Source organism: Flavobacterium granuli, assembly GCF_900129705.1.
GTDB classification, from domain to species: Bacteria; Bacteroidota; Bacteroidia; order Flavobacteriales; family Flavobacteriaceae; genus Flavobacterium; species Flavobacterium granuli.
In genome coordinates, this window is record NZ_FQWO01000004.1 from 172,474 (window position 1) to 287,816 (window position 115,343).

A 115,343-nucleotide genomic window follows, 5' to 3' on the forward strand; every position below is an offset into this window, starting at 1 on the left:
GTTTTGAACGGGATTGTTGCCATTACAGGTACGATGCCCATTTTTGAGAAACTAGATCTGAGAGAGAAAAAATCAGTTCAGGATTTTTTTAAGAAATACAATGATATCTCAGGAGTTATTCATTTTGCGGCTTCAAAAGCAGTAGGCGAAAGTGTCGAAAATCCGTTGTTGTATTATGAGAATAACATCAATACTTTGGTGTATTTACTTCAGGAATTACAGCAAAAACCAGAGGCACATTTTATTTTTAGTTCGTCTTGTACGGTTTATGGTCAAGCCGAAAAGATGCCAATAACAGAAAATTCTTCAATTCAAACGGCGATGTCTCCTTATGGTAATACCAAACAAATTGGAGAAGAAATCATCACTGATGTAGCCAAAGTGACTAATGTGAATGCTGTTTTATTGCGTTATTTCAATCCGGTTGGGTCTCATCCTTCGGCTGAAATAGGAGAATTACCTATCGGGGTTCCTCAAAACTTGGTGCCGTTTATTACTCAAACCGGTTTTGGTTTGCGAGCGGCATTATCGGTTTATGGAGATGATTATCCCACACCTGATGGCACGGCGATTCGTGATTATATCCATGTAGTCGATTTGGCACAAGCACATGTTGTTGCATTGCAACGATTGTTGAGTGGGAAAAATGAGGCTAAAGTAGAGATTTTCAATCTGGGAACAGGCACAGGAAGTTCGGTCTTGGAAGTAATCCATGCCTTTGAAAAAGTAAGCGGTAAAAAGTTGCCTTATAATATTGTTCCTCGCAGAGAAGGAGATATTACTGAAGCTTATGCTAATACAGATAAGGCTAATACTGTTTTAGGTTGGAAAGCCAAATCTACTCTGGAGGAGTCTCTGGCCAGCGCCTGGAAATGGGAACAAAAAATCAGAAAATAAAAAAAAAGGCTGTCCTTATTGACAGCCTTTTTTTTTGCAATTATTTTTCACCTGATTTTTTTAATTTTTCAGCGGCTTCTTCCATTTTTTTAGCCCCTTTTTCAAGTGTTTCTCCGGCTTTGACTTTTGTAGAATCCATTGCAGCATCAGCTTTTACTTTTGCTGAATCTATAGTTTCTTTCATTTCATCGCCAACGGCTTCGGTAGCTTCTTTTACTTCGTCTTTTGTTTCTTTCTTGCACGAAGTCATTAAAGTTGCAATAAATGCTAATCCTAAAAGTGCTTTTCTCATTTTTTTGTTTTTAGATGAATTAATAATTGATTTAGAGCATAGTTGATAAAGATAAAAAAAAATCCTCACAAACTTTTGTTTATGAGGATTTTATCGTTGAGCCCCATTTGAAGGCTGTACGCTGCAAATTAGAAGTTGCTTTTTAAATTAAGCATTCGCTGTTGCGGCTTCTTTATCGATTTTTCCAATCAATCCGGCTAATACTTTTCCTGGACCTACTTCGGTAAATAAGGTAGCGCCGTCGGCAATCATTTGTTGTACTGATTGTGTCCATTTTACCGGAGCAGTCAATTGAATAATTAGATTTTTTTTGATTTCGGCAGGATCAGAAACGGCAGTTGCTGTTACGTTTTGATATACCGGACAAATAGGAGTAGAGAAAGTAGTTGCTTCAATTGCTGCAGCCAGTTCTTCTCTTGCAGGTTCCATCATTGGCGAGTGAAATGCACCACCTACAGGTAATAATAAAGCTCTTTTTGCGCCAGCGGCTTTCATCGCTTCACAAGCTTTTTCAACTGCTGATATTTCTCCCGAAATTACTAACTGTCCAGGACAGTTGTAATTTGCAGCTACTACGACTCCGTCAATCGAAGCGCAAACCTCTTCTACGATGTTATCGGCTAATCCTAGAACAGCTGCCATAGTTGATGGTTTTATTTCGCAGGCTTTTTGCATCGCCAAAGCTCTTTGGGAAACTAATTTTAATCCGTCTTCAAATGACAAAGCACCATTGGCAACTAAGGCAGAAAATTCACCTAAAGAATGTCCTGCCACCATTTCCGGTTTAAAGTTTTCTAATGTTTTAGCCAAAATTACCGAATGTAAAAATACTGCCGGTTGGGTTACTTTGGTTTCTTTTAATTCTTCTGCCGTACCTTCAAACATGATGTCTGTGATGCGGAAACCTAATATTTCATTTGCTTTTTCAAACAATTCTTTTGCTAATGCAGAGTTTTCATATAGGTCTTTACCCATTCCTGTGAATTGTGCGCCTTGACCTGGAAATACGTATGCTTTCATCTGTAGTTTTTTTATTTAAAGATTGAACGATTCAATAAATTAAACCGACTGCAAAAATACTATTTTTTTATAATTTATGGCAAGGAGTTTTAGGAGCATTCAGCAAGTACTTTTAATCAGCTTTTCTCCTGCTGTACGTTGCAATCTTCGCAGCCGAACCCCGGCTGTAAAGGATTTTTACTTCCATCAGGGCTAAAGAGAAGCTTTAGTTTCTGTAATGCACAAAAAAACAGCCTTATTTTTCAAATGAAGAATAAGGCTGTTGCAATCTTAGGAATTTGTTTTTGGAATTACAATTTTACTAATTGCAATTCAATATGTAAACGCACTTCTTCACTTACTAAAACTCCGCCAGTTTCCAGAGCAGAATTCCAGTTTAGTCCCCAATCTTTACGGTTGATTTTGCCTGAAATGTTCAAGCCTGCTTTAGTGTTTCCCCAAGGATCTTTCATCAATCCACTAAATTCAACAGGGAATTGAACAGATTTTGTTATGCCTCTCAAGCTTAAATCTCCTGTCAAAGTATAATTATGCTCATCTGTTTTAGAAAAAGAGGAGGATTTAAAAGTAAGTTTAGGATAATTATCAGCGTCAAAAAAGTCAGCACTTTTCAAGTGGGTATCTCTGTCGGCATTATGAGTATTAATAGAATTAATATCAGCCGAAAATTCCATTTTTGCATTTTCGAAGTTATCGTCTTCGGTTGTAATTGTTGCGTCATAATTTTCAAATTTGCCTGAAACGTTAGTGAACATCATGTGTTTTATTTTAAAACCAATTTCTGAATGTGTTGGGTCAATTGCCCATTTTGTAGTTGCCATAATAGTTGTCTTATTTTTTGTTGTTATAATAGCTTAATGCTCCTGATGGGCATTTTTGTACCGCATCAATAATTTTTTCGCTGGAAGATCCTTCAATCTTAATCCATGGTTTTTCTTTAGGTTGAAAAACTTCCGGATTATTTCGTACACAGTTAGCTGAGTGAATGCATTTGCCAGATTGCCATACTATGGTTACTTCGCCGTTAGTGTATTCTTTTTTGATATTATTCGGATCCATGATTTTAGTTTTTAGTTTACAATACGTCTCTAAATTCAGGTGTTTTATCAAAAACACTTTTGGCAAAAGGACATAAAGGAAGAATTGTAATTCCTTTTTCTCGGGCAAATTCAACTGCCTTTTCTACCATTTTTTTTCCATAACCTTTGCCGTTATTACCTGGATTTACTTCGGTGTGGTCAATGATTATTTTGTGTTCACCAGCGAAAACAAAGGTCATTTTAGCTTCTGTTTGATTATTCACCGTGATGTGGAAATAGCCCTTTTTGTCGTTGTATTCTAGTTCTGGAACTGCATTCATAATCTATTTTTTAATTAATAATGCATTGGAATTTCCATTAATAAAAATTCTGCATCTGAAGTTGCTTTAATTTCTAAAGAATTGGTGTCCCAAACCCCTAGACCATCTCGAGTTTCTAATTCCTGTCCGTTGATGGATAGATTTCCGGAAAGAACAAAAATATAAACGCCATTATCTGATTTTTTTAAATCATAAGTAGTTTCGATTCCTTTGTCGAATTTACCCAAATGAAACCAAGCATCTTGATGAATCCAAACTCCGGCATCTTCCTCATTTGGTGAAAGAATTTGTTGTAATTTGTTTTTTCGATCTTCAGGATCTAAAGAGATCTGTTGGTAACGAGGCGTTACATTTCTTTTGTTTGGGAAAACCCAAATTTGCAATAATTTTGTTCTTTGATCAGAATTTGGATTAAATTCACTGTGTTTTACCCCAGTTCCGGCACTCATAACTTGAATATCACCGGTTTTGATGGTTTCTGTATTTCCCATGCTGTCTTTATGGGCTAAATCGCCTTCAAGAGGAATGGTGATGATTTCCATGTTGTCATGGGGGTGTGTTCCAAAGCCCATTCCGCCTGCAATGGTGTCATCATTCAACACACGAAGTGCTCCAAATTGAACTCGGTCTGGATTGTACCAACTTGCAAAACTAAAACTGTGATAAGCGTTTAGCCAACCATGATCGGCATGTCCTCTTGTATCTGCTTTATGTAAAACGGTATTTTTCATAATGTATAAATTTAGTGATTATTATAATACAAATTTACAACCATTGAAAGGAGTAGGCTCTTAATGTAGATTAAGAAAAGTAGTATTGCGTTTTTAAGACTCTAAATTGCGACTGAATACGACTTATTGATTTCTCAGTAATCTGCTTTTCATCTTACTGAAAAATTCTGGTGTTACACCTATATAAGAAGCGATCTGTTTTTGAGGAATTTTTTGGGTTAAAGTGGGGTATTTTTCACAAAATTTTTCAAAGCGTTCTTCGGCCGATAAGCTTAAACTGTCCATTAGTCTTTGCTGATTTGCCACCAGAGAGTTTTCGGTCAGAATTCTAAAAAAACGTTCGAGTTTTGGTATTTCGGTATAAAGCTGTTCTTGGTTTTCTTTTGACAGTAATACGACTTCGGCATCTTCCAGTACTTCAATAAAAAGATTGCCGGGTTTTTGTGAAATTAAACTATACATGTCGCTAATCCACCAGCCATCGCAAGCAAAGCTCAGTACGTGCTCTACAATATTATCATTGATGTTGAAACTTCTAAGTGTTCCTGAATTTACAAAATAAGAATGTTTGCAAACTTGGCCGGAATTCAACAAAATGGTTTTGGCTTTAAAATGATGAACTTCAGTTTTGGACAAAAATAGTTGCTGCTCTTCCGGACTAAGCGAGATGTGTTTGTTAATATTGAGTAGGATGGGGGACACTATTTTTATTGTTTTTTCTTTTCCTTGGGAATTACTTTAAAATGGCTAACCACAAAGCGATTGTTTTTTATTTCGCCAATAACTTCTGCTTTTTTGACAACGGCACAAAAACCATCATCGGCATGGGCATCACCGTGGGCATCAATCGAAGTTCCGTCTACAAAATAATTTTTTCCGTCAATGCGCACTGCTAAATCACAGCCGTGCCCTTCCATTTTAAACTGGCATTGTCCGCAGGCTGCATCTAGAATCTGTGTTTTTGGCTTTTCTTTTTTATTTTGGGCAGTGGCTACTAATACTGAGAACAGGAATATAGAAGTTAGAAATTTTTTCATTTCATTTCAAATTTATTCCTGCCAATATAGTTATTTTTTGGATTGCAATTTCAAATTTTTACATCGAATAATTTTTGAACATATAAATCCATAATAATCGCGAGAGTCTAATGTTAAAGGAGGCCATTGCGATAATAACTACACCTATAATAGGAATGAGTCTTAAATCGAAAGCTTTGTCAAAAAAGAATTGGGCAATGACATAAGTGGCAATACTTTCGGCTACGGTCAGGCCATAACTAACATACATGGCTCCAAAGAAAAAACCAGGTTCTTTTTCGAATTTGTACTGGCAATGAGAACAATGGGAGTTCATTTTTGGAAATCCAAATTTAAAAAAGATGCTTTTTTCTTTAAAAATTTTGCCTTGATGACAATGAGGGCAGTCATTGTTGAGGATGTGAGCAATTGTGCTTGACATTTTTGTTGTTTTTTTCAAAGGTATTTATAAGCTATGTTTCAGATGTTTTCTATATTCGCTTATTATAGCACAATAAAGACATTTTCAAGCTTGTGAAAAAGTATCCTATTTACAATATTCAGCGGTTTAACTGTAATTCAGTTAATGGCGATTTGTATGTCAATACGTTCAAAAACCATTTGATAGATCATAGTTTTGTCGAGGAGCCTCATAGGCATAGTTTTTATGTTTTAACCTTTTTTACTAAGGGTTCCGGTTTTCATGAAATTGATTTTGATACTTATAAGGTTCAACCGGGAAGCGTTTTCGTGATGCAACCCGGACAGATGCATCATTGGAATTTGTCCGATGATGTGGAGGGATTTGTTATTTTCTATTCTCAGGAAGTGTATAATCTTTATTTTGGACAAAAAGGAATCGAAGATTATTCTTTCTATCATTCGATTAATAGTGTTCCCGAAATTATTTTTGATCATGCTGAATCAAAAGCTTTGTTGCCTTATTTTAATAGTTTGATTGTTGAAAACCAAGGAAACAAAGCATTAAAGCAAGATAAAATAATGAATTTGCTAGATATCATTCATATTGAAATTGCTCGAAAATATAGTGAAACCTATGTATATGAAAAGCATTCTTATAATGTGAAAATCAGTGAATTTGAGAAGCTTTTGGAGAAAAACTTCAGAGAACAAAAAGCAGCATCTTTCTATGCTTCACAACTCAATATTACCTTAAAGCATTTGAATCGAATATGTAATGAGATCCTGAAAAAAACAACTACAGATGTTATTACCGATAGAATTATTCTGGAGGCTAAGCGGATGTTGATGGACAAGAAAATGACCGTCAATGAAATTGCTACAGCATTGGGATATGATGATTATTCCTATTTTTCCAGATTTTTCAAAAAAAACACTACTGTCACTCCCACAGATTTTAGGGTTTCTAAATGAAATTTATGAGTGTACAGAGATTAAATCGGCTGCTTTTTTAGCTCGTTCCACAATTTCTTCGATTGGAGTTTTTAAGCTGTCATAGGTCAAAGCGACTCCCATTCTTCTATAAGGTCTTGAGGTAGGTTTGCCGAAAAGTCTGAAATCAGTTTTGGGTAAACTAGCAATTTTTTCAATTCCGCTAAAGCTTGGATTATTTGAGTTTTCTGCAGCTAAAATTACGGCACTCGCTCCTGCTTTTTCTAAGGTGATTTCGTAAATAGGTAAGCTTAAAATAGCGCGTAAATGCAGTTCAAATTCGTTGAAATTTTGTGTGCCTGCCAAAGTTACCATTCCGGTATCGTGAGGTCTTGGAGAGAGTTCCGAGAAATAAACACCGTCATCGGCCAGGAAAAATTCGACTCCAAAAAGTCCTGCACCTCCTAAAGCTTCGGTTACTTTTTCTGCCATGTCCTGTGCTTCGTATAAGTCTTTGTCTGAAATTCTAGCGGGTTGCCAGCTTTCTTGGTAGTCACCTCGTTCCTGACGATGACCTATCGGGGCACAAAAAAGTGTCGGATTATTATTTTGGGTAACGGTCAATAAAGTGATTTCGGAATTGAATTTCACAAATGCTTCTACGATTACTTCCACGACATCACCTCGGGAGCCTTCTACCGCATAGTTCCATGCTTTTTGAATGTCTGCTTCGGTTTTTATGGTAGACTGTCCTTTGCCTGAAGATGACATTAAAGGTTTTACTACACAAGGCATGCCCACCGCTTCGACTCCTTTTTGTAATTCTTCGGCAGTAGTAGCGTAGCGATAATTGGCGGTTTTTAAACCTAATTCTTTGGAAGCCAAATCGCGAATGGCTTTGCGATTCATAGTGAAGTTGGCTGCTTTCGCAGAGGGAACAACCGTTATGCCTTGTTTTTCGTAATTGTAAAAACGTTCGGTGCGAATGGCTTCTATTTCTGGAACGATAAAATCTGGATTGTGATTGGCTACAATGCGATCCAAAGCGTCACCATCAAGCATGTTGATGACTTCAAAACCATGAGCCACTTGCATGGCAGGCGCATTTTCATAGCTATCAACAGCAATAACGGTTTGACCGATGCGTTGCGCCGCAATTACAAATTCCTTTCCTAATTCGCCTGAACCTAGCAATAGTATTTTCATTTCTTGAAATCTAATTTGAGATGTAAAAATACTGAATTGCTTTTTTTATGACCGTCAATTTGCTGATTATTTTGTGTTCTATATTATGTTTTGATGAGCGAGGATTTTAGGGAGTATTTTCGTCTTGTTAATTTTACTCGCGTGAAGGATAGTAGCGGCATCCTTTTATGAAGCGTAGCGGAATAAAAGATAGAGCGAATAGCCTGACCCGCTTTTTTTGGCGGGGCACGCCCAAAAAAAATGCCCCAAGTTTCCTTGAGGCAAAGTTGTATAGAATACGTTTTTGGCTAGAATGCCAAAGCGTCTTTGATTCTTTTTAAAGCTTCTTTTAAGATTTCGTCGCTTGTCGCGTATGAAAAACGGATACAATCTGGATTTCCAAAAGCGTCACCTGTAACTGTTGCAACATTAGCTTCGGCCAAAAGGTACATTGATAAATCCATCGCATTTTTGATTTCGATTCCTTTTAATGTTTTTCCGAAGAAGGAAGAAACATCAGGGAATACATAAAAAGCACCTTCTGGAACGTTGATTTTTACTCCTGGAATTTCTTTCAATAAGCCAACTACTAAATCTCTACGGCTATGGAAAGCGTCTACCATATGTTTTAAAACACTAGGATCGGCGTCTACGGCAGTGATTGTAGCGCGTTGTGCAATACTGTTAGCGCCGCTGGTTACCTGTCCTTGGATTTTAGTACAGGCTTTTGCGATAAATTCTGGTGCACCAATATAACCAATACGATATCCTGTCATAGCAAAAGCTTTGGCAACTCCGTTTACAGTGATGGTTTTCTCCAGCATTCCCGGGATTGAAGCGATACTGCAAAAAGTCCCTGAAAAATTAATATGTTCGTATATTTCGTCAGCCACAACATAAATATTTGGATATTTTTCCAATACTTTAGCTAAGGCGGTTAATTCTTCTCTGCTGTATACGGAACCACTTGGGTTACAAGGAGAGCTAAACCACATCATTTTAGTTTTTGGTGTGATAGCAGCTTCCAGTTGTTCAGGTGTGATTTTGAAGTCCGTTTCAACAGAAGTTGGAACTTCTACAGGAACTCCACCGGATAATTTTACGATTTCAAAATAAGAAACCCAGTAAGGAGCCGGTAAGATTACTTCGTCACCGTCGTTTAACATTACTTGTGCAATATTGTATAAAGATTGTTTTGCTCCTGTTGAAACGACAATTTGTGAAGGTTTGTACTCTAAATTATTGTCTCTTTTGAATTTTCTGCAGATTGCTTCTTTCAATTCTAGATATCCTTCTACCGGAGAATAAGTGCTATAGTTCTCGTCAATTGCTTTCTTTGCTGCTTCTTTGATGAAATCGGGCGTGTTAAAGTCCGGTTCTCCCAAACTTAAGCTGATGATGTCTTTTCCTTGTGCTTTAAGTTCTCTGGCCAAAGCTGCCATTGCTAACGTCTGTGAAGTAGCCAGATTGTTGATTCTGTCTGAAAGTGGATTCATTGTAAAATAGGTTGTAGTTAAATATTTTGTTGAGAGCCGTACTGCAGTGCGGCTTTATTATTATGTGAGTTCGGGTTTTGCTCCTAATTCTTTTAAATGCTTGAAATGAGCAATAACGGCACTTCGCATTGTTTTGTATTCATAATACGGTAGGTTGCATTCCTGCGCTGTTTCACGAACAATTTTGGCAATTTTGCCGTAGTGAATGTGGCTGATGTTCGGGAAAATATGGTGCTCAATTTGATGGTTTAAACCGCCGGTGTACCAGTTTACAATTTTGTTTTTTGGAGCAAAATTAGTTGTAGTAAATAATTGGTGAATTGCCCAGGTATTGTCCATTTCGCCCAATTCATTAGGAGATGGGTTAGTGGTCTCTTCTACAACATGCGCCAGTTGGAATACAATGCTCAAGATTAATCCTGCTGTATAATGCATGATAAAGAAACCGATTAAAACTTTCCACCATGTAATCCCTATGACTATAGGCAATACGATCCAAATCGTAACATAAATTATTTTTGTTATTATTAATGTAGTCCAAAGTATTTTTGGGCTTTTAGCTTCTCCATAAGATAATTTTCTTTTAAGGTAGCTTCTCATCTGCTTAAAATCAGTGGTGATAGCCCAATTAAAAGTCAATAATCCGTATAAGAAAACAGAATAATATTGTTGAAAACGATGAAAGCTATGCCATTTTGCGCTTTTGGTAAAACGGATGATTCTTCCTGCATCCAGATCCTCATCATGACCGGGTATATTAGTATAGGTGTGGTGCAAAACATTATGCTGTACCTGCCAGTTGTATACATTTCCGGCTAATACATAGATGGTTCCCCCCATGAATTTATTTACCCAGCTTTTATTCGAATATGAACCGTGATTACCATCATGCATTACATTCATTCCTACTCCGGCCATACCAATACCCATAACAATTGTAAGTAAAAGGTGTGCCCAAAACGGCATATCCAGAGTTAAAATAAGAAAATAAGGAGCAAGAAAAACGGTAAATAGAATAATGGTCTTCAAATGAAGTTTCCAGTTTCCGGTTTTTTGGATGTTATTTTCTTTGAAGTAGTTGTTAACTCGAGTGTTAAGTGTTCTGAAAAATTTTAAGGGGTCTTGCTTAGCAAATGTTGGAGCAGTATTATTCATATGAAATTTAAATAGTTCCCAAAGATAATTATTATAAATTTTCAATTTGCAAAATTGAGTTAAATATTTTGAAGCTAAAATGAGTACTTTTGTTAAAAAAAACAGACTAATGGATGAGATTCTTAAGTATTTTCCTAATTTGACTGAGGTTCAAAAAGAACAATTTGCAAAATTAGACTTGCTATACCACGATTGGAACGAAAAAATAAATGTGATTTCCAGAAAAGATATAGATGCCTTGTATACTAAGCATGTTTTGCATTCTTTGGGAATTGCTAAAATAATGAAATTTGAACCAGGGACTTATGTTTTGGATGTGGGTACAGGCGGTGGATTTCCTGGGATTCCACTAGCGATACTTTTTCCGGAAACCCGTTTTTATCTGATAGATGTTATTGCTAAAAAAATAAAAGTAGTTCAAGCTGTTGTGGATGCTTTAGAGTTGAAAAATGTAAAAGCCGAGCAACTAAGAGCTGAGAATGTAAAAGGTGATTTTGATTTTATCGTTAGCCGTGCCGTGACCAATATGCCTGATTTTGTTTCTTGGATAAAAAATAAAATTAAAAAGCAACAAAAACATGAGTTGAAGAATGGGATTCTGTATCTAAAAGGTGGGGATTTAACGGAGGAGCTGGCAGATTTTCCAAAAGCGACTCAATACGATTTGGCCGATTTTTTTGAAGATGAATTTTTTGAAACCAAGAAAGTGGTGCATTTGCCGTTAAAATATCAAGTATAGCTGTAAAGTCAAAAGATAATCGAGAGTACAAATAATATATGTAAAAAGCCGAATCTAAATTTTAGATTCGGCTTTTTTTATGATTTTAAAGTTCTTTAAGACTTTCGACTTTCAAACTTTTTGACTCATTTATTCTCCCAAAAACGGGTATCTGTAATCTTCTGGGGTTACAAAAGTTTCTTTGATTGTTCTTGCAGAAACCCAACGCAATAAATTCAATGATGAACCTGCTTTGTCATTAGTTCCTGAACCTCTTGCTCCACCAAAGGGTTGCATTCCTACTACGGCGCCAGTTGGTTTGTCATTGATGTAGAAGTTACCTGCAGCGTTTTGTAATTTTACAGTAGCTTCTTCGATAGCGTAGCGATCTTGACTGAAAACAGCGCCGGTTAATGCGTACTCAGATGTGGTATCTACTAATTCTAAAGTTTCTGCCCATTTAGCATCTTCATAAACATAGATTGTCACTACAGGTCCGAATAGTTCAGTTTCCATCGTAGTGTATTTTGGGTTTGTTGTCAAAATAACAGTTGGTTCAATGAAGTAGCCTTTTGATTTATCATAATTTCCACCCATGATTACCTCAGCATCGCTGTCTTTTTTTGCTTGGTCGATGTATCTTGCCAATTTATCGAAAGAAGATTCAGAAATAACAGCAGTTATAAAGTTGCTCATGTCTTCAGGTGAACCCATTTTCATAGATTTTAAATCTGCTTCTAATTGACTTTTGATAGCAGGCCATAAAGTTTGAGGAACGTAAACGCGGGAAGCCGCGCTACATTTTTGACCCTGGTACTCAAAAGCACCACGAGAAATACCTGTTGCTACTTGTTTTGGATTAGCAGAAGGGTGAGCAATGATAAAATCTTTTCCTCCTGTTTCTCCTACAATTCTTGGATATGTTTTGTATTTGCTGATGTTAGTTCCAATTTTTGCCCAAATATCATTGAAAACACCTGTTGAACCTGTGAAGTGCACTCCTGCAAAATCTGGGCTCGCCAATAATGTTTCGGTTACCATTCCAGAGTCTCCCATTACCATGTTGATAACACCATTAGGTAATCCTGCTTCTTTAAAGATTTCCATCAATAAATTTGCTGAATATACTTGGGTTGCAGCTGGTTTCCAAACCACCACGTTGCCCATTAAAGCAACACAAGAAGGTAAGTTTCCGGCAATTGCAGTAAAGTTAAAAGGAGTAATTGCATATACAAAACCTTCCAATGGTCTGTATTCAACACGATTCCACATGTCTGAAGTTGACTTAGGTTGTTCATTATAGATTTGCGTCATGTACTCTACGTTGAAACGTAAAAAGTCGATAAGTTCGCATGAAGCATCAATTTCGGCTTGGTAAATAGTTTTAGATTGCGCAATCATAGTTGCAGCATTAATTTTAGCTCTATATGGTCCTGCGATCAATTCGGCTGCTTTTAAGAAAATGGCAGCACGTTGTTCCCACGCCATTTTTGACCAAGCAGTTCTCGCTTCAAGTGCAGTGGAAATGGCTTTTTCAATATGTGATTTTTCAGCTTGATGGTACGAACCTACAATATGTTGGTGGTCATGAGGTGCTGACATTGTTTTAGTGTCTCCGGTTCTAATTTCTTCGTTTCCAATGTAAAGAGGAACGTCAATTTTAGAATTCCACATTTCTTTGTAGGCTGCTTGAACCGCTGCTCTTTCTGGTGAATTAGGTGCGTAGCTCTTTACCGGCTCGTTTACTGCTTTTGGTACATGAAAAAATCCTTTTAGCATGATGTTGTAATTTGTTAATCTGTTTAAATACAGATAAGATTAGACATTTAAGCAATATATTACGCTAATGGTCGCTAATAATTTACTGCCCAACAAAAGTACAAAGGATAAATTAAAAACAGGATAAATAAACGATAAGAAAATAAAATTTGTTCGAAAACGAATGATTAATTCAGCGCAAATGGCGCACACAATCTGAAGGTGGGTACGAAAACTTTGAAGTTTCTAGTGCTTGTGAAATTAATCATGTTAAAATAACCTTTCATAGATCCGAAAGGAGATGACAATAAGCAGCCAGAGCTATAGGTGTGCCGCTCGCCTGGTTTTAAAACGGGTTTTTTTCCAATAACGCCTTCTCCATCAACAATTTCGATGTCATTTAAAGAGTCAAGTATTTCCCAATGGCGTGATATCAGTTGGACGGAATCCTTACTGTGGTTCTCGATTGTGATTTGGTAACTGAAGGCAAAGTGAATCTTATAGTTCTTGAAGTAGGTTCCTTCAAAACTAGTCAATACTGATATTTTTATACCTCTTGTAATTTGAGTAACCATAATTTGAACAGTAAATGAGTGTATTACAGAAACAAAAATACAAAATTTTTGCTTTGGTTTTGTTGTTTAGGCAGATGTTTTTTTAGTTGATGATATTTGTTGAATTTGCAGTGCCTTTTCCTATTACGCGATCGTATCGATCGGTGTTTTCTCGGTAATAAACTAAAATAGTGTAATCATTTTCCGTTTGGTAGAAATTGCCATCTATGGCATTTTCGTGGTCAATTTTTTTATTGGCGTCAGCCACGGTATATTCAAAATTTGTAAATCCCTGTTTGATCAAAATGGCTTTTTCATATAGGCCTTTTTTGGAATTATATTCCATTTTGTATTCTGGAGCCAGGCTGTAATTGTTGAACATGCCATTGATGTAAATGTCTTTATTCAAGCGGAAAGTTGGGGCAGAAAGACTAAAGTAAACCCAAGCATAATCAGCTTCAATTTCATCATTTGCTGCATTTAAGTTGCGTACAACAAAGTTACCGTTAATGTCTTCGGTAAAGGAATAGGGGAAATTCATTCTAGCGTTATTGGTATACAGATAGGAATTGTAGATATCAGTGCTCGAGTCCACACGAGACACATTATTGTTAGCGGCTCTTATGTCTTTGTTTTCAAAGTACAAAAATTCGTTTCCTGCCCAAAATTGGGTTTCAGTATCGTATTTATAAATTAAATCATTGCCAATGGTGTATTGAGGCTTGATGTTTTTAATAGCAGAGTTGAATTTTCCGTTTTGTAGCAAAGCCGTTTTGATATTTTTTAAAGGGTTTTGGAACGTGATTGTTTTTGATTTAATCGAAAACTCTAAATTTTGTTTGGATTCTAAATTGCTTACGGTTCGGGCTCTTTTTACTTGGATAGGAACGGTTGCTAAATCTTCATGGAGGATAAATTTTCTCGAAAAGACGAGTTCTCTATCACTGTTTAAAACTTTGAGCATGTAATTCCCGCTAATAAGCAATTGCTGGGTGTGCTGATTGGGAATTGCTAATTTGTAATGCGAATAAATTTGTAAGGTGTTGAAAGAATTTGTGTAGTCTTGAATTCTTTGATTATCAAAACCCTGTAGATATTCGTTTTTTGGGATATCAGAAGGGATCCAGTTATAATCACAATGGATGATTTCATAAAAATAATCGGCTTCATTGCCAAATAGGTCATCAAACTGCAATTGAAATCCGCTTCCCAATGGGAATATTGGAACTACATTTTGATTGTTTTGAATAAACGAAACTGTTTTTATATTGTATGGTGGGCTTACTTCATTCTCTACTTGGGCAGCAGCTGAAGTAACAAAGAGGATGAGGATTATTTTTTTTAAAAAGGAATTAAGCATAATAATGGTATTGCTGAAGTGTAAATATAACAAATAAAACAGTACCATTATTGTGCCAATTGCGGGCTATCGTTTCTGGAAAGCCTACTTAAAACAAACGGGGATGATTTCGCCTTTTGCTAAGCAATATTTTTCTACTAAATCAGCTGGGATTTTATTGGTGTAGTCTTCTTCAATTACCTTGAAACCAATGCTTCTCAATTTGTCAAAATAATCTCGGCCGTAAATGCGTACGTGGTCGTATTGTCCAAATATTTTAGCGCGTTCTTTTTGGTCTGTAATAGAGTCATCTGCAAAAGTGGTGGCTCTCGATAAATCTTGAGGGATTTGTAAAATTGCCATTCCTTCAGGCTTTAAAACTCGATATAATTCCTGCATCGCTTTAGTATCATCCGGAATGTGTTCCAGTACATGATTGCATAAAATGACATCATATTCATTGTCTTTAAAAGGCAAATTACAAATATCAGCTTTTACATCCGCCAAAGGCGAAAACAAATCGGTTGTGGTGTATTCCAGGTTTTTTTGCTTTCTGAATAATTTGTAGAATGCCTGTTCAGGAGCAAAATGCAATACTTTCTTTTTTTCTTTCGAGCTAAAAAAATCAGTTTCTTCATTCAGATACAGCCAAAGTAGGCGGTGTCTTTCCAGTGAAAGGGTACTTGGCGAAAGCACATTATTGCGCTGGGTTTCGTATCCATAAGGCAACATCGACTTGAAACTTTTCCCGTCGATGGGATCTGTGAATGTGTTTCCCTTTAATGAAAAAGCGATAATAGGACGCGCCACATAGCTTAACCGAATAAGTAATGGGCGAGGAATAGTGTTGAGTACGAGTTTAAAAAGTTTTTTCATAAGTTGTTACACAGAGATTCGCTAAGGATTCACAGAGATTCGCAAAATATTTAAAAATTATTCTTTGAATTAATGAATCGTTTTTATGTTGTTTTTTAATATTTTAGAATTAAAATTGATCAATAACCCTAATGGGTAATTTCCTAATTTTAAATAGGTAAGCATTTGTGCAAAATGAACAGAAGTAAATTCTTCAACAGTTTTTAACTCAATGACCAGCTTGATAAGTTGATTCTAAAAGACCGGGTCCCAATTGCCTATGAACTTCAATCGCTAATCCAATAACTTTATAGGAAAGTGCATTTAATTCAGTGCTTAATTCTAAATTATCATTTTCCATAGTATAACTGTTTTGAATTTTCGCAAGTTTCTATTTTTATACAAAGTAAATGAAATAAATTCTTTGTGAGACTCTGCAATTACTTTGCGGATCTTAGCGAAATATTACAATACCAAAGGTACTTTTCTAAATTCATCCTCTTCGTTACTCACAATTCCCAAAGCTTTGTAGATGTATCCAAAAGTGGATAATATTTCTGGTTTTCCATCAATAATGGCAACATCATGCTCAAAATGGGCACTTGGTTTTCCGTCGGCAGTGGTAATTGTCCAACCGTCTTTATGTTGTTTGATGTTTCGGGTTCCAAGATTAATCATTGGCTCAATAGCCACAACCATTCCTTCAACGAAAAGTTTTCCGCGACCGCGTTTTCCGTAGTTTGGCATTTCTGGATCTTCGTGCATTTTTTGGCCTAATCCATGACCTACTAGTTCGCGAACAACTCCATAACCATGTGATTCGGTATATTTTTGAATGGCATTACCCACATCTTCAACGCGATTTCCCAGTTTGAATTCTCGGATACCAACATAAAGCGATTCTTTGGTAACTTGTAATAATCTTTTTGTTTCAGGAGCTACTTCTCCAATTTCGAAACTATAGGCATGATCGCCATGGTAGCCATTTTTAAAGGCGCCACAATCCACTGAAATAACATCGCCACTCTGAAGCGGAGTGTTGTTTGGAATTCCATGCACCACTTGTGAATTTGGACTCATGCATAATGAATTCGGGAATCCATATAAACCAAGGAAACTTGGAACGGCTCCGTGATCACGAATGAATTCTTCGGCCAGTTTGTCAAGATATAAAGTGGTGACTCCTTCTTTGATTTCTGAAGCAATCATTCCTAATGTTTTTGATACTATTAACGCACTTTCGCGCATTAATTCTATTTCTTCACGTGATTTTACTATAATCATAATTCTTGTTTTTCAGAGGGCAAAAGTACAATTTTATAGGAACTTTTTAGGTGAAATGTTTCATAATAAAAAAGCTGTCCCAATTGGAACAGCTTTAATTGTTTATTTTTATCGTTATTTTACAACAGCGAATGACAAGTCATGACTTCTGGTTTTTGGATTCCCATTAAATCAAGAATGGTAGGGGCAATGTCACCTAGTACTCCATCGTGAATTGATTTTAAATCGTGGTCTACTAAAATGATAGGCACTGGATTTGTTGTGTGAGCGGTGTTAGGACTGCCGTCAGGATTGATCATTGTTTCGCAGTTTCCGTGATCAGCGATTACAATTGTACTGTAATTATTGGCCAAAGCTGTAGTGATAACTTTTTCAACGCATTTATCTACCGCTTCACATGCTTTTATTGCTGCACTCATGATTCCGGTATGACCTACCATGTCTCCATTGGCAAAATTAAGGCATACAAAATCTACTTCTCCTTTTTCAAGTTCCGGAACTAAAGCATCTGCGAGTTCGTAAGCGCTCATTTCCGGCTGTAAATCATAGGTAGCTACTTTTGGAGAGTTTTTTAGAATGCGACTTTCGCCAACAAAAGGCTCTTCTCTTCCTCCGGAGAAGAAGAAAGTCACATGAGGATATTTCTCTGTTTCGGCAATTCTGATTTGTTTTTTGTTGGCTTTTTCTAAAACTTCACCTAATGTTTCTGTGATGTTGTCTTTATTATAGACCACTTTTACATTTTTATAGGTTTCATCATAATTGGTAAGCGTAACATAATACAAGTTCAACTTGTGCATGTTTTGTTCGTGACAATCTGCCTGGCTCAATACTTCGGTTAATTCTCTACCTCTGTCAGTTCTGAAATTGAAGAAAATAACAACATCGTCGTCTTGAATTGTCGCTAGTGGCTTGCCTTTTTCATCTACCATTACAATAGGATGGATAAACTCGTCTGTAACATTATTGCTGTAGCTTTCGTCTATGCTGGCATCAAGATTTTTTGAAGATGTACCAGTTCCGTTTACCAATAAATCATAGGCAAGTTTTACTCTTTCCCATCGTTTATCACGATCCATTGCATAATAACGTCCGATTACCGAAGCAATTTTTACTGTAGTGTTAGCGATATAATTTTCTAAATCTTGGATGTATTTTTTTCCTGATTTAGGATCGACATCACGGCCATCAGTAAAGGCGTGCACATATACATTTTCTAAACCGTAATCTTGTGTTGCGTCAATCAAACCTCTTAGATGAGAAGTGTGGGAGTGAACTCCACCATCAGAAACCAATCCTAAGAAATGTACTTTTTTATTGTTGTCTTTGGCATACTGAAAAGCGTCTTTAAGTACTTGTTCTTTTGCCAAAGTCTTATTGGCGACTGCCAGATTTATTTTGGCTAAATCCTGATATACTATTCGGCCAGCGCCAAGATTCATGTGTCCCACTTCACTATTTCCCATCTGTCCTTCTGGAAGACCTACATTTAGTCCATCCGTTCTAAGTTGGGCACTAGGATAATTTTTGTAAAGACTATTTATAAAAGGGATATTAGCATTGTCAATAGCTGAAACTTTAGGGTCAGGTGATTTTCCCCAACCGTCTAAAATCATTAGAATTACTTTCTTGTTCATTTTAATTAATTTTATACAAAGATAGAGTATTTCTAAAATCTTCATTACGAACAAAATCACAATTATGTATTTGAAAGTTAAGGGCGTTGAAAAATAGCAAATACATTTTCTAAGGCCACTTTTTTTAAATTAATTACAGCTTCTTTGTGTAGCAGTGACTTCTTTATTACTTAAAAACAGCAGCATTGGGCATAAGAATATCTTGTCTGGGAATGGCACTTTTTTGAGCCGGCTTATTGTGTTAGTATAGTGTTTTTTAATGCTGAAAAATTAGAATTTGTTTTTTACCCTATTATAGTCAATAAAATAGCGTAAACTGATGGATAAGATGTTGGTCATGTTGCTGTCGAAAACATTTTTTAAATTGGTGTTTATGTTTTTCTCCACGTTACGACTGCTGTCTTGTGCGTAGTTTCGGTATAAAATAGATAATTCGCTACCAGGAGCAAACCACCAAGAATAAGAGAAATCAAAATTCCAGGAATTGAAATTTCTATTTTTATTCAAGGAATAATTGTCGTTTTGGGCCAAATAACCATTGTTCTGTAGAGTGAAGAATTTATCATTTTCTGAATAAGACCAGTAATAACGCGCCGTTAGGTTTAAGGTCATTTTGTTGTTCAGGGCATATTTTCCTGTAAAATCATGCTGGGCAATTTCACGGTTTCGTTGTGCAAAAATGATGTCTGAATTGTCAAAAGCTACCCATCCGCGATCATTTTTTTTATGGATATAATCTAAGGTGTATTCTAGTGAAAGTTTATCATTGAATCGGTATTTTGGTCTGATGGCAAAACCATAATTTACTCTGCCGTCCTCGTCAAACTTTGCTCCCGAGATAGTGGCATCAATGGTTAGAGCGTGATTTCTGTTGGATTCGATACCTAAATAGGAAGAGACTCTTTTTGGGATATAAACATAACTGCCATAATTGCGTGGCTCGTAAAAATCAAAATTGTCAAGAGGATTTGCAACTACGGCAAATTCGATGTAATGATTATTTAAGGTATTTGCTTTTAGTACCGTTTTATACCAGGCTTCTTGCGTTTTTCCTGTTGTATTTTGAGATTCAAAATTCAGTTCCTGCTCTATTTTAAATCTGTTGAAAAGCTTTGTGGGATTCAATATTCGATAGCTCACATTGGCCGAAGCTCCGTGGTAGTTGTTATAAAAAATAATTCCTAAATCATTAATGTCATAATTTTTTGAGAGGTACTTTGCTGTAAAAAGGTAACGGTATCTTCCGCTTGTTTTTGCAAAATTCAATCCCGTTTTGAAACCATTGTAGTCTTCAATATCATTGATGCTGCTGTATTTGAAATCCCCATATAGGTTATAAGAATTGGCTTTGGTGCTCAAATCAAATAGTAAGGCAGAAACATTGGCGTCTCTAAAGCTGCCATTTCGGGTGGTGTTTGTGTTGATAAAAGAAATAGAGGAATTTTGTCTAAAGCGTTGATCGAAGACTAAAATATTGTAATTAGTGAGTGGTTCTATTACTTCTTTTCGGGATTCATTGGTATCAGTGTTTAAAATGGTGGCGTATGTTTTCTCTGTTAGTGCGTTCAAAAAACCAATTCCCAGTCCGTTTTCAGTTCGACCGGATATTTTGACAGCATTGATTAAATCTACTTTACTCGGGTAGTTTGTTATTTCTTCATTCGATAAAATTCCAGGCTCGGTGATGGGGGCGCCGCCAATTCTTCTGGAATAAAATAAATTTCCTAAGTTGAATAAATTGGTTCCTTCGGTAAAAAAAGGTCTGTTTTCTTCTAGTTTTTGCTCAAAAGGCTCCAAATTCAAGATGGCATTATCAAATTTGGTCTGTCCAAAATCCGGAACTAAAATTGCGTCCAGTGTAAATGAATCGTTTATACCATATTTAATGTCAAGACCTGCTTTGAATGTTCGATCCGATGCAAAATCATCTTCCTGGTAGTAGGCAGAGGTATAAGGAATTAAAAAAAGGCGGGTAGCGGTTTTAATGTTTTCGATACCTTCAAGTGTTCCCGCTTGGGCAATTACGGCACCAATTTTAGTGTCAACATGATTCCAGGTATATTTTTGAACATCCCGTTTTATTTCTCGCATGAAATTCAATCCCCAAGTTTGGTTTTTGGTATTCGAAAAGCGCAAGGCGGCATAAGGTATTTTCATTTCAACGACCCAACCAAAATCGGTTATGGCGACTTTGCTGTCCCAAATGCCATCCCAGCTGAAATCTTCATTGTCCTTAGTGGCCACGCAATCCATTTGAACACCGGCGGCACTGACATAAAAACGAAAATCTTGCTGGCCGTCATTGAATCCGTTGATGAAAACTGAAAAATGATCCGATACGCCGAAAACATCTCGATTGGTTATTTCTCTCTGAATTTTTTCCGGCTCGTTGTCGTATAAAATGGCTGAAATATAAATGGCGTCGTTGTCGTATAAAACTTTTACATCCGTTTTTTTGTTTTCGCTTATCGGTTTTCCGTTGTCAGGTTCAAACATGATGAAATTGGTAGCGACCTCGGTATTTGTTTTCCATACTTCCTCAGCTATCTTTCCATCGATGGTTATGTTTTCTGTAATAGATTTCGCTTTTAAAGTCTTTTTTTGACTTTTTGCGGAAAAGTTAATAAAAACAAGGAAGTATAGTAGAAAAAAGTAAAATTTAGACATAAATTTATGAGTAAGGATAAGCAAAAATAACATAATTAACACATTATGCAAGTACTTAGTGATTTTTGTTGTAGTATTTTTACCATGAAATATATTTTTTTTGCTTTTCTGTTTTTGAAAACTGCAATTGTTTTATATCTTTGGCGCTCTTGTTTTAATAATTAACTTAATAGTAATCAATGATTTATAAGATTTTTCCTTTTGTGATGTTAGCATTTATTTCGTTGTCTCCAACTAAGTTTTTCTTTGATGAGACTAAAAAAGCCAGTCCGTTTGAATTGACTAAAGTTGGTTCCGGAAATGAAGAAGAAGCGGTTTATAACAATCTGAATTCCAATCAATATTCTTTACCGAACTTAAAAAGTTTCACCGAAGCTTTGAAAGGTTTTAATCGATTAAAAGAAAAAGGTGTTATTAGTAAGAATATATTAACGCTGATTGATTTTAGTTTATCGTCTAATGCCAAAAGGCTTTGGGTAATTGATTTGAATACGAATACCATTTTGTACAACTCTTTGGTCGCTCACGGAAGAAATACCGGAGATGAATTTGCGGCTAGTTTTTCTAATGCGGCACAATCTTTCAAAAGTAGTTTAGGATTTTATGCTACGGGAGAGATATACATTGGAAAACACGGCAAGTCACTGCGTTTGGATGGCTTAGAAAAAGGGATCAATAGTAATGCTAGAGATAGAGCCGTTGTAATTCATGGGGCCGACTATGTTTCGGACAGCTTTATCAAAAATAATAAAAGATTGGGCAGGAGCTTGGGTTGTCCGGCGGTTCCTTTGCAGTTAGTTGACGATATCATACAAACAATTAAAGATAAATCGTGTTTGTTTATTTACTATCCGTCTCCAAGTTATAAGGAAGCTTCAAAATTAGTTTCCTGATTTTATAGTCAAGTTTTACTAAGATTATCTAAGGGGTATTAATTGAAAAAAAAATCTGTTTCACCTTTTCGCTATTTATTTAGTGTTGAAGGAGAAACAGATTTTTTTGCTTGAAAATTACAATGCGATTTTTTCTAAATCAGTTTTTTGAACATAACAAGATGTTCGCCGATGTTTTCAATTTCAAATGGATTGCCTTTTTTGGTATAAGCTAGCTTTTCATAGAATCCTACAGCTTGAGTTCGAGCATTGAACCAAATCAATAGAACTTTTTTTGAAATGCAATCTTTTTCACAATGCAAGATTAGTGCTTCTCCAAATCCTTTCTTTTGATGATTCTCTAAGATGGCCATGCCACGAATCTGACTTTGTTCTTTTTCTATGAATAGGATGTTCGATTTTTTTATATAATGAAAGGACTCCAGCTAATTCGTGGTTCTCGAAAAAAAAAACCAAAATGTGTGGTTGTTGCTAAATCATCCCATCAAAGTGGCAAGTGGTTATAGTTTTTCCTTTTCTAAGGACGGGATGACGGACTGAATAAGTGTCCTGAGCACTGATTTTTTGAATAGAATACATTTTGGTAAAAATAAATTATTTTATAAAGGTTTAATTTTAAAAAGGTTAAGAATTGATGTGATTTTTTATTGCATTTTTATGGCAAAAAACTTGTTTCAAAGCGAACTTATTATTTATATTTGCACCACAGTAATGCGAAAGTAGCTCAGTTGGTAGAGCTCCAGCCTTCCAAGCTGGTTGTCGCGAGTTCGAGCCTCGTCTTTCGCTCTAAACCTCAAACGAAAGTTTGAGGTTTTTTGTTTTTAATGATTTGGATTATTTTAAATCTTTGAAAAAAAAATAAAAAAAACTTGCGTCAAATTGAATTTAGTTTGTATATTTGCACCCTGTTAATGCGAAAGTAGCTCAGTTGGTAGAGCTCCAGCCTTCCAAGCTGGTTGTCGCGAGTTCGAGCCTCGTCTTTCGCTCTTTAAAGCCGAAACTTAATTGTTTCGGCTTTTTTTATTTTAGGTAACTAATATCGGTTCCGCTCTCAATTTCTTCGGGAGCTTGATTTTGTCTAAAAAGGCGGGCTGATAAATTGCCTTTTAAAAGTATTTTGTCGCCTTTTACTTCCAGCCAGCTTCCTTCTCTGAGTCCTAAAACGGGAATAGTGTTGAAGACATGAAACTCTTTTATTCTTGTTTCGCGTGTTTCGCCCATATGTGTTGATTGGCTATCAGGATCAAGGTAGTGTGCGTTTATGTTAAAAGGAATTAATGCTAAGGTTTTGAAGCTTGGCGGGTAGATAATAGGCATATCATTTGTAGTTTGCATCGTCAGACCGCAAATGTTGCTTCCTGCGCTGGTGCCTAAGTAAGGAGTTCCGTTTTTTACCACGTTGGCAAGAATGTCCATAATTTCATTTTTGTACAACTGGCTTACTAATAAGAAGGTATTTCCTCCTCCGGTAAAAATCCCTTCTGCGCTCTGGATTGCAGTGGCTGGATTTTCAAATTCATGTATGCCTTTTACAGCTATATTTATTTTGGCGAAAGCCAAAACTACTTTTGCAGTGTACTCTTCATGCGAAATGCCGCTTGGTCTCGCATAAGGAATAAAAAGGATGGTCTTGCAGTTTTTAAAATGATTCTGTAATTCGGGCAAAATATAGTCGAGATAGTCTCCGCCATGTAGGGTAGATGTGCTGGCAATAATTATGTTTTTCATGTGTTTGCTTAATAAATTGGGCTAAAGGTATAAAATCGTATTTTTATGCTCTGCGGTTTTTTGATTTTAATTAACATATTTTTACCAAGTCCTTAATAATTAATTTGGAGCGAATTAGGATACTTTTACAGGCAACCCATATTAAAATTGGGACTGATTTAATGTTTAGATTTGTATTCCTGTTTTTTGTTTTCAATACAGTCAGTGTCTCGGGACAAGGAACTGCCAGTCAATTATTGCATGGAAAAGTAAGCTTTGAAATGACGGGTCTTGATGGGATTTATGTTGTGAATTTAAAGACAGAAAATACGGTTATCACCCAAGATAGAGGAGCGTTTTCTATTATGGCCAAAGTTGGCGATACTTTGGTTTTTTCTGGTTTTCAATATAAAAAGATTCAGGTTGTTTTGACAGACGAAGATTTTGGAGGTAGTCTTTTTGTGGTGCGAATGCAACCTATAATGAATCAGTTGAATGAGGTTGTGATTAAGCGTTACGACAATATCAATGCTGTTGCATTAGGGATTATTCCAGGGAATCAAAAATCATATACTGAGGCCGAACGAAAGTTATACACGGCGACCGATCTTAATGCTTCAGCAAGTGCGGGAGGTATGGCTGGAGGTTCCGTCTCGGCTGATCCCTTGCTTAATTTTCTTTCGGGCAGAACCAAAATGCTCAAAAAAGAACTTGAAGTAGAGAAAAAGGAACAATATATGAAGTTGTTGGAAAAAATGTTCGACAGGGATTATTTAGTAAATAGACTGAAAATACCTTTGGCTTATCTAAAAGGATTTGAATATTATACTGTTGAAAATGATAAATTTACCAAAATTCTGGTTTCAAATAATAAAGTAACAACGGAGTTTTTGTTAGGCGAATTAGCGCTAAAATATAAAGAAATCATTGCCTGTGAAAATGAATAATACCTTACTGATTTTACTGGTTTTAATGTGTCAAATTTCTTTTGGACAAATAAAAGAAATCGAAATTCATGGTAAAATCAATGCCGATTCCAGTTCTGTCGAAGCGGTCAATATAGTCAATTCAAGGACATCTAAATCGACAGTTTCAGATAAAAATGGGGCTTTTTCGCTTTTTGTAAAAGAAGGTGATCTTTTGGTCTTTTCTGCCGTAAATCTCGTAACTTTACGTAGGAGAATCAATGCACAAGATTTAGTGGCGGATGTAGTTAAGGTTCAAATGGCGCTGAAAAATATTCCCTTGAAGGAAGTGATTATCAATGAAAATTCTCATATAACGGCTGAAAATTTGGGAATTATTCCTTATGGTCAAAAGAAATATACAGCTGCCGAAAGGAAAATGTATACTGCTACATCAGGTGGAGGGATTGATGGTTTACTGAATACCATTTCGGGCAGGAAAAAGATGCTTAAAAAGGAGATCGTTGTTGAGGGAAAAGAGACGGCGCTACATAGATTGGAGTATCTTTTTGAAGATGAATATTATGTTGAAGAATTGAATATTCCTCAAGATTATATTAGGGGATTTCAATATTATTGTGTCGAGGATAACGGTTTTGTGGCGGCTTTAGCGGCTAAAAATAAAACCTTGACGAAGTTTTTAATTACCACTTTGGCTTTGAAATACAATAAAATCATAAAAGATGAAAACTAAAACAGCAATAATACTATTCACTTTGTTCAGTCAATTTTGTTTTTCTCAAATAGAGGGGAGAAAGACATTGAAGGGACAGGTGAGGAATGATTTGGTGCCCGTAGAAAATGTGATTGTCTTTAATGTCAATTCTCAAATGGGGACGGTTGTTAATCAGTATGGCTTTTTTACTATTCCGGCTAAAGCAAATGACACTCTGGTTTTTTCGAGTTTGGCATTTAAATCTAAGAGGGTTATTCTTTCTGAGAAGGAATTTATCAATCCACAGTTTGTGGTAAAATTGGATGTTTTCACAAATGAATTGGCAGAGGTATTAGTTTTGGCCAAAAAAGAACTGAATCCAATTAGTGGGAATACACAGAAATATGTAGATGTTAAGTATTTTGATGACGAAAAATCGTCTCCAAAAAACAGAACAATGCCACCGGATGGCACTATTGAAAACGGGATGGACTTTGTGCGGATTTACAAGGATGTTTTAAAGATACTTAGAAAAAACAATCCTAAAAAAGTCGATTTTTATCAGGAAACCAGCTTTTCTGAGCTTGCCCTGAAGCGAATCAATTATTCTTTTTTTGCTAATACATTAAAACTGAATGATGATGAGATTAAGCTTTTTCTTGTTTTTTGCGAAAATGATCCTAAATCAAGGTCTTTGATGAAACCAAGTGAGGAATTTCAGTTGATTGATTTTTTGGTATCAAAGAATAAGGAATACAAAAGTGTCACTGCTCTTGAAAAATAAACAAGTACTGAGTTTGATACTGTTTTTGAAGAAAATGCCACTAACTTATTGCGGATGAAAGCTAAAATTACGATTCTTTTTATGGGGTTCTTTTGTCAGTTTTGCTTCAGTCAAATAGAAGAAAGAAAACCATTGCATGCACAAGTTTTAAATGATTCCTTGCAGGTTAGTGGTGGATATGTTTTTAACAGCAGTTCAAAACTAAAGACATTCATTAGTTCCGAAGGTTTTTTTGATGTTCTTGCTAAGGCAAATGATACCCTGCTAATTTCGAGTTTGGCTTTCAAATCAAAGAAAATCATTCTTACAGATAAAAATTTCAAAGTTCCTTTGCTGATTATAAAGCTCGAAAGTTTTACCAATAATTTAAAAGAAGTGGTTGTTTCAAAAACAAGAGTGCCTTATCTACTGAGTAATCAGTTGATGATTGATAGGCCTTATTTTGATGATGCACAATCTTCACTCAAAAACACCACAATGCCTCTTATGGGGATTGAAAACGGTTTTGACTTTATAAAAGTGGGCAGAATGATTGGGGATATTTTCAGTAAAAAGAAGGCGGAGAAAAAGAGAGGCGATTACTATGAAGATTTTAGTGAAGCTGCTTCCAAAGCAGTTACAGCTGATTTTTTTACCCAGACATTAAAACTAAAAAAAGAGGAAATAGGACTTTTTTTGATTTTTTGCGAAAACGATTCCAGAGCGCAATCTTTTGTAAAATCTGAGAATAAGTTTCATCTGATTGATTTTTTAATCACGAAAAATCAAGAGTTTAAAAGAATTGCTACTTTTGTAAAATGAAAAACACCATCGTATATTTCTTTTTTGGGATTGTATTCTTGAGTCTAACTTCCTTTGGCTATCATAAATTTTATATGGCTGTGTATCAAGTCAATTATGTAGCTGAAAAAAAAATGGTGCAAATCACTTCCAGAATCTTTGTAGATGATTTGAATAACGCACTGGAGAAAAAGTACAATAAGAAACTGAATTTGGGAACCGACAAAGAATCCGCTGAAGAACTGGTCTTGTTGAAAAAATACATGTCAGAAAAATTTTCTCTTAAAGTAAACGGGGAATTGAAACCGATACAATTTTTGAGTAAAGAACTGGACGGAGATGTAATGGTTTGTTATTGGAATATTAGAGAGGTGTCAAAAATTAAATCAATCGAAGTGCATAATGCGGTATTGGTCGATTGGAATTCAGAACAGCAAAATATAACCCATTTTACCGTTAATAAGATTAAGAATAGTTTTCTTTTTACTAATTCTTCCACTCGTGAAGTGTTAAAATATTAAATTATACTTAAAAAATTGTTCGAAATTATTATTTTCACCCACTTAAATAATTTCGAAACCTACCCATGAAAAAAATCACATTATTTTTTCTTCTCCCGATGGCATTGTTTGCTCAGGAAAAAGCGACAACGGCAGCTCCAAAAGAAGCAGGGAAATACGATACAAATAAGTTCCGACAGATGTATGATTTATTGGCCACACCTAATATGTTTCGTACGGCTTCGGGCGCTCCAGGACCGGCTTATTATCAGCAACAGGCAGATTATAAAATGGACATAGAATTGGATGATAAGAATGCCAGACTAGATGGCTCAGAAACGATAACTTATTATAACAATTCCCCAGACAGCTTAGAGTATTTGTGGGTACAATTAGACCAAAATCAAGCCGCTAAAAATTCTCAATCTCCATTGGCAGAAAACGAAAAAATCGAACAGGTGCTGCCTGTAGAGAAATTCACCGATGAGTATTTGAAAGAAGGATTGAATAGAGGATTTAATATTGAATATGTGAAAGATTCCAAAGGGAAGTCATTACCATATACGATTAACCATACGATGATGCGTATCGATTTAGCAACCCCATTAAAGCCTGGAGAGAAATTTTCGTTTGCTATAAAATGGTGGTATAATATCAATAATTACCAAAAAGAAGGAGGTCGTTCCGGTTATGAATTATTCGAAAAAGACGGAAATAGATTGTATGTAATTGCACAATTTTTCCCTAGGATGGCTGTCTATAATGATGTTGAAGGATGGCAGAATATGCAATTTTGGGGAAGTGGGGAATTTGCTTTACCTTTTGGGAATTTTGATGTAAATATTACAGTTCCTGCTGATCATGTGATGAATGCAACAGGAGAATTGATGAATAGAAGTGAGGTTTTTACGCCGGCACAACTAAAAAGATATGAGCTGGCCCAAAAATCTTTTGATAAACCGGTAATAATTGTGACTCAGGCTGAAGCTGAAGCGAGTGAAAAAGGTTTTTCGGACAAGAAAAAAACATGGAAATTCAGTGCTAAAAATGTTAGAGATTTCGGTATTTCTACATCAAGAAAGTTTATTTATGATGCCATGGCGGTTCAGTTGAGTAACAAAGTGGTGATGGCAGAATCGCTTTACCCAAAAGAGGCTAATCCGCTTTGGGAAGAAACATCCACTAGAATGGTTGCACATACGTTGAAAAGTTATTCTTCACATACTTTTGATTATCCTTATCCAAAAGCAGTATCCGTTTCTGCTGAAGATCAAGGAATGGAGTACCCAATGATTTGCTGGAATTATGGGCGTCCTGATGAAAACGGAGTAACCAATGAGCGCATCAAAAACGGGATGATAGGAGTAGTGATTCACGAAGTGGGACACAACTTTTTTCCTATGATTGTTAATTCTGATGAGCGTCAATGGACTTGGATGGATGAGGGTTTAAATTCCTTTATGCAATATATGGCCGAACAGGAATTAGGGACAAATTTCCCTTCTAATCGCGGAGTTCCAAGTAAAATAGTACCTTATATGAGTGGTGATCAGAAGTTTTTAGAGCCAATAATGTCTAATTCTGAAAGTATTGTTCAGTTTGGCAATAATGCTTATGGAAAGCCTGCAGCGGGACTTACCATTCTTAGAGAAACCATTATGGGAAGAGAATTGTTTGACTACGCTTTCAAAGTTTATGCTAACAGATGGAAGTTTAAGCACCCTACTCCGGAAGATTTTTTCAGAACGATGGAAGATGCATCGGCAGTAGATTTAGATTGGTTTTTTAGAGGCTGGTTTTACTCGACGGATTTTGTAGATATAGGTATAAATGAAGTAAAACAGTATTATGTTACTGAAACTCCAACTAAGGAATTGAAGGATGCCAAAGTAAGAAGAGGACGTTTCGGGTTGGATAAAGGACCGTTTTTATATTTAGTTTCAGATAAAAACGAAGAATTGAAATCTTCTTCAAAGAAGCCATTGCAAATTGAAGAAGTAAAGCTACTATCGGATTATGTAAATGCTAAGCTTTCTGCAGAAGAAAAGTCTAAACTGAAAAACCCTAAATACTTCTACGAAGTAGAGTTTAGTAAACCGGGCGGCATGTTGATGCCAATTGTTGTAGAGTTTACATACGAAGACGGAACGGTTGAAAACTTTAAATATCCGGCTCAAATCTGGAGAAAAAATAATGATACCGCCAGAAAGGTATATGCTACAGAAAAAGCGATTAAGAAAATTCAAATTGATCCAAAATTAGAAACAGCAGATGTTGATGTGACCAATAACACTTGGCCAAAAACAGAATTAAAATCTAAATTTGATTAAATAATCACATAAAAAAGGACTCTATATAGAGTCCTTTTTTATGAAAAAATTAAATAACTAGGGAGCAAAATTTAATATCTTTGCAACAATAAAATATAAAAAATATGTTTGGCATAGGAGGAGGAGAGTTGGTTTTCATTATGTTTATTGTGCTTATGCTTTTTGGCGCTGATAAAGTACCTGAAATGGCGCGTACAATGGGTAAGGCAATGGCGCAATTAAAGAATGCAACCAACGATATAAAAAGTGAAATTCAAAAAGGAGCTGAGGCTAATGGTCTTGATGCAGCTTCTTTGACGGATATGACAGGAAATATAACTTCAGAAATTGAAAAAGCCAAAGAAGGTCTTTTGGGAGATTCCGTAATTCAAGCGAATAAAATTAAAGAGGATATCGAGGATATTACCGGACCAGTAAAACGAAATATGTAATGCTGGAAAAAATAATTGCACTTGATACTGAATTATTGATATTTTTAAATGGTCTGGGTTCTGAATCTTATGATTCTTTGTGGCTGATAATTACCAAGCAAATTAACTGGATTCCTTTATTTTTATTGTTTTTGTATCTTATCTTTAAGAAAATTGGTGCGAAACAAACTTTGTATTTGATTTTGTTTATAGCATTATTGCTGACATTTACGGATCAAGTGACCAACCTGTTCAAAAATGGTTTTCAAAGATTGCGACCATGCAGTAATCCGGAAATTAATACAATAATAAGAGTGGTGAAGTCCAGCAGTTCGTATAGTTTCTTCTCAGGTCATGCTGCTAATAGTATGGCTGTTGCTGTGTTTTTATACAGCTTATTGAAGAGGTATTATAAATTTGCTTTTTTATTGTTTTTATGGCCATTAATCTTTGCTTATAGTAGGATATACTTAGGATTGCATTATCCTTTAGATATTCTGTGCGGTTATCTTTTTGGTACGTTTTCAGGATTTATGTTCTTTAAAATATATCAAGCGGTTCAAAAGAAATATTTTCCTCAATAATTTTAAGGATAAATACATTAGAATTAAAATTTAAGACAAACAAAAAGAGCTTCCACAATGGAAGCTCTTTTTGTTTGATCTCGGTTTTTAATCTTTTTTTAGATAAAAAAAGATTAATTAGAATCTAGAGTATTCGGCTTACGGTTAAACCGTCTCGAATGGGCAATAAAACAGTTTCTACCCGTGGATCATTTATCAATAGATTGTTATATTCTAATAGTATTTTAGTGCTCAAATCATTTTTTTGTAAAGGTTCCAACACCTTGCCGCTCCAGAGTACGTTGTCTGAAAGAATAATACCGCCTTTGTTCATTTTGGGCACAATTAATTCAAAATAATTGATGTAATTTTCTTTGTCGGCATCAATGAAGACTAGGTCAAATTTCAGGTCGATTGTTGGAATGATGTCGATTGCTTCGCCTAGATGTTGTACGATTTGGCTTCCCCAAGGCGATTTGTCAAAATGTTTTCGTTGAAAATCAATTAATTCTTCTTTGATATCAATGGTGTGAAGTGTTCCGCCTTCTTGCATTCCTTCGCACAAACACAAAGCCGAATAACCGGTGTAGGTTCCGATCTCAAGAATATTCAACGGTCGGATCAATTTGGATAACATGCTCAAAACACGCCCTTGAAAATGCCCGCTCAACATGCGCGGCAACAAAATTTTTTGATAGGTTTCTTTGTTTAAAGCGGCTAACAATTCAGGTTCTTTTTGAGAATGTTGTTCAATATAATCTTCTAATTCTTGGGAGATGAAATGCATTTTTGCGTGTTTTTTTCAATTTGGGACAAAGTTACCAAATTATCAAAACAACAAATCAACAAAATGTCCTTAAATTTGCAGCATGCAAATTGAGAAAAAAGACATACGAGCCTTATCCAAAGAACAATTACGTGATTTTTTTATAGCCCAAGGTGACAAAGCTTTTCGAGGGAATCAAGTCTATGAATGGTTGTGGAGTAAAGGAGCCCATAGTTTTGACGACATGACCAATGTGGCCAAGGCGACAAGAGGGATGCTTGAAGCTAACTTTGTTATCAATCATATCAAAGTGGATACGATGCAGCGAAGTGAAGATGGAACTGTGAAAAATGCGGTGCGTTTACATGATGGCTTGGTGGTGGAATCGGTTTTGATTCCCACAAATACCAGAACAACAGCCTGTGTTTCCAGCCAGGTAGGTTGTAGTTTGGATTGTAATTTTTGCGCGACGGCACGATTAAAAAGAATGCGTAATCTGGAACCGGCTGAAATTTATGATCAGGTGGTTGCTATTGACAAAGAAAGCCGTTTGTATTACAATCATCCTTTGTCTAATATTGTTTTTATGGGAATGGGCGAGCCATTGATGAATTACAATAATGTGCTGAAAGCGATTGAAATGATAACTTCTACAGAAGGTTTAGGCATGTCGCCAAAACGTATTATGGTGTCGACTTCGGGAGTACCAAAAATGATTAAGAAGCTGGCAGATGACGACGTCAAATTTAAGCTCGCAGTATCTTTGCATTCCGCCATTGATGAAATTCGTGCACGAATTATGCCTTTCAGTCAAAATTTTCCTTTGGCCGATTTAAGGGAATCATTGGAGTATTGGTATAGAAAAACAAAAAGCAAAGTTTCCTATGAATATGTGGTTTGGAAGGATATCAATGACAATAAAGAATCCATTGATGCCTTGGTAAAGTTTTGTAAATATGTTCCCTGCAAGGTAAATTTGATTGAGTACAATCCTATTGATGATGGCGAATTTCAGCAAGCATCCGAAGAATCAATCAATGCCTATATCAAAGCGCTGGAAAATTCGGGTATAGTTGTTAAGGTGAGAAGAAGCAGGGGGAAAGATATTGATGCCGCCTGTGGGCAATTGGCCAATAAAGAAGTGTAATTAACGCTCTGTTTTATAAATATATTAAAAAGGGATTGGCTCATTTGAAGTCAATCCCTTTTTCTATGTTTAAGAATCTTATTTTAAAATTAGTGCAATACTTCGGTTATTTCTTTGGCTATTGGATGAGTAGCTTCAAAAGTGTAGCCCATCAGTTTGGCGATAGTTTGGGCAATTTGTTTTTGGTATAATTGCGCTTCCGTTTTTATTTCTCCTTTAGTATTAATTTCGGGTCCCATAGCAGCAAACCAAATTTCTGAAGCGCCTTTAATTTGGCTTCCATGACTGGTCCATTGTGTTTTTATTTCATCTCCGCGTCCGTGATCTGTTGTTAGTATTAAAGTAGTTTTGTTCTTGTATTGTGGGTCATTTTGGATATAATCCCAAATTTGTTTGATCCAAGTATCAACTTGATGGGCGGCATCTAAATAGGAGCGATAATGCCCGGAATGGGCCCACTCGTCTGTTTCGCCGTAGGCAATATATAGTACTCTCGGTTTTTTGGTTTTCAATTCTTCCATCGCGGCATAATGAGTAAATACATCCAGGCATTCGCTCTGATGAAATGGTTTGAAAGAATCAGTCAACATATCATTTATTAATTGTTGTTTTGGACTTGGATTATTTCCTCCAATTTTGTCAAAAGCTGAAATTACCGGAAAGCCACTTCTTTCTTCGTTTAATATTCTATCGAAGGCGTTCCATGCACCAAAAGCGGCTACTTTTCCTTTTAGTTTTGGCTGTTTGTTTAAGAATTCCAATACATTAACATTTGGATTGGCTTTGTATTCATTAGAATTTATTAAGGTGTCGGCATAACCGGTCATGATTTCGCTGTAGCCGGGATAACTGAACCAATACGGATTAGCGTTGTTTACTTTGTTATTGTAATCTCTGTTTCCGTACAACTGTCCTTTTGAGACTATGGCAGACCATATAAAAGGCAAGAGTTTTGCTTTGCGTTCGGATGTGTTTTCGCTCCAGTATTTATTATAAATGTAAGTGCTGTCGCCTTGGTTGAATTTTTTGTTATTGGCAATCGAAGGATCCATGCCTTTAAAGAGTTCCTGCCATCGCAATCCATCTGTGGTTATGATGATGATATTTTCTGCTTTTTGGGCGTGAGTTAATAGTACAGAGCATAGGAATAGAATTAAAGTGATTTTTTTCATTTTTGAGGTTTTTGCTGTTGATTGCTATTTAGATTTTGAACTCTTGATTTGTTTTTACTTGTTTAAAAATAAAGTTATTTTTAGATTTTATCAAAATTAGTTTTAAGACTATTTATTCGTGGTCAAAAAATGTATCTTTGAATCCTAAATGAATGTTACTTCTCAAATAAAACAGCCCATCTTTAATGAAATGGAACTTTTTGAAAAAAAGTTCTATGAATCCATGACTTCCAAAGTGGCTTTGCTGAATAGGATTACCTATTATATAGTGAACCGGAAAGGAAAGCAGATGCGTCCTATGTTTGTTTTTTTGACTGCAAAAATGGTCTCAAACAGTATTGTTAACGAACGAACCTATCGCGGAGCCTGTGTTATTGAGCTTATCCATACGGCGACTTTGGTTCATGATGATGTAGTGGACGATAGTAATCGCAGGCGAGGTTTTTTTTCGCTCAATGCGCTTTGGAAAAATAAAATTGCCGTTTTGGTGGGAGATTATTTACTGTCCAAAGGATTGTTGCTTTCGATCGATAATGGTGATTTTGATCTGCTTAAAATAATCTCTGTTGCTGTTCGTGAAATGAGCGAAGGCGAATTACTGCAAATTGAAAAAGCCCGAAGACTCGATATTACAGAAGATATTTATTACGAAATTATCAGGAAAAAAACAGCGACACTTATTGCTGCTTGTTGCGCTCTTGGAGCCAAGTCGGTGATTGAAGATGAGGTTCAGGTCGAAAATATGCGAAAATTTGGCGAACTCATCGGTATGGCTTTTCAGATAAAAGATGACTTATTTGATTATACCGAGGATGCCATTGGGAAACCCACAGGAATTGATATTAAAGAGCAAAAAATGACTCTGCCTTTGATCCATGTTTTGAACAACTGCAGTTCAAAAGAAAAAAGCTGGCTGATTAATTCCATCAAAAACCACAATAAAGACAAAAAGAGGGTAAAAGAAGTTATTGCTTTTGTGAAAAACAATAACGGCTTGCACTATGCCGAACAGAAAATGATCGAATTCCAGCAAGAAGCCTTGTTGCTTTTGGATAATTATCCTAATTCAGAGTTCAAAGATGCTTTGATTTTGATGGTAAACTACGTAATTGAAAGAAAAAAATAATTTTTTTTCAAAAAAATGCTCTTTCTAAAGTGTTGATTTTGTTGACTTTTTTTGTTTTCTAATTTTAAAATCCAAAAAAAACACCAATTTAGATGCAACCTTTTTGCATTATTTCTCGTCTATGCTAATAGAAGTCTGTTAGTAAATCAAAATCTGAACGCTTATTAATGAAAATTATTCATTTACATCAAGAGGAAAACGAAATGATTCAGTTAGCTGTCGAAAATAATCGGCAGGCACAACAGAAAATTTATGCCCAGTTTTCTCCAAAAATGTTAAGTGTTTGCAGGCAGTATATTAAAGATATTCATCAGGCAGAGGATATCATGATTACCGCTTTTATGAAAGTTTTTACCAATCTTAAAAATTTTCAGCATCAGGGTAGTTTTGAAGGCTGGATCAGAAGGATAATGGTAAACGAATGTATTTCTTTTTTACGTGTTCAAAAAAAAATAATGTTTATTGAAGACGAAGTATATTTTGAAGAAAGTTTTAATAATACCGAAAGTCAGTTTTCAGTTGATGATATTCAGTTCTTGATAGATAGTCTGCCCGATGGTTATAAAATGATTTTTAATTTATACGCTATTGAGGGTTTTAAGCATAAGGAAATTGCAACGATGTTAGAGATTAATGAAGGAACTTCAAAATCACAATTGTCTCATGCCAGGAAGATGTTGCAGGGACAGATTAACAAGTTAAAAAAATACGAGTATGGAACCGAATAAAATGGAGAATCAATTTAGAGAGCAACTTAACGAAAGGGAAATACAACCTTCGGATATCGCTTGGGATCGATTAGATGCGATGTTAAGCATTGCTGAAAAGAAAAAAAGAAAAATTCCTTGGATTTATATTGCGGCCAGTGTTTTGGGATTTTTGCTGATAGGAACGGCGTATTTTAATGGTTTTGAAAATTTAATAGTAGATAAGAATACTCCCGCAGTTGTTGAAGAAAAAGGAAGTGTGAACAATTTTATTGATTCAGAAGCAGCTAATGCAGGGGGCGCGGCAAGTTTAATTCAAAACAATATAATAAAGAAATCTAAAGTTGTTGCCGCTAATAATAACTTAAAAAAGAATCTACGGAAATTTCATAATGTGATGAATGAAGAGTTAACTAGCAATCAATTGAAGAATAGTAATACAATTGCTAGTTCTTCTGAAAACAAGAATTACCAATCAATAAGTAAAAATAAATACGTTTCGGGAGAAAAATTATTAGCAGAAGTTAGTAATACTCAGTTTGAACCAAAAGTTACTGATATAACAATTGAAAAAACGAGAAAAGGTATTTCTATAGATCCAAACAGTTTATTATCAAATGCTGAAACAGAATTAAATCAATCTTTTAGAGAATCTGCATTGGACAGATTAAGCAAGAATTTTAATGCTGTAAAAACAGTTTTAGTTAATAGAAATTACGAAGAATAAATAAAAAACAGTCATCAATCATCAATCAAAAAACGAAAAATCATGCAAAAAATTATTTTATTTACACTAATCATATTGGTTGCTATGGTAACCAAATTAAATGCTCAGGAATCAGATTCAATTAACAAAACTTCAGAATGGTATTATAGGGGTTCTATGCCTACCAGTTATGAAATGGGACCTGATAAAAATACTGAATTTAGTGACCAAACTGTTTTGAAAATTAAATCGATTGAAAGTAAAATCAATGGTTTTGGAACTATTATGAAAACCATCAATTCTGATTTGTATAGAGGGAAAACCGTTAAAATGACAGCTTATGTAAAAAGTGAGAAAGTGAAATCTTGGGCCGGACTATGGATGCGTGTAGATTATTATACCGCTGCTGCTCTCGCTTTTGATAATATGCAAAATAGGGGCATAAAAGGAACAACGGATTGGGTAAAATATGAAGTTGTTTTATTTGTGCCGGCGGAGGCAACATCAATTTCTTATGGAGTTTTATTAGATGGAATTGGTCAAATTTGGTTTAAAGACGTAAAGCTTGAAGTAGTTGATGATGCTGTTCCTGAAACAGGTTCGCTTAAAGGAAGGAAAAATAAAGTAGTTTCATTTGAAAAAAGAGCAAAAGCAATTGCTGACCAAATTAAAACGATTAAAGACGATCAAAAAAATGCTTTAAAAGCTGAAATAGAAGTATTAGATAAAGAAGTGGCAAAAGGAATAATTTCTAAAGAAAAAGCGGAAGAACTTAAATTAAAAAAAGCTCAAGAACGCGCGGCTAATATTGATGTAAAAGTCGCGATTGAAGAAGGAAAATTAAGTCAATTAATTCAGGATAAAGTTGATGGAAAGTTTGAAGAAGAAGTAATTGTGAGAGGTAGAACCAAGGTGATTTTAGGTATTAATAATGATTCTATTGGTAAGTATAGTAGAGAATTAAATGTTACTGGATTGAAATTTTACAATGGACAAGAGGATAAGCAAAATCGACAATCGAGGCGAACAACAACTCAATTAGTTTTTGCGGCCGGGCTAAATAATGTGGTGACAAATGGGAGTGCGGACAAATCGGATTTTAAATATTGGGGTTCTCATTTTTACGAATGGGGTTTGACATACAATAGCCGAATCTTGAAGAACAACAACTTATTGCATGCCAAATATGGGTTTTCTGTAGTATATAATAATCTTCGTCCAACAGCTAATAGCAGTTTTGTGGTGAACGATAATCAAACTAATTTAGAAGTGAATCCCATTCCTCAAGAGGATTCTCGTTTTAAAAATGTGAATTTGGTGTTTCCATTGCATTTAGAATTGGATTTTACCAAACCGAAAGTCAAAGACGGCAAAACCTATTTTAAAACTCACGAAAGTTTTCGTTTGGGTCTGGGTGGATTTGTTGGGGCAAATTTGAAATCGAAGCAATATATAGACTATGATATTAATGGGTACAAAACAAAAGAAATTACCAAAGGCAATTTTAATGCAGATAATTTTATCTACGGATTAAGCGGTTATCTGGGCTATGGAGCAACTAGTTTGTATCTGAAATACGATTTGAATCCGCTGTTTAAAAATAATGCGGTAAAGCAAAATAATGTTTCATTGGGATTGCGTTTTGATTTCAACTAATGTTTTATTTTGAATTAGTTTTATGCTTTAAAGGCGCTTCGAAAGAGGCGCTTTTTTATTTTAAGTAATTCAATTATGAGCTATGATTTGTGTATTTTTGCTTTCTTTCAATAAATAAATTATTTCATATATTTTGATTTCAAAAGCCACAATAGATACTGTTTTCGAAACTGCCCGTGTAGAGGAAGTTATTGGTGATTTTGTACAGTTAAAGCGCGCGGGAAGTAATTTTAAAGGATTGAGTCCGTTTTCTGACGAGCGTTCGCCTTCATTTATGGTTTCGCCTGCTAAGGGGATTTGGAAAGATTTCAGTTCCGGAAAAGGCGGCAATTCTATCGCTTTCCTGATGGAACACGAGCATTTTACCTATCCCGAGGCGATTCGATATTTGGCCAAAAAATACAATATTGAGATTGAAGAAACGGAACAGACCGACCAGGAGAAAGCAAATACTGATGTTAGGGAAAGTATGTATCTCGTATCTGAATTTGCAAAAACGTATTTTCATAACACACTTTTAAATTCCGAAGAAGGAAAAGCCATTGGTTATTCTTATTTTAAGGAAAGAGGATTTACAGGAGAGACCATTAAGAAATTCGGACTGGGCTATTCTCCCGAAACTTGGGATGCTTTTACTAAGGAAGCGCTTGGTAAAGGCTATAAAATGGAATTCCTCGAAAGTACCGGATTGACAATTGGAAGAGAAGACAGGCCTTTTGACCGTTTCAAGGGACGTGTTATGTTCCCGATACAAAGTATGTCAGGACGTGTGCTTGGTTTTGGAGGGAGAATACTGACCAATGATAAAAAAGCGGCAAAATACCTGAATTCGCCTGAGAGTGAAATTTATCATAAGAGTAAGGTTTTGTATGGAATTTTTCAAGCCAAACAATCTATTGCTAAATTGAATAATTGTTATTTAGTTGAAGGATATACGGATGTTATCCAGTTCAATCAAGCCGGGATTGAAAATGTTGTTGCTTCTTCGGGAACGGCATTGACGCCGGATCAGATTCGTTTGGTCAATAGGCTTACAAAAAATATCACGGTTCTTTTTGACGGAGACGCAGCCGGACTTCGGGCATCTATCCGAGGAATTGATTTGATACTCGAAGAAGGTATGAATGTCAAAGTTTGTACTTTTCCTCAAGGGGAAGATCCAGACAGTTTTGCAAAAAAGACTTCTTATGATGATCTGGTGGCTTATTTAGAAAACAACGCCAAAGATTTCATTCAGTTCAAAGCATCGCTTTTAATGAATGAAGCCAAGAATGATCCTATAAAAAAAGCCGATTTAATTCGGGATATGGTGACGAGTATTTCCAAGATACCAGATAGAATTCAGCGCGAAATATATATTCAGGAATGTTCTCGAATTATGGATATTTCCGAGCAAGTTTTAGTGAGTACTTTGGCACAATTAACGCAAAAAGAGGTTGCTGAGGTCGCGAAGAAACAAAAACCGGAACAAAAAACGTTCGATGTAATAAAAAACGAAACCCCAGAATCGACTGAAAAAGTAGATGTGTTAGCTAATGTTGAACGAGAAATTATCAGAATTCTGCTGCTTTATGGCAATAAGATTGAAAATTTTGAAGAAACATTGATGAAGTCTAATGAAGAGGGTGAGATTATTGAAGTTACAGAATTCAAAGAGCAAAAAGTATTTCAAAAAATATTTTTGAGTTTGCAGGAAGATGAAGTTGAGTTTGCAAGTCCTGTTTTTAAAGCTATTTATGAAGACTTAATTAATTATTATCTTCAAAATGAAAATTCAGGAGTTGAAAAATACATTAATCATTTACAGTCTGGTGTGCCACAAGAGATTACTACAATAATGATGGAAGATGAAAAATATGTATTGCATGATTGGATAAGGCAAAATATATTTCCAAAAACTATTGAAGAAACCTTGAATCAAGGAGTATCGGATACCTTGTTTACTTTAAGATGGTTTTTGATTAGTGAGATTATTGAGAATCTAAAAAATTCAATTTCAAATGAGCCAGACGCTGATAATATGGAATCCTTGTCTATGGTGATGAGTTATATTGAACTTAGGGGTAAATTTTCTAAAAAATTAGGTAGAGTAGTGGTTCGTTATCATTAATTGTATGCTGCTATATTTGATAAAAAAAACGCTGCATTAGCTGAATTTTATTCGGCTAATGCAGCGTTTTCGTTTCGACACTTTTCTGTGTGATGCTTTTTGACTTAGGGCAAACTAAAAAAGAACAACGATATTCTTTTTAGACAATTTCCAAAGTCTTCGCTTTGTTAACTAAATCAACTAGATTAGTAACATTAAGTTTTGTCAATAGACGCAACTTATAAGTACTAATTGTTTTTTCGTTTAGATTTAGAATTTCGGCAATTTCATGATTCTTCTTTCCGCCGCTTAAATAGCGTAAAACTTCTACTTCACGATTGGAAAGCTTTCTATACAGTCTTTCGCTTTTGCTTTGTTTGGCAATTAAGGCTAGGTTTTTCTTGACGGTTTCGTTCATGATAATCTTTCCCTGATGAACTTTGATGATAGACGCGCCCAAAGTTTCCAGTTTTTCTTTTTTATGAACAAATCCAGCGACACCTGCTTTAATGGCATTTGGTGCGTAAATTTGTTCCGAAAGACCACTGAAGATAATAATCTTTGTTTTAGGAAAGTTTTTCAAAATGGATTTCACTTCAAAAATGCTGGAAAGTCCTTCCAGTTCTAAGTCTAGTACTAAAACATCAATATCTTTAGTAAGGAGTATATCGCGGATCATCAAAAAACTGCCAACATTGGCAACAATTGATATGTCGGCATGGTCTTTAAAATAAGATTTTACGCCAAAATGCACGACAGGGTAGTTATCTGCAAAACAAACTTTAATCATAACTTTAAATTTTTAAGAGTTGTTTGTTAAAATCATTTATAAATTTAATGAAAAAAACACATTATTACTAATTTTCCTGATAAAATGCAATTATGTTCGATTAATTAAACAAATTGGTATTTCTTTCATTTTATGTTGGTTGGTTCTGTTTAAGCATTTGTAAATATCAAAAACTTCTTTTTCTCTTCCTGAGAAATCATTTGTTGATTTCCCCGCTTCGGCAGCAAGCATTGCCCATTCCAGTTCATCATAGTTAGCGCCTAGTTGCTCTTCATCTGTTTTTTCATCGCCAAACAAGCCATCTGAGGGGGCAGCTTTGAGTATGGATTCCGGAACTTTTAGATAAGTGCCTAGAGTAAATACCTCTGATTTCATTAGATCTGCTATGGGGCTGAGGTCGACTCCGCCATCACCATATTTTGTAAAAAAACCAACGCCAAAATCTTCTATTTTGTTTCCTGTTCCAGCAACTAATAATCCATGAACACCTGCGTGATAATATAAGGTAGTCATGCGCAAGCGGGCACGAGTGTTTGCAAGGGTTAGGTGTAATTTTTTTTCATCAAAATCAGTAGGAACTTCTTTTTTGAAAGTTTCAAATACTAAAGTTAGATCGGTTATTGTGTTACTAACATTGGGAAATCTTTGCTTTAATTGCTCAATATGCTCACGTCCACGGCTGACGTGGCTTTCGTGTTGATGGATTGGCATTTCTACACATAAAACTTTTAAACCAGTTTGTGCGCATAAGGAAGAAGTCACTGCCGAATCGACTCCACCTGAAATTCCTACGACAAAACCATTGACATTTGCATTTTCGGCATAGGTTTTTAACCAGTTCACAATATGCGTGTTCACTTTATCAGCCTGAAAAGCGACTTTTTTAATCATAAATAGTTTAAGTTTTAACGAGTAGGAATGTATATTTGCAAAAGCATTCAGGGATTTACTCGTTTTCTGATTTTTATGTGTGCAAATTTAATTAAAAAAAAATGAAATTATATCAAATACCTATTCTCTTATGTTTGTTTTTTTTTTCCTGCGGTAAAAAAGACAAAATAGATAAAGCTATTGAGGAAATTCCGGTTACTTTAAAGGTAGAGCGTTTTGATAAAGCTTTTTTTGAAACAAAGCCCGAGGATTTGGATAAGGTGAAGCAAGATTTTCCGCTTTTCTTTCCGGCTGGAAACAATGATGCTGTTTGGCTGAGTAAAATGCAAGATCCTCTTTGGCGTGAATTGTATACTGAGGTTCAGAAAAAATATTCGAATTTTGAACCTGAACAAAAGGAATTAGAAATCTTGTTTAAACGTATAAAATACTACTTCCCTAAAACGAAAACGCCAAAAGTTATTACGGTGATCTCAGAAATGGATTACAATAATAAGGTGATTTATGCAGACAGTCTTTTGATTATTTCTCTTGAGTTGTATTTAGGGAAAGAGCATAAGTTTTATCAGTTTCCAAATTATATCAAACAAAATTTTGAGCAAAGACAGATGATACCTGATGTGCTTTCTAGTTTTGTAAAGCAAAAAATGAAGCCAAATTTGGATAAAAACCTGTTGTCAAACATGATTTATGCTGGGAAGGAATTATATGTAAAGGATTTGTTATTGCCTGATTATAGTGATGCCGATAAAATGGGTTATACGGATCAGCAATTATTATGGTGCGAGGAAAACGAGAGTTATATGTGGCGTTATTTTATTGAAAACGAGCTGCTTTATAGTGATGAGCAGAAATTGATTTCCAGATTTGTGAGTCCAGCGCCCTTTTCTAAATTCTATTTAGAGATTGATAACGAAAGTCCGGGTCGAGTGGGAGCATGGATAGGATGGCAAATTGTTCGTTCTTATATGAAAAACAATGAAGTATCTTTGCAGCAATTATTAGATGCGAATGCTAAAGAAATATTTGAAAAATCAAAATACAAACCTAAAAAGTAATGTCAGATAAAAACAGATCAGAAATTAAGTTTCTAGTAGAATTAGATGAGAACCGTGTTCCTGAAAAATTATTGTGGTCCGCAAAAGACGGAGGTGTCGAATTAGAGGAGTCCAAAGCAATTATGCTATCTGTTTGGGATAGTAAGGCAAAAGAAAGTATGCGTATCGATTTATGGACCAAAGATATGCCGGTAGATGAGATGAAGATTTTCTTTCATCAAACCTTGGTTGCTATGTCAGATACTTTTCATAGAGCCACTGGCGATGAGAAAATGTCAGATACTATGAAAGATTTTTGCGATTATTTTGCCGAAAAATTAGAATTGAAAAAGCAATAATAGGCCTCAAAAAAAAATCCCAAAACTGATTAATTAAGTTTTGGGATTTTTTATGTTGATTAAGTTTTCTAAAACTGACTGTTGTTTTTGAAAACCTCTTGGTTTACTTCGTCTATATAATTTAAAACTTCGTCTTTTCCTATGGATTCTGTGGCAGAGGTCACGAAATAGTGCGGCATCTCGGCCCAGTTATTGGCAAACATGTTCTTCTTGTAGGCTGCAATATGGGAATCAATTTTTGTTTTACTGATCTTGTCAGCTTTGGTAAAAATGATGCAAAAAGGAATTTCGCTTTCTCCCATATAAGACATGAATTCTATATCAATGGCTTGGGCTTCGTGTCGAATGTCTATCAAAACAAAAGCGCAAACTAATTGTTCTCTGGTTTCAAAATAGTCCGTTATGAATTGTTGGAAAACCGATTTGGTTTTTTTAGATACTTTGGCATAGCCGTATCCTGGTAAATCTACCAAAAACCAATTGTTGTTGATTAAAAAATGATTAATCAGCTGTGTTTTTCCTGGTCTTCCTGATGTTTTGGCTAATTTTTTTTGGTTGGTCAACATATTGATTAATGATGATTTTCCAACATTAGACCTGCCTATAAAAGCATATTCGGGCAAAAAGTCCTTAGGACATTTGCTAACATCAGAGTTGCTAATTACAAATTCGGCGGTATTGATTTTCATATTCTGTTTGTGTAAATCTCTTCTAGAGAGGATGCTTTATAAATGGCTTTCTGTCAGCCACTCTTCGAGTATGCGATTGAATTCCTGTGGTTGTTCCATCATGGCTGCGTGTCCACATTTGTCTATCCAGTATAAGTTAGAATTAGGCAGCAATTTATTGAACTCTTCTGCAACTTCCGGAGGGGTAACTTTGTCGTTTTTTCCCCAGATAATACAAGTTTTAACATGCATTTTGGGTAAGTCTTTTGCCATGTTGTGACGAATGGCACTTTTGGCAATGGTTAAGGTTTTGATCAGTTTAATTCGATCATTAACTGTAGCATAAACTTCGTCAATAAGTTCAGGTGTAGCAATCTTTGGATCATAAAATACGTCTTCGGCTTTTTTCTTGATGTATTCATAGTCGCCTCTTTTTGGGTAGCTGTCTCCCATGGCGCTTTCATACAATCCAGAACTGCCTGTTATTACTAGACCTGCAACTTTTTCAGGATACATTTTGGTGTGGTATAAGGCAATATGGCCTCCAAGTGAATTTCCTAAAAGGATGACTCTGTCGAGTCCTTTGAAAGTGATAAAATTTTTAACGTAGATGGCAAAACTTTTGACATTAGTTTTTAAAATGTTTTGAGTATATATAGGTAAATCCGGAATGATTATTTTGTATCCTTTTGTAGAGAAGTGGCTGGCAACTGCGTCAAAATTACTTAAGCCTCCCATTAGGCCGTGTAGAATTACAATTGGAGTTCCTTCGCCTGCTTCATAATAGCTGTATTTACCTTCTTTTTTATAGTTTTTTTCCATGTTTTTTGGATGCGGATTTTCAATTTTCACAAATATAGGATTTAATAAATTAAAATGAATTTTTGAGAACTTTTTTTTGTTTTTCAAACTTTTTATTGAGGTGAAGAAGATGTTTTTTTTTAGGGCTTTTTTTGGTCAAAATAATGTGATTTTGGGATTGAATTATGAGCATATTGATTGTAATTTTTTGTGTTGTATGAACATTCTTGCAAGGGTGCTTTGGAATAGCTAACATGTTGAGAGTCCAAAAATTAAGGGTTTTTAGTCAAAAGTGGTTAAACTTATTAACAAAGTGGTAGATTGTGGTAAATGGTGGTAATTTTTTTTATATTTTTGCTCAACATCATTTTTAATAAAAAACGCGCTTGAATACTATTGTAGGGACATATGAATGTAAAGTCGATGCTAAAGGAAGGGTTTTGTTGCCGTCTCCTTTGAAAAAGCAATTGGCTGCTTCACTTCAAAGCGGTTTCGTTTTGAAGCGTTCTGTTTTTCAGCCTTGTTTGGAGTTGTATCCAATGGAGGAGTGGGATTTGATGATGCAAAAAATCAACAAGCTCAATCGTTTCGTTAAGAAGAATAATGATTTTATTAGAAGGTTTACGGCAGGTGTAAAAATAGTTGAAATAGATGCTTTGGGAAGACTTTTAGTGCCTAAAGATTTAGTGGTTTTTGCAAGTATTGCTAAGGATGTTGTTTTTTCTTCGGCAGTGAATATAGTGGAGATTTGGGATAAAGACTTGTATGAGAAATCGATAAGTGGTGAAGATATTGATTTTGCCGATTTAGCGGAAGAAGTAATGGGAAATATAAATGACGACGACAATGGAATATCATAATCCGGTTTTGCTTCAGGCATCAGTTGATGGTTTAAATATTAAGCCTGATGGGGTGTATGTTGATGTGACCTTTGGTGGAGGTGGGCATTCAAAAGAAATTTTAAGAAGATTGGGTCCAAGCGGAAAGTTGTTTGCTTTTGATCAGGATGAGGATGCTTTGGCTAATGCCTTGGTTGATGAGAGATTTATTCTTATCAATGAAAATTTCAGGTTCATTAAGCGTTTTTTGCGTTTTCATGGTGTTAAAAGTGTAGATGGGATTTTGGCTGATTTGGGGGTTTCTTCGCATCAGTTTGATGTTGCTGAAAGAGGTTTTTCTACTCGTTTTGATGCTGGTTTGGATATGAGAATGAGTCAGAAAAATGATCTTAATGCTTACCGAGTGGTGAATGAATATGATGAGGTAAATTTGAAAAGAGTCTTCTTGGATTATGGTGAATTAAAAAGTGCACCAGCTTTGGCAAGAACAATTGTAGAGGCAAGAGAGAAGCAGTCAATCAAGACTACAGATGAACTGAAAGAGGTTTTGGCGAAATATTTACCTGAAAAAGTCAGAAATAAAATTTTGGCTCAAATTTATCAAGCCATTCGAATTGAAGTCAATCAGGAAATGGATGTATTGAAGGAGTTCTTGGAGCAATCCTTGGAGATCTTGAGTCCAGGCGGAAGGTTGAGTGTCATTTCCTATCATTCATTAGAAGACAGATTGGTGAAACGATTTATGAAGAATGGAATGTTTGAAGGAGAACCAGAACGTGATTTTTTTGGAAATTTTTCAGTTCCGTTTAAAACAATCGGAAAGCTAATTATTCCGGATCAGGAGGAGATTAAAACAAACAACAGAGCGCGAAGTGCAAAATTAAGGATAGCAGAAAAGATATAATTATAAGGTATGAAATACGGTGTGTATAACATATTAAAAGCAAGGTTTCTTATCGACGATGATGCGGTTAAAAATTGGCGCTTTATCGTTTTTCTTATTTTATTGGCCATAATTATGATTGCTAATACGCAACGTTTTGAACAAAAAGTATTTATGATTGCCGGATTAACAAATGAAGTAAAAGAATTGCGATCAGAGTTTGTAGATAGACGTTCTCAGTTAATGAAACTAAAAATGGAGTCGACTGTTTCAGAGAAAATGCTCGAAAGACAAATTTTCCCATCAACAGTTCCGCCAGTTAAGATTAAAGTAAAAAAAGAAGAGGAAAAAAGTTTTCTTAAAAAAATATGGCAGTAGAAGATAAACAAATATCGTATAGAATCTATCTGGTTGCTTTTGCTATTTTTTTGATAGCGATTGCGATAGCCGTAAAGTTAACTAATATCCAATGGGTGGAAGGGGATTATTATCGAAAATTAGCCAAAGAAAGAACGGTTAAGAACTTCGTTATCCCTTCTAATAAAGGAAATATTTATTCGGCTGACGGGAGCTTATTAGCGACATCGATACCAAATTATGAGATACGTTTTGATGCTCTTGCGCCTAAAAAGGAAAATTTTGATAAAAATGTCGAGTCCTTATCGGATTCATTGGCTTCTATTTTAGGAAAATCCAGTGGTTTTTATTTAAATGAACTTAGGAAAGCTAGAGCAAATAAGAATCGTTATTGCTTGATTGCTCGTGATTTAAGTTATACAGACTATGTAAAAATTAAAGGTTTTCCATTGTTTAAACTGGGCGCGAATAAAGGTGGAATCATAATCGAGCAAAAAACTGTTAGAGAGCATCCTATAGGAAAAATTGCAGAACGAACTATTGGTTATGAAAGAAAAAAGCCTGATGGTACTTACGATGGAAAAGGAATCGAATGGGCTTACAGGGATTATCTGAATGGAAAAGACGGAAAGGTTTTAAAGCAAAAAATTGCCAAAGGGCAATGGAAACCTATCAGAGATGTTAATGAGGTAGATCCTCAAGATGGTTATGATGTGATTTCTACAATTGATGTTTATATTCAGGATATCGCTCATCACGCTCTGTTGAAACAATTGGAGGATTTTGAGGCAGACCATGGCTGTGTCGTGGTTATGGAAACTAATACGGGTCATGTAAAAGCCATTTCGAATTTAGGAAGGGATAAAAACGGTGGCTATTATGAGACAACTAATTATGCGGTAGCGGAGTCTCACGAGCCGGGTTCCACATTTAAGTTGGTTGATTTGATGGCTATTTTGGAAGACAAAGTCGCTGATACCAGTACTGTTTATGATACTAATGGGGGCGAAGTAAGATATTCGGGAAAAGTAGTAAGAGATTCTAAAAGAGGCGGATATGGCAAAGTCTCTTTGGCTAGAGGATTTGAATTGTCGTCGAATACAGTTGTAGCACAAGCGGTTTATGATAATTATAAAAATAATCCTTCCAAGTTTATTAAGCATGTTAATTCATACGGATTTAATAAAAAATTGAACATGGATTTTAAGGGTGAAGGAAGGCCGTATATTCCGCAACCAAGCGATAAAAACTGGTCAAATATTTCGCTTCCTTGGATGGCTTTTGGATATGGTGTTTCGGTAACTCCAATGCAAACTTTGACTTTTTACAATGCTGTTGCTAATAACGGGGAAATGGTAAAGCCACAGTTTGTTTCTGAAATTAAAGAATGGAACCGAACGATCAAAAAAAATGAGAAAATAGTCATTAATCCAAGGATTTGTTCTCCAGCGACGCTCTCAAAAGTAAAAGCGGTATTAGCCAATGTGGTTAAGAAAGGAACGGGTTCTAAATTGTATTCCAAAGATTTTTCCATGGCGGGTAAAACGGGTACGGTAAAAGTGAATTACGGGAAAAATGATGGGACAAGCTTTTATTATGCTTCTTCATTTGTGGGGTATTTCCCAGCTGATAAGCCTAAGTATTCTTGCATTGTAGTGGTGCATAAACCAAGTACAGCCAGAAATAATTATTATGGTGCCGATGTGGCGGGTCCTGTTTTTAAAAGAATCGCGCAGAAAATTTTTACTGACGTTCCTTCAACGAATGAAATAAAAAAGTTGAATAGAAAGATTCCAAAACAGGAAGAAAGTTACAATACCTATTTTGCCAAGGTGCAAAAACAGCAACAGTCAATTCCTGATGTTAAAGGAATGCCGGCTATGGATGCAATTGCATTGTTGGAGAATTTAGGTTTAAAAGTGAAAGCTGTTGGAATGGGAAAAGTAAAAAATCAATCCCTTCAAGCAGGTCAGGACATCATGAAAAACGCAACTATAACACTAGAATTATTGTGATTATACTAAAAGACATATTATATAAAGTAGCTATTGAAGTGGTTCATGGTCCAACGGATATTTCCATTGGTAAAATTGAATTCGATTCTAGAAAAATAGAAAAAAACGATGTTTTTGTAGCAATACGAGGATCAATTTCGGATGGACATGATTACATTCAAAAAGCAATTGAGCTAGGAGCTGTAGCGATTGTTTGCGATACTTTTCCGGAGAATTTTGAAAAGGGACTGACGTATATACAAGTTAAAGACACGAATAAAGCTTTGGCCTTTATGGCGGCTAATTATTTTGGGAATCCTTCCGAAAAATTAAAATTAGTAGGTATAACTGGTACAAACGGGAAAACTACCATTGCTTCATTATTGTATCAATTGTTTAAAAAAGCAGGTTTCAAAGTTGGTTTATTGTCAACGGTAAAAATAATGGTGGATGATCTTGAGTACAAAGCGACTCACACAACGCCAGATTCCATAAGCATTAATCATTATTTGAAAGAAATGATTGACGCCGGTGCCGAATATTGTTTCATGGAAGTGAGTTCTCATGGGATTCATCAAGAAAGAACCGAAGCCTTGCATTTTGCTGGAGGTGTATTCACTAATTTATCTCACGATCATTTGGATTACCATCCTACTTTTTCGGAATATAGAGATGTTAAAAAGTCATTTTTTGATAATTTACCAAAAACAGCTTTTGCCCTGTCGAATATTGACGATAAAAATGGGGCGGTTATGTTGCAAAATACGGTGGCCAAGAAGCGTACTTATGCTTTGAAATCCTATTCGGATTATAAGGCACAAATTCTCGAAAACCAGCTGTCAGGACTGTTGCTGAAGGTAGATGGAAATGAAGTTTGGGTAAAGTTAATAGGGACTTTTAATGCTTATAATGTTTTGGCGATATATGGAACCGCGATTGAGTTGGGCTTAGACAGTCTGGAAACACTCCGTTTATTGTCTGAATTGGAAAGTGTTTCGGGAAGATTTCAATACATCGTTTCGGAGACCAATATTACGGCAATTGTAGATTATGCACATACTCCGGATGCTTTGGAAAACGTGTTGAAAACAATAAATGATATTCGGACCAAAAATGAACAACTCATTACAGTTGTGGGTTGCGGAGGGAATAGAGATAAAACCAAACGTCCTATTATGGCGGGACTAGCTTCTGATTTGAGTGATAAAGCGATACTGACTTCTGATAATCCAAGAAATGAAGATCCGGAAACGATCATCAGCGAAATGGAGCAAGGGGTTGCAGCTCAGAATTATAAAAAAGTATTGGCAATCACTGATAGAAAGCAAGCTATAAAAACAGCTTGTCAATTGGCTCAGAGCAACGATATTATATTGATTGCAGGAAAAGGACATGAAACGTATCAGGAAATTAATGGCGTGCGTCATGATTTTGATGATATGAAAATAGTTAAAGAAATATTAGAACAACTTCATAAATAGTAAAAATATGCTGTACTACTTATTTGAATATTTAGACAAAACATTAGACGTTTCTGGGACTGGAGTTTTTCAGTACATCACTTTTAGATCGGCACTGGCATTAATGCTTTCCTTGTTGTTGTCTACTATTTATGGTAAAAGGATTATTCGCTTTTTGCAAAATCAACAGGTGGGTGAAACTGTGCGAGAACTGGGATTAGCAGGTCAAAATGAAAAAGCGGGAACGCCTACTATGGGAGGTTTGATTATCATTTTTGCTACGCTGGTACCTGTTTTGCTGTTTGCTAAACTGCATAATATTTATGTCGTGTTGTTGATTGTGACTACTTTATGGATGGGGACTATCGGTTTTGTAGATGATTATATTAAGATTTTTAAGAAAGACAAACAGGGTTTAAAAGGAATTTTCAAAGTATTTGGTCAAGTTGGCTTAGGCTTAATTGTAGGTTTTGTTCTTTATTTTCATCCTGGAGTGACGGTACGAAAAGATACTGGTAAAACGGATGTTTTTAAAATCACAACTGAGAGCGTCATCACTCAAGCGCCTCTAGAAGAGAAATCTACGGCTACAACCATTCCATTTTTTAAAAATAATGAGTTCGATTATGCGGAGTTGTTGGCTTGGACTGGCGAAGGTTATGAAAAATGGGCTTGGTTGATTTTTATTCCTGTTGTGATTTTTATAATCACGGCAGTTTCAAATGGAGCTAATTTAACTGATGGTATTGATGGGCTCGCTGCTGGTACTTCGGCTGTATCTGTTTTGGCATTGGGTATTTTTACTTTTGTTTCGGGAAATATTATATTCTCTAATTATCTCAATATAATGTATATCCCTAATTCGGGGGAAATGACCGTATTTATAGCGGCCTTTGTGGGTTCATTAATTGGGTTTCTTTGGTATAATTCGTATCCGGCGTCTGTATTTATGGGGGATACGGGGAGTTTAACCATTGGTGGAATCATTGCCGTATTGGCAATTGCTGTTCGAAAAGAATTATTAATACCACTGTTATGCGGGATATTTCTAGTCGAAAATTTCTCTGTTGTCTTGCAGGTGAGTTATTTTAAATACACCAAAAAACGTTTTGGCGAAGGACGTAGAATATTTTTGATGTCACCGCTGCATCATCATTATCAAAAGAAAGGCTATCACGAGAGTAAAATTGTAACCCGATTTTGGATCGTGGCCATCATGCTGGCGATATTGTCCATTGTCACTTTAAAACTAAGATAGTATGAGATTAGTTGTTTTAGGTGGAGGCGAAAGCGGTGTTGGAACTGCTATTCTTGGAAAGAAAAAAGGATATGATGTTTTCGTATCTGATTTTGGAAAAATAAAAGAAAGTTACAAAGAAGTTCTGATCAATAATGAAATAGCCTGGGAAGAACAAAAACATACGGAAGCATTGATTTTGAATGCGGATGTGGTGATGAAAAGTCCGGGAATTCCGGAGAAGTCCGCGATAGTTAAAAAGCTTGTCGAAAAAGGAATTCCAGTGGTTTCTGAAATTGAATTTGCGGCTCCTTTTACAAAAGCTGTGACCATAGGGATTACTGGAAGTAACGGTAAGACAACTACAACTATGTTGACGTATCATCTGCTCAAATCGGCAGGTTTGAATGTGGGTTTGGCAGGAAATATTGGAAAGAGCTTTGCCTGGCAGGTAGCAGAAGATTCTTTTGATTCTTATGTGCTTGAGTTGAGTAGTTTTCAATTAGACGGAATTATCAATTACAAACCGCATATCGCGATTATTACAAATATAAGTCCGGATCATTTGGATCGCTATGATTACAATTATCAAAATTATATTGATTCAAAGTTTCGAATTACAATGAATCAAACCGAGGAAGATTACCTCATTTATGATGCTGATGACGAAGCCATCGCAGAATGGTTAAAAAATAATAAAACAAAAGCTAAACTAATTCCTTTTTCATTGACAAAAACATTCAGTGAAGGAGCATTTATAAAAAACAATAAAATGGAAGTAATTATCAATAAAGAGGAGTTTTTAATGGAAACAGAATCTATTGCATTAGAAGGAAAACATAATATGAAAAATGCAATGGCAGCAACCTCTGTGGCAAAATTGATGCAAATACGTAAGTCAACAATTCGCGAGAGTATGTCTAATTTTCAGGGAGTGGAACACCGTTTGGAGAAGGTTTTGAAAATTCAGAATGTGCAATACATCAATGATTCGAAAGCAACAAACGTAAATGCTACTTTTTTTGCGCTAGATAGTATGAATAGCCCTACGGTTTGGATTGTTGGTGGTGTTGATAAAGGAAATGATTATAATGAATTGATGTCGCTGGTACGCGAAAAAGTGAAAGCGATTATATGTTTGGGTATCGACAATAAAAAAATTATCGAAGCTTTTGGAAACGTGGTCGATGTAATGGTTGAAGTCAATAATATGAATGATGCTGTGAGAATGGGGCAACGATTGACTGAAAAAGGAGATACTGTTTTATTATCGCCGGCTTGCGCCAGTTTTGATTTGTTCGAAAATTATGAAGACAGAGGGAATCAGTTTAAACAAGCAGTGTATAATTTATAAAAGAATAAGGAATTAAGAATTAGGATTTCCATTACAAAGACGAAATCTTAATTCCTAAATTAAAAAACTCAAAATCAAATATGAAACAACTAGTAAGCAAATTAAAAGGAGATAAAGGGATATGGTCGTTTGTGGCCTTATTGGCTTTGTTTTCGTTTATGCCTGTATTTAGTGCAAGCAGTAATTTAGCTTATTTAGGACATGGAACAGGAAATACATTGGGTTATTTGGTAAAACATTTGGGGCATATTGGCTGTGGTTTTCTGATAATTTACTATGTTCATAAAGTTCCGTATCATTATTTTCGTTCTATCTCTAAATGGTTGTTGCCGATAGTTTGGGGTGTTTTGGCCATTACAATGATAAAAGGAACGGTGATAGGTGGAGCTAATGCAAGTAGATGGCTGCAAATCCCTGTTGTAGGCATCTCGTTTCAACCCTCGGCTTTTGCGGCTGTGGTGTTATTTGTTTATGTGTCTCGTTATTTGTCAAAAACCAGACAAGAGCCTATTGATTTTGTAGCTTCACTCAAGGAGCTTTGGTTACCTGTTTTTGTTACGTTGATATTTATTCTTCCTTCGAATTTTTCGACTACAGCATTAATTTTCTCGATGATAATAATGTTGGTATTCATTGGGAAATATCCATTAAAATATATTGGTTTTATAATTGGAATGGGAGTTCTGTCGCTCACTTTTTTTATTTTAGTTGCTAAAGCGTTTCCGGATGCATTTAAAAACAGGGTGCATACTTGGGAAAGTCGTGTAGAAAGTTTTTTTAACGATAAGCCAGGTGAAGACGATTATCAAATCGAGAAAGCTAAAATTGCGATTGCTTCCGGTAAAATTTATGGGTTGGGTCCGGGAAAAAGCGTTCAAAAGAACTTCTTGCCACAGTCTTCTTCTGATTTCATTTTTGCCATTATTGTTGAGGAATATGGACTTATAGGAGGTTTAGGAGTTCTGGCTTTGTACTTATTGTTGCTTTTTCGATTTGTTATCGCCTCGCACAAGGCTAAGACCATGTTTGGCAAATTAGTGGTTGTAGGTTTAGGATTTCCTATGATATTCCAGGCAATGATTAATATGGCGGTTGCTGTTGAATTATTGCCCGTAACAGGGCAGACCTTACCGCTAATCAGTAGTGGTGGGACTTCAATTTGGATGACTTGTATTGCATTGGGAATCATCATTGGGGTAACCAAAAAAGATGAAGAAATTGAAGAAGAAATGAAAGTCGCTGCCAAGAGAGAAGAAGCACTTCAAAAACTGATTGATGCTGAATTGGCTTCGGGTGAAGAAAATTCAGATAATTATTCCATTGAAGATAAAGCAGCAAATCCGATGGATGCGGTTTTGAATAAATAATAGTTTACAATATTTTTTTTCGATAACAATCATAATTTTAGATAAGATGAGGCAATATAAATTCATATTGAGTGGCGGTGGAACCGGAGGGCATATTTATCCTGCTATTGCGATTGCCAATGAATTAAAGTTGCGTTTTCCAGATGCCGAATTTCTTTTTGTGGGTGCCAAAGATAAAATGGAAATGCAAAAAGTACCACAGGCAGGTTATCCAATTAAGGGATTATGGATTGCAGGTTTACAAAGAAAAATTAGTTTACAAAATTTAATGTTTCCATTCAAATTAGCGGATAGCTTATGGAAATCCAGAAAAATAATTAAACAATTTAAACCAGACGTTGTTATAGGAACCGGTGGTTTTGCCAGTGGTCCGTTGTTAAAAATGGCTAGTTTGATGAATGTTCCAACGGTAATTCAGGAGCAAAATTCGTATCCCGGAATTACTAATAAATTGTTGAGTGAAAAAGCCAGTGCAATTTGTGTGGCTTATGAGAATTTGGATCGGTTTTTCCCTGCCGAGAAAATGATTTTGACTGGAAATCCAGTGCGTCAGGATTTAATTGATATTGAAGGAAAAAAAGCTGAAGCGATTGAATTTTTCAATTTAGATGCCAATAAAAAAACCTTATTGGTTCTTGGGGGAAGTTTAGGAGCAAGACGGGTAAATCAATTAATTGAAAAAGAGTTGAAAAATATGCTTTTTCAAAATATCCAGATTATCTGGCAATGCGGGAAATTGTATTATGAAGATTATAAAAAATACAATTCTGATAATGTAAAAGTGTTAGCTTTTATAGAAAGAATGGATTTTGTTTATGCTGCTGCCGATGTGATTATTTCAAGAGCGGGTGCATCCTCGGTTTCAGAACTATCTATCGTGGGAAAACCAGTAATATTTATCCCTTCGCCTAATGTGGCCGAAGATCATCAAACTAAAAATGCAAAAGCAATTGTGGATAAAAAAGGCGCGATTTTGTTGAAAGAGGCGGATCTTGATTCGCAATTTAGTCTTGTTTTTGAAGCTTTGCTGAAAGATCAGGGCAAGCAGAAACAATTGAGTGAGAATATAAAAGAATTAGCAATGCCTGAAGCAACAAAACGAATTGCTGACGAAATTGTGAAGTTAATTAAAAATAAATAGTAAGCGATAGCAATGAATTTAAATCAAATACATAATGTCTATTTCATCGGGATTGGTGGCATCGGAATGAGTGCTTTGGCTCGTTATTTTAAAAATATCGGCAAGCAAGTTTCAGGCTATGATAAGACTCCTACGGCTTTGACAAAAGAGTTGATCGAAAGCGGGATTGCAATTCATTTTGAAGACAGTATTGACTTGATTCCAAAAGACTATTTTGCCGAAAATACTTTAGTGATTATTACTCCTGCCGTTCCTAAAACTCATTCGGAATGGAATTATTTTTTGGAAAGAGAATATCATGTTAAAAAAAGGGCTGAAGTTTTAGGGATAATAACAAAAGATACTTTTTGTTTCGCTGTTGCGGGTACGCATGGAAAAACGACAACTTCAAGTATTTTAGGCCATATTTTGTATGAAAGCGGAGCTGATGTAACTGCTTTTATTGGAGGAATTGTAGAGAATTACAATTCAAATTTGATAGGAAGCGGCAAAACGGTGACCGTTGTAGAAGCAGATGAATTTGATCGCTCTTTTTTGCATTTGCATCCTAATATTGCTTGCATTACTTCAATGGATGCGGATCATTTGGATATCTACGGTACCAGTGCGGCTATAGAAGAATCCTTTGTGGAATTTGCTAATAAAATTGAAAATAAGGATAGACTGTTTATAACAAAGGAGCTGCCTTTAGAAGGTGTAACTGTGGCTGTAAATGAAGACGCGGTTTACAGTGCTTTTAATGTTAGAATCGATAATGGAAGTTATGTTTTTGATATAAAAACTCCAGATGGGATTCTGACAGATTTTCGTTTTGGCTTACCGGGAAAACATAATTTAATGAATGCTTTAATGGCTATCGCAATGGCGATAAATTTCGGCACCCCAACCGGTGCTATTGCGATAGCCTTAGCTTCATTTAAGGGAATCAAAAGAAGGTTTTCGTACCAAATAAAAACGGATGATCTAGTTTATATTGATGATTATGCTCATCACCCAACGGAGATTAATGCAGTTTATCAAGCAGTTAGGGAATTGTATCCAACGAAGAAAGTCTTGGCTGTTTTTCAGCCTCATTTATTCAGCAGAACAAGGGATTTTGCTGATGATTTCGCCAAAAGTCTTGCTAACTTTGACGAAATTATTTTGATGGATATTTATCCTGCTCGAGAACTTCCAATGGAAGGAATAACATCAGAATGGCTGTTAAGTAAAATTGATAATCCGAATAAGAAATTAGTTTCAAAAGAAAATTTAATTGATGCGATTTTGGAGAGTGACGCACCAATAATTGTAACAATAGGAGCGGGTGATATAGGGGAATTAGTAGGGGAGATTAAACGAACATTAAATGAGAATATTTAATTGGACAAATATTAGATTGCTTTTGATGATTGGGGTAGTTCTTTTTCTATTTTCATTCACTTTAAAGCGAAATCAAAATAGAAAATTGACAAAATCAGTAGTGGTTTTTGTTGGAGAAAATCCTCTTTTTTTGAAAAGAGAAACGGTTGATAAATTGTTAATAGAAAATAATCAGAAGGCATCAAGTATAAGAAAAGAAAAATTAGCTTTGAATAGACTGGAAAGAACACTGTCTTCAAACGAGATGGTTGAACAATCGGATGTGTTTGTGAGCATTGATGGTGTCTTGAAAGCAGTGGTGAAACAGAAGACCCCAATAGCTAGGGTTTTTGACGGAAATGACTCTTTTTATATTGATTATGAAGGGGGTGTGATGCCATTGTCAGACAATTTTACAGCTAGAGTTCCGCTTGTTACTGGTGCAATAAATAAAAAAAACAACGATAAAGTAGTCCAATTGTTACGCGTGATTTATGATGATGATTTTTTGAAAAAAAACATTATTGCAATTCAAATTATGCCGAGTGGGAGCTTGAAAATGCTTAATAGAAATTACGATTACCAGATTAATTTTGGTGGAACAGCTAATTTTGAACAAAAATTCAAAGATTATAAAGCTTTTTTTCAAAAGGCAGTTTTAGATAGTTCGTTGTATAAGTATAAAAAAATAGATCTTAGATTTACAAAACAAGTAGTTTGCACTAAATAATAGATAATGGAAAAAGAGAATATTGCAGTGGGTCTAGATATTGGGACAACCAAAATTGTTGCCATGATAGGCAAGAAAAATGAGTATGGTAAGTTGGAGATTTTAGGTGTAGGTAAATCTAAAAGTTTAGGAGTTGCCAGAGGAGTAGTTAATAATATTACCCAAACAATACAGTCCATTCAGCAAGCAATAGGAGAAGCCGAGAATAATTCGGGTTATAAGATAAAAGATGTTGTTGTAGGAATTGCAGGTCAACACATACGCAGCATTCAGCATACAGATTATATTAGCAGAAACAATCCTGAAGAAGTAATTGGAGGGGCAGATATTCAGCTTTTGATTGATCAGGTAAATAAATTGGCGATGTTGCCGGGAGAAGAAATAATCCATGTTTTGCCTCAAGAATTTAAAATTGACGGGCAGTCAGAAATCAAAGAGCCTATAGGGATGTACGGTGGAAGATTAGAGTCTAGTTTTCATGTTGTAGTAGGTCAGGCTTCGTCAATAAGAAATGTAGGGAGATGTATCCAAAGTTCGGGAATTGAATTATCAGGATTGACCTTGGAGCCATTGGCATCTTCAGATGCAGTATTGAGTCAGGAAGAAAAAGAAGCAGGAGTTGCCTTGATTGATATAGGTGGTGGTACAACAGATTTGGCAATTTTCAAAGATGGAATAATTCGTCATACTGCTGTAATTCCTTTTGGAGGAAATGTGATTTCAGATGATATAAAGGAAGGTTGTTCTATTATTGAAAAGCAAGCCGAATTATTGAAAGTGAAATTTGGATCTGCTTGGCCAGGAGAAAACAAAGACAATGAAATTGTTTCTATTCCAGGATTGAGAGGAAGAGAACCCAAAGAGATTTCTTTGAAAAACTTATCGAAAATTATTCATGCTCGTGTTGTGGAAATTGTAGAGCAGGTTTTTACAGAAATAAAAGCCTATGGACATGAAGATCCACGCAAGAAGTTAATTGCCGGAATTGTGCTTACAGGTGGCGGCGCACAGCTAAAACATATAAAGCAATTAGTAGAATATATCACTGGAATGGACACCAGAATAGGTTATCCAAATGAGCATTTAGCGGGTGATTCTGACGAAGAATTTTCAAGCCCTTTATATGCAACTGCGGTTGGTTTAGTGATGAATAGCATTGAAAATAATACTCAAAGCGCTGTCAGAAAAGACGAAATCGTTGCTCCAAAAATGCCGGTTTATAGAGCGCCAGCTTTCGAAACTAATGAATTAAGAGAAGAAGAACAGGTAGAAGTAACTAAAAAATATGAAAAGAAAGAAGAATCTACAGGGGATAAGATTAAAAGATCTTTTTTTGATCGTTATGTAGATAAGATTAAGGATTTTTTAGATAATGCAGAATAGGGGTAACGCCCAAAATATTAAAACAACAATTTATAATTAATATAAAAAAAACCAAATAATATGATGAGCAACTCAGAATTTGGAAGTATTTCATTTGATTTACCAAAAAACCAATCAAATGTAATCAAAGTAATTGGTGTCGGTGGAGGCGGTAGTAATGCTATAAACCACATGTTTAAACAAGGAATTAAAGGAGTGGATTTTATTGTTTGTAATACTGATTCTCAGGCATTACAGAACAGTGCTGTTCCAAATAAAATTCAGTTGGGTGTAAACTTGACTGAAGGTCTTGGTGCTGGTGCAAATCCAGATGTGGGACAACAATCAGCTATAGAAAGTATAGCCGATATCGAAAAGATGTTGGATCGCAATACTAAGATGGTTTTTATTACAGCAGGAATGGGTGGAGGTACCGGTACAGGTGCTGCGCCAGTAATTGCTCAATTAGCCAAAGAAAGAGAAATTCTTACTGTAGGTATTGTAACATTGCCATTTTTGTTTGAAGGGAAAGTACGTCAGGAACAAGCAAAAATAGGAATCGAAAAGCTGCGCAAACAGGTCGATTCTTTAATAGTTATCAACAACAATAAGTTAAGAGAAGTATATGGAAATCTGGGTTTTAAAGCCGGATTTTCAAAAGCGGATGAAGTGTTGGCTACAGCCTCAAGAGGTATTGCCGAAGTAATCACGCATCACTATACACAAAATATCGATTTAAGAGATGCCAAGACTGTTTTGGCGAATAGTGGAACTGCTATTATGGGTTCTTCTGTATCTTCAGGTGAAAACAGAGCCAAAGAAGCTATTATTTCAGCCTTGGATTCTCCTTTACTAAATGATAATAAAATTACAGGTGCCAAAAACGTATTGTTGCTCATCGTTTCTGGATCTAATGAAATCACTTTGGATGAAATTGGTGAAATCAATGACCATATTCAAGCCGAAGCAGGTTTCAATGCTAATATTATTATGGGTGTTGGTGAAGATGAAACATTAGGAGATGCCATTGCAGTGACAATTATTGCCACAGGATTTGATATCGAACAACAAAATGGAATTGTAAATACAGAACCAAAAAAGATAATTCATACGCTAGAAGACGAACAAAGAAGTGTTTACAATTTAACTAAAAATACAGTTCCGGCTTTCGATTTAGATACCGAAACGCCAAAAGCCAATACAGAAGAAAGAGTGGTTTTTGAACTAACAGAAGACAGAGTTGCTCCTGAACCTATTGTTCCTGTAGAAGGAAATGAAGATTTGATGGCTGTATCTGAGTTTATAAAAAACCTAGACGTAACTTTTGAAATCGTATCTCCTATAAAAGAAACTGATTTTACTTTTACAGCTCCAAAAGCAGCTGAAGTTAAAGAAGTGCCACAACCTAAAGTGTTTGAAAGGCAAGAGCAAACTACTTTCTCTTTTGATTTGCCACTTTCTAAGCCTGAGCCGGTAGCGGTAAAAGAACCGGAAGTTTTGTTTGAATTGACAAATGAAACTCGAGATATAAAAGTAAATCAACCAGTTCAATTTGTACCTGTAACTGAAGTTTCGGATAAAGGAGTTATCAAGTATTCTCTAGAGGAATATATGGAATTGGAAAATGATTTTATGTCTTCTAAGCCTGTTTCAAAAGTAGTTGAAGAGGTTGTTCCTGAGGAAATGAACATCACCATGAAACAAGTTGAGACTTATGCAAGTGCTCCGTCTAAATTAGAGGAAATCTCCCCTATGGAAATGACAATCGAAGAGACTTTGAGACTCAGAGCCGATGAGAGAAGAAAAAAATTAAAAGAATTCAATTATAAGTTTCACAACAATGTTTCTAAAATTGATGAGTATGAAAAAGAGCCTGCTTATAAAAGATTGGGTATAGATATATCAAATACACAGGCTAATAATACTGCTTCAAGAATATCTGTTGGGATGGATAGTAATAATGATTTACAGCTGCGTTCTAATAACTCGTATTTACACGACAATGTAGACTAGTCAACTTGAATCAAAATCAAATCAACCCGAAAATTGAATTTAATTTTCGGGTTATTTTTTTTATCTTCGCAGCACAATAATCCAAGGTGATGATGTTTGGGGACTTATTGTTGTTCTCATGAGAGTGTTTTCTCATCAAATGCTTTTCATTACTATTTGAAACGCTAAAATTAGTTTCAAAAAATCAAAAAGAATTAAACTATAGCGGATAACGCTTAATAAAATAAAAATAAAATGAGTTTATCAAAAAACATCATGGACGAAATGAAAACCGCCATGAGAGCTAAAGATACTGTAGCTTTAGAAGCTTTAAGAGCAATTAAGTCTGAAATCCTTTTGGCTGAAACAGCATCAGGATCAAAAGAAGAAATTTCTGAAGCTGATGAAATTAAATTACTTCAAAGACTGGTAAAAACCCGTAAGGAGAGTGCGAAAATTTTCACCGAACAAAATCGTTTGGACTTAGCTGAGCCAGAATTGGCACAGGTGGCAGTGATTGAAAAGTTCTTACCGGCGCAATTAAGCGAAGCTGAAGTGGAAGCTGTTATTGTGAAAATCATTGCCGAAACCGGAGCATCTGGAATTGCAGCAATGGGTAAAGTAATGGGATTGGCTTCGGCACAATTAGGCGGAACTGCAGAAGGAAAAACGATTTCTACAATCGTTAAGAAACTATTGACGTAGCATTTTTATTTAGATTGTTGATCACTGTTTTTTAAATCTACTATCGTTAATCGACAATCTAAAAATATAACGGCTGCGTAGTTCAACTGGATAGAATATCAGATTTCGACTCTGAGGGTTGCAGGTTCGAACCCTGTCGCGGCCACTTTAATCTGGGCAACAAAAGGACAAAATATAAATTGTCGTTTTGTTGCTTTTTTTGTTTTGAAATGATAGTTTTTGTAGATTAGGCGTATTGACTCGGCCAAATAAAATAAGGTGAATGGAGGTGATTCAGATTGTAATAGTGGTTTTTATAGCGATATGTCTTTTTATGGCAATCGTGGAGCCTTTTTATGTGTTAATTTTTAACAAACCAATTTTTATTCATTGGTATCCATTTGGTGAGAAACTAAGCGTTTCTCAAAGAGGTATTCTTGAGAAAGAATTTGTGTTTTATGGAAAATTATCCGATAAAAGAAAGCGATTTTTTGAGTTTAGGGTAGCTGCATTTATATCGAAGTATAAATTTATAGGTAAAGAAGGTTTTGTCATTACGGATGAAGTTAAAGTCTTGATTTCGGCTACTTTTGTGATGCTGACTTTTGGAATGAGACGCTATTTGATCAATGTATTTGATAAGGTTATTATTTATCCGCAAGCCTATTTTTCTACTATAAATAAAGAATTTCATAAAGGGGAATTTAATCCAAGAGTGAAAGCAGTGGTTTTTTCCTGGAAAGATTTTGAAGAAGGTTTTCTACATCGAAATGACAATATCAATCTTGGCCTGCATGAGTTTGCGCATGCTTTGTATTTTCATGGATTAAGAGGCAAGGATCAAAGCAGTATTGTTTTTGCGGATGCTTATGTCAAAATACAAGAATATTTGGTACAGCCTAAAGTTTTGAATCATCTCATTGCTTCAAATTATTTAAGGATTTATGCTTATACCAATCAGGCTGAATTTTTTGCTGTAGTTTTAGAACATTTCTTTGAAACGCCTCAGCTTTTTAAACAGGAGTTTCCTGAATTGTACTATAATATTAAGGACATGATAAATTTTGATGACAGCGATTTAAAATAAAAAAAACTCCCTTTCTATAATTTGAAAGGGAGTTTTTGCTTTTTTAGATTGCTGTTAATTTCTTTAAATCAGCGATGGTTTCTGTTGGATTTATTGCTTTAAAAACAAAGCTTCCGGCAACAAGAACATCTGCTCCAGCTTCGACCAGTTGTTTAGCATTTTTATTGGTCACCCCTCCGTCCACTTCGATTAATGTAGAGGCTCCTTTTCTTGTGATTAATTCTTTTAGTTTTTTAACTTTAGCATAAGTGTTTTCGATGAAAGATTGTCCTCCAAATCCTGGATTGACACTCATAATACAAACTAAATCAATATCGTTGATTACATCCTCTAGTAAGTCGATATTCGTGTGTGGGTTGATAGCTACACCAGCTTTCATTCCTTCTGCTTTGATCGCTTGTAGTGTTCTGTGAAGGTGTGTGCAGGCTTCATAGTGTACGCTTAGTACATTGGCTCCCAATTCAGCAAAAGTTTTAATATAGCGATCTGGATCTATAATCATCAAGTGTACATCAATAGTTTTCTTGGCGTGCTTGTTTATAGCTTCTAAAACCGGCATACCATAAGAAATGTTAGGTACAAAAACGCCATCCATGATGTCAATGTGGAACCAATCGGCTTGACTGTTGTTAATCATCTCGATGTCGCGTTGTAGGTTTCCAAAGTCGGCTGCCAATACTGATGGCGCAATAAGTGTATTTTTCATTGTGTGTAGTTGTGTTATTTTTGCAAAGGTACTATAAAAAATAAAACTCCGGTAATCAGCCGGAGTTTCAATCATCAATCAAAAAACGAACAGTTAATCAGACTGTTGTTTGCTTTAAAAAAAGTTTCAAGTTTAATATTCCAAATTAATTAAATAATTTGGAATATTAAACTTGAAACAAATATTTTTTAACCTAAGTAAGTTTTTAGTATTTTACTTCTAGAAGTATGTTTTAATCTACGAATGGCTTTTTCCTTAATTTGACGTACACGCTCGCGAGTTAAGTCAAAAGTTTCTCCAATTTCCTCAAGAGTCATTGGGTGTTGGTCACCAAGACCAAAGTACAAACGAACTACATCAGCTTCTCTTGGAGTTAATGTTTCTAATGAGCGCTCGATTTCGGTACGTAAAGATTCGTGAATTAATTCTCTGTCCGGATTTGGAGATTCGCCAGAACGTAAAACGTCATAAAGGTTTGAATCTTCTCCCTCAACAAGAGGCGCGTCCATTGATAAGTGACGACCAGAGTTTTTCATGCTCTCTTTTACGTCATTTACGGTCATGTCCAGTTCTTTTGCAATTTCCTCAGCAGATGGTGGACGTTCATTAGATTGCTCTAGTAAAGCGTACATTTTGTTGATTTTATTGATAGAACCAATTTTATTTAAAGGCAAACGAACGATACGGGATTGCTCAGCCAAGGCTTGTAAAATCGATTGACGAATCCACCAAACGGCATAAGAAATGAATTTGAAACCACGGGTCTCATCAAATCGTTGTGCGGCTTTTATCAATCCTAAATTTCCTTCGTTAATTAAATCAGGAAGAGTTAATCCTTGATTTTGGTATTGTTTTGCTACTGAAACTACGAAACGTAAATTCGCTTTTGTTAATTTCTCAAGGGCTCTTTGATCCCCGGCTTTAATTTTTTGTGCTAATTCTACTTCTTCGTCAGCGGTAATAAGGTCAACTTTTCCAATTTCTTGTAAATATTTGTCTAATGAAGCAGTCTCACGATTGGTAACCTGCTTGGTGATTTTAAGTTGTCTCATGTTGTTTTGTGTCCTCAGTTTTAAGTGTACGAGTTGTTATACGTATGGAGTTGCGAAAAAGTTACAAATAGTATGATATTTTTTTAATTAAATGCGAAAACCCCAATTCAAATGCATGAATCGGGGTTTTCTATAAAAGAACCTTTAGTAAACTAAGATCTGATTACTCTTTTTTCTCCTCGCGTGGAGGTCTTGGCATAAGTGCTTTTTTGGACACTTTCTCTTTTCTGGTTTTTGGATCTAATCCTAAGTATTTCACTTCGAAAACATCTCCCATTTTAACCACATCAGCAACGTTTTCAGTACGTTCCCAAGCTAACTCTGATACGTGTAACAAAACTTCGTTTCCAGGAGCGGCTGTATATTCTACAACGGCACCAAAATCCAGCATTTTGATTACTTTCACTTCGTAAGATTCTCCCATTTGTGGTTTGAAAGTGATCGATTTAATTTTAGCCAATACTGCTTCAATTCCAGCAGGATCAGTTCCAAGAATTTCAATAACACCTTGCTCATCCACTTCGTTGATTACAATTGTTGTTCCAGTAGCTTTTTGTAATTCTTGAATTACTTTTCCTCCAGGTCCAATCAATGCACCAATAAAATTACCAGGGATAGTTCTGGTGATGATTTTTGGAGAGTGTGCTTTAACATCTGCATTCGGTTTGTCAAGTGTTTCGAGTATTTTTCCTAAAATATGCAAACGTCCATCACGAGCTTGAGCCAAGGCTTGCTCCATGATTTCATATTTCAATCCGTCAATTTTGATATCCATCTGACAAGCTGTAATTCCTTCAGAAGTTCCGGTTACTTTGAAATCCATATCTCCTAAGTGATCTTCATCGCCTAAAATATCAGATAAAACAGCAAAACGTTCTCCGTCAGTAATCAATCCCATTGCAATTCCAGAAACGGGACGAATCATTTGAATACCAGCATCCATTAATGATAATGTTCCAGCACAAACGGTAGCCATTGAAGACGAACCATTTGATTCTAATACTTCAGAAACGACACGGATTGTATAAGGACAATCAGCAGGAATCATGTTTTTTAATGCTCTTTGCGCCAAGTTTCCGTGGCCTACTTCTCTTCTTGAAGTTCCTCTTAACGGACGAGCTTCTCCTGTTGAAAATGGTGGGAAATTATAGTGTAAATAGAATTTTTCTTCTCCTTGTTCTGATGGTGAATCAATTTGGTTGGCTTCTCTAGAAGTTCCTAAAGTAGTTGTAGCCAAAGCTTGAGTTTCTCCACGTGTAAACAATGCTGAACCGTGTACAGAAGGCAAATAATCGACTTCTGACCAGATTGGTCTGATTTCGGTAGTTTTTCTTCCGTCAAGACGAGTTCCTAAATCTAAAGTTACATTACGAACCGCTTCTTTATTGGTTTTGTAGAAATATTTAGAAACTAAGTCTCCGTTTTCAGCCAATTCTTCTTCGGTAAATAATGCTTTTACTTCTTCTTTTACTGCATCAAAAGCAGCAGAACGTTCGTGTTTTGCTGAACCTTTGCTAGCAATTGCATAAATTTTATCGTAAGCCGCTGCTTTTACTTTAGCGTAAATAGCATCGTCTGTTTTTTCTTTTTCGTAGGTACGAACTTCTTTTTTTCCAAAAGCGGCTGCTAATCTTTCTTGAGCTGCAATTTGTACTTTAATATGTTCGTGAGCAAATTTAATTGCTTCTAACATTTCTGCTTCTGAAATTTCTTTCATTTCTCCTTCTACCATTGCGATAGAATCAGTAGAAGCTCCAATCATCATGTCGATATCAGATAATTCTAATTGAGCACGAGATGGATTGATGATAAATTTACCGTCAATTCTTCCTACTCTAGCTTCAGAAATTAAAGTTTCAAAAGGAATATCAGATAATGCAAGTGCTGCCGAAGCGGCTAATCCTGCTAATGCATCTGGCATGACGTCTTCGTCATAAGACATTAATTGGATCATAACCTGCACTTCTGCATGGTAGTCACTTGGGAAAAGTGGACGTAAAACACGGTCAACTAATCTCATAGTTAGTACTTCGCTATCACTTGGACGAGCTTCTCTTTTGAAGAAACCACCAGGGAAACGTCCTGCTGCAGCAAATTTTTCGCGATAATCTACCGTAAGTGGTAGAAAGTCGATCCCAGGACTTGCTTTTCTTGAGGAAACAACTGTGCCTAATATTACAGTTTTTCCAATTCTTACTACTACAGATCCGTCTGCTTGTTTGGCTAAACGGCCTGTCTCGATTGTGATGCTTCTGCCATCACCTAAATCGATGCTTTCTACAAATAATTGTGGAATCATAATTTTTCCTTATTGGTTATACAATGGGTTTTAGTTGTGTTGTAGTTGTTGTGTGTAGTTGTTGTCTAAAAAACCCAATGAAAAACCAAACTTTTTTATGTAAATATCAACTTTTGAAGTTGATGCGATGGAAGAATTTAAAATTAAAGTCCTAAATTCTTGTATAAAAAAAGAGGCACTTTCGCACCTCTTTTTGATATTGATTATTTTCTAATACCCAATACTTTGATAATCTCACGATATCTGTTGATTTCTTTTTTCTTCAAGTAATCTAGCAAAGATCTTCTTTTACCAACTAATAATACTAATGAACGCTCAGTGTTGTAATCATGACGATTTTTTTTCAAGTGCTCAGTTAGGTGTGAAATTCTGTAAGTGAACAAAGCAATTTGAGCTTCAGCCTTTCCAGTGTTTGTTTTTTCTCCGTGTTGAGCGAAGATTTCTTCTTTAATCTCTTTCGTTAAATACATTCCAATATTATTTTAATGATTTTTATGTATGTCATACAGCTATTGTAAGACGGGGGCAAAGATAATATTTATTTTTAAAATGGCAACAGAAAATTTATGTAAGATTCAGGGCGTTGGTTTTCAGTGAATTAATTGATGAAAGTTTTTGCCACTTCTTCATTCACAAACTCTAGGAATTTTTCATCCTCTGTAGTAAATGGATCCAAGACATGACTGTCAATGTCTATTTGACCAATATTTTGTCCGTTGACAAATAAAGGAACCACAATTTCTGATTTTACGGTGAAGCTACAAGCGATGTAATTGTCTTGTGCTTTTACATCAGGCACAACAAAATTAGTATTAGAAACGGCTACCTGTCCGCAAATACCTTTCCCAAAAGGGATGATGGTGTGATCTGTTTCTGCGCCAACATATGGGCCTAGATGTAGGGTTTGAGTGTCATGATTTGCAAAGTAAAAGCCAACCCAGTTGTAATAATCGATGTTTTCATTTAGGAGTTGGCACACAGCTAAGAGTTTTTCGTCTCTTGTAAGATTCTGGTCTGCAGTAATTGCGCTTACCTTTGGTTTTAATTCCTGAAATTTCATGTTTTTATTTTTTTGTAAAAGTATTTAAAGTAGCTTTTAAAAATTGCATAAATTTGTTAAAAAACAGATGTTGAAAAAATACTTTACTCTGTATAAGCCTTTTTTGCTTTTTTTAGCAAAGTTTTTTTTGGTCTATAGTATTCTTACCTTGGTTTATCAGAAATTTTTGGAAAGTTTTGAAAACAATAAGGTGGATGTTGTTACCCTGATGGTTGCCCAAAATACCGAAAAAGTATTGCAGTTTTTTGATGCAGATGTAATAATTGATAAAGAAACCTCAGAGCCATATATTAGGTTGTTTTACAATCAGGTTTATATTGCTCGTATAATTGAAGGCTGTAATGCAATTAACGTTATTATCTTGTTTATCGCATTTGTAGTTTCTTTTTCTGGTCGATTTAAGCAAACTTTGTTTTTTATTATTTCGGGAAGCTTGATTATCTATGTATTGAATGTGTTTCGAATCGCTGTATTATGTGTCTTGTTGTATTTTTTTCCAGAACAGAATCCTACGATTCATGGTGTGCTTTTTCCGTTATTTATTTATGGTGTTGTTTTTATTTTATGGGTAATCTGGGTACGTAAATTTTCATTGTATGCTAAAAATACTGTTGAAACATAAGTTGAAAATTGCGTTTGTATTAATGCTTGTTTTTTTGTTTGCTTTAGTTCGAGCTTATGAGGATTATCTATTCTATGATCCTTTTTTGAATTATTTTAAAAGCGATTTTAATGGTATGTTACTTCCTGTTTATGATTCGTTTCAGTTATTTTTTGGATTGCTTTTTAGGTATTCGTTAAATATGTTGATTTCGCTAGTACTGATTTATACTCTTTTTGAAGATGAATCAATGGTGAAATTTGCTTGCTTTTTGTATCTTTTTTTCTTTCTGATTTTGATTATTTGTTTCTATGTTATTATTTATTTTTACGGGGAAACAAATAATCTTATCCTTTTTTATGTAAGGCGTTTTCTTATACAGCCTATTTTTGTCTTGTTGTTTATTCCTGCATTTTATTATCAAAGATTAAATAAGTGATTTATTTTAACTACCTTTAATGGTAGTTTTATTTATTTGTTAATCAGTTGTTTGTTCTTATGAAAATTATAAAGCATTCAGGAGATGTAGTTGATTTTGAACCTGAAAAACTCAGGAAGTCACTGTTAAAATCTGGTGCCAATCCAAAGATTGTTGAAGATATTGTTAGTAAAATATGCAAGGAGATTTATGAAGGAATCAGTACAAAACATATTTATAAGCGAGCTTTTGGTTTATTAAAAAAGGAGGCTAATTCTCATGCTGCGCGCTACAATTTAAGAGCAGCGATTCAGTTGTTGGGACCAGCCGGTTTTTTCTTCGAAAAATATATTGCGAAACTTTTTTCTGCAGAAAAATATGAGACAAAAAACAATATTATTTTGCAAGGAAAATGTGTTTCCCATGAAATAGATGTTTTGGTAAAGAAGAACAATACTATTGCCATGATTGAGTGTAAGTTTCACGTAGGCAGAGAAGCTGCTTCTGATGTGAAAGTTCCTTTGTACGTTTTTTCTAGATTTAATGATTTGAAAGGAAGGGAACATACTATTTTTTCTAAAAAAGAAATGATTTCTAAATGTTGGATTGTCACTAATAATAGGTTTACTGCCGATGCGATAGATTTTGCAAAGTGCTCCGGAATAAATTTATTGAGTTGGGATTATCCTAAAAATGACAATTTGAAAACGAAGAATGATATTGATTGTCTTTATCCTGTAACTTGTTTGACGACATTGACAATTGCTGAGAAGGATAAATTGTTGATTTTGGACGTGATTTTGGTAAAGGAGTTAAGTAACAATTCAGATAGTTTGGAAAAAATAGGATTAACTCCATCAAGGATAAAAAATGTTTTGAAAGAAGTGAGGGAGTTGAGTGTTTGTGTTTTAGATCTATGATTTTGAAGGTTAATAGTATTTAAAAAAATAATGCGATGAAAGTTAAATTTATTGGAGGTGCTGGAACTGTAACTGGTTCAAAAACACTCATAGAGAGTAATGGAATCCGAATTTTGGTTGATTGCGGGTTGTTTCAAGGGATAAAGCCTTTGCGGGAACTTAATTGGGGAGCCTTGCCTGTTTTGCCTTCAACGATTGATTTCGTTTTATTGACTCATGGACATTTGGATCATTGTGGTTGGTTACCTAGATTAGTAGATCAAGGTTTTAAAGGAAAGATTTATTGTACGGAGCCAACGAAGCAGATAACAAAGTTAATTTTGTTAGACAGTGCTAAAATTCAAGAAGAAGAAGCTGAAAAAGCGAATAAAGGCAATTTTTCCAAGCATGAAATTGCAGAACCCCTTTATGATGTGGAGCAGGCTAAAAAAGTTTTCCCTTTGTTTAGGGTTGTTAAAACTAATGAGTCGGTGCCTTTAGACCCAGAAATCGAAGCTGTCTTTATTAGTGCGGGGCATATTATAGGCGCTTGTAGTATAGAATTGATGCTGGAGAATAAAACTTTGGTTTTTTCAGGAGATGTAGGGCGGGACAATGATGTTTTGATGTTTCCGCCAACCAAGCCCAAAAAAGCAGACTATGTATTTCTCGAAAGCACATACGGAAATCGCCTTCATCCTGATACGGATGCAAAATTAGAATTAGAGCTATATATCAATAATACTTTTGATAAAGGCGGAACAACCATTATCCCTAGTTTTGCAGTGGAGCGGGCGCAAACCATTATGTATTTGCTCTGGCAACTTAAAGAAGAGAATAAGATACCTGATATTCCTTATATCATTGATTCTCCAATGGGAGTAGGAGCCTTTGATGTTTTTTTTAGTAGTTTGAAATGGCATAAGTTGAAACTGGAAGATTGTATTGCAATGAGTAAGATGTTTCAGATGATTACAGATTATAAAGATACAATAGAAGCAATATATGATGAGAGGCCAAAGGTTGTAATTGCGGCAAGCGGAATGGTTACCGGAGGGAGAGTTTTAAGTTATTTAGAACGTTATATTGGGTTGCCTGAAACCACTGTGATTATTGTGGGGTATCAAGCTGAAGGAACTCGTGGAAGAAAATTAATAGAAGGGGCTAAAGAGATTAAAATTCACGGAAAGTATTATCCAGTATTGGCCAATATTCTTGAAATACAAGGATTGTCAGCCCATGGTGATCAGAAAGACTTGCTAAATTGGCTTTCGGCTTTGGAAAATAAGCCTAAAAAAGTGTTTTTAGTTCATGGCGAAAACCAGCCTGCGGATGAACTTCGTATAAAAATTAATGAACACTATGGCTTTGATTGTGTGATTCCTTTGATGGGACAGGAGTTTGAGCTTTAAATTTTTAACAGCTATTTAGGGGTCAATACTGATTAAAGTAGTATTTTTGCTTTATGAAGTTGAAGCGACATATAAGTTTACTTTTAGCCATTTTCTTATTGGTTTCCAATTTGGGATTGGCTGTAAATGTGCATTATTGTGGTGGAGAAATCGCTTCTATTGCTCCAGTTTATTCCAAAGTATCTTCAACTGGACAAAATTCGGAGGAGCAATGTTGTACTTCTTTTTCGGAAACCAAACAAAGTTGCTGTAAGGACAAGGTTGTTGACTTCCAAAAAAAGTCAGATCATTTTGTTGTAAAAACATTCTTTTTTAGTTTAGGAACCGCTGTTCTGGTAACTGAGTGGGCTCCTTTAGTTTTTCCATTAGTGGCGAATTTCAAAGTTTGTCCGGTTACTCCTTATTTTTGTGATGCAAATGCACCACCATTTTTTAAATTGTACAATCAATATATTTTCTACGCCTAATTTTAATGTTTTTATGAAGTAGGCTGCATTTTGTAGCTTGAAAATCTTTTTTTAAACATTAAAATTTTATCATGAATAAACAAATTACAATGCTTGTATTGTTTTTGTTTTGTACTTTTAATTCCTATTCTCAAGATACTTTACAGGAAATTAAAGTTAAAACAACACGTAAAAGCTTAAAGAAATCATATACCCTAACTTCTAATACAACCACGCTGACCAGCAAAGAATTGCTCAAAGCCGCTTGTTGTAATCTTGCCGAAAGTTTTGAAACAAACCCTTCAATTGACGTCAGTTTTTCGGATGCATTAACAGGAACGAAGCAGATAAAAATGCTGGGTTTGACAAGTCCATACTTGATGATTGCCGAAGAGAATATTCCATCAGTGCGAGGTGCTTCTCAAGCCTATGGTTTGTCTTTTACACCGGGAACTTGGGTAGAAAGTATTCAAATTACCAAAGGAGCTGGATCAGTTGTGAATGGTTTTGAAAGTATTTCGGGTCAAATCAATACCGAGTTGATTAAGCCAATAAATGACATCCCTTTTTTCTTGAATGCTTATGGTTCTACAGATTCAAGATTTGAATTAAATACCCATTTTAATAGAAAAATATCTGATAGATGGAGCAGTAGTCTTTTTGTTCATGGAAACGCAAGAGCTTCTAAGAATGACATGAATGATGATGGGTTCTTGGATAATCCATTAGGTAAGCAAATAAATGTACTCAATCGTTGGCAATATACTGATGCTGAAAAAGGTTGGGTGAGTTTTGTTAATTTCCGTTATATGAATGACAAGAAACAAACGGGAGAATTAGAATTTGACCCGGACAGAGATAGAGGGAAAACTAATTATTGGGGCTCAGAAATCAACAGCGAGCGTATTGATGTTTCTACTAAATTGGGTTATGTTTTTCCGGAAATGCCTTATCAAAGTATTGGTTTTCAAAATGCTTTTAACAGCCATAATCAGGATTCTTATTTTGGATTGAACCAATATAAAATCAAGCAAAAAAGTTATTATTCGAATTTAATTTTCAATTCGATAATTAATAATACGATGCATAAATTTGCTACGGGATTGAACTTTACATACGATGCTTATGATGAGTTTGTAAATGTTGCAGATTATAGCAGAATTGATAATTCTGCAGGAGCTTTTTTTGAATATACCTATGATAATACGGATAATTTTAGCTTAGTATTAGGAGGAAGGATTGATAATCACAATCGTTTGGGGACATTTGCTACACCAAGATTACATGCCAGATACAATCCTTGGGAAAAAGGGGTTTTGCGATTCTCGGCAGGAAGAGGAAAACGAAGTGCCAATATTTTCGCAGAGAATCAACAGCTTTTTGCAAGCTCCAGAACCTTTGATGTTTTAAATAGTGGAGGTAAGAATTATGGATTAAACCCAGAGATTGCTTGGAATTATGGACTAAGTTTTATGCAAGGATTTACTTTGTTTAATAGAGGAGGGGATTTTGGTTTTGATTTTTACAGAACCGATTTTAAAAATCAAGCAGTAGTAGATTTATTCCAAAGTCCGCAGCAGGTCTTATTTTATAATTTAGACGGAAAATCGATTGCTAATAGTTTGCAAGTAGAGTTTAATTATGAGTTGATGCAACATTTAAATCTGCGAACTGCTTATAAGTATTATGATATTCAAACAGATTATTTGTCAGGAACTTTTCAAAGGCCAATGCAAGCCAAACATCGTTTTTTTGGTAATTTAGCATACGAAACGCATATTGTAGAGAAAGGGAAACAATGGAAATTTGATTTTACGTACAACTGGTTGGGAAAACAACAATTGCCATCGACTAATGGAAATCCTGTTGAAGATAGGCTGCCGGAATTTTCACCTTCTTTTTCGGTGATGAATGCGCAAGTAACCCGAACTTTTTCTTCAACTTTTGAAGTCTATCTAGGTGGAGAAAATATTGGAAATTACAGACAGGAAAAAGCGATATTGGGTGCTGATAATCCGTTTGGAACTACTTTTGATACTTCAATTGTATATGCGCCTATTTTTGGTCGAATGTATTATGCTGGATTGCGTTTTAAGATTAAATAAACTTTTGAAAAAAATATTGAAATGAAAAAAATAATTATGATTATCGCCGTTGTGTTTTTTGGATTAAGTGCACAGGCGCAAGAGAAAAAAAATAAAAATGCCAAATATAATATTGATGTTAATGGCAATTGTGAGATGTGTAAAAAACGAATTGAGAAAGCTGCTTATGGAGTTTCGGGTGTGAAATCGGCAGTTTGGGATACAGGGACTCATCAATTGGGTTTAATTCTAAATGAGCAAAAAACCTCGCTTTTGGATGTTCAAAAAGCAGTTGCAAAAGTTGGGCATGATACAAAAGGAGTCAAAGCCACTCAAGAAGATTATGACAAACTTCACGGTTGTTGTTTGTACGAAAGAAATTAATAATTGAATCCAAGGTGAAAGCCTTGGATTTTTTTGATTTATAGTTAATAAAACTTTAAAAAGATTCAATAAATTGTTGTTCATATAATTTATGATTACTTTCACGCACGAATTATTTTAGCTTAAAAACAACAAAGAATGAACAGTTTTGATTGGAAGAATTTAATAGACCCGCTTTTTTATATCCATTTTGATGTAAATGGAATAAAATTAGGTATTTACATCGTTTTATTTATTGTATTTGCAGAAACTGGGCTTTTTGCTGGTTTCTTTTTACCGGGCGACAGTTTGCTTTTCCTTGCGGGAATTTACAATAGAGAGTTAATAGAGAATATTTTATTTATAGAGAGTGATTTTGTAAATGTGACGCTCTTGGCATCTATGGTGGCCGCGGCCGGTATTTTAGGGAATATGATAGGTTACTGGTTTGGTTCTAAAAGTGGATACTATTTATATAATAAGGAAGATTCATTTTGGTTTAAGAGAAAATACCTTGTTCAGTCTAAAGATTTTTTTGAAAGACACGGTGGTAGAGCAATTATTTTTGCCAGATTTTTACCTATTTTCAGAACTTTTGCGCCAATAGTAGCAGGGATTGTAAATATGGAAAGAAAGAAATTTATGTTTTATAATGTAGTGAGTTCTTTTGTTTGGTCTTTTACACTAATTTTTGCAGGTCATTATTTATACGGTTTCTTGCTTGACAGCTATCAAATAGATTTGAAAGAGCATATTGAATTAATTGTTATAGGTTTGGTTGTTGTTACTCTTTTGCCAGTGATTCTTAAGTTTGCTAAAAAGATCCCTGCAGCTGAAGATGACAAATAAAAAAAATAATCAATTTAGATTGATTTGAATATTGTTTATACTAAATAAAAAATCCGTTCACTTTTGGTGAACGGATTTTTTATTTACAGAAAGGTTGATATTACATCATCCCTGGCATTCCGCCACCCATTGGCATTCCGCCAGCGTTATCTTCTTTAATATCGATTAATGCGCATTCAGTAGTTAATATCATTCCGGCAACAGATGCAGCATTTTCTAATGCAACACGAGTTACTTTTTTAGGATCGATAATTCCAGCTTTTAGCATGTCTACGTATTCGTCAGTTTTAGCGTTGTAACCATAGTCATCTTTTCCTTCGGCTACTTTTGCAACAACAACAGAACCTTCAAGACCTGCGTTTTCAACGATAGTTCTTAATGGAGATTCTACTGCGCGGGAAATAATTTGAATTCCGGTTGCTTCGTCTGCATTGTCAGCTTTTATGTCTTTCAAGGCATTTTTAGCTCTTAACAGCGCCACACCACCGCCAGCAACGATTCCTTCTTCAACAGCTGCACGAGTAGCGTGTAAAGCATCGTCAACTCTGTCTTTTTTCTCTTTCATTTCCACTTCTGAAGCTGCACCAACATAAAGAACAGCAACACCACCAGCTAATTTAGCTAAACGCTCTTGTAGTTTTTCTTTGTCATAATCAGAAGTTGTGGCTTCCATTTGACCTTTGATTTGGTTTACGCGATTTTTGATTGTATCCGCTTCTCCAGCTCCACTTACAATTGTTGTATTGTCTTTGTCGATTGTTACTCTTTTTGCAGTACCCAACATTTCGATTGTTGTGTTTTCCAAAGTATAACCTCTTTCTTCAGAAATTACCGTTCCGCCAGTCAAAATAGCGATGTCTTCTAGCATTGCTTTTCTTCTGTCTCCAAAACCAGGTGCTTTTACTGCAGCAATTTTTAAAGCTCCGCGCAATTTATTTACAACTAAAGTTGATAAGGCTTCACCATCAACGTCTTCAGCAATGATTAATAAGGGTTTTCCTGATTGAGCAACTGGCTCTAAAACAGGAAGTAGTTCTTTTAAAGAAGAAACTTTTTTGTCATACAATAAAATGTAAGGGCTTTCTAGTTCTGCTTCCATTTTTTCAGGATTGGTAACAAAATAAGGAGAAAGGTATCCTCTGTCAAATTGCATTCCTTCTACAACATCAACAAATGTATCTGTCCCTTTAGCTTCTTCAACAGTGATTACTCCTTCTTTACCCACTTTTGCAAAAGCATTAGCGATTAACTCACCAATAATTTCGTCGTTGTTAGCTGAGATAGAAGCAATTTGTTTGATTTTATCTGAATCGCTGCCAACTACTTTAGCTTGTTTTGCCAAGTCAGCTACAATAGCTTCAACCGCTTTGTCAATTCCTCTTTTTAAGTCCATTGGGTTAGCACCCGCAGCCACGTTTTTCAAACCTTCTTTTACGATCGCTTGTGCCAAAACTGTAGCAGTTGTAGTTCCGTCTCCGGCTAAATCATTGGTTTTAGAAGCGACTTCTTTTACCATTTGAGCCCCCATGTTTTCCAACGGATCTTTTAATTCGATTTCTTTTGCAACCGAAACTCCATCTTTAGTAACTGTTGGTCCACCAAAAGATTTTCCAATGATTACGTTACGACCTTTTGGTCCTAGTGTTACTTTTACCGCATTAGCCAATGCATCCACACCACGCTTTAATCCGTCACGTGCTTCTATATCAAATTTTATGTCTTTTGCCATTTTAGTATTTATTTGTTGATTCGTTTATTTGTTGATCGATTAGATTATTGCAAGAATATCATCTTCTCTCATTATTAAGTAATCTTTTCCGTCTAATTTCAATTCAGTACCGGCATATTTTCCATAAAGAACACTGTCGCCTATTTTAACGGTCATTGCATGTTCTTTGGTTCCGTTTCCTACGGCAACAACAGTTCCTTTTTGTGGTTTTTCTTTAGCGGTATCTGGAATAAAAATCCCTGACGCAGTTTTGGTTTCAGCAGCCGCTGGTTCTATAAGAACTCGGTCAGAAAGTGGTTTAATGTTTAAAGCCATGATTTTATTTTTTTAATTTTATGAATGCTGTTTAGATTTCAGAAATTATGCCATTCTCCAAAAGGTGACATTTTTTCCTATAAAAAATGCCAGCTTTGACAGGCTGGCACTTTGTATATATATGTAATTAAACTATTTTGCAGGATTTGCAGGTACGTTTTGTACAGGAGCAGGAGCTGCAGTTTCTGTATTGTCAATAATTTTAGAATCAGTATCGCTTAATGTTCCTGTAAAACTTAAGCTAGAAAGTAATACTAAGGCGATTAAAATAGTTGCTAGTGTCCAAGTACTTTTATCTAAGAAGTCAGTTGTTTTTTGTACACCACCCATTTGAGTTGAACCTCCTAATGTAGAAGAAAGTCCGCCACCTTTAGGATTTTGAACCATTATAACTACGATTAATAGAAAACAAACTATAGTTATTAAAACTAAAAAAATTGAAAATGTGCTCATTGTTTATTTAATTATTTTGTTGTAAAATCTTTATATCCGAGATGCGGTCTGCAAAGAAACTACTTTTTTCTGGATATTTCAAAATTAATATTTCATAAGCTTGAATCGCTTTTTGATATTTTTTTTGTTCCAAATAGACTCTGGCCAAAGTTTCAGTCATCAGATGGCTATTGTCGTCTTTATTGATGTCAATGTGAATTATGGGTGAAGTGCCATTCTTGACCGGTGAAATCTTTGGACTCGCCTCAATAAACTTGTCTATCAATTCTGCTTTTTTCTTTTTCTCTTCATTTTCGAATGGAGATTTGGGGGTAATAACAGTATCAACTTCTCTTATTATTGGTTGACTGCTGGAAAGTTGCAGCCATTCTTGGAATGAATGTGTTTCTTTTTTTGAAAAATCCAAAGGTTTTCCAATGGAGAGTTTGTCTTCAATTTCAGCAGATTCTTTTTTAGTCTCTACAGTTTGAGCTTCCTTGATAGAAGTCAGTATGGATTGTTCTAAGGGAGTTACCTTAACTTCCGGTTTTTTCTCTGGTACAAATTCAGTACTGTCTATTACATTTATGTCAAGAAGTTCAAGCGCTTTTTTATCGAATATTTTTTTCTCAATAGCAATGAAATGATCGGATGTTATGAAATCAAACAAAACGGTTCTGTCAGTGGTATAAGCCGCCGTTACTTTTAAAGCTTGATTGTACTTAAAACTATTTTGATTGTAAAGCCCTTTCAGTCTCAAAGCTCTTGCACTTTGAAAAAAAGGGAACTCTTCCAAGACGTTTTCCAAGTCCAGCGTTTGCTTCTCGGTAATCGTGTCGGGTTTGTTAATTAAATAAGTATAATCAGTGATATTCATTTTTTGAGTGTTCAATGTTCAGTAATCAGTGTTCAGTATTTAATAGCTATCTGAATACTTCTTTGTTTACCATTTAGCCAGTGATTCGTTAAATATGTCTTGGGTAATTCTATCAAAAATATCTTTTAAAGCCGAATTTAATGTCGCTCCAGTTAGCTGTTGGTTTGCCGGATAATCATAATAGAATTCAAAAGGTTTTTCAAAATTATCAATCTCTTTGTTTTTATTAGTGAATCGAACATTGATTCTTATTTTTAAGCGGTTTTGAGAGGCTTGTTGATCCGCGGTTGCGGTCATTGGGCTAATTCGATAATCTACAATTTCACCTTCATAGGTTAAATCACCTCCATTTTTGACCAAATTTAAATTGGTTTGATTCTGGATAAGTTCTTGTAAGGCAAGTGTAAATGTACGGTCAATTCCTGGCTCAATCAAGTCGGAGTTGTTTTGAAAGAAGTTTACTTGAAATGTTTTTGCATCAATTTTTCCTGTTCCGGTAAAGTTGTATACAGAACAACTGCTAAAAGTAGTAAGTAATGCAACTGAAATTAAGAAGTATATGTGTCTCATTTTATATTTAAAATTGCTTTGCCAGTCCGCTAACGTTTGGGTCAAAGATATTCATTTTCAATTCACGATTCACAATTTGAATTTTTACAAATCAAACTGTTTTATTTTGCGGTATAGCGTTCTTTCGGAAATGCCTAATTCATCTGCTGCGGCTTTTCTTTTTCCTTTATTTTTTTCTAATGATTTTTTTATCATTTCAATTTCTTTCTGTTCCAGTCTCAAGATTTCTTCTTCCTCTATTGTTTCGGCAAAAAGGTAGTTTTCATCATTTTCCTGATATGCTTCCTCTTTGTTTTGGTTTGCGATCAAAGCGGTTCTTGGTTCTTCTTCAAAATCGATTTCACTGTCGTTTTCTTTAGAACCATATATCTTTTTGATTAAATTCTGATTGGTTTCCTGTACTTTAGAACTGCCATTTTGCATTAATTCTAAGGTGAGTTTTTTTAAATCATGTAAATCACTTTTCATGTCAAAAAGAACTTTATACAAAATTTCCCTTTCGGTACTGAAATCACTTTCTTCTTTTTTAGTTTTGATAACTGAGGGCAAGTTGCTCCCTTCAGTGGGTAAGTAGGAATGCAAAGTTGCCGCAGTGATATCACGATTGGTTTCTAATACAGAAATTTGTTCAGCTACATTTCGCAGCTGACGTATGTTTCCGCTCCATCTGAATTTTTGCAATACTTGAACTGCTTCATCATCTAGTTTTAACGGAGGCATTTTGTACTTGTGGGCAAAATCGGCGACAAATTTTCGGAACAATAAATGAATGTCATCTTTTCGGTCTCGTAAAGGAGGTAAAGAAATTTCTACAGTACTTAAACGATAGTATAAGTCTTCACGAAATTTTCCTTTTTCGATGGCGTCAAATAAATTGACATTCGTAGCTGCTACAATTCTTACATCTGTTTTTTGTACTTGTGAAGAACCTACTTTTATGAATTCGCCGTTTTCCAGTACACGAAGCAGTCTGACTTGAGTTGTAAGGGGTAATTCACCCACTTCGTCAAGGAAGATAGTTCCGCCGTTGGCAACTTCAAAATAACCTTCTCGGGTGCTGGTAGCTCCTGTAAAAGATCCTTTTTCGTGACCAAAAAGTTCACTGTCAATGGTTCCTTCAGGGATTGCGCCGCAGTTTACGGCAATATATTTTCCATGCTTTCTGTGTGAAAGGGAATGGATTATTTTTGGGATGCTTTCTTTTCCTACTCCGCTTTCCCCCGTGACTAAAACTGAAATATCAGTAGGGGCAACTTGAATAGCTTTTTCTATAGCGCGATTCAGCTTTGGGTCATTCCCAATAATCTCAAATCGTTGTTTTATATTTTGAACGCTTTCCATGCTGTCTTTATTTTAATTCATTTCGCTTAGTCCAATGGCTTCTCCTTTTAAGGTTCCGCTGGTACAAGAGGTAATTTTTACATTTACAAAGTCACCAATCTTGTAATTCTCTTTTGGGAAAACAACCGTAATACTTTGTGAGTTTCTACCGGAGAATTCTTCGGTTGATTTTTTTGAAACTTTTTCAACCAGAACTTCTACCGTTTGTCCGATAAATTCTTCAGAACGCATCCAAGCATGTTTTTGTTGTAAGTCTACAATTTCTTGTAATCTTCTCGCCTTGGTTTCTTCGGTTACATCATCTTCCATTTTTCTACCGGCCAAAGTCCCTGGACGTTCAGAATAGGAATACATATAACCAAAATTGTATTTCACATATTCCATTAAACTTAAAGTATCTTGATGATCTTGCTCGGTTTCTGTGGGGAATCCTGCGATCATATCTTGCGAAATAGAGCTGTTGGGAATAATGGTTCTGATTTTGTCAATCAAAGTCATGTATTCCTCGCGCGTATGCAAACGGTTCATTTCTTTTAGAATTCTATTACTTCCTGATTGAACCGGTAGGTGAATGTGTTTGCAAATATTTGGGTATTTGGCAATAACATGCAATATGCTTTCGTGCATATCCTGTGGATTTGATGTCGAAAAGCGTATGCGCATTTTTGGAAAACCAACGGCTACCATTTCCAGTAATTGGTCAAAATCGACTGCGGTAGCTTTTTGCATATCAGAGGCATTTTCGAAATCTTTTTTCAATCCGCCGCCATACCATAAATAGCTGTCTACATTTTGTCCCAAAAGTGTAATTTCTTTAAATCCTTTATCCCATAAATCCTGAATTTCCTTCATGATGCTTTGGGGTTCACGGCTACGTTCGCGTCCTCGTGTAAATGGCACCACGCAAAAAGTACACATATTATCACAGCCACGGGTGATGGAAACTAAGGCGGTAATGCCGTTGCTCATCAATCGTACCGGAGAAATATCGCCATAGGTTTCATCTTTGGACAAAATCACGTTGATCGCATCGCGGCCTTCTTCGACTTCTTGTAAAAGATTTGGTAAATCTTTATAGGCATCAGGCCCCACAACAAGGTCTACGATCTTTTCTTCTTCGAGGAATTGACTTTTCAACCGTTCGGCCATACAGCCCAAAACGCCCACCTTCATTTTTGGATTAATGCGTTTTACGGCATTGTATTTTTCTAAACGCTTGCGTATGGTTTGCTCTGCTTTATCTCTGATGGAACAGGTGTTTACCAAAACCAAATCAGCTTCTTCCAAAATCTGGGTCGTATTGTATCCTCCATCAGATAATATGGAAGCTACGATTTCACTGTCGGAAAAATTCATTGCGCAGCCGTAACTTTCTATGAATAGTTTTTTAGTGTTTTGCGGTTTTTGTTCTAATACAAGAGTTTCCCCTTGTTTGCTTTCTTCAATAATCTTTTCCATAATTCACTTTCAAAAGTGTGTTTTAATAAGGCGGTAAAGGTACAATTATTTGAGTGAATATGACAAGATGTCAGATAAAGAATTAACATTGTTTTTTGTTTTTAAAATAAAGGTATCGGGCTTTTTAATCGAAATATAATCTAATTGAATGGCTCAATAGTGAAAAGATAGTTGGAACTTTTGATGTTAAAAAAACCGTGTTTTGTATGCCGATTCTTGTTTATATTTAATCTGTGTGTTTTTTAAAATTCAGTTGAAAATCTCTATATTTAAAAAAAACTTCTACTTTTGTCCAAGAAAAATAGAGCAATGGCAAAGAATTTAGTGATAGTTGAGTCACCTGCAAAGGCGAAAACAATAGAGAAATTTCTAGGGAGTGATTTTCAGGTGGAGTCAAGTTATGGGCATATTGCCGACTTGCCTTCGAAGGAAATCGGGGTAGATGTAGAGCATGGTTTTAAGCCAAAATATGAAGTTTCTGCTGATAAAAAAGCATTGGTTTCCAAGTTGAAAACTTTAGCTAAAAATGCCGAAATGGTTTGGTTAGCAAGTGATGAGGATCGCGAGGGTGAAGCTATTTCTTGGCATCTTGCCGAAGAATTGAAGTTAGATAAGAAGAAAACAAAACGTATTGTTTTTCATGAGATTACCAAGAATGCTATTTTGAAAGCAATCGATAATCCTCGTGAAATTGATTATAATTTAGTAAACGCACAACAAGCACGTCGCGTTTTAGACCGATTGGTGGGTTACGAATTGTCTCCTGTTTTATGGCGAAAAATTAAAGGAGGACTTTCTGCGGGTCGAGTGCAATCGGTTTCGGTTCGTTTGATTGTAGAGCGTGAAAGAGAAATTCAGAATTTCAAAGCGGTTGCATCTTATTCAGTTGTGGCAGAATTTACCAATGAATCCGGAAAAACATTCAAAGCTAAACTGCCTAAGAACTTCAATACGAAACAAGAAGCCGAAGATTTTTTAAGTAAAAATATCGGTTCTACTTATAAGGTAGCGGATTTAGAAACCAAGCCTACCAAAAAATCACCAACAGCGCCGTTTACCACTTCTACTTTGCAACAAGAAGCCGCCAGGAAATTGTATTTGCCTGTTGGGATTACCATGCAACTTGCGCAACGTTTATACGAGGCGGGACTTATTACTTACATGAGAACAGATAGTGTAAACCTTTCTAAAGATGCGATGGATGCTGCTGAAGCTGAAATTATTAAATCTTATGGAAAAGAATTCTCTAAACCTCGAACTTTTGCTAATAAAAGTAAAGGGGCACAGGAAGCACATGAGGCGATTCGTCCAACTGATATGTCCCGTCATACGGTAAATATTGACAGAGATCAAGCGCGTTTGTATGATTTGATTTGGAAAAGAACTTTGGCTTCGCAAATGAGTGATGCGCAATTAGAGCGTACAAATGTGAAAATTGAAGCCAATAATCATAGCGAAATATTTACTGCATCTGGTGAAGTGTTGCTTTTTGAAGGTTTCTTGAAAGTGTATTTGGAAGGTCACGATGACGACGAAGAGGAACAGGAAGGAATGTTGCCGGCAATGAAAGTCAACGAAAAATTACAAAACAATTACATCACGGCCACCGAGAGATATTCGCGTCCGCCGGCTCGTTATACCGAAGCTTCTTTGGTGAAAAAATTAGAGGAATTAGGAATTGGCCGTCCTTCAACTTATGCGCCAACGATTTCTACCATTATCAATAGGAATTATGTGGAGAAAGGAAATTTGGACGGACAAGAAAGAAATTACACGCAGCTTACTTTGCAATCTGGGAAAGTAGGAGAGAAGCTGCTAAAGGAAAATACAGGTTCTGATAAAGGGAAATTAGTACCAACAGATATTGGTACGATTGTTACGGATTTCTTGGTGAAGAATTTTGGAAATATTCTAGATTATAATTTCACTGCAAAAGTGGAACAAGATTTTGATGAAATAGCCGAAGGAAATATTGTTTGGACAAAAATGATGCAAGAATTCTATGATCAATTTCATCCAACGGTGAAAGATGTGGAAGCAAATGCAGAAAGAGAAAGCGGAGAACGAATTTTAGGGACAGATCCTAAAACTGGAAAACCGGTTTCGGTTCGTTTGGGTAAATTTGGTCCAATGGCTCAAATTGGAGCTGCAGATGATGAAGATAAAAAATTTGCCAGTTTAATGGCGGATCAAAATATTGGGAATATCACTTTGGAGGAAACCCTGAATTTATTTTTGTTGCCCAAAAATCTAGGAAATTACAAAGACGAAGAAGTGGAAGTGAGTAATGGTCGTTTTGGCCCTTATATTCGCCATGGAGCCGCTTTTGTTTCTTTGCCAAAAGGCGAAAATCCTTTGGATGTAGATTTTGAAAGAGCGAAGGAATTAATTGATGAAAAAGCATTGGCCGATGCGCCTATAGCTGTTTATAAAGGAGAAGGTGTTCAAAAAGGAGTGGGACGTTTTGGGCCATTTATAAAATGGAACGGAATATTCATCAATGTAAGTAAGAAGTACGATTTTGATAATTTATCTCAATCGGATATCGAAGCATTGATAGAGGATAAACTTCAGAAAAATATTGATAAGGTTTTGCATAACTGGGAAGAAGAAGGGATCTTGGTTGAAAAAGCGCGTTGGGGACGTTCGGTTATTACCAAAGGTAAAATCAAAATTGAGTTGAGTAAAGATATAGATGCAACAAAATTAACCTTGGCCGAAGTTCAAGAAATGATTGCTAAGAAAACTCCAGTAAAGAAAGCTGCTGCCAAGAAAGCTCCGGCTAAAAAAACAGCAGAGAAAAAACCGGCGGCAAAGAAAACTGTAGCTAAAAAGAAATAAAAAATGGAATTTGATTTTCTGCAACCTGTCAATGATAAAATCCTCAAATTAGTACAGGGGTTTACTTCCCAGCAATTGGGGAGTAAAATAGTTTTTCATACGAAAGATCAATTTCCGGATTTAAATAAAATTAATATTGCCATAATCGGTGTTCTGGAAAATAGGGGAAGCGATAATGTTGACTCTTTTGTTGACTTATCTGCTATTCGAACAGAATTTTACAGTATGTTTCCAGGAAACTGGGATGCTTCTGTGGCTGATTTGGGTGATATTTTAGCTGGAAATTCAGCAACGGATACTTATTTTGCTTTACGTAAAGTGGTGTCGAGTTTGATTAAAAATAAAATTATTCCTATCGTGATAGGAGGTTCGCAGGATTTGACTTATGCCTTGTATAGGGCTTATGATGAACTGGAACAAATGGTAAATTTGGTGTCTATAGACAGTAAATTTGATTTTGGGAAAGAAAATGAGACTGTTTTGGCTTCGTCTTTTCTGACTAAAATCATTATAGATGAACCTAATAATCTTTTTAATTATTGCAACATAGGTTATCAAACCTATTATAATTCGCAAGAAGAAATTGATCTGATTGAAAAATTATTTTTTGATGCCTACAGATTGGGTGAAGTTTCTAATAATATTGCTATTGCAGAGCCTGTTTTTAGAGATGCGGATATTGTAAGTTTGGATTTAAATGCTGTAAAATCATCAGATTCTGGGAATTTTGTAAAATTCATGCCAAATGGTTTTAACGGAAAAGAGATTTGCTCTTTGTCCAGATATGCGGGAATTAGCGATAAAGTCTCACTTTTTGGAATATTTAATCACAATGATTCAGTTCAGGAATCTGTTTTAGTAGCTCAGATCATTTGGTATTTTATTGAGGGTTTCCATTATCGTTCTCATGAGTACCCTTTTGGGAGTAGAGAGAATTACATCAAATATATAGTTCCTATTGAAGATGAATTGCTTGTTTTCTATAAGAGCGATAAAACTGACAGATGGTGGATTGAAATTCCTTTTGTTTCTAATGGGAATAATAAGTTAAAAAGAAATACGTTATTACCATGTTCTTATGAAGAGTATTTAGCGGCTTGTAATCAAGAAATACCTGAAAGATGGTGGAAAGCTCAACGTAAGAATGTTCTTTGATTTTTTCTTTAAAAATGAACGTGAGTTACAATAGCTTGGGTAAAAATCTTATACGCGCTTGTTTTATGTAAGTTAAGTTTTATTTATTATGTTTAAAAAGATCTTGATATTACATTTAATCGATTTTTTTGGTTTTTTTGTCGATAAAATATTTTTTTCATAATTTAATTAACTTTAATTTTGAATCGTGAACATGTTTTAAGGAAAAAAAATATTGTTTTATTAATAAATAATAAATAGGTTTACACACTTAAAAATAATGAATATAATAACCCGAATTTATATGAAGAAGTTCATTGCATTTATAGCAATTGTGATGCTATTAATTAGCTGTGGTAAGTCAAGTGATAAAGGCGAATTAGTTGGTGTCAAGGGAGGAAAATGGCATCCAGAGAAACCTTATGGAATGGCTTTGATACCAGGAGGTGCTTATATTATGGGTAAATCCGATGGTGATTTGGCTGATATTCAAGATGCTCCTACAAAAACAGTTACCGTTAGGTCGTTCTATATGGATGAAACTGAAATAACCAATAGTGAATACCGTCAATTTGTAGAATGGGTAAAAGATTCTACAATGAGAGTTCGATTAGCTATTTTGGCAGACGAGCAAGGTATCAAAGCAGGAGACACAAAAGGAAAAGGTAAAAATGCAGGAAGTATTGGTGATTTTGCTTTCAATGATTCTGATCCAGAAAAAATGACTGCTTATGATAAGTATATGTACGATAACTACTATAGCGTAGGTACGGATGATGATCAGTATGCCGGAAGAAAGCTGAATAAAAAGGTAAAGTTGATTAAAGATCCTAAATTATACCCAGACGAATATTATGTTGAGGTTATGGATTCGATGTATTTGCCTATAGAAGCTTCTTATAATGGTTTGAGAACTATTGATGTAAATAAATTGAAATTCCGTTATTCATGGATGGATATTCAAGGGGCAGCAAAAGCAAAAGTAGGTAATAGAAAAAATTTCATTAAAACAGAAGAAATTAAGGTTTATCCTGATACTACAGTTTGGATTAAAGATTTTGCTTATTCTTATAATGAGCCAATGCACAATGATTATTTTTGGCATAAAGCGTACGGGGATTATCCAGTAGTTGGGGTTAAGTGGACTCAAGCCAAAGCTTTTTGTGCTTGGAGGACGCTAAATAAAAACAGCTACATAAAATCTAAAAAGAAAGGACGCGATTTGATCAATAGTTTTAGATTGCCTACTGAAGCTGAATGGGAATATGCAGCAAGAGGTGGACTTCAATCTGCAACCTATCCTTGGGGAGGACCTTACACTAAAAATGATAGAGGTTGCTTTTTGGCAAATTTTAAGCCTAATAGAGGAGATTATGCCGCCGATGAGGCTTTGTATACAGTAGAGGCAAAATCATATGAGCCTAATGGTTATAATTTGTATAATATGGCAGGAAACGTTTCGGAATGGACAGATTCAGCTTATGATCCAAATGCTTATGAATATGTTTCATCAATGAATCCAAATGTATTAGATGCTTCTAATAAACGCAAAGTAGTTCGTGGTGGTTCATGGAAAGATGTAGCTTACTTTTTACAGGTAAGTACTAGAGATTTTGAATATGCTGATTCTGCAAGAAGTTTTATAGGATTCAGGACCGTTCAAGACTATATGGGATTACAAACCACCGGAACTGGAAAAAGAAAATAAAAATTAAAACCTACTAAATTAATCTACTAAAAACTTTAAAAATTAAAAATTATGGCAATATTGGGTAAAAAAGCAATGAATTTCTGTTATGGAATGGGTGCTGCAGTTGTAATCATCGGAGCTTTATTCAAAATAACGCATATTGAATTCGGTTTTATTACGGGAAATTTAATGTTGACTATTGGACTTGTTGTTGAAGCTGCTATTTTTGCACTTTCTGCATTTGAACCTGTTGATGAAGAGTTAGACTGGACTCTAGTTTATCCTGAATTGGCTAATGGTACTCCGGCCACAGCAAGAAAGGCAAAAGTTGAAACTCCTTCTGATGCTCAAGGTTTATTGTCTCAAAAATTAGACGCTATGTTGAAAGACGCTAAAATTGATGGAGAATTAATGTCAAGTTTAGGAAATAGCATTAAAAATTTCGAATCAGCTGCAAAAGGAATTGCGCCAACTGTTGACTCAATTGCTTCTACAAAAAAATACAGTGAAGAGCTGACTTTAGCAGCTGCACAAATGGAGTCTTTGAATAGCTTGTATAAAGTACAATTGCAAAGTGCTTCAAGAAATGCTCAAATTAATGAAGAAGTTGCTGAAAATAATTTAAAATTAAAAGAGCAAATGCAGTCATTGACTACAAATTTGTCTTCTTTGAACAATGTTTATGGTGGAATGCTTTCTGCAATGAGTAATAAGGGATAATTAGTTTCGAACTATTAAAATACAACAACTAATTAATTATTAGAAAATATGGCAGGAGGAAAATTAACCCCTAGACAGAAGATGATAAATCTGATGTATTTGATTTTTATCGCAATGTTAGCTTTAAATATGTCCAAAGAAGTTTTATCTGCTTTTGGTTTAATGAATGAAAAATTTGAAGGAGCAAACTCCTCGGCACAATCATCTAATATGCAAATGTTAGCTGGTTTAGATGCTAAAGCTTCTGAAGCTGGAGGAGAATTTACTGAGGCTGCGGTTACTGCTCACAAAGTGGAAGCCATCACTAAAAACTTTTATGATTATATTGGAAACATAAAATCAGAAGTTTTAGTAGGTACAGAAGCTGATCCCGAAACGGGTAAATTACCATATGAGGAAATGGATAAAGGGGATAATATAGATCAATTATGGTTCGGACCTGGTGGTTATTCGGCAAAAGGGAAAGAAGTTGTTGCTACAATTGAAAAATACAAGTCAGATATGAAATCTGCACTAGGGAGTAATAAGAAATTAACACCAATCCTTTCTGAAGTTAATAGCAAATTTAATTTGGATAAGGTTAAAAATAAAGATGGCGTTGCTATTGACTATTTAGATTATCATTTTAAAGGCTTTCCTGCAGTAGCTTCCTTGGCAAAACTTTCTGCTTGGCAGAATGATGTAAAAAAAGTAGAAACTGATGTTTATAATACTTTGTTAGGAAAAGCGGCTGTAGCAGCTGCATCATATAGTAATTATCAGGCGATTGTTGTACTTGATAAAAGTGCTTATTTTCAAGGAGAAAAAGTGACCGGGAAAGTGGTGCTTGGAAGATATGACGAGAATACTAAACCAACTTCTTTTTCAGGTCCTGGAAAAATTGTAAACGGCCAAGCTGTTATAGCCATGACTGCTGGAAATGTGGGTGAGCAAACAATAAATGGTCAATTTACTTTCTTAGAAGATGGTAAAAATATACCTCTTAAGTTTAAAGGGAATTATGTTGTAGTACCAAGACCTAATTCAGCTACAATATCCGCTGATAAAATGAATGTGGTTTATAGAGGTGTTGTGAATCCTATGACTATATCTTTCGCAGGTGTTTCGGCTGATAAAGTGGCAGCTTCGGCTCCTGGTCTTACTTCAGCGGGCGGAGGAAAATATAAAATGAGCCCGGGCTCAGGAAATGAAGTGGTAATTAATGTTACTGCTGTTCTTAATGATGGTTCAAAAGTTTCTGATAAGAAAGTATTTAGAATCAAAGGGATTCCAGGTCCTGTAGGAACAATTAGAGGAGAATCAGGTATTGTAAAAGGACCTAAGTCTAATTTAGAGATTGCTACCATTGGTGCTAAATTAGAAGATTTCGATTTCGAAGTGGGCTTGGATGTGGTTGGTTTCAATTTGAAAGTTAGTGGCCAACCTACTGTGGTTGTTCAAGGAAATAGGTTGAATGCACAATGCAAAGCAATTATTTCTAAGGCTGGCAGAGGAGATCAAGTGAGTATTTCTGAGATTAAAACAAAACTAGTTGGGGCAGGTAGCTATTTATTGCCAAGAACAGCTCCAGTTATTTTTGAAATACAATAATAAATAATTTGTCTTAAAAACATTTTCAATATCTTATAATCATAACAAGATGAATGTTAAAAAAATTTTAATAGCTATTGTGTCTATTGCCGGGAGTTGTAGCTCTTTTGCACAATCGAATTTGCTTAATGCGAGAATTCCGGAGGAAATAGGACTGAAAACAGAAGCGCAACTCATTTCAGATAATGATAAGCCATTAGCTTATGGCTATGTACATGACAGAGATGTTCTCATGGGGAAAATGACATGGGAGATTATTGATTTGAACGAGAAGATCAATTTCGCTTTGTATTTTCCTGTTGATACAGCCAATATCGGTCCTGATAGACGCTCTTTGTATGATGTTTTGACAAAAGCGATAAAAAGAGGTGAAATTAGTGAGGTGTATTCTGATAGTTATTTTAATACCAAAAAATCATTCAAAGATATTCAAGCAGCATTGAGTCGTATTGATACTACTGATGCTGGTAAGGAGCAAATTAATGCCGGAATGAAATTGTCTCCAGAGTATATTTTGAGATCTGATCTAACGGCTCAAGATGTTACGCAATATAAAATCAAAGGGTATTGGTATTTTGACAAAAGACAGAGTGAATTGAAATATCGTTTGCTTGGAATTTGTCCAGTAACTCCAGATGTTTATACGATGAATGAAGAGGAAAAGGACTATGTTGAATTGTTTTGGATCTTTTTCCCGTCTGCAAGAGATGTTTTGCATGAAGCAAAAGCTTTCAATAATAAAAATTCAGCTATGCCAATTTCTTTTGATCAAATTTTGAATTCGAGGCGTTTTAATAGTGTAATTTACAAAGAAGAAAACGTCTATGGAGATCGCGCTATAGATGAGTACATGAAAGATAATGCGCAAAATCAATTGCTGGAATCAGAAAGAGTGAAAGAGAAAATACGCAATTTTGAACAAGATATGTGGAATTACTAGATTTCATTTTCTAATAGATAAAACTCTTACCGTCATGGTAAGAGTTTTTTTGTTTTAATAGGCTTATCTTTGAGCAGTTTTTTTAAAGTTAGTATTTCAAATGATTGATTATTTAATAGTAGGTTCCGGTCTTGCTGGGATTTCCTTTTCTGAGATGGCTTTAAGTCATGATAAATCCATTTTGGTTTTGGATAATAATTCGCAGAATTCGTCCAAAATTGCAGGAGGTTTGTATAATCCTGTTATTTTAAAAAGGTTCAGTGAGGTTTGGAAGGCGCAAGAGCAATTGGTTTTAATGAAAAAGTTTTATGATGTTTTAGAAAAAAAAATCCAAACTAAAGTCGATTTTAAAATGCCGATTTTGCGAAAATTTTTTTCAATAGAAGAACAGAACAATTGGTTCTCTGCTTCGGATAAAGAGCTTTTAGCACCATTCTTGTCTCCACAATTAGTTTCGAAAAAATATGCTGGCATTGATTCGCCCTATTCTTATGGAGAAGTGTTGCATACTGGTTATGTTGATACAGCATTACTACTAACTAAGTATCGGGACTATTTAATAGAAAATAATTGGTTTCGGGCGGAAGCGTTTGATTATACACTTTTACAAGTCGAGAAAGATTGTGTGCGATATAAAGATGTAGAAGCTAAGCATATCATATTTGCTGAGGGATTTGGCTTACATGCTAATCCTTATTTTAATCATTTGCCTTTGGACGGGACGAAAGGGGAACTTTTTATTATTAGAGCACCTGAATTAGTTTTGGATGTCATAGTGAATACCAGCGTTTTTATTTTGCCGTTAGGAAATGACTTGTTCAAAGTGGGGGCCACTTATAACTGGAAAGATAAAACAGAATTGCCTACCGAGGAAGGGAAGGCAGAATTGATGGAGAGAATTAGCGAAATCTTAAATTGTAAATTTGAAATTGTGGAGCATTTTGCAGGTGTGCGCCCTACGGTCAAGGACAGGCGTCCATTAGTAGGAACACATCAGGATAGTAATTCTGTACATATTCTTAATGGTTTAGGCACAAGAGGAGTTATGCTTGGGCCGGCTATGGCTAAAGCGCTGTTTGATCATATTGAAAATAAAATGCCTTTAGAATCAGTGATTGATATCAAAAGGTTTAGACCTAAAAATCAGAAATAAGTAGTTATTTCTTGAAGTTTGGATCGTAAGAAACAAACATATTGATATAAATGTTTCGCGATCCACGAAGTACATAGGGATATAGAATGACTAGGGAGGCAATTATTGCAATGAAAGCCGTTTTTAAGGAGGAATTTAAGATCACATAGGAAATGATAAAAGCAGCTATGCCAAGTGCTACATTCAATCCATAACTGACGTACATGGCGCCATAAAAGAAAGAAGGTTCAATTTGATATTTTAAACCACAGTGGCTGCAATTTTCATGCATTTTTAAAGTATTCATTAAATGAAATGGATTTTTATCCAAATACATACTCTCATTCTGACATTTAGGACAAGTTCCTGTTAAAATACTATATAGTTTGGATCCTTTTTTTAACATTTGCAAAAAATTTAATTTTTCCATTTTTGGAGTTGTAAATTTACAAATTCAAAAAGGAATAAAATAACAATACATGCTTAATATACATAATTTATCGGTTTCGTTTGGAGGATCTTATTTATTTGAAGAAGTGACCTTTCGATTGGGTGCTGGAGACCGTGTGGGTCTTGTTGGAAAAAACGGAGCCGGAAAATCAACCATGCTTAAAATGTTGGCCAGAGATTTTGCTCCTGATTCGGGAGTTATTTCTCAGGAAAAAGACCTTCGAATGGGTTTTTTACGTCAGGATATTGATTTTGAACAAGGAAGAACGGTACTTGAAGAAGCCTATGAGGCTTTTACGGAGATAAAGGTTGTTGAGAAAAAGCTGGAAGAAATTAATCATTTATTGGTTACACGTACAGATTATGAAAGCGAGGAATACAGCCAGATTATTGAAGATTTATCGGATTATACTCATCGTTTTGAATTACTGGGCGGTTACAACTATGTAGGGGATACTGAAAAAATTCTCCTTGGTTTAGGTTTCAAAAGAGAGGTTTTTAATAATCAAACCGAAACTTTCTCTGGAGGATGGAGGATGCGTATCGAATTAGCCAAGCTATTATTGCAGGCTAATGATGTTTTGTTGCTGGATGAGCCTACGAATCACTTGGATATCGAAAGTATCATTTGGTTAGAAAGTTTCTTGCGTAATTATCCGGGAGTTGTTGTCATCGTATCGCACGATAAAATGTTTTTGGATAATGTGACCAACAGAACTATTGAGATTTCACTTGGAAAAGCCTACGATTTCAATAAACCTTATTCTCAATATTTAGAATTGCGTCATGAAATTCGTGAGAAACAATTGGCAACCCAGAAAAATCAAGCTAAAAAAATCGAGGAAACTGAGAAATTAATCGAAAAATTCCGTGCAAAGGCTTCCAAAGCTTCGATGGCGCAATCATTGATTAAAAAATTAGATAAAGTAGAGCGAATTGAGGTCGACGAAGACGATAATTCGGTGATGAATATCTCTTTTCCGGTATCAAAAGAGCCCGGTAGAGTAGTGATTGAAGCAGAAAATGTTACCAAAGCCTACGGAGATAAAGTTATTCTGAAAGACATCGATCTATTGGTAGAACGCGGAAGTAAAATTGCTTTTGTGGGACAAAACGGTCAAGGGAAATCAACTTTTATTAAAGCCATCGTTAACGAATTCGAATATCAAGGAAATATAAAATTAGGACATAATGTTCAGTTGGGTTATTTTGCCCAAAATCAGGCTGAATATCTCGATGGTGAAATTACCTTGCTTCAAACCATGGAAGATGCAGCTATGGATACCAACCGATCTAAAGTTCGTGACATGCTAGGGTCGTTTTTATTTCGTGGCGATGACGTGGAAAAAAAGGTAAAAGTCCTTTCTGGAGGCGAAAGAAACCGTCTGGCGCTTTGTAAATTGTTGTTGCAACCCATCAACGTTTTACTGATGGATGAGCCTACCAATCACTTGGATATTAAATCTAAGAATGTGTTGAAAGCAGCACTTCAAAAATTTGGAGGTACCTTATTGTTGGTTTCTCACGATAGGGATTTCCTGCAAGGGATGTCGAATATCGTTTACGAATTCAAAGATCAAAAAATCAAACAGTATTTGGGGGACATCAATTATTTCTTAGAACAGCGCAACCTTGAGAACATGCGTGAAGTCGAGAAAAAAGATGCCGTAAAAGCAGCAGCTCCTAAAGAAAGTAACAAAGCCTCTTATGAAGAGCAAAAGAAAGGAAAAGCATTACAGAATCGTTTGAGTAAAGTGGAAAGCCAGATCAAGCAATTGGAAAAAGACATTCAAAACGACGATAAAATGCTCGCTTCTAATTATGATAAACATATTGAAGATGCCAAGTTTTTTACGGCTTACAACAAAAAGAAAGCTGAATTAGATAAGCTACTTTCAGACTGGGAAATTGTTCAGGAAGAAATTGATAATTTGTAGTTATTTTAACTTCGGTATTTATTGAAATATAAAAAAGAGTTCCTATGTGGACTCTTTTTTTATGAAATAAGCCCAATGGATTTTGAATGTGCTATGGCTTCGGTGCTATTTTTAAAATAACAAACAGCTACATTTAAGGTTTCTAGATTGTTTAAGGCTAGTAGTACCTTTTCTTTTTTACGTTTACCAGTTTGCCGGATATAAATCGCTTTTACGGTCAAAGGGAATATTTTGCTGATCGCTTCATATAAAAAAGGATCTTCTTGCGAATCATCACCAATTAATACATATTTCAAATTCGGATAAAATTCCAAAATGTGTTTTATCTTTTCAAATTTGTGATTGTGACCGCCTCTTCCGGTCCAAAAAAAGTTAGTCAGGCTGGTTTTGATGTCTTTCAATAATAAAACGGCTTTGGGCAACTGATGGATTTCTGTGAATTTCACAATAAATCGGTACAAATTCCATTCGCTGCTGGAGACGTAAAAGAAAGCATTTTGTTCTCCTTCATTACTTCTTCCCGCTGAACTCAAAGCTTGGTAATGGGGAACTACATCTTCAAAAATTTGGCGTGAAGCAACATTTTTGAATAGTAGATGGTATATTTTTTTTAAAGGATTGAGTGTATAAGAGACTAAAAAAGTATCGTCAATATCAGATATGATTCCTAAATTTCCTACTTCGGGACGAATATAGCTTTCTTTGGTTGTAATAGTTTTGTTTTGAAAAACGATACTTACTTCATAATCAACCCAGCCATAATTATCTTGATTTAAAGGAATACAAAACTTAAAATAGCCATCAACAAGAGTTTTGGTATGAATTTGTTGGTTGTTGTGTTTCAGGTAAACATCAGCGTTAGCTTGGGTTTTGATTCGGAACATGTTAATTGTTGAAGTAGCGTTTCTAAAGTTTTTAGAAAGAAAATCGTAGTCTTTTTTTTTAGTAGGTTTGAATACATGGCCCATTACAATTAGTTCTTGCTCATTGGCATAACCGCGATATAATTTTAAAATAGGCTTCATATTATGGAATAACTTTCGAAGTGTTCTTAAAATTAATTATTTTTAAGGAATAAAAGAAATAAAGCCTTGAAAAATAATGTATTAATGATTGTGAATCCTGTTTCGGGCGGTCTCGATAAATCGGAATATATTAAAGAGACTGCTCTTTTTGCTGCTGGAGAGAATCTTAATTTTGTGCTTTATGAAACATCTGGCCAAGATGATATTTCTAAAGTAAGAGGCTTGTATGAACGATTTACTCCCAAAAGAATTATTATCGCCGGTGGCGATGGAACCTTAAAGATGGTTGTTGATGCGATAGAAAACCAAGATGTGATTTTAGGAATTTTACCCGCCGGATCTTCAAATGGATTAGCGGTCGAGTTGAATTTAGTAAAAACGCTAGAGGAAAATTTGAAGATTGCGTTTGGAAATAATTTTGCAGAAATAGATTCGATAGTTATTAACGGCCAAAAAAGTTTGCATCTAAGTGATTTAGGACTGAATGCGGAACTTATCAAAAACTATGAAAAAAGCGCGATGCGCGGAAAATGGGGATATGCCTTGCAGGCTTTTAATACCTTAATTGATGCAGAAAAAATGTTTTCGGTAACAATCACAGCTAATAATCAAGTCGTGGAGTGTGAAGCGCGAATGATCGTTATTGCCAATGCTCAAAAGTATGGTACTGGTGTTGTAATCAATCCAGTGGGAGTAATGAACGACGGAAAATTTGAACTGATAATTCTGAAGAATTTGGATTTAAAGCTTTTTGGTAAAATTATCACAGGAAATATGCCCGTAAATCCTCAGGATGTTGAAATTATTTCGACGGATAAAGCAACGATTAAAACCAATGTTGCTGTAAGTTTTCAAATTGACGGCGAATATTGTGGCGCCGTAACCAAACTTGATATCTTTATTTCATCACATAAACTAAAAATTGCGATTCCCTGATTGTTGTCAATTATTTAAAAGGATTGCGTTCCTGCCATTCCATTTTCGGTTCAAAATAGCTGAACGTTTTAGAAACAAATAAATTGACGAATGGATTGCTGTGTTTCATCAGTCCAAACATATCGACCGGTTGAGCGCCTACAGAACTTTTGATCTCCAGCGCAGTTCTGGCAAAGATGATATGTTTGTGTCTTTTTTTTATTGAGTAGCCAATCATGTCATAAAGCATGTTCAAATAGAGCATTTTTTCTCGTTGAAATTGATCGTCATATCCCAGAAAATAGGTGTCAAAGTCATTTCCGTTTTTTATCAAAGTGTTGAAACCGATTAGTTTTTCTTCGATAAAATAACCGTAAAAAAGAAATTTGTCTTTTAATGATTTTTTAAAAATTTCGAAATGATTCTCGGGTAAATAAAAAGTGTTGAACGGAGCGTTTTTGGCCACATTCATGTATAGTTCGTATATCCGTCTATTGTGAATTGTAATTTCTTCGAGCGAGAGTTTCCTTTTCGAAATTCCGTCAGCTTTTTTTCGTGCTCTTTTGTACTGATCTCGGTATTTTTTGCTTTTACTGCCAATGTAATCATCAAAAAGCAGCCAGGAATCCCTTATTTTGAAAACCATATTGGGCTGGGTAGAAAACTGAAAAAAAAATTGGTACTCGGGAATTTTGAAATGTTCTATGTCTGATTTTAAGAAATCTTTAAAAATAGTAAGATGTACATTGGTCCCTTTTTTAATAAAAATATGCTTTAGTTCATCGGCTGCATTTTTTAATAGAATCAATCCTTCCTTAATGGGCAGTTTTGGGCTGAAGTAATAACCGTTTTGTCCCGTTAGCATATTGTTGCCTAGGATTAAAACTTTAGAACTGAAATTTTTAAAGACAAAATTTCTAATTTTCGTTTTTAAGCAATGATCGCGCTCGCCAAAAGAAGTGATATCACTTAAATTGATGAATTGAGATGTCGCAATGCCTACTAATTCATCTTCTCGAAATAAGCCAATAAAATGACAGCTCATGTTTTTAGGAGGAGAAATTTCAAGTATTGTCAAATAATCTTTTGACAGGAAAATGTTGGAGCTGGCTAAGGAATCCCAATTTGAAGGGAGATTTTGTACAGAAGAATATATTTTGAAGGAGAAATTGGAACTCAATTGACAGGATGTTTATGTTCGTCTAAATTAATATATAAAGTTAAATCAGAAAGCGGTTAGGCAGATTTTAACTAAATTTATATAAAAAAAACATGGATACTTATAGCGAAAATTCAGCACAGCCATTATTGAAAGATTTAGTGGATTGGAAATTTAATAACAATGGGATTGAGAAAAAATTTGTCTTCAAAAATTTTAATCAAGCCTTGGGATTTATTGTTCAGGTGGGCGTTTTGGCCGAAAAGCACAATCATCATCCTGAGTTGTTCAATGTTTATAATAGGGTTGATATCCGATTGTCGACCCATGATGCTAACGGACTTACCGATCGGGATTTTGATTTGGCAAAAGCCATAGAAAAACTAAAGGAATAAATGCGTTACAATAAAGTGATGTTTTTTTGAAAAGCAGATCCGAATGATATGAAGGAATCGGTGCCGCCCACGCCTTCAATATTGTGTATTTTTTCGTAAAGAACTTTTCTGAATTCCTCGTTATTGGCGGATACAATTTTCAGAAACAAAGCATATTTTCCGGAAACAAAATGACATTCTACAACCTCTGGAATTTCTTTCAGCTTTTCGGCAATCGAGTAGGCAAAACGCGCTTCTTTGGTTGTAACTCCCGTATAAGTAATTGTTTCGTAGCCTATTTCTTTAGCATTTAACATAACCGAAAAACCACTTATAATTCCTGCTTCCTGTAATTTTCGAATTCGTTGATGCACTAATGAGTTCGAAATTTTTAACTCTTTTGCTATTTCAGAATAGGCCATGCGTCCATCAGTACTTAGCATTGCGATGATTTGTTGGTTAATGAAATCAATATTCTCGTTATAGATTTTTTTATTCATGATATTTTTTCGGTAAAAGTAAAAATAAGGTGCTAGTTGTCGTTTAATTGGGTTGAATTAGTAAGATTAAAAGGATATTTTCATAGCATTAATAGCGTCCTTGAATAGCATTAAAAATAATTTTGATTATAAACCATTGAAACGGATGCGGATTTAATGTCAAATTTACACATATAGAGTATTAAAATGTCATAAAATTTAAAATAAAACCTATATAGTGTAAATATAACTACATACAAGCTAGATTTGTGTCATATTTACTAATCAATATTAGCGTTATGAATAAAGATCTTTTACTGTCAAGATTATGGGAGCAATATAAAAGCATCACTCCTTCTGCCCAAAAAATACACGCCTTGCTGGAGCAAAATGGCGAAACGATTAAAAATGACCATATTGCCATCAGAACTTATAATGATGCGCGCGTGAATATTTCTGTTTTGGAAAAACCTTTTGTAAAAGCGGGCTATGTTGCCAAAGGGGAATATTTTTTTGAATCCAAAAAATTGTTTGCCAAACATTATGAACACGCAACTGATGCAAACGCGCCAAGAATTTTTATATCAGAATTAGAATTGGAAAAATGTTCCGAAGACTTGCAAAACTCAGTTAAAACTCTTTTGGACGGCTGTGATCAAAGCGTTTTTGAAAAAGAGGATTTGGTTTTAAGCGGTGCGGTTTGGAATGCAAATTCGTATGATACCTATGTTTCTTTGCTGGAAGAATCTGAATATGCTGCCTGGATGTATGTGTACGGTTTTAGAGCCAATCATTTTACCATCAATGTGAATGCGTTGACAGACTTCGAGAATTTAGAGGAGTTAAATGCGTATTTGAAAGACAATAATTGGAAAATGAATGCTTCAGGTGGTGAGATAAAGGGAACTCCGGAGCAATTGTTGGAACAATCAAGTACTTTGGCTGATTTGTATGCAGTTACTTTTGACGAAGGCGTAAAATATATTCCTTCCTGCTATTATGAGTTTGCACTTCGTTACCCAATGCTTAACGGGGAATTATATCAAGGATTCATTGCTGCCTCTGCAGATAAAATATTCGAAAGTACCGATGTAAAGTTGCAAAGAATGAATTAATTAGGGGGTTTCTTTGTTAAATTAATAAAATTAAGCTCTCTTGTTAAATTAAGAGGGCTTTTTTGATATACATTGGTTTTCTTTGCATTGTGAAATAAGATAAATTCAGGTTTCACCCCTTTAGAATTAATTAAAAACTACAGCAACACACAGACAATGATTAAGAAACAAGAAACTTTTATTTTTGATTTTGACAGTACTTTTATTCAGGTGGAAGCGCTTGATGTTTTATGTGAAATCATTTATGCGAACAATAGTACCGGCAAGCAGGTTTTAGCCGAAATCCAGAGACTTACGGATTTAGGGATGGAAGGGAAATTGTCTCTAAAAGAATCGCTAACAGAACGAATTGGATTATTGCAAGCCAATAGAGATCATTTAGGAGCTTTGATCGAGACCTTAAAAAATAAAGTGTCCTCATCAGTGGTTCGAAATCGAGCTTTTTTTAAAATGCATGCCCAGAATATATATATCATTTCAAACGGATTTAAAGAGATTATTATTCCTATTGTTCAGGAATATGGCATCAAACCGGAACAGGTTTTGGCCAATACTTTTAAATTTGACCATGAAGGAAATATTATTGGTTTTGACGAGAAAGATGAGCTGTGCGAAAATCAAGGTAAAGTTTTGAAGATTAAGTCTCTTAAATTAGAGGGTGATGTTTTCATGATAGGCGATGGTTATACGGATTATGAAACTTTGCAAGGGGGAGCGGTTTCTAAATTTTATGCTTTTACCGAAAACGTGAGCCGACAAATTGTGATTGATAATGCGGATCGCATTGCGCCTTCATTAGATGAAATTTTATATGATTTGTCATATAAAGCCTCTGTTTCCTATCCTAAAAACAGAATCAATGTATTGTTACTGGAAAACGTACATTCAGATGCAGTTGAGGCTTTTGCCAAAGAAGGCTACAATGTAGAGACTATAAAAGGATCGCTGTCAGAAGAAGAATTGTGTGAAAAAATAAAAGATGTTTCTATATTGGGGATTCGTTCAAAAACACAAATCTCTAAGAAAGTGCTGGATCAGGCGACAAAGCTTCATGCTATTGGTACTTTTTGTATAGGAACAAATCAGGTGAACTTGCCAGAATGTAGCGACAGAGGAATAGCGGTTTTTAACGCGCCTTACAGTAATACGCGTTCTGTGGTAGAGTTGGCTTTGGGTGAGATGATTATGTTGGTTCGCGATACTTTTGAAAAAAGCAATAAAATGCACAAAGGGATTTGGGACAAATCAGCCAACAACAGTGTGGAACTTAGAGGAAAAAAGCTAGGAATTGTAGGATACGGAAGCATTGGCTCACAACTTTCAATCATTGCCGAAGCCTTAGGGATGAAGGTGTATTTTTATGATGTTGTAGATAAACTAGCTTTAGGAAATGCAAAGAAATGTTCGTCTTTAAAAGAATTGCTTTCAGTATCTGATGTGGTTAGCTTGCATGTCGACGGAAGAAAAAGCAATCTAAATCTAATTGATGCTCAGGCTTTCGAAAACATGAAACAAGGAGTGATCTTTTTGAACCTGTCGAGAGGTCATGTGGTAGATATCAGTGCGCTTCTGGCTAATTTAAAAAATGGTAAGATAAAAGGTGCTGCTGTCGATGTTTTTCCTGAAGAACCAAAAAGCAATGATGAACCTTTTATTTCTGAATTATGTGGGATGCCCAATGTGATTTTGACGCCACACATTGGAGGAAGCACCGAAGAAGCTCAGGTGGATATTGCGCATTTTGTTTCTCAAAAAATCATCAATTATATTAATACGGGAACTACTTACGGAAGTGTTAATCTTCCTGAAATCCAGTTGCCGGAATTTGAAAGTGCGCATCGTATCATGCATATTCACGAAAATGTAAAAGGTATTTTGGCACAGATAAATACGATACTTACGGATTCGAACAGCAATATTTTAGGGCAATACCTAAAAACAAACGAACAAATGGGTTATGTGATTACCGATATCGATAATATTTACAATCCGGAATTAGAAAAGAAATTAAAAGAAATTCCTAATACCATTAAATACAGAATATTGTATTAATCGAGAAAAGGAGTAACTAATAAAAAAAAAGACCATAATGAATCTTCAGAGTTTAGCGGATCAATTAGAAGGAAAATTGTTTTTTGATGAAACTATGCGTACGCTTTATGCCACCGATGCAAGCGCTTATCGAGAGATGCCGCTTGCCGTGGCGATACCTTCGACTAAACAGGATATTCAGAAGATAATTCAATTTGCCAGAGAAAATAAAACGAGCGTTATTCCAAGAGCTGCGGGAACATCACTTGCCGGGCAAGTTGTAGGGAACGGAATTATAGTAGATATTTCGCAACAGTTTACCCAAATACTTTCGGTTGACAAAACGACTAAAACAGCTTGGGTGCAACCCGGGGTGATTCGCGATGAATTAAATTTGTATCTAAAACCGTATCAGCTGTTTTTTGGACCGGAAACTTCCACCTCTAACCGTTGTATGATTGGCGGAATGGTAGGGAATAATGCCTGTGGCGCCCGATCGGTGATTTATGGTTCTACCAGAGAACATTTGTTGGAAATAAAAGGTTTTTTAGCAGATGGCAACGAGGTCACTTTTGGCGCCATAACCAATGAGGAATTTGAAGCCAAATGTAATGGAATAAATGTGGTGAGCGAATTAGAGCAGAATATTTACCTTCAGGCCAAAAATATTTTGTCAAATCAAGCGAACAGGGATTTATTTGATGAAAATTATCCAAAGAAATCAATACCGCGTCGCAACACGGGTTATGCTCTGGACTTATTGGCGGATAGTAAGCCTTTTGGTGATTTTGAAGGTGAATTCAATTTTTGTAAGTTAATCGCCGGATCGGAGGGAACCTTGTTTTTCTCCACTGAAATTAAATTGAATCTGGTAGATGCGCTAAAGCCGTTTTCTGGTTTAGTGTGCGTGCATTGTGACAGCATCAACGAATCGTTGAAAGCAAATTTGGAAGCTTTGCAGTTCAATCCGGACAGCGTGGAGTTAATAGATCATTATATATTAGATTGTACCAAAGAAAATATCGAGCAAAGTAAAAACAGATTCTTTGTTCAGGGTGATCCAAAAGCAATTTTGGTTGTCGAATTTTTACGAGATTCCAAAGAAGAAATTCTGGAAATAGCCGAAAAAATGGAAGCCCAAATGCGGGCCAAAAATCTTGGGTACCATTTTCCAATAGTTTTTGGAGAAGATACCAATAAGGTTTGGACGCTTAGAAAAGCAGGTTTAGGGTTATTGTCCAATATTCCGGGCGATGCCAAAGCGGTGGCGGTTATTGAAGATACTGCCGTTGATGTAAATGATTTGCCTGATTTTATCGAGGATTTTAATGCAATATTAAAAGAGCGCGGTTTAAATTGCGTGCATTATGCTCACGCCGCAACTGGCGAATTGCATTTGCGTCCCATTATTGATTTAAAAACCAAGGAAGGAACCGCTCTTTTTAGAACAATTGCGACTGATATTGCCCATTTGGTAAAAAAATACAAAGGCTCATTAAGCGGCGAACACGGAGACGGAAGATTAAGAGGAGAGTTTATTTCATTGATGTTGGGGGAGGAAATATACCAACTTTTTAAAGATGTAAAACATACTTGGGATCCTTGGAACGTTTTCAATCCGGGAAAAATAGTGGATACACCTCCAATGGACAGCTCCTTGCGATATACTGCAGGACAGGACACGCCAATGCCGGATACTTATTTTGATTTCTCTGAAACGAATGGAATCCTTCGCGCTGCCGAAATGTGTAACGGATCAGGAGATTGCCGGAAAACAGAAAAAAGCGGAGGAACCATGTGTCCGAGTTATATGGCAACCCGCAATGAAAAGCACACTACACGTGCACGAGCCAACATATTGCGTGAAACGATCACGAATTCGACAAAGCAAAATAAATTTGACAGTGAAGCTTTGTTGGAAGTGTTGGATTTATGTTTGAGTTGTAAAGGATGTAAATCCGAATGTCCTTCTAATGTGGATATGGCCAAATTGAAAGCCGAAACTTTACAGCAATATCATGATAAAAACGGAGTGAAATTTCGTTCCAGATTAATAGGGAATACACCGCTCATAAATAAATTTTTCGCTAGTATTCCGGGAGTCTACAATCTTTCGACCAAAGGATTTTTAGGAACTGTGGTGAAGAAAATGACGGGTTTTGCGACGGAACGAAAACTGCCAACTATGCATAAAATCACTTTTGCCAAATGGTTTAAAAGCTATTCGCAGCAAGGAACTTTTGATAAGCCTGAGGTGTATTTGTACAATGATGAATTCCTGAATTATTATGATGTCGCTATTGGTCAGACAGCGGTTAAATTATTAAATAAATTGGGTTACAAAGTAATTGTGCCGGCGATAGGAATTAGCGGACGTACTTATTTGTCGAAGGGAATGGTGAAACAGGCTCGGGACATAGCTGAGCAGAATAGTATTGATTTTGCTAAAAATATTCCAGCTGATGGATTTTTAATCGGAATTGAACCTTCGGCTATTCTTACTTTTAGAGACGAATATCCGGAGTTGTGTCGTGGAGAATTGAAAGCGAAGGCTAAGGAAATTGCCAAACGAACTTTTTTAATAGAAGAATTTTTGGCAAATGAAATCGAAGCCGGTAATATAACCGCAAGTTTGTTTACAGACTCGGTTGAGCGTATCCGTATGCATGGTCATTGTTTTCAAAAGGCTTTATCCTCTTTGGTTCCTTTGAAAAAAATACTTTCATTGCCTGTAAATTATACTGTTTTGAATATTCCAAGTGGATGCTGTGGAATGGCAGGTTCTTTTGGGTATGAAAAAGAACATTATGAAATTTCAATGAATATTGGGGAACTTGTTTTGTTTCCGGCTATTAGAGCCGAAGAAACTACTACTTTAATATCTGCATCCGGAACCAGTTGTCGCCATCAGATTGCAGATGGGACAGGAGTGAAGGCGTTGCATCCTGTTGAAATTTTATACAAAGCATTGAAATAATGCGGATGTTTTAAAAATGTAATTACTGCGAATTAATATATAAAACCTCGTCTCTTGATTCCCAGAGACGAGGTTTTCTTTTTAGCTCCAAGCACATATGATGCCGCCCATTAGCATAAAACAAACGATCCAAAAGCCACCACTTACTAAAGTGTATTTCCAGCTTCTTTTTTCAAAAAGAGCGTTGGTTCCTATTATGGGAAGTGCCAGAAATAACCCTGTGATAAATCCATGAAGCATTCCGTGTTTAAAAGTACGGAAAGTCGTACCGTAATCAGCCATAAAAGCAGTGTAAGAAGGTTTTGCGGTTGCTATTTCACCTCCTGTCATGCTGACTGCACCCCATTGATGAATAACTAGAAATTGAAGAACCATTGCGATTAAAAAAGCATAGAATACGGCCATTCCAAAAATCAAAGCCATGTTGCTTCCTTTCATTTTTTCTTCGGTCATAGCTGCTTCTTTCATCCAGATTGTTCCAAATACTTTTGGGTGGTACCATACAAAACCTACTAATAATGTTGATACCGCAGCAACTAAAAGTGCTAAAAAATTGATTTCCATGAATTTGGTATTAAGGTTAGTGAATCAAATGTAAGAAATTATTCTTTTTGTTAACAAACAATCTTTTTTTGTAAGAAAATCACCTATTTATAATCGTGAATTATGTATTTCGTCGAGTATTTTTGTTGATAAGCTGTTTTGTAAGTACTTTTAAGTATTCAAAATAAAATTCCTAGTTATGAAAAATCTATTCACTATTATTTTAACGGTTTTTGCCTCGATTTCAATGATGGCAGATATTTCGGTTGCAGATAAAAAAGTGCTTTTGAAATTGCATAAAACTACTCGTGGGGAAAACTGGAAAACAAAATGGGATTTATCTGCCCCAGTATCTACTTGGTATGGAGTTAAATTAAGTAATGATAAAATAATTTCTGTAAATCTTGCCGATAATAATTTAGAGGGTGAATTACCTGGTGAAATTGGGAATCTTGTAAATCTGCAAGAATTGAATTTGCACAAAAATGCTTTGTCCGGAAAAATACCTTCTGCTTTGGGGAATTTAAAGGAATTGAAAGTTTTGGATCTTTCCTTTAATAAATTTTCAGGTACTATTCCTTCTTCATTGTGTGAAATAAAAAGTTTGAAGAAACTGGAGTTGTACATGAATAGACTTTCAGGTCAGCTGCCTACTCAAATAGGGGATTTGCAACAATTGGAAACTTTGGCGCTTTTTAATAATGAAATTGAAGGTCAGATACCAAATTCTCTTTATGAAATCAATACATTAAAGGTTTTGCTTTTAAACAGTAATAAGTTAAGTGGAAAATTAAGTATGGATGTGGGAAACTTAAAAATGTTAGAAAACTTGAGTTTATTCGAAAATAATTTTGAAGGCCAAGTCCCTTTTGATTTGGAAAAATTAAACAATTTAAAAGAGATGAATATTTCGTATAATAAGTTTAATGGTTTGGTTTCAAGAAAACTAGCGGTTTTGGATACTCTGAATTTGACAATGATTAATGATAAAGGAGTGGCAGTTTTGATGGAAGTGGCGATTGAAGTTCAAAGGCCTTTGGTGTCTGAGGACTAGAATATTTTTTGAGAGTTAAAATTTAAGTTTTTAGTTGCTCTAATTAATAAGTTTGTTTTGGTAAATTTAGTTCATTTAAAACCCGTGTAGTTTGCGCTTCACGGGTTTTTATGTTGTAGCGGGTTTAGAGGCGAAAATAGAGGTAATAAAAAAAAGCTCCAGATTTCTCTGAAGCTTTTCTAGTAGCGGGAACAGGACTCGAAGTTGTGTCCGCCGCGGCGGATATGAGTCGTTTGAATTATAGGGTTGAAATTATGTTTTGGATGAATTCTCTTCCAATTCCAGATTTTAAATATTTTTCTCTTTTCATTGCTTGGGACTTTGAATTGAAAAATTCAACATGAATCACTTTCCATGGTCTGAATTTGAGAGTATAACCTTTAGTTTGTAAAAGATTATGGGATTTGAATCGCTCAATCAAATTTGAAGTGAAACCGGTGTAATTCTTATTGAATTTTTCTGAATATAAAATGTAAACAACAAATTCATCCATAATAAAGTGTTTTAAAGCAAAAAAAGCTCCAGATTTCTCTGAAGCTTTTCTAGTAGCGGGAACAGGACTCGAACCTGTGACCTTCGGGTTATGAGCCCGACGAGCTGCCTACTGCTCTATCCCGCGATGTGCGTTTGTAATTTCAATAAAATTCTTAGTAGCGGGAACAGGACTCGAACCTGTGACCTTCGGGTTATGAGCCCGACGAGCTGCCTACTGCTCTATCCCGCGTTGTTTCGGGTGCAAAGGTACAACCAATTTCTGCATTTTGCAACATAAATTTTAAAAAATGTTTTATTTCATCTATTGACTTGATATAACTACCTTTGCAAAATAAATATAATAGAAATGTCACATAAAGCAGGTTTTGTAAATATCATAGGAAATCCAAACGTAGGTAAGTCAACCTTAATGAATGCCTTTGTAGGGGAAAGATTGTCTATAATTACATCTAAAGCACAAACAACACGTCATAGAATCCTTGGGATTGTTAATGGCGATGATTTTCAGGTGATCCTGTCGGATACTCCGGGAATCATAAAACCGGCATACGAGATGCAGGAATCTATGATGAATTTTGTTAAGTCTGCCTTTGAGGATGCTGATATTTTGATTTATATGGTCGAAATAGGGGAGCAAGATTTGAAAGATGAAGCTTTTTTTAATAAAATCATTCATGCTAAAATTCCGGTTTTGTTATTGCTGAATAAAATCGATAACTCAAATCAAGAGCAATTAGAAGAGCAAGTTGCTTTTTGGTCTGCTAAAGTCCCTAATGCGGAGATTTTTCCCATATCGGCTTTGAAAAATTTTAATGTACCAGAAGTTTTTGGAAGAATTATTGAATTGTTGCCTGCGTCTCCAGCCTATTATCCAAAGGATACTTTGACAGATAAACCAGAACGTTTCTTTGTGAATGAAACCATTAGAGAAAAGATTTTGTTGAATTACAACAAAGAAATTCCATATGCAGTAGAAATTGTTACAGAGGAATTTGTTGAAACAGATGATATTATTAGGATTCGTTCTTTGATCATGGTTGAAAGAGATACGCAAAAAGGGATCGTTATTGGTCACAAAGGAGCTGCTCTAAAGAAAGTAGGAATGGAATCTCGCGTAGACTTGGAGAAATTCTTTGGAAAACAGATACATATTGAGTTGTATGTGAAAGTAAATAAAAACTGGAGAAGTAATGCTAATATGCTGAAACGATTTGGTTACAACCAGTAAAGAAGTGTTCAGTGAGTAAGTTCGAACTTAAAGCTAATAAATATAAAATCAGTATTGGGGTTTTTCTCTAATGCTGATTTTTTTTTAACCACAAAGAGCTCAAAGAATTACGCTAAGTTCGCAAAGCTTTGCGTGCCTTGCGATTCCTTTGCGAACTTTGCGGTTAAGTTTTATAAAGATGATTCAATAATTCCTAAAAATACTTTTTCGATGTCATTCATTTGTTTTTCGCCGTTGCTGCGAATTTGTTTAGCGATGACGTAGAGCAGAAACCAAGCGAAAACCATGAGAGACATTATAACGAAATCAGCTGTTGTTGATTCTTTTAGAACGTAATGGGAATAGGCGATTCCGCAAAAAATGATGAATGTTCCCGCTATCATAAAATGCAGGAACATGAAAAAAGTCCATAAATTAGGATCAGGTCCAAATAATCCACGGATGTGAGTTTGATTTTCGCCTTTGGATTCCATTTCGAGATGCAAATGGGGTGACCAATAGGCTTTTTTTGGACCTTTGATGTTGATCCAAACATGATATTCTTTTATTTTTAAAATGAAATCCGGAGATTTTGTGGTTGTGAATTGTATGAATTTTTGACGCAGTGAATCGATGTTCTGATTGACATCTCTGTAGAATCGCAAACGCAAACGGATCTCATTATTAGTGTTCATAAATTTAGAAATGAAGAGGTTAAGTAAACATATTGTAGCGAATATACCAAAAAAATAGATATTCAGGGTTTTAAACACTACCTTTGCAAAATATTTGAATTTATATTATGAACAATATTGTTGCGATAGTAGGAAGACCTAATGTAGGGAAATCAACCCTTTTTAATAGGCTGATACAAAGAAGAGAAGCTATTGTAGATTCAGTTTCTGGGGTTACCAGAGATAGAAACTATGGTAAAAGCGAGTGGAACGGAAAAGAATTTTCTGTAATTGATACGGGTGGATACGTTCGTGGATCTGACGATGTTTTTGAAGGGGAAATCCGTAAACAAGTAGAATTAGCCATTGATGAAGCTGATGTAATAATATTTGTGGTTGATGTCGAAGAAGGCATTACACCAATGGATGATATTGTTGCTCGTTTGTTGCGTAAAGTGACCAAGCCGGTTTTACTGGCCGTGAATAAGGTAGATAATGCCATGCGTGAAAAAGACGCTCTTGAGTTTTATAACCTTGGTTTAGGGGATTATTTTACGTTTGCCAGTATTTCGGGAAGCGGAACAGGAGATTTACTGGATGCCTTAATTAATGCTTTTCCGGTAAAGCCAGAACCGGTTCAAGAAGAGGTTGTTTTACCTCGTTTTGCTGTGGTGGGTCGTCCTAATGCAGGAAAGTCTAGTTTTATCAATGCATTGATTGGTAAAGAGCGTTTTATGGTGACGGATATCGCGGGAACTACCCGTGATGCAATTGATACGAAATTTGATCGTTTTGGTTTTGAATTTAACTTGGTGGACACTGCGGGAATCCGTCGTAAAGCGAAAGTAAAGGAAGATTTAGAGTTTTATTCGGTAATGCGCTCCGTGCGTGCGATTGAACATGCTGATATTTGTATCTTGATAATTGATGCAACACGTGGTTTTGAAGGTCAGGATCAGAGTATTTTCTGGTTGGCCGAAAAGAACCGAAAAGGAGTGGTTATCTTGGTGAACAAATGGGATTTAGTCGAAAAAGAAACGATGACGACCCGCGATTATGAGGAAAAAATCCGAAAAGAATTAATGCCGTTCACGGATGTGCCTATTCTTTTCGTATCTGCGTTAACAAAACAACGTTTATTGAAAGCATTGGAAGCTACGGTAAAAGTTTATGAAAACAGACAACAACGCATTGCGACTTCAAAATTCAATGAGTTCATGTTGAAAGTGATTGAAGCCTATCCGCCGCCAGCAACCAAAGGGAAGTATGTGAAAATTAAATATTGCATGCAATTGCCTACACCAACGCCTCAGTTTGTGTTTTTTGCCAATATGCCTCAATATGTTAAGGAACCTTACAAACGTTATCTTGAAAATAAAATCAGAGAAAATTGGGATTTCTCCGGAGTACCTATCGATATTTATATCAGAGAAAAATAATATACCAAAAACAAACGAATACTAAATATATATTAACCCTTGTAAATACTAGATTTACAAGGGTTTTTTCTTGTTTTGTATTTAGTTGTATACAGATTATCCAAATGGAACAGATTTGGTAGCTATACCCATTCGAGATAGTGAGGGAATGTTAATGCTTAAGAAGTAAATTAGTAGATAATGTGTCATAAAGGAATGCGTTTTTTATTTAATGTCAGCGACACATCTAAAGCCGGTATGGCCTAAACCGGTATCAGGAGAAGATTTCATTCGTGCCGTTACGCGATATCCCTTGCAATAGGAGGCGTTACAAAGGAAAGAGCCGCCTCGTACAACTTTTTTTGGTACGGTAGGTTCCATAGGGTCATAGCTTTTAGAAGGCCCTTTGGGATTAGTAGCAATGCTGCGACTCAGATCTTTATAATAGTCGGGAGTGTACCAATCGCTGCACCATTCCCAAACATTGCCTGCCATATCATACAAACCATATCTATTGGGAACAAATGATTTTACGGGTGATGCACCTGCAAATTTATCTTTAGCCATATTCAGGTAAGGGAATTTTCCCTGCCAGATATTGGCTTTTGGTTTTCCTTTTTCGGGATCTTCATTCCCCCAAAAATATTTTTTGTCAATTAATCCGCCTCTGGAAGCGTATTCCCATTCGGCTTCGGTGGGTAATCTTTTTCCGGCCCATTTTGAGTAAGCATTGGCATCATCCCATGAAATATGGACTACAGGGTAATTTTCCTTTCCCTTTATATCGCTTTTTGGTCCTTGAGGATGTTTCCAATTAGCCCCCTCGGTCCATCTCCACCATTGCGAAGCGTCATTTAAATCGACAGCTGTTGCCGTAGGCGTAAAAACGAGTGAAGCTGCAACTAATAGACTTTCATCGGGTTTTGGGGTTCCAGGAGGTAATTGCTTCTTTATTTCTTCCCAATCGGGTTTTATTTCAGCTGTGGTGACATAGCCGGTTGCCTTGACAAATTTTTCAAATTGTGCATTAGTCACTTCGGTGGCATCCATCCAAAAAGCGTTGATTTTAACCCGATGCTGCGGATATTCATCTTGTCTTCCTTCATCATCCGAGGCGCCCATCAGGAATTCACCAGAGGGAATCTGTACCATTCCTTCATAAGAAACAGTTTTTGATTCACTGATTGAGTTTGTGTTGTTTGTAGCCGAAAATCGGGACGGCAGAGAGGATTCGCAACTCATTGTGTCCGTATTGGTCATTTTGGCCTTTTTTTCCTCTTTTTTGCCGCAAGCATACATTGTAAGCAGTAGCAAGCCCAGAGTAAACGTTTGGTATCTCATTTTTTATTTTATTTAATCCTGTTTTTGAAGCTAAAAATAGTTTTAATGACTGGTTTATTCTTCGTTTTAAGAAAAATAATTAATCTTTATTTTTCTGATTTTTTATTTTTTGAAGCAACTCTGCCAATTCATTTACAAGCTTTGGGTACTGATTTGCAAGATTTTCTCTTTCGCCAAGATCTTTATTTAAATCATACAATTGTGGCTGTGGATTATTGCCTAATTCGGTGTTGGTAAGTACATTCATCGCAGCTCTATTGTTGGGTTCAATATATTTCCAATTGTCTTTTAGGATTGCCAAAGATGTGGTTCCCTGCTCGATCAGGACGGTACGTCCTTTGGATGTTTTGCCTAATAGTGCATCGAGCATATTCTCACTATCAGTAGCTTCGCTGGTATTTGTCTTTATCTTGAGCAGGTTTGAAAACGAAGCCAGAAAATCAATTTGAGATACCACGGCTTTCGTAACGCCTACTTTTGTTTTTGCAGGCCAACTGATGATCAGAGGAATTCTTGTTCCTGCTTCAAAAGTGCTGTATTTTCCACCGCGTAAAATACCTGCGGGAGTGTGTCCGTTTAGCTTTGAAACGGCTTCATCCTGATAGCCGTCATCGAGTACGGGACCATTGTCACTGCTAAAAATGATCATGGTGTTTTTGGCTAAGCCCAAATTCTCCAGTTGTTTCATGATTTCGCCTACCGCCCAATCCATTTGTAAAATGGCGTCGCCGCGATATCCCAAATTACTTTTTCCTTTAAACATTGTCGAAGGCATTCGTGGTACATGCGGTTCGGTTAACGAATAATATAGAAAGAAGGGACGTTGTTTATTGGTGTCAATAAATTCTTTAGCTTTCGCTAAAAAAGTCAATGGCATTTCCTCATCAGTCCATCTAGCTTTATTGCCGCCGCTCATGTAACCGATACGGCCAATGCCGTTTACGATGGTGTTATTATGCCCATGATCAGGAGAAGAATGCATTTTTAAAAGTTCAGGATTTTCTATTCCCGTAGGATCATTCCCAATTTTTTTATTGTAATCAACTTGAATAAGATCATTGGCGTCTAAGGCAACAACATGATGGTTCTCGACAAATACAGTAGGAACTCGATCTGCAGTAGCCGGGAAAATAAAAGAATAGTCGAAACCGACTTCATTAGGCCCAGGTTTTAATTCTCCGTTCCATTCTTTTTCACGTTTATCACCTAATCCCAAATGCCATTTTCCTACTATTCCGGTTTGATATCCCGCTTTTTGAAATAAGGAAGGCAAGGTAGTTTTATCAGTTGGGATGATTAAAGCCGCATCTCCGGGTAAAACACCTGTTCCAGCTTTTCGCCATGGATAAAGGCCGGTCATTAATGCATAGCGGGATGGAGTACAGGTTGCTGAGGTTGAGTGTGCATTGGTAAATCGTATTCCTTGTTTAGCCAGTTTATCAATATTGGGAGTGTTGATTTTGGTTGTTCCATAGCAACTCAAGTCACCATAACCCAGATCATCAACATAAATGAAAACGACATTGGGTTTTTGCTGGGCAAATAGCAAACAGCTTGTCAGGCAACTAATAAATAAAAGGTATAATTTTCTCATTTTTTTTGGATACTTTAAGTTGTAACAATACCGCGGTTCTAAAATAGGGACTTGATGAAAAAGCTTATTTTAATTTGTTTTTTCAGTTGTTATTTTAGAAATTTTTTAATTTTTTTATTCCAAATTAAGGTTAATTTCAAAAATAGAATTGTTTTCAAAAGTAACGCACTAGTCCCTACCAGTTTGTTTGGGTTTAAAACCAAATGAGTTCATTTTTGCTGGACAGATTTAGTTTTAAAACAGCTTATTGTTTACCTAATTTTTTTTAAAAATAAAGAAGGCTGTCTAATTTTAGACAGCCTTCTTTATAATCTTTTGTGTTTTTTACCAACTTCCGCTTGAGCCTCCTCCGGAGAATCCACCACCGCCAAATCCACCACCGAATCCGCCGCCGCCAAATCCACCACCAGATGAACCGCCACCAAAACCACCTCCGCCACCTCCACGGCCGAGGCTACTCAGGATAATCACGTCTAATAAACTAGGGCCATGATGTCCGCCACGGTTATTGCCGGAGTTTCCGCCACCACCGCCTTTATTTCTGGAAATAAGAATAACGATAAATACGATAATAATGATAAATGGGAAAATAGGAAAGTCCTTTCCTTGTGTTTGTTTTTTTCTTTCACCTTTGTATTTGCCTTTAAAAACATCAATAAGAGCATCGGTTCCTTTGTCTAGTCCCTTGTAATAGCTACCGGCTTTGAATTCAGGAAGGATAATGTTTCTGATGATTTCACCTCCAATTCCTGCTGTCAACCGGTCCTCAAGTCCATAACCCGGATTGATTGCGATTTTTCTTTCTGCTTTGGCTACTAAAATAATAACGCCATTATCTTCCTTTGCTTGACCTAGTCCCCAGGTGTGTGCCCACTTAGTAGCCAATTGGCTCACATCTTCGCCTTTTAGACTCTCAATGGTTACAACCAATATTTGAGTAGTCGTGGAATCAGAATATTTAATGAGTTTTTCTTCTAAACTGGTTTTTTCTGTTGCGCTTAAAAGGTTTGCATAGTCGTAAACACTGGTTTGAAAACTAGGTTTTTCAGGGATTGTAAATTGTGCAAAACTGAGCTGTGAAAAGAGCAAACAGATGAACAGTTTTAAGAAAATTGAGGTATGCTTTGTTTGTAAAATCATTCTCCTTTAGATATTTCGTTTGATAATTCATTAGTGTCCTCTTCTGACCAGGGGAAATGTTTTTTTAATTCTTCTCCAGCTCTTAGAATACCGTCAATCAAACCTTGTTTGAAATTGCCGTTTTTAAAATGAGCGACCATAATATCTTTAGTACTGTCCCAAAAATCATTTTGAACAATGTCATTAATACCTTGGTCACCGCAAATCACAAAGGTTTTGTCTTTTACAGCAAGGTAAATTAAGACTCCGTTTTTGAGTTGGGTCTCATCCATTTTTAGGTCATGAAAAACTTCCAATGCACGATCATAGGGATCTAGTTCTGTTGTTTTTTCCAGATGAACTCTAATCTCTCCAGAAGTATTTTTTTCAGCCACGCGAATGGCTTCTACAATTTCTTGTTCTTCTTTTTGGGTTAAAAAATCTTCTACTTTTGACATGAGTTTATTTTTGTTTAAAACAATTAATAGCGAGATGAAAGAACTATTATTTAAAAACCATTAAGAAATTAAAATTCATTAGGTTTTAATGGTCTAAATTTCTTAATGGTTTCTCCTTTTTATGAAAAAGAATAAGGTTTTTTACTGCTACTTTTATTTGTTCTAAAGTAGTTGTAAATCTTATGTTTTTTTTAGAATTTCACTTCCACAGGTTTGTCGGCTCCTTCCACAGCGTTAAAATAAGCTTTTTCTTTAAAACCAAACATACCTGCAAATAATGAATTTGGGAAAGTTTTAATATGAGTGTTGTATGGTTTTACTGCTTCGTTAAAACGAGTTCTAGCGGTTAAAATTTGATTTTCGGTGCTTGCCAGTTCATCTTGTAATTTCAAGAAATTTTGGTTGGCTTTCAAATCAGGATATTTTTCAACTGTAACTAATAAACGAGATAACGAGCTGCTAACACCGCTTTGAGCTGAGTTAAATGCAGCCAATTGTTCCGGAGTAATATTTGTAGGGTCTACGGTTGTTTGGGTTGCCTTTGCACGGGCTTCAATAACAGCAGTCAAAGTGCTTTTTTCAAAATCAGCAGCTCCTTTTACGGTGTTGACTAAGTTTCCAATTAGGTCATTTCGTCTTTGGTAAGCAGTTTGTACGTCTCCCCATGATTGTTCAACGGTTTGGTTTAAAGTTATGGCTGTGTTGTTAATTCCTTTAACCCAGCTGTAAATTCCAAAAATAATAACGGCTCCAATAATCCAAGGCAAAAATCTTTTCATGTTTGTTTAATTTAAAGTTTAATATTAAGTTTTTTATTTTGTAATCATCTATCAAAAAATCTAAAGTTGATTTTTTATATTAGTTAATTGTGTTCTGATGCCTTCCAGTTTTTGAATAATTTCAAACTTATCCAAGGTTTTCTTTTGACCTTCTTTCAAATGGGTTTTGGCTCCTTCGAGGGTAAAACCTCTTTCTTTTACCAAATGGTAAATCAGTTGTAGGTTTTTGATGTCCTCGGGCGTAAACATTCTATTGCCTTTTGCATTTTTTTTAGGTTTAAGAATGTCAAATTCACTATCCCAAAAACGGATAAGCGAAGCATTTACATCAAAAGCCTTAGCCACTTCGCCTATGCTGTAATATCTTTTGTCTTTTGAAAGTTCAATATGCATTTTTTGTTTCAAGTTTAATGTTACAAGTTTAAAGCAAAAACACTTTGCTAACTAACTCCTATATTATAAATTAATCCAGCGATTGATTTTCTTGATTCGCCAGTTTTGAAATAGCAACATATTCGACCGCCGAAATATTACCGTAATAAAAATTAAGCGGATTGACCACTTTGCCGTCTTTGTGAACTTCATAGTGCAAAT

112 protein-coding genes, 5 tRNA genes and 1 pseudogene (2 of these 118 only partly in view) are annotated in these 115,343 nt (G+C 35.5%); 62 read left to right on the forward strand and 56 right to left on the reverse strand.

Annotation, left to right across the window (positions count from 1 at the left end):
- A protein-coding gene (gene galE, locus BUB25_RS07445) for a UDP-glucose 4-epimerase GalE (protein ID WP_072942479.1) crosses the window boundary here: on the forward strand, nt 1-897 show its 3' portion. 117 nt of this gene lie to the left of the window's left edge; 897 of the gene's 1,014 nt are visible here — the last part of the coding sequence; its start codon lies off the left edge, out of view; it ends in the stop codon at nt 895-897.
- Between the two features lie 40 nt (nt 898-937).
- Here galE and BUB25_RS07450 read toward each other — a convergent pair whose 3' ends face one another.
- The 9 genes from BUB25_RS07450 to BUB25_RS07490 all read right to left on the reverse strand — a co-directional run bounded on the left by BUB25_RS07450 (nt 938) and on the right by BUB25_RS07490 (nt 5,758).
- Entirely contained in the window at nt 938-1,189 is a 252-nt protein-coding gene (locus tag BUB25_RS07450; RefSeq protein ID WP_072942481.1) for a hypothetical protein, read from the reverse strand.
- A gap of 147 nt (nt 1,190-1,336) precedes the next feature.
- A complete protein-coding gene (gene fabD / locus BUB25_RS07455; protein ID WP_072942484.1) occupies nt 1,337-2,209 on the reverse strand; it encodes an ACP S-malonyltransferase in 873 nt (290 codons plus the stop codon).
- A gap of 290 nt (nt 2,210-2,499) precedes the next feature.
- Entirely contained in the window at nt 2,500-3,030 is a 531-nt protein-coding gene (locus BUB25_RS07460) for a YceI family protein (protein ID WP_072942487.1), read from the reverse strand.
- Nucleotides 3,031-3,040: 10 nt separating this feature from the next.
- The gene (locus tag BUB25_RS07465) at nt 3,041-3,268 is read right to left on the reverse strand and encodes a (4Fe-4S)-binding protein (protein WP_072942489.1); all 228 of its coding nucleotides are present in this window, start codon (nt 3,266-3,268) and stop codon (nt 3,041-3,043) included.
- A gap of 16 nt (nt 3,269-3,284) precedes the next feature.
- Nucleotides 3,285-3,569, reverse strand: a complete 285-nt coding sequence (locus BUB25_RS07470) for a GNAT family N-acetyltransferase (protein WP_072942492.1) — start codon at nt 3,567-3,569, stop codon at nt 3,285-3,287.
- Nucleotides 3,570-3,583: 14 nt separating this feature from the next.
- Nucleotides 3,584-4,300, reverse strand: coding sequence for a pirin family protein (locus BUB25_RS07475; RefSeq protein ID WP_072942494.1), 717 nt, complete (start codon nt 4,298-4,300; stop codon nt 3,584-3,586).
- A gap of 123 nt (nt 4,301-4,423) precedes the next feature.
- Nucleotides 4,424-5,002 carry a Crp/Fnr family transcriptional regulator gene (locus BUB25_RS07480; RefSeq protein ID WP_072942496.1) on the reverse strand — a complete coding sequence of 193 codons (579 nt, stop codon included), beginning with the start codon at nt 5,000-5,002 and terminating at the stop codon, nt 4,424-4,426.
- Between the two features lie 5 nt (nt 5,003-5,007).
- Nucleotides 5,008-5,337, reverse strand: a complete 330-nt coding sequence (locus BUB25_RS07485) for a DUF6370 family protein (protein WP_072942498.1) — start codon at nt 5,335-5,337, stop codon at nt 5,008-5,010.
- A 58-nt stretch (nt 5,338-5,395) separates the two neighbouring features.
- Complete coding sequence (locus BUB25_RS07490; protein ID WP_072942500.1) at nt 5,396-5,758, reverse strand: DUF983 domain-containing protein; 363 nt, start codon at nt 5,756-5,758, stop codon at nt 5,396-5,398.
- A 92-nt stretch (nt 5,759-5,850) separates the two neighbouring features.
- Between BUB25_RS07490 and BUB25_RS07495 the strand changes: the two genes are divergently transcribed.
- The gene (locus BUB25_RS07495; RefSeq protein WP_072942502.1) at nt 5,851-6,711 is read left to right on the forward strand and encodes a helix-turn-helix domain-containing protein; all 861 of its coding nucleotides are present in this window, start codon (nt 5,851-5,853) and stop codon (nt 6,709-6,711) included.
- Between the two features lie 3 nt (nt 6,712-6,714).
- Here BUB25_RS07495 and purT read toward each other — a convergent pair whose 3' ends face one another.
- The 3 genes from purT to BUB25_RS07510 form a co-directional block, all read right to left on the reverse strand.
- Nucleotides 6,715-7,890 carry a formate-dependent phosphoribosylglycinamide formyltransferase gene (gene purT / locus BUB25_RS07500; protein ID WP_262496842.1) on the reverse strand — a complete coding sequence of 392 codons (1,176 nt, stop codon included), beginning with the start codon at nt 7,888-7,890 and terminating at the stop codon, nt 6,715-6,717.
- 272 nt (nt 7,891-8,162) lie between these two features.
- Nucleotides 8,163-9,350 (reverse strand): pyridoxal phosphate-dependent aminotransferase, encoded by a 1,188-nt coding sequence (locus tag BUB25_RS07505; RefSeq protein ID WP_072942506.1) that lies wholly within the window; start codon nt 9,348-9,350, stop codon nt 8,163-8,165.
- 60 nt (nt 9,351-9,410) lie between these two features.
- A complete protein-coding gene (locus tag BUB25_RS07510; RefSeq protein ID WP_072942508.1) occupies nt 9,411-10,505 on the reverse strand; it encodes a fatty acid desaturase family protein in 1,095 nt (364 codons plus the stop codon).
- Nucleotides 10,506-10,614: 109 nt separating this feature from the next.
- On the opposite strand from BUB25_RS07510, the gene rsmG reads away from it, so the two are divergent.
- A complete protein-coding gene (gene rsmG, locus BUB25_RS07515) occupies nt 10,615-11,244 on the forward strand; it encodes a 16S rRNA (guanine(527)-N(7))-methyltransferase RsmG (RefSeq protein ID WP_072942816.1) in 630 nt (209 codons plus the stop codon).
- Between the two features lie 129 nt (nt 11,245-11,373).
- Here the strand turns inward: rsmG and pruA are convergent, their stop codons facing one another.
- The 8 genes and pseudogenes from pruA to BUB25_RS07555 form a co-directional block, all read right to left on the reverse strand.
- A complete protein-coding gene (gene pruA, locus BUB25_RS07520; RefSeq protein WP_072942511.1) occupies nt 11,374-13,002 on the reverse strand; it encodes an L-glutamate gamma-semialdehyde dehydrogenase in 1,629 nt (542 codons plus the stop codon).
- A gap of 167 nt (nt 13,003-13,169) precedes the next feature.
- Nucleotides 13,170-13,556: a Co2+/Mg2+ efflux protein ApaG gene (apaG, locus tag BUB25_RS07525; RefSeq protein WP_072942514.1), complete on the reverse strand. Its 387-nt coding sequence runs from the start codon at nt 13,554-13,556 to the stop codon at nt 13,170-13,172.
- 82 nt (nt 13,557-13,638) lie between these two features.
- Nucleotides 13,639-14,895 (reverse strand): type IX secretion system plug protein, encoded by a 1,257-nt coding sequence (locus BUB25_RS07530; protein ID WP_072942517.1) that lies wholly within the window; start codon nt 14,893-14,895, stop codon nt 13,639-13,641.
- An 84-nt stretch (nt 14,896-14,979) separates the two neighbouring features.
- Complete coding sequence (locus tag BUB25_RS07535; RefSeq protein WP_072942520.1) at nt 14,980-15,750, reverse strand: class I SAM-dependent methyltransferase; 771 nt, start codon at nt 15,748-15,750, stop codon at nt 14,980-14,982.
- Between the two features lie 69 nt (nt 15,751-15,819).
- Nucleotides 15,820-16,090: pseudogene (locus BUB25_RS07540) on the reverse strand (GxxExxY protein).
- Nucleotides 16,091-16,194: 104 nt separating this feature from the next.
- Nucleotides 16,195-17,013, reverse strand: a complete 819-nt coding sequence (map, locus tag BUB25_RS07545) for a type I methionyl aminopeptidase (RefSeq protein WP_072942522.1) — start codon at nt 17,011-17,013, stop codon at nt 16,195-16,197.
- A 119-nt stretch (nt 17,014-17,132) separates the two neighbouring features.
- Nucleotides 17,133-18,650, reverse strand: a complete 1,518-nt coding sequence (gene gpmI / locus BUB25_RS07550; RefSeq protein ID WP_072942525.1) for a 2,3-bisphosphoglycerate-independent phosphoglycerate mutase — start codon at nt 18,648-18,650, stop codon at nt 17,133-17,135.
- 270 nt (nt 18,651-18,920) lie between these two features.
- The gene (locus BUB25_RS07555; RefSeq protein WP_072942527.1) at nt 18,921-21,317 is read right to left on the reverse strand and encodes a DUF5916 domain-containing protein; all 2,397 of its coding nucleotides are present in this window, start codon (nt 21,315-21,317) and stop codon (nt 18,921-18,923) included.
- Between the two features lie 179 nt (nt 21,318-21,496).
- Between BUB25_RS07555 and BUB25_RS07560 the strand changes: the two genes are divergently transcribed.
- Nucleotides 21,497-22,210, forward strand: a complete 714-nt coding sequence (locus tag BUB25_RS07560) for a murein L,D-transpeptidase catalytic domain family protein (RefSeq protein ID WP_072942529.1) — start codon at nt 21,497-21,499, stop codon at nt 22,208-22,210.
- A gap of 134 nt (nt 22,211-22,344) precedes the next feature.
- Here BUB25_RS07560 and BUB25_RS16735 read toward each other — a convergent pair whose 3' ends face one another.
- A complete protein-coding gene (locus BUB25_RS16735) occupies nt 22,345-22,563 on the reverse strand; it encodes a GNAT family N-acetyltransferase (RefSeq protein ID WP_106357461.1) in 219 nt (72 codons plus the stop codon).
- Nucleotides 22,564-22,923: 360 nt separating this feature from the next.
- Here BUB25_RS16735 and BUB25_RS07570 point away from each other — a divergent pair.
- Both BUB25_RS07570 and BUB25_RS07575 read left to right on the forward strand, forming a co-directional pair.
- Nucleotides 22,924-22,996, forward strand: a tRNA-Gly gene (locus tag BUB25_RS07570).
- A 127-nt stretch (nt 22,997-23,123) separates the two neighbouring features.
- Nucleotides 23,124-23,196: transfer RNA gene (locus tag BUB25_RS07575), tRNA-Gly, on the forward strand.
- Nucleotides 23,197-23,230: 34 nt separating this feature from the next.
- On the opposite strand, the gene pepE is transcribed toward BUB25_RS07575, so the two are convergent.
- Nucleotides 23,231-23,938: a dipeptidase PepE gene (gene pepE, locus BUB25_RS07580; protein ID WP_072942532.1), complete on the reverse strand. Its 708-nt coding sequence runs from the start codon at nt 23,936-23,938 to the stop codon at nt 23,231-23,233.
- A 161-nt stretch (nt 23,939-24,099) separates the two neighbouring features.
- Between pepE and BUB25_RS07585 the strand changes: the two genes are divergently transcribed.
- The 8 genes from BUB25_RS07585 (at nt 24,100) to BUB25_RS07620 (ending at nt 30,925) form a co-directional block, all read left to right on the forward strand.
- Nucleotides 24,100-24,864, forward strand: a complete 765-nt coding sequence (locus tag BUB25_RS07585) for a hypothetical protein (RefSeq protein WP_072942534.1) — start codon at nt 24,100-24,102, stop codon at nt 24,862-24,864.
- Nucleotides 24,857-25,576 carry a peptidase associated/transthyretin-like domain-containing protein gene (locus BUB25_RS07590; protein ID WP_072942536.1) on the forward strand — a complete coding sequence of 240 codons (720 nt, stop codon included), beginning with the start codon at nt 24,857-24,859 and terminating at the stop codon, nt 25,574-25,576. The genes BUB25_RS07585 and BUB25_RS07590 overlap by 8 nt, the downstream gene beginning before the upstream one ends.
- Complete coding sequence (locus BUB25_RS07595; protein WP_072942538.1) at nt 25,566-26,321, forward strand: BamP family beta-barrel-assembly machinery protein; 756 nt, start codon at nt 25,566-25,568, stop codon at nt 26,319-26,321. Before BUB25_RS07590 ends, BUB25_RS07595 begins: the two co-directional genes overlap by 11 nt.
- Nucleotides 26,322-26,375: 54 nt before the next feature.
- On the forward strand, nt 26,376-27,122 hold the full coding sequence (locus BUB25_RS07600) for a BamP family beta-barrel-assembly machinery protein (RefSeq protein ID WP_072942540.1): 747 nt from the start codon (nt 26,376-26,378) through the stop codon (nt 27,120-27,122).
- Nucleotides 27,119-27,622: a DUF6702 family protein gene (locus tag BUB25_RS07605; protein WP_072942542.1), complete on the forward strand. Its 504-nt coding sequence runs from the start codon at nt 27,119-27,121 to the stop codon at nt 27,620-27,622. The genes BUB25_RS07600 and BUB25_RS07605 overlap by 4 nt, the downstream gene beginning before the upstream one ends.
- Before the next feature lie 65 nt (nt 27,623-27,687).
- Entirely contained in the window at nt 27,688-29,931 is a 2,244-nt protein-coding gene (locus BUB25_RS07610; RefSeq protein ID WP_072942543.1) for a M1 family metallopeptidase, read from the forward strand.
- 104 nt (nt 29,932-30,035) lie between these two features.
- Complete coding sequence (locus BUB25_RS07615; protein WP_072942545.1) at nt 30,036-30,362, forward strand: Sec-independent protein translocase subunit TatA/TatB; 327 nt, start codon at nt 30,036-30,038, stop codon at nt 30,360-30,362.
- A complete protein-coding gene (locus BUB25_RS07620) occupies nt 30,362-30,925 on the forward strand; it encodes a phosphatase PAP2 family protein (protein WP_072942547.1) in 564 nt (187 codons plus the stop codon). Before BUB25_RS07615 ends, BUB25_RS07620 begins: the two co-directional genes overlap by 1 nt.
- A gap of 124 nt (nt 30,926-31,049) precedes the next feature.
- On the opposite strand, the gene BUB25_RS07625 is transcribed toward BUB25_RS07620, so the two are convergent.
- Nucleotides 31,050-31,691: an O-methyltransferase gene (locus BUB25_RS07625; protein WP_072942549.1), complete on the reverse strand. Its 642-nt coding sequence runs from the start codon at nt 31,689-31,691 to the stop codon at nt 31,050-31,052.
- A gap of 82 nt (nt 31,692-31,773) precedes the next feature.
- Between BUB25_RS07625 and rlmN the strand changes: the two genes are divergently transcribed.
- Nucleotides 31,774-32,817, forward strand: coding sequence for a dual-specificity RNA methyltransferase RlmN (gene rlmN, locus BUB25_RS07630; protein ID WP_072942551.1), 1,044 nt, complete (start codon nt 31,774-31,776; stop codon nt 32,815-32,817).
- A gap of 89 nt (nt 32,818-32,906) precedes the next feature.
- Here the strand turns inward: rlmN and BUB25_RS07635 are convergent, their stop codons facing one another.
- Complete coding sequence (locus BUB25_RS07635) at nt 32,907-33,989, reverse strand: alkaline phosphatase family protein (protein WP_072942553.1); 1,083 nt, start codon at nt 33,987-33,989, stop codon at nt 32,907-32,909.
- 148 nt (nt 33,990-34,137) lie between these two features.
- On the opposite strand from BUB25_RS07635, the gene BUB25_RS07640 reads away from it, so the two are divergent.
- From BUB25_RS07640 to dnaG, 5 genes are all read left to right on the forward strand, one after another.
- The gene (locus BUB25_RS07640; RefSeq protein WP_072942555.1) at nt 34,138-35,115 is read left to right on the forward strand and encodes a polyprenyl synthetase family protein; all 978 of its coding nucleotides are present in this window, start codon (nt 34,138-34,140) and stop codon (nt 35,113-35,115) included.
- A 167-nt stretch (nt 35,116-35,282) separates the two neighbouring features.
- On the forward strand, nt 35,283-35,843 hold the full coding sequence (locus BUB25_RS07645) for an RNA polymerase sigma factor (RefSeq protein ID WP_072942557.1): 561 nt from the start codon (nt 35,283-35,285) through the stop codon (nt 35,841-35,843).
- Nucleotides 35,830-36,549: a hypothetical protein gene (locus BUB25_RS07650; RefSeq protein WP_072942560.1), complete on the forward strand. Its 720-nt coding sequence runs from the start codon at nt 35,830-35,832 to the stop codon at nt 36,547-36,549. The genes BUB25_RS07645 and BUB25_RS07650 overlap by 14 nt, the downstream gene beginning before the upstream one ends.
- A gap of 42 nt (nt 36,550-36,591) precedes the next feature.
- Nucleotides 36,592-38,184: a hypothetical protein gene (locus BUB25_RS16695; protein WP_211297012.1), complete on the forward strand. Its 1,593-nt coding sequence runs from the start codon at nt 36,592-36,594 to the stop codon at nt 38,182-38,184.
- Between the two features lie 133 nt (nt 38,185-38,317).
- Nucleotides 38,318-40,294, forward strand: coding sequence for a DNA primase (gene dnaG / locus BUB25_RS07660; RefSeq protein WP_072942563.1), 1,977 nt, complete (start codon nt 38,318-38,320; stop codon nt 40,292-40,294).
- 139 nt (nt 40,295-40,433) lie between these two features.
- On the opposite strand, the gene BUB25_RS07665 is transcribed toward dnaG, so the two are convergent.
- Both BUB25_RS07665 and nadE read right to left on the reverse strand, forming a co-directional pair.
- On the reverse strand, nt 40,434-41,063 hold the full coding sequence (locus BUB25_RS07665; protein ID WP_072942566.1) for a response regulator transcription factor: 630 nt from the start codon (nt 41,061-41,063) through the stop codon (nt 40,434-40,436).
- 90 nt (nt 41,064-41,153) lie between these two features.
- Complete coding sequence (gene nadE, locus BUB25_RS07670) at nt 41,154-41,954, reverse strand: NAD(+) synthase (protein ID WP_072942568.1); 801 nt, start codon at nt 41,952-41,954, stop codon at nt 41,154-41,156.
- Nucleotides 41,955-42,055: 101 nt separating this feature from the next.
- Between nadE and gldB the strand changes: the two genes are divergently transcribed.
- Nucleotides 42,056-43,012, forward strand: coding sequence for a gliding motility lipoprotein GldB (gene gldB / locus BUB25_RS07675; protein WP_072942571.1), 957 nt, complete (start codon nt 42,056-42,058; stop codon nt 43,010-43,012).
- Nucleotides 43,012-43,350, forward strand: a complete 339-nt coding sequence (gldC, locus tag BUB25_RS07680) for a gliding motility protein GldC (RefSeq protein WP_072942573.1) — start codon at nt 43,012-43,014, stop codon at nt 43,348-43,350. Before gldB ends, gldC begins: the two co-directional genes overlap by 1 nt.
- Before the next feature lie 68 nt (nt 43,351-43,418).
- Here the strand turns inward: gldC and yihA are convergent, their stop codons facing one another.
- Together yihA and BUB25_RS07690 are read right to left on the reverse strand one after the other, a co-directional pair.
- The gene (gene yihA, locus BUB25_RS07685) at nt 43,419-44,039 is read right to left on the reverse strand and encodes a ribosome biogenesis GTP-binding protein YihA/YsxC (protein WP_072942575.1); all 621 of its coding nucleotides are present in this window, start codon (nt 44,037-44,039) and stop codon (nt 43,419-43,421) included.
- 36 nt (nt 44,040-44,075) lie between these two features.
- A complete protein-coding gene (locus BUB25_RS07690) occupies nt 44,076-44,840 on the reverse strand; it encodes an alpha/beta fold hydrolase (RefSeq protein WP_072942820.1) in 765 nt (254 codons plus the stop codon).
- A gap of 365 nt (nt 44,841-45,205) precedes the next feature.
- Between BUB25_RS07690 and BUB25_RS07700 the strand changes: the two genes are divergently transcribed.
- The 16 genes from BUB25_RS07700 to BUB25_RS07775 all read left to right on the forward strand — a co-directional run bounded on the left by BUB25_RS07700 (nt 45,206) and on the right by BUB25_RS07775 (nt 62,647).
- Nucleotides 45,206-45,679: a division/cell wall cluster transcriptional repressor MraZ gene (locus BUB25_RS07700; protein ID WP_072942580.1), complete on the forward strand. Its 474-nt coding sequence runs from the start codon at nt 45,206-45,208 to the stop codon at nt 45,677-45,679.
- The gene (rsmH, locus tag BUB25_RS07705; RefSeq protein ID WP_170860232.1) at nt 45,654-46,562 is read left to right on the forward strand and encodes a 16S rRNA (cytosine(1402)-N(4))-methyltransferase RsmH; all 909 of its coding nucleotides are present in this window, start codon (nt 45,654-45,656) and stop codon (nt 46,560-46,562) included. Before BUB25_RS07700 ends, rsmH begins: the two co-directional genes overlap by 26 nt.
- A gap of 9 nt (nt 46,563-46,571) precedes the next feature.
- Nucleotides 46,572-46,919, forward strand: coding sequence for an FtsL-like putative cell division protein (locus BUB25_RS07710; protein WP_072942582.1), 348 nt, complete (start codon nt 46,572-46,574; stop codon nt 46,917-46,919).
- A complete protein-coding gene (locus tag BUB25_RS07715; RefSeq protein WP_072942584.1) occupies nt 46,910-48,913 on the forward strand; it encodes a penicillin-binding protein in 2,004 nt (667 codons plus the stop codon). Before BUB25_RS07710 ends, BUB25_RS07715 begins: the two co-directional genes overlap by 10 nt.
- Entirely contained in the window at nt 48,910-50,373 is a 1,464-nt protein-coding gene (locus tag BUB25_RS07720) for a UDP-N-acetylmuramoyl-L-alanyl-D-glutamate--2,6-diaminopimelate ligase (protein ID WP_072942587.1), read from the forward strand. The genes BUB25_RS07715 and BUB25_RS07720 overlap by 4 nt, the downstream gene beginning before the upstream one ends.
- A gap of 7 nt (nt 50,374-50,380) precedes the next feature.
- A complete protein-coding gene (mraY, locus tag BUB25_RS07725) occupies nt 50,381-51,610 on the forward strand; it encodes a phospho-N-acetylmuramoyl-pentapeptide-transferase (protein ID WP_072942589.1) in 1,230 nt (409 codons plus the stop codon).
- A 1-nt stretch (nt 51,611) separates the two neighbouring features.
- Nucleotides 51,612-52,943 carry a UDP-N-acetylmuramoyl-L-alanine--D-glutamate ligase gene (gene murD, locus BUB25_RS07730; protein ID WP_072942592.1) on the forward strand — a complete coding sequence of 444 codons (1,332 nt, stop codon included), beginning with the start codon at nt 51,612-51,614 and terminating at the stop codon, nt 52,941-52,943.
- A gap of 80 nt (nt 52,944-53,023) precedes the next feature.
- Complete coding sequence (locus tag BUB25_RS07735) at nt 53,024-54,310, forward strand: FtsW/RodA/SpoVE family cell cycle protein (protein ID WP_072942594.1); 1,287 nt, start codon at nt 53,024-53,026, stop codon at nt 54,308-54,310.
- A gap of 46 nt (nt 54,311-54,356) precedes the next feature.
- Complete coding sequence (gene murG / locus BUB25_RS07740) at nt 54,357-55,451, forward strand: undecaprenyldiphospho-muramoylpentapeptide beta-N-acetylglucosaminyltransferase (RefSeq protein ID WP_072942596.1); 1,095 nt, start codon at nt 54,357-54,359, stop codon at nt 55,449-55,451.
- A gap of 12 nt (nt 55,452-55,463) precedes the next feature.
- Nucleotides 55,464-56,813: a UDP-N-acetylmuramate--L-alanine ligase gene (murC, locus tag BUB25_RS07745; RefSeq protein WP_072942599.1), complete on the forward strand. Its 1,350-nt coding sequence runs from the start codon at nt 55,464-55,466 to the stop codon at nt 56,811-56,813.
- The gene (locus BUB25_RS07750) at nt 56,800-57,522 is read left to right on the forward strand and encodes a cell division protein FtsQ/DivIB (protein WP_072942601.1); all 723 of its coding nucleotides are present in this window, start codon (nt 56,800-56,802) and stop codon (nt 57,520-57,522) included. Before murC ends, BUB25_RS07750 begins: the two co-directional genes overlap by 14 nt.
- Before the next feature lie 6 nt (nt 57,523-57,528).
- Nucleotides 57,529-58,905, forward strand: a complete 1,377-nt coding sequence (gene ftsA, locus BUB25_RS07755; protein ID WP_072942605.1) for a cell division protein FtsA — start codon at nt 57,529-57,531, stop codon at nt 58,903-58,905.
- A gap of 60 nt (nt 58,906-58,965) precedes the next feature.
- Complete coding sequence (gene ftsZ, locus BUB25_RS07760) at nt 58,966-60,897, forward strand: cell division protein FtsZ (RefSeq protein ID WP_072942607.1); 1,932 nt, start codon at nt 58,966-58,968, stop codon at nt 60,895-60,897.
- Between the two features lie 234 nt (nt 60,898-61,131).
- Nucleotides 61,132-61,581 carry a GatB/YqeY domain-containing protein gene (locus tag BUB25_RS07765; RefSeq protein ID WP_072942610.1) on the forward strand — a complete coding sequence of 150 codons (450 nt, stop codon included), beginning with the start codon at nt 61,132-61,134 and terminating at the stop codon, nt 61,579-61,581.
- Nucleotides 61,582-61,652: 71 nt separating this feature from the next.
- Nucleotides 61,653-61,726, forward strand: a tRNA-Arg gene (locus tag BUB25_RS07770).
- Nucleotides 61,727-61,843: 117 nt separating this feature from the next.
- On the forward strand, nt 61,844-62,647 hold the full coding sequence (locus BUB25_RS07775; RefSeq protein WP_072942613.1) for a zinc-dependent peptidase: 804 nt from the start codon (nt 61,844-61,846) through the stop codon (nt 62,645-62,647).
- A 43-nt stretch (nt 62,648-62,690) separates the two neighbouring features.
- Here the strand turns inward: BUB25_RS07775 and rpe are convergent, their stop codons facing one another.
- The 5 genes from rpe to BUB25_RS07800 form a co-directional block, all read right to left on the reverse strand.
- Nucleotides 62,691-63,353, reverse strand: a complete 663-nt coding sequence (rpe, locus tag BUB25_RS07780) for a ribulose-phosphate 3-epimerase (protein WP_072942824.1) — start codon at nt 63,351-63,353, stop codon at nt 62,691-62,693.
- Nucleotides 63,354-63,541: 188 nt separating this feature from the next.
- On the reverse strand, nt 63,542-64,405 hold the full coding sequence (locus BUB25_RS07785) for a sigma-70 family RNA polymerase sigma factor (protein ID WP_026707723.1): 864 nt from the start codon (nt 64,403-64,405) through the stop codon (nt 63,542-63,544).
- A gap of 163 nt (nt 64,406-64,568) precedes the next feature.
- Nucleotides 64,569-66,704, reverse strand: a complete 2,136-nt coding sequence (locus BUB25_RS07790; protein ID WP_072942616.1) for a polyribonucleotide nucleotidyltransferase — start codon at nt 66,702-66,704, stop codon at nt 64,569-64,571.
- A gap of 203 nt (nt 66,705-66,907) precedes the next feature.
- Complete coding sequence (gene rpsO / locus BUB25_RS07795) at nt 66,908-67,174, reverse strand: 30S ribosomal protein S15 (protein WP_072942618.1); 267 nt, start codon at nt 67,172-67,174, stop codon at nt 66,908-66,910.
- 128 nt (nt 67,175-67,302) lie between these two features.
- Nucleotides 67,303-67,764, reverse strand: coding sequence for a GAF domain-containing protein (locus BUB25_RS07800; protein WP_072942620.1), 462 nt, complete (start codon nt 67,762-67,764; stop codon nt 67,303-67,305).
- A 67-nt stretch (nt 67,765-67,831) separates the two neighbouring features.
- On the opposite strand from BUB25_RS07800, the gene xrtF reads away from it, so the two are divergent.
- The 8 genes from xrtF (at nt 67,832) to BUB25_RS07840 (ending at nt 74,836) form a co-directional block, all read left to right on the forward strand.
- A complete protein-coding gene (xrtF, locus tag BUB25_RS07805) occupies nt 67,832-68,386 on the forward strand; it encodes an exosortase family protein XrtF (RefSeq protein ID WP_317047063.1) in 555 nt (184 codons plus the stop codon).
- Nucleotides 68,361-68,804: an exosortase F system-associated membrane protein gene (locus BUB25_RS07810; RefSeq protein WP_072942622.1), complete on the forward strand. Its 444-nt coding sequence runs from the start codon at nt 68,361-68,363 to the stop codon at nt 68,802-68,804. The genes xrtF and BUB25_RS07810 overlap by 26 nt, the downstream gene beginning before the upstream one ends.
- Before the next feature lie 59 nt (nt 68,805-68,863).
- Nucleotides 68,864-69,703 carry an ATP cone domain-containing protein gene (locus tag BUB25_RS07815; protein ID WP_072942624.1) on the forward strand — a complete coding sequence of 280 codons (840 nt, stop codon included), beginning with the start codon at nt 68,864-68,866 and terminating at the stop codon, nt 69,701-69,703.
- A gap of 35 nt (nt 69,704-69,738) precedes the next feature.
- Entirely contained in the window at nt 69,739-71,094 is a 1,356-nt protein-coding gene (locus BUB25_RS07820; protein ID WP_072942626.1) for an MBL fold metallo-hydrolase, read from the forward strand.
- A 53-nt stretch (nt 71,095-71,147) separates the two neighbouring features.
- The gene (locus BUB25_RS07825; RefSeq protein WP_072942629.1) at nt 71,148-71,561 is read left to right on the forward strand and encodes an HYC_CC_PP family protein; all 414 of its coding nucleotides are present in this window, start codon (nt 71,148-71,150) and stop codon (nt 71,559-71,561) included.
- Nucleotides 71,562-71,632: 71 nt separating this feature from the next.
- Entirely contained in the window at nt 71,633-73,645 is a 2,013-nt protein-coding gene (locus tag BUB25_RS07830) for a TonB-dependent receptor plug domain-containing protein (protein ID WP_072942632.1), read from the forward strand.
- 21 nt (nt 73,646-73,666) lie between these two features.
- Nucleotides 73,667-74,008 (forward strand): heavy-metal-associated domain-containing protein, encoded by a 342-nt coding sequence (locus BUB25_RS07835; RefSeq protein WP_072942634.1) that lies wholly within the window; start codon nt 73,667-73,669, stop codon nt 74,006-74,008.
- A 138-nt stretch (nt 74,009-74,146) separates the two neighbouring features.
- The gene (locus BUB25_RS07840; RefSeq protein WP_072942637.1) at nt 74,147-74,836 is read left to right on the forward strand and encodes a DedA family protein; all 690 of its coding nucleotides are present in this window, start codon (nt 74,147-74,149) and stop codon (nt 74,834-74,836) included.
- A 100-nt stretch (nt 74,837-74,936) separates the two neighbouring features.
- Here the strand turns inward: BUB25_RS07840 and groL are convergent, their stop codons facing one another.
- The 7 genes from groL to miaB form a co-directional block, all read right to left on the reverse strand.
- The gene (groL, locus tag BUB25_RS07845; RefSeq protein ID WP_072942640.1) at nt 74,937-76,565 is read right to left on the reverse strand and encodes a chaperonin GroEL; all 1,629 of its coding nucleotides are present in this window, start codon (nt 76,563-76,565) and stop codon (nt 74,937-74,939) included.
- Nucleotides 76,566-76,604: 39 nt separating this feature from the next.
- The gene (locus BUB25_RS07850; protein WP_072942642.1) at nt 76,605-76,880 is read right to left on the reverse strand and encodes a co-chaperone GroES; all 276 of its coding nucleotides are present in this window, start codon (nt 76,878-76,880) and stop codon (nt 76,605-76,607) included.
- Between the two features lie 132 nt (nt 76,881-77,012).
- The gene (gene secG / locus BUB25_RS07855; protein ID WP_072942645.1) at nt 77,013-77,333 is read right to left on the reverse strand and encodes a preprotein translocase subunit SecG; all 321 of its coding nucleotides are present in this window, start codon (nt 77,331-77,333) and stop codon (nt 77,013-77,015) included.
- 7 nt (nt 77,334-77,340) lie between these two features.
- Complete coding sequence (locus BUB25_RS07860; RefSeq protein WP_072942658.1) at nt 77,341-78,189, reverse strand: tetratricopeptide repeat protein; 849 nt, start codon at nt 78,187-78,189, stop codon at nt 77,341-77,343.
- 66 nt (nt 78,190-78,255) lie between these two features.
- Entirely contained in the window at nt 78,256-78,759 is a 504-nt protein-coding gene (locus BUB25_RS07865) for an LptE family protein (RefSeq protein WP_072942660.1), read from the reverse strand.
- Nucleotides 78,760-78,843: 84 nt separating this feature from the next.
- The gene (locus tag BUB25_RS07870) at nt 78,844-80,100 is read right to left on the reverse strand and encodes a sigma-54 interaction domain-containing protein (RefSeq protein WP_072942663.1); all 1,257 of its coding nucleotides are present in this window, start codon (nt 80,098-80,100) and stop codon (nt 78,844-78,846) included.
- Nucleotides 80,101-80,112: 12 nt separating this feature from the next.
- A complete protein-coding gene (miaB, locus tag BUB25_RS07875; protein ID WP_072942665.1) occupies nt 80,113-81,558 on the reverse strand; it encodes a tRNA (N6-isopentenyl adenosine(37)-C2)-methylthiotransferase MiaB in 1,446 nt (481 codons plus the stop codon).
- 309 nt (nt 81,559-81,867) lie between these two features.
- On the opposite strand from miaB, the gene topA reads away from it, so the two are divergent.
- From topA to BUB25_RS07910, 7 genes are all read left to right on the forward strand, one after another.
- Nucleotides 81,868-84,399, forward strand: a complete 2,532-nt coding sequence (gene topA, locus BUB25_RS07880) for a type I DNA topoisomerase (RefSeq protein WP_072942667.1) — start codon at nt 81,868-81,870, stop codon at nt 84,397-84,399.
- 3 nt (nt 84,400-84,402) lie between these two features.
- A complete protein-coding gene (locus tag BUB25_RS07885) occupies nt 84,403-85,554 on the forward strand; it encodes a formimidoylglutamase (RefSeq protein WP_072942669.1) in 1,152 nt (383 codons plus the stop codon).
- Between the two features lie 283 nt (nt 85,555-85,837).
- Nucleotides 85,838-87,241, forward strand: coding sequence for a T9SS ring complex lipoprotein PorK/GldK (gene porK, locus BUB25_RS07890; protein ID WP_072942828.1), 1,404 nt, complete (start codon nt 85,838-85,840; stop codon nt 87,239-87,241).
- 51 nt (nt 87,242-87,292) lie between these two features.
- Nucleotides 87,293-87,943 carry a type IX secretion system motor protein PorL/GldL gene (gene porL / locus BUB25_RS07895; RefSeq protein WP_072942671.1) on the forward strand — a complete coding sequence of 217 codons (651 nt, stop codon included), beginning with the start codon at nt 87,293-87,295 and terminating at the stop codon, nt 87,941-87,943.
- A gap of 48 nt (nt 87,944-87,991) precedes the next feature.
- Nucleotides 87,992-89,533, forward strand: coding sequence for a type IX secretion system motor protein PorM/GldM (gene porM, locus BUB25_RS07900; RefSeq protein WP_072942673.1), 1,542 nt, complete (start codon nt 87,992-87,994; stop codon nt 89,531-89,533).
- 49 nt (nt 89,534-89,582) lie between these two features.
- Nucleotides 89,583-90,473 (forward strand): type IX secretion system ring subunit PorN/GldN, encoded by an 891-nt coding sequence (gene porN, locus BUB25_RS07905; RefSeq protein ID WP_072942675.1) that lies wholly within the window; start codon nt 89,583-89,585, stop codon nt 90,471-90,473.
- Between the two features lie 100 nt (nt 90,474-90,573).
- On the forward strand, nt 90,574-91,626 hold the full coding sequence (locus BUB25_RS07910; protein ID WP_072942677.1) for an NAD(P)/FAD-dependent oxidoreductase: 1,053 nt from the start codon (nt 90,574-90,576) through the stop codon (nt 91,624-91,626).
- Nucleotides 91,627-91,630: 4 nt separating this feature from the next.
- Here the strand turns inward: BUB25_RS07910 and BUB25_RS07915 are convergent, their stop codons facing one another.
- Nucleotides 91,631-92,011 (reverse strand): DUF983 domain-containing protein, encoded by a 381-nt coding sequence (locus BUB25_RS07915; protein ID WP_072942830.1) that lies wholly within the window; start codon nt 92,009-92,011, stop codon nt 91,631-91,633.
- Nucleotides 92,012-92,084: 73 nt separating this feature from the next.
- On the opposite strand from BUB25_RS07915, the gene abc-f reads away from it, so the two are divergent.
- Nucleotides 92,085-93,992 (forward strand): ribosomal protection-like ABC-F family protein, encoded by a 1,908-nt coding sequence (gene abc-f / locus BUB25_RS07920; protein ID WP_072942679.1) that lies wholly within the window; start codon nt 92,085-92,087, stop codon nt 93,990-93,992.
- 59 nt (nt 93,993-94,051) lie between these two features.
- Here abc-f and BUB25_RS07925 read toward each other — a convergent pair whose 3' ends face one another.
- Nucleotides 94,052-95,017: an App1 family protein gene (locus BUB25_RS07925; RefSeq protein WP_072942682.1), complete on the reverse strand. Its 966-nt coding sequence runs from the start codon at nt 95,015-95,017 to the stop codon at nt 94,052-94,054.
- 66 nt (nt 95,018-95,083) lie between these two features.
- Here BUB25_RS07925 and BUB25_RS07930 point away from each other — a divergent pair, with 66 nt between their 5' ends.
- Nucleotides 95,084-95,953, forward strand: a complete 870-nt coding sequence (locus tag BUB25_RS07930; RefSeq protein ID WP_072942685.1) for a diacylglycerol/lipid kinase family protein — start codon at nt 95,084-95,086, stop codon at nt 95,951-95,953.
- Between the two features lie 10 nt (nt 95,954-95,963).
- Here the strand turns inward: BUB25_RS07930 and BUB25_RS07935 are convergent, their stop codons facing one another.
- On the reverse strand, nt 95,964-97,112 hold the full coding sequence (locus BUB25_RS07935; protein WP_072942687.1) for an 8-amino-7-oxononanoate synthase: 1,149 nt from the start codon (nt 97,110-97,112) through the stop codon (nt 95,964-95,966).
- A 92-nt stretch (nt 97,113-97,204) separates the two neighbouring features.
- On the opposite strand from BUB25_RS07935, the gene BUB25_RS07940 reads away from it, so the two are divergent.
- Entirely contained in the window at nt 97,205-97,486 is a 282-nt protein-coding gene (locus BUB25_RS07940; RefSeq protein WP_072942689.1) for a 4a-hydroxytetrahydrobiopterin dehydratase, read from the forward strand.
- Between the two features lie 5 nt (nt 97,487-97,491).
- Here BUB25_RS07940 and BUB25_RS07945 read toward each other — a convergent pair whose 3' ends face one another.
- Nucleotides 97,492-97,965, reverse strand: coding sequence for an Lrp/AsnC family transcriptional regulator (locus BUB25_RS07945; RefSeq protein ID WP_072942691.1), 474 nt, complete (start codon nt 97,963-97,965; stop codon nt 97,492-97,494).
- 278 nt (nt 97,966-98,243) lie between these two features.
- On the opposite strand from BUB25_RS07945, the gene BUB25_RS07950 reads away from it, so the two are divergent.
- The 3 genes from BUB25_RS07950 (at nt 98,244) to BUB25_RS07960 (ending at nt 104,067) form a co-directional block, all read left to right on the forward strand.
- Complete coding sequence (locus BUB25_RS07950; RefSeq protein WP_072942693.1) at nt 98,244-99,059, forward strand: DUF1338 domain-containing protein; 816 nt, start codon at nt 98,244-98,246, stop codon at nt 99,057-99,059.
- Nucleotides 99,060-99,215: 156 nt separating this feature from the next.
- Nucleotides 99,216-101,111, forward strand: a complete 1,896-nt coding sequence (gene serA / locus BUB25_RS07955) for a phosphoglycerate dehydrogenase (protein WP_072942695.1) — start codon at nt 99,216-99,218, stop codon at nt 101,109-101,111.
- A gap of 37 nt (nt 101,112-101,148) precedes the next feature.
- On the forward strand, nt 101,149-104,067 hold the full coding sequence (locus BUB25_RS07960) for an FAD-binding and (Fe-S)-binding domain-containing protein (protein ID WP_072942697.1): 2,919 nt from the start codon (nt 101,149-101,151) through the stop codon (nt 104,065-104,067).
- A gap of 81 nt (nt 104,068-104,148) precedes the next feature.
- On the opposite strand, the gene BUB25_RS07965 is transcribed toward BUB25_RS07960, so the two are convergent.
- A complete protein-coding gene (locus tag BUB25_RS07965; protein ID WP_072942700.1) occupies nt 104,149-104,631 on the reverse strand; it encodes a DUF1761 domain-containing protein in 483 nt (160 codons plus the stop codon).
- A 178-nt stretch (nt 104,632-104,809) separates the two neighbouring features.
- Here BUB25_RS07965 and BUB25_RS07970 point away from each other — a divergent pair, with 178 nt between their 5' ends.
- Nucleotides 104,810-105,664 (forward strand): leucine-rich repeat domain-containing protein, encoded by an 855-nt coding sequence (locus BUB25_RS07970; RefSeq protein ID WP_072942703.1) that lies wholly within the window; start codon nt 104,810-104,812, stop codon nt 105,662-105,664.
- A 238-nt stretch (nt 105,665-105,902) separates the two neighbouring features.
- Here the strand turns inward: BUB25_RS07970 and BUB25_RS07975 are convergent, their stop codons facing one another.
- The 3 genes from BUB25_RS07975 to BUB25_RS07985 form a co-directional block, all read right to left on the reverse strand.
- Nucleotides 105,903-106,157, reverse strand: a complete 255-nt coding sequence (locus BUB25_RS07975; protein WP_072942705.1) for a GIY-YIG nuclease family protein — start codon at nt 106,155-106,157, stop codon at nt 105,903-105,905.
- A 53-nt stretch (nt 106,158-106,210) separates the two neighbouring features.
- Nucleotides 106,211-106,283: transfer RNA gene (locus BUB25_RS07980), tRNA-Met, on the reverse strand.
- 32 nt (nt 106,284-106,315) lie between these two features.
- A tRNA-Met gene (locus BUB25_RS07985) sits at nt 106,316-106,388 on the reverse strand.
- A gap of 117 nt (nt 106,389-106,505) precedes the next feature.
- Between BUB25_RS07985 and era the strand changes: the two genes are divergently transcribed.
- Entirely contained in the window at nt 106,506-107,387 is an 882-nt protein-coding gene (gene era, locus BUB25_RS07990) for a GTPase Era (RefSeq protein WP_072942708.1), read from the forward strand.
- A 170-nt stretch (nt 107,388-107,557) separates the two neighbouring features.
- Here era and BUB25_RS07995 read toward each other — a convergent pair whose 3' ends face one another.
- Nucleotides 107,558-108,061, reverse strand: a complete 504-nt coding sequence (locus BUB25_RS07995) for a hypothetical protein (RefSeq protein ID WP_072942711.1) — start codon at nt 108,059-108,061, stop codon at nt 107,558-107,560.
- 107 nt (nt 108,062-108,168) lie between these two features.
- Here BUB25_RS07995 and der point away from each other — a divergent pair, with 107 nt between their 5' ends.
- Complete coding sequence (der, locus tag BUB25_RS08000) at nt 108,169-109,479, forward strand: ribosome biogenesis GTPase Der (protein ID WP_072942713.1); 1,311 nt, start codon at nt 108,169-108,171, stop codon at nt 109,477-109,479.
- A gap of 204 nt (nt 109,480-109,683) precedes the next feature.
- On the opposite strand, the gene BUB25_RS08005 is transcribed toward der, so the two are convergent.
- From BUB25_RS08005 to BUB25_RS08035, 7 genes are all read right to left on the reverse strand, one after another.
- A complete protein-coding gene (locus tag BUB25_RS08005; protein ID WP_072942715.1) occupies nt 109,684-110,799 on the reverse strand; it encodes a formylglycine-generating enzyme family protein in 1,116 nt (371 codons plus the stop codon).
- 79 nt (nt 110,800-110,878) lie between these two features.
- Nucleotides 110,879-112,393, reverse strand: coding sequence for a sulfatase family protein (locus BUB25_RS08010; protein WP_072942717.1), 1,515 nt, complete (start codon nt 112,391-112,393; stop codon nt 110,879-110,881).
- A 324-nt stretch (nt 112,394-112,717) separates the two neighbouring features.
- Entirely contained in the window at nt 112,718-113,533 is an 816-nt protein-coding gene (locus tag BUB25_RS08015) for a TPM domain-containing protein (protein WP_072942719.1), read from the reverse strand.
- Entirely contained in the window at nt 113,530-113,970 is a 441-nt protein-coding gene (locus tag BUB25_RS08020; RefSeq protein WP_072942721.1) for a TPM domain-containing protein, read from the reverse strand. The genes BUB25_RS08015 and BUB25_RS08020 overlap by 4 nt, the downstream gene beginning before the upstream one ends.
- Nucleotides 113,971-114,161: 191 nt before the next feature.
- Nucleotides 114,162-114,749, reverse strand: a complete 588-nt coding sequence (locus BUB25_RS08025; protein ID WP_072942723.1) for a LemA family protein — start codon at nt 114,747-114,749, stop codon at nt 114,162-114,164.
- 60 nt (nt 114,750-114,809) lie between these two features.
- A complete protein-coding gene (locus BUB25_RS08030) occupies nt 114,810-115,142 on the reverse strand; it encodes a MerR family transcriptional regulator (protein ID WP_072942725.1) in 333 nt (110 codons plus the stop codon).
- A 70-nt stretch (nt 115,143-115,212) separates the two neighbouring features.
- Nucleotides 115,213-115,343, reverse strand: the 3' portion of a protein-coding gene (locus BUB25_RS08035) for a M23 family metallopeptidase (protein ID WP_072942727.1). 847 nt of this gene lie beyond the right edge of the window; the window shows 131 of its 978 coding nt (coding positions 848-978); the start codon falls outside the window, past its right edge; the stop codon is at nt 115,213-115,215.

Excerpts from the sequence above, each read along its gene's own strand:
- BUB25_RS08010 (WP_072942717.1), bottom strand. The coding sequence starts at position 112,393 with ATGAGAAAATTATACCTTTTATTTATTAGTTGCCTGACAAGCTGTTTG.
- BUB25_RS07945 (WP_072942691.1), bottom strand. The coding sequence starts at position 97,965 with ATGAATAAAAAAATCTATAACGAGAATATTGATTTCATTAACCAACAA.
- BUB25_RS07590 (WP_072942536.1), top strand. The coding sequence starts at position 24,857 with ATGAATAATACCTTACTGATTTTACTGGTTTTAATGTGTCAAATTTCT.
- BUB25_RS07910 (WP_072942677.1), top strand. The coding sequence starts at position 90,574 with ATGATTGATTATTTAATAGTAGGTTCCGGTCTTGCTGGGATTTCCTTT.
- BUB25_RS07470 (WP_072942492.1), bottom strand. The coding sequence starts at position 3,569 with ATGAATGCAGTTCCAGAACTAGAATACAACGACAAAAAGGGCTATTTC.
- BUB25_RS07450 (WP_072942481.1), bottom strand. The coding sequence starts at position 1,189 with ATGAGAAAAGCACTTTTAGGATTAGCATTTATTGCAACTTTAATGACT.
- rlmN (WP_072942551.1), top strand. The coding sequence starts at position 31,774 with ATGCAAATTGAGAAAAAAGACATACGAGCCTTATCCAAAGAACAATTA.
- BUB25_RS07535 (WP_072942520.1), bottom strand. The coding sequence starts at position 15,750 with ATGAAAAAACTTTTTAAACTCGTACTCAACACTATTCCTCGCCCATTA.
- BUB25_RS07850 (WP_072942642.1), bottom strand. The coding sequence starts at position 76,880 with ATGGCTTTAAACATTAAACCACTTTCTGACCGAGTTCTTATAGAACCA.
- ftsA (WP_072942605.1), top strand. The coding sequence starts at position 57,529 with ATGGAAAAAGAGAATATTGCAGTGGGTCTAGATATTGGGACAACCAAA.
- rsmG (WP_072942816.1), top strand. The coding sequence starts at position 10,615 with ATGGATGAGATTCTTAAGTATTTTCCTAATTTGACTGAGGTTCAAAAA.
- BUB25_RS07595 (WP_072942538.1), top strand. The coding sequence starts at position 25,566 with ATGAAAACTAAAACAGCAATAATACTATTCACTTTGTTCAGTCAATTT.
- gldC (WP_072942573.1), top strand. The coding sequence starts at position 43,012 with ATGTCAGATAAAAACAGATCAGAAATTAAGTTTCTAGTAGAATTAGAT.
- BUB25_RS07750 (WP_072942601.1), top strand. The coding sequence starts at position 56,800 with ATGAGAATATTTAATTGGACAAATATTAGATTGCTTTTGATGATTGGG.
- BUB25_RS07820 (WP_072942626.1), top strand. The coding sequence starts at position 69,739 with ATGAAAGTTAAATTTATTGGAGGTGCTGGAACTGTAACTGGTTCAAAA.
- BUB25_RS07460 (WP_072942487.1), bottom strand. The coding sequence starts at position 3,030 with ATGGCAACTACAAAATGGGCAATTGACCCAACACATTCAGAAATTGGT.
- porM (WP_072942673.1), top strand. The coding sequence starts at position 87,992 with ATGGCAGGAGGAAAATTAACCCCTAGACAGAAGATGATAAATCTGATG.
- BUB25_RS08030 (WP_072942725.1), bottom strand. The coding sequence starts at position 115,142 with ATGCATATTGAACTTTCAAAAGACAAAAGATATTACAGCATAGGCGAA.
- BUB25_RS07785 (WP_026707723.1), bottom strand. The coding sequence starts at position 64,405 with ATGAGACAACTTAAAATCACCAAGCAGGTTACCAATCGTGAGACTGCT.
- BUB25_RS07915 (WP_072942830.1), bottom strand. The coding sequence starts at position 92,011 with ATGTTAAAAAAAGGATCCAAACTATATAGTATTTTAACAGGAACTTGT.
- BUB25_RS07585 (WP_072942534.1), top strand. The coding sequence starts at position 24,100 with ATGTTTAGATTTGTATTCCTGTTTTTTGTTTTCAATACAGTCAGTGTC.
- BUB25_RS07735 (WP_072942594.1), top strand. The coding sequence starts at position 53,024 with ATGAAACAACTAGTAAGCAAATTAAAAGGAGATAAAGGGATATGGTCG.
- serA (WP_072942695.1), top strand. The coding sequence starts at position 99,216 with ATGATTAAGAAACAAGAAACTTTTATTTTTGATTTTGACAGTACTTTT.
- BUB25_RS07665 (WP_072942566.1), bottom strand. The coding sequence starts at position 41,063 with ATGATTAAAGTTTGTTTTGCAGATAACTACCCTGTCGTGCATTTTGGC.
- BUB25_RS08020 (WP_072942721.1), bottom strand. The coding sequence starts at position 113,970 with ATGTCAAAAGTAGAAGATTTTTTAACCCAAAAAGAAGAACAAGAAATT.
- BUB25_RS07995 (WP_072942711.1), bottom strand. The coding sequence starts at position 108,061 with ATGAACACTAATAATGAGATCCGTTTGCGTTTGCGATTCTACAGAGAT.
- apaG (WP_072942514.1), bottom strand. The coding sequence starts at position 13,556 with ATGGTTACTCAAATTACAAGAGGTATAAAAATATCAGTATTGACTAGT.
- BUB25_RS07610 (WP_072942543.1), top strand. The coding sequence starts at position 27,688 with ATGAAAAAAATCACATTATTTTTTCTTCTCCCGATGGCATTGTTTGCT.
- ftsZ (WP_072942607.1), top strand. The coding sequence starts at position 58,966 with ATGATGAGCAACTCAGAATTTGGAAGTATTTCATTTGATTTACCAAAA.
- BUB25_RS07560 (WP_072942529.1), top strand. The coding sequence starts at position 21,497 with ATGATTTATAAGATTTTTCCTTTTGTGATGTTAGCATTTATTTCGTTG.
- BUB25_RS07790 (WP_072942616.1), bottom strand. The coding sequence starts at position 66,704 with ATGATTCCACAATTATTTGTAGAAAGCATCGATTTAGGTGATGGCAGA.
- BUB25_RS07885 (WP_072942669.1), top strand. The coding sequence starts at position 84,403 with ATGGAATTTGATTTTCTGCAACCTGTCAATGATAAAATCCTCAAATTA.
- pepE (WP_072942532.1), bottom strand. The coding sequence starts at position 23,938 with ATGAAAAACATAATTATTGCCAGCACATCTACCCTACATGGCGGAGAC.
- map (WP_072942522.1), bottom strand. The coding sequence starts at position 17,013 with ATGATTATAGTAAAATCACGTGAAGAAATAGAATTAATGCGCGAAAGT.
- gpmI (WP_072942525.1), bottom strand. The coding sequence starts at position 18,650 with ATGAACAAGAAAGTAATTCTAATGATTTTAGACGGTTGGGGAAAATCA.
- BUB25_RS16695 (WP_211297012.1), top strand. The coding sequence starts at position 36,592 with ATGCAAAAAATTATTTTATTTACACTAATCATATTGGTTGCTATGGTA.
- BUB25_RS07960 (WP_072942697.1), top strand. The coding sequence starts at position 101,149 with ATGAATCTTCAGAGTTTAGCGGATCAATTAGAAGGAAAATTGTTTTTT.
- murC (WP_072942599.1), top strand. The coding sequence starts at position 55,464 with ATGAATTTAAATCAAATACATAATGTCTATTTCATCGGGATTGGTGGC.
- BUB25_RS07940 (WP_072942689.1), top strand. The coding sequence starts at position 97,205 with ATGGATACTTATAGCGAAAATTCAGCACAGCCATTATTGAAAGATTTA.
- porK (WP_072942828.1), top strand. The coding sequence starts at position 85,838 with ATGAAGAAGTTCATTGCATTTATAGCAATTGTGATGCTATTAATTAGC.
- BUB25_RS07465 (WP_072942489.1), bottom strand. The coding sequence starts at position 3,268 with ATGGATCCGAATAATATCAAAAAAGAATACACTAACGGCGAAGTAACC.
- BUB25_RS07690 (WP_072942820.1), bottom strand. The coding sequence starts at position 44,840 with ATGGAAAAAAACTATAAAAAAGAAGGTAAATACAGCTATTATGAAGCA.
- yihA (WP_072942575.1), bottom strand. The coding sequence starts at position 44,039 with ATGAAAATCAATACCGCCGAATTTGTAATTAGCAACTCTGATGTTAGC.
- BUB25_RS07860 (WP_072942658.1), bottom strand. The coding sequence starts at position 78,189 with ATGAATATCACTGATTATACTTATTTAATTAACAAACCCGACACGATT.
- BUB25_RS07640 (WP_072942555.1), top strand. The coding sequence starts at position 34,138 with ATGAATGTTACTTCTCAAATAAAACAGCCCATCTTTAATGAAATGGAA.
- BUB25_RS07620 (WP_072942547.1), top strand. The coding sequence starts at position 30,362 with ATGCTGGAAAAAATAATTGCACTTGATACTGAATTATTGATATTTTTA.
- BUB25_RS07635 (WP_072942553.1), bottom strand. The coding sequence starts at position 33,989 with ATGAAAAAAATCACTTTAATTCTATTCCTATGCTCTGTACTATTAACT.
- rpe (WP_072942824.1), bottom strand. The coding sequence starts at position 63,353 with ATGAAAAATACACTTATTGCGCCATCAGTATTGGCAGCCGACTTTGGA.
- BUB25_RS07950 (WP_072942693.1), top strand. The coding sequence starts at position 98,244 with ATGAATAAAGATCTTTTACTGTCAAGATTATGGGAGCAATATAAAAGC.
- xrtF (WP_317047063.1), top strand. The coding sequence starts at position 67,832 with ATGTTGAAAAAATACTTTACTCTGTATAAGCCTTTTTTGCTTTTTTTA.
- secG (WP_072942645.1), bottom strand. The coding sequence starts at position 77,333 with ATGAGCACATTTTCAATTTTTTTAGTTTTAATAACTATAGTTTGTTTT.
- BUB25_RS07615 (WP_072942545.1), top strand. The coding sequence starts at position 30,036 with ATGTTTGGCATAGGAGGAGGAGAGTTGGTTTTCATTATGTTTATTGTG.
- BUB25_RS07490 (WP_072942500.1), bottom strand. The coding sequence starts at position 5,758 with ATGTCAAGCACAATTGCTCACATCCTCAACAATGACTGCCCTCATTGT.
- BUB25_RS07975 (WP_072942705.1), bottom strand. The coding sequence starts at position 106,157 with ATGGATGAATTTGTTGTTTACATTTTATATTCAGAAAAATTCAATAAG.
- BUB25_RS07600 (WP_072942540.1), top strand. The coding sequence starts at position 26,376 with ATGAAAGCTAAAATTACGATTCTTTTTATGGGGTTCTTTTGTCAGTTT.
- BUB25_RS07810 (WP_072942622.1), top strand. The coding sequence starts at position 68,361 with ATGCTAAAAATACTGTTGAAACATAAGTTGAAAATTGCGTTTGTATTA.
- nadE (WP_072942568.1), bottom strand. The coding sequence starts at position 41,954 with ATGATTAAAAAAGTCGCTTTTCAGGCTGATAAAGTGAACACGCATATT.
- BUB25_RS07865 (WP_072942660.1), bottom strand. The coding sequence starts at position 78,759 with ATGAGACACATATACTTCTTAATTTCAGTTGCATTACTTACTACTTTT.
- BUB25_RS07825 (WP_072942629.1), top strand. The coding sequence starts at position 71,148 with ATGAAGTTGAAGCGACATATAAGTTTACTTTTAGCCATTTTCTTATTG.
- pruA (WP_072942511.1), bottom strand. The coding sequence starts at position 13,002 with ATGCTAAAAGGATTTTTTCATGTACCAAAAGCAGTAAACGAGCCGGTA.
- murG (WP_072942596.1), top strand. The coding sequence starts at position 54,357 with ATGAGGCAATATAAATTCATATTGAGTGGCGGTGGAACCGGAGGGCAT.
- BUB25_RS07835 (WP_072942634.1), top strand. The coding sequence starts at position 73,667 with ATGAAAAAAATAATTATGATTATCGCCGTTGTGTTTTTTGGATTAAGT.
- BUB25_RS07775 (WP_072942613.1), top strand. The coding sequence starts at position 61,844 with ATGGAGGTGATTCAGATTGTAATAGTGGTTTTTATAGCGATATGTCTT.
- BUB25_RS07800 (WP_072942620.1), bottom strand. The coding sequence starts at position 67,764 with ATGAAATTTCAGGAATTAAAACCAAAGGTAAGCGCAATTACTGCAGAC.
- BUB25_RS07815 (WP_072942624.1), top strand. The coding sequence starts at position 68,864 with ATGAAAATTATAAAGCATTCAGGAGATGTAGTTGATTTTGAACCTGAA.
- BUB25_RS07605 (WP_072942542.1), top strand. The coding sequence starts at position 27,119 with ATGAAAAACACCATCGTATATTTCTTTTTTGGGATTGTATTCTTGAGT.
- gldB (WP_072942571.1), top strand. The coding sequence starts at position 42,056 with ATGAAATTATATCAAATACCTATTCTCTTATGTTTGTTTTTTTTTTCC.
- era (WP_072942708.1), top strand. The coding sequence starts at position 106,506 with ATGTCACATAAAGCAGGTTTTGTAAATATCATAGGAAATCCAAACGTA.
- BUB25_RS07765 (WP_072942610.1), top strand. The coding sequence starts at position 61,132 with ATGAGTTTATCAAAAAACATCATGGACGAAATGAAAACCGCCATGAGA.
- mraY (WP_072942589.1), top strand. The coding sequence starts at position 50,381 with ATGCTGTACTACTTATTTGAATATTTAGACAAAACATTAGACGTTTCT.
- BUB25_RS07505 (WP_072942506.1), bottom strand. The coding sequence starts at position 9,350 with ATGAATCCACTTTCAGACAGAATCAACAATCTGGCTACTTCACAGACG.
- topA (WP_072942667.1), top strand. The coding sequence starts at position 81,868 with ATGGCAAAGAATTTAGTGATAGTTGAGTCACCTGCAAAGGCGAAAACA.
- murD (WP_072942592.1), top strand. The coding sequence starts at position 51,612 with ATGAGATTAGTTGTTTTAGGTGGAGGCGAAAGCGGTGTTGGAACTGCT.
- rsmH (WP_170860232.1), top strand. The coding sequence starts at position 45,654 with ATGACGACGACAATGGAATATCATAATCCGGTTTTGCTTCAGGCATCA.
- fabD (WP_072942484.1), bottom strand. The coding sequence starts at position 2,209 with ATGAAAGCATACGTATTTCCAGGTCAAGGCGCACAATTCACAGGAATG.
- der (WP_072942713.1), top strand. The coding sequence starts at position 108,169 with ATGAACAATATTGTTGCGATAGTAGGAAGACCTAATGTAGGGAAATCA.
- BUB25_RS07870 (WP_072942663.1), bottom strand. The coding sequence starts at position 80,100 with ATGGAAAGCGTTCAAAATATAAAACAACGATTTGAGATTATTGGGAAT.
- BUB25_RS07715 (WP_072942584.1), top strand. The coding sequence starts at position 46,910 with ATGGCAGTAGAAGATAAACAAATATCGTATAGAATCTATCTGGTTGCT.
- BUB25_RS07830 (WP_072942632.1), top strand. The coding sequence starts at position 71,633 with ATGAATAAACAAATTACAATGCTTGTATTGTTTTTGTTTTGTACTTTT.
- BUB25_RS07650 (WP_072942560.1), top strand. The coding sequence starts at position 35,830 with ATGGAACCGAATAAAATGGAGAATCAATTTAGAGAGCAACTTAACGAA.
- groL (WP_072942640.1), bottom strand. The coding sequence starts at position 76,565 with ATGGCAAAAGACATAAAATTTGATATAGAAGCACGTGACGGATTAAAG.
- BUB25_RS07970 (WP_072942703.1), top strand. The coding sequence starts at position 104,810 with ATGAAAAATCTATTCACTATTATTTTAACGGTTTTTGCCTCGATTTCA.
- BUB25_RS07485 (WP_072942498.1), bottom strand. The coding sequence starts at position 5,337 with ATGAAAAAATTTCTAACTTCTATATTCCTGTTCTCAGTATTAGTAGCC.
- BUB25_RS08005 (WP_072942715.1), bottom strand. The coding sequence starts at position 110,799 with ATGAGATACCAAACGTTTACTCTGGGCTTGCTACTGCTTACAATGTAT.
- BUB25_RS08015 (WP_072942719.1), bottom strand. The coding sequence starts at position 113,533 with ATGATTTTACAAACAAAGCATACCTCAATTTTCTTAAAACTGTTCATC.
- BUB25_RS07645 (WP_072942557.1), top strand. The coding sequence starts at position 35,283 with ATGAAAATTATTCATTTACATCAAGAGGAAAACGAAATGATTCAGTTA.
- BUB25_RS07840 (WP_072942637.1), top strand. The coding sequence starts at position 74,147 with ATGAACAGTTTTGATTGGAAGAATTTAATAGACCCGCTTTTTTATATC.
- miaB (WP_072942665.1), bottom strand. The coding sequence starts at position 81,558 with ATGGAAAAGATTATTGAAGAAAGCAAACAAGGGGAAACTCTTGTATTA.
- abc-f (WP_072942679.1), top strand. The coding sequence starts at position 92,085 with ATGCTTAATATACATAATTTATCGGTTTCGTTTGGAGGATCTTATTTA.
- BUB25_RS07965 (WP_072942700.1), bottom strand. The coding sequence starts at position 104,631 with ATGGAAATCAATTTTTTAGCACTTTTAGTTGCTGCGGTATCAACATTA.
- BUB25_RS07475 (WP_072942494.1), bottom strand. The coding sequence starts at position 4,300 with ATGAAAAATACCGTTTTACATAAAGCAGATACAAGAGGACATGCCGAT.
- BUB25_RS07510 (WP_072942508.1), bottom strand. The coding sequence starts at position 10,505 with ATGAATAATACTGCTCCAACATTTGCTAAGCAAGACCCCTTAAAATTT.
- BUB25_RS07555 (WP_072942527.1), bottom strand. The coding sequence starts at position 21,317 with ATGTCTAAATTTTACTTTTTTCTACTATACTTCCTTGTTTTTATTAAC.
- BUB25_RS07530 (WP_072942517.1), bottom strand. The coding sequence starts at position 14,895 with ATGCTTAATTCCTTTTTAAAAAAAATAATCCTCATCCTCTTTGTTACT.
- BUB25_RS08025 (WP_072942723.1), bottom strand. The coding sequence starts at position 114,749 with ATGAAAAGATTTTTGCCTTGGATTATTGGAGCCGTTATTATTTTTGGA.
- rpsO (WP_072942618.1), bottom strand. The coding sequence starts at position 67,174 with ATGTATTTAACGAAAGAGATTAAAGAAGAAATCTTCGCTCAACACGGA.
- BUB25_RS16735 (WP_106357461.1), bottom strand. The coding sequence starts at position 22,563 with ATGGCCATCTTAGAGAATCATCAAAAGAAAGGATTTGGAGAAGCACTA.
- BUB25_RS07710 (WP_072942582.1), top strand. The coding sequence starts at position 46,572 with ATGAAATACGGTGTGTATAACATATTAAAAGCAAGGTTTCTTATCGAC.
- BUB25_RS07925 (WP_072942682.1), bottom strand. The coding sequence starts at position 95,017 with ATGAAGCCTATTTTAAAATTATATCGCGGTTATGCCAATGAGCAAGAA.
- porN (WP_072942675.1), top strand. The coding sequence starts at position 89,583 with ATGAATGTTAAAAAAATTTTAATAGCTATTGTGTCTATTGCCGGGAGT.
- BUB25_RS07625 (WP_072942549.1), bottom strand. The coding sequence starts at position 31,691 with ATGCATTTCATCTCCCAAGAATTAGAAGATTATATTGAACAACATTCT.
- porL (WP_072942671.1), top strand. The coding sequence starts at position 87,293 with ATGGCAATATTGGGTAAAAAAGCAATGAATTTCTGTTATGGAATGGGT.